This is a genomic window from Enterobacter sp. NFIX59, from assembly GCF_900113755.1.
GTDB lineage: Bacteria > Pseudomonadota > Gammaproteobacteria > Enterobacterales > Enterobacteriaceae > Enterobacter > Enterobacter pseudoroggenkampii.
In genome coordinates, this window is the sequence record NZ_FOQN01000006.1 from 57672 (window position 1) to 173014 (window position 115343).

Annotated in this window: 104 protein-coding genes, 1 tRNA gene and 1 pseudogene (2 of these 106 cut by a window edge); 53 read left to right on the top strand and 53 right to left on the bottom strand. The window is 57.3% G+C overall.

All coding sequences use genetic code 11. The features are described 5' to 3' along the window. Positions 1-1405, top strand: partial view of a putative transporter gene (locus BM007_RS18630; RefSeq protein WP_048992734.1) — the 3' portion only. 257 nt of this gene lie to the left of the window's left edge; the window shows 1405 of its 1662 coding nt (coding positions 258-1662); its start codon lies off the left edge, out of view; its stop codon occupies positions 1403-1405. Here BM007_RS18630 and BM007_RS18635 read toward each other — a convergent pair. Beyond that, a complete protein-coding gene (locus BM007_RS18635; RefSeq protein WP_090420465.1) occupies positions 1373-2119 on the bottom strand; it encodes a GntR family transcriptional regulator in 747 nt (248 codons plus the stop codon). The two genes, BM007_RS18630 and BM007_RS18635, sit on opposite strands and share 33 nt — an antisense overlap. A 221-nt stretch (positions 2120-2340) precedes the next feature. Between BM007_RS18635 and BM007_RS18640 the strand changes: the two genes are divergently transcribed. The 4 genes from BM007_RS18640 (at position 2341) to BM007_RS18655 (ending at position 6059) form a co-directional block, all read left to right on the top strand. Next, positions 2341-3963 carry an alpha-glucoside-specific PTS transporter subunit IIBC gene (locus BM007_RS18640; protein WP_024907386.1) on the top strand — a complete coding sequence of 541 codons (1623 nt, stop codon included), beginning with the start codon at positions 2341-2343 and terminating at the stop codon, positions 3961-3963. Continuing rightward, positions 3960-5282: a 6-phospho-alpha-glucosidase gene (locus tag BM007_RS18645; protein WP_090420298.1), complete on the top strand. Its 1323-nt coding sequence runs from the start codon at positions 3960-3962 to the stop codon at positions 5280-5282. The genes BM007_RS18640 and BM007_RS18645 overlap by 4 nt, the downstream gene beginning before the upstream one ends. Positions 5283-5374: 92 nt before the next feature. Beyond that, positions 5375-5722 (top strand): YidH family protein, encoded by a 348-nt coding sequence (locus BM007_RS18650; RefSeq protein ID WP_024907384.1) that lies wholly within the window; start codon positions 5375-5377, stop codon positions 5720-5722. Beyond that, positions 5712-6059 (top strand): DUF202 domain-containing protein, encoded by a 348-nt coding sequence (locus BM007_RS18655; protein ID WP_024907383.1) that lies wholly within the window; start codon positions 5712-5714, stop codon positions 6057-6059. Before BM007_RS18650 ends, BM007_RS18655 begins: the two co-directional genes overlap by 11 nt. 35 nt (positions 6060-6094) lie before the next feature. On the opposite strand, the gene dsdA is transcribed toward BM007_RS18655, so the two are convergent. Together dsdA and dsdX are read right to left on the bottom strand one after the other, a co-directional pair. After that, positions 6095-7381, bottom strand: a complete 1287-nt coding sequence (gene dsdA / locus BM007_RS18660) for a D-serine ammonia-lyase (RefSeq protein ID WP_090420301.1) — start codon at positions 7379-7381, stop codon at positions 6095-6097. 17 nt (positions 7382-7398) lie between these two features. After that, complete coding sequence (gene dsdX / locus BM007_RS18665) at positions 7399-8736, bottom strand: D-serine transporter DsdX (protein WP_090420304.1); 1338 nt, start codon at positions 8734-8736, stop codon at positions 7399-7401. Between the two features lie 204 nt (positions 8737-8940). On the opposite strand from dsdX, the gene dsdC reads away from it, so the two are divergent. Together dsdC and BM007_RS18675 are read left to right on the top strand one after the other, a co-directional pair. Continuing rightward, on the top strand, positions 8941-9867 hold the full coding sequence (dsdC, locus tag BM007_RS18670; RefSeq protein WP_024907380.1) for a DNA-binding transcriptional regulator DsdC: 927 nt from the start codon (positions 8941-8943) through the stop codon (positions 9865-9867). 84 nt (positions 9868-9951) lie between these two features. Next, positions 9952-11040 (top strand): cellulase family glycosylhydrolase, encoded by a 1089-nt coding sequence (locus BM007_RS18675; protein ID WP_032648552.1) that lies wholly within the window; start codon positions 9952-9954, stop codon positions 11038-11040. Here BM007_RS18675 and emrD read toward each other — a convergent pair. From emrD to tisB, 4 genes are all read right to left on the bottom strand, one after another. Continuing rightward, the gene (gene emrD, locus BM007_RS18680; RefSeq protein ID WP_090420468.1) at positions 10943-12127 is read right to left on the bottom strand and encodes a multidrug efflux MFS transporter EmrD; all 1185 of its coding nucleotides are present in this window, start codon (positions 12125-12127) and stop codon (positions 10943-10945) included. The genes BM007_RS18675 and emrD overlap by 98 nt on opposite strands. Positions 12128-12302: 175 nt before the next feature. After that, entirely contained in the window at positions 12303-13136 is an 834-nt protein-coding gene (locus BM007_RS18685) for an EamA family transporter (RefSeq protein ID WP_032648548.1), read from the bottom strand. A 62-nt stretch (positions 13137-13198) separates the two neighbouring features. After that, positions 13199-13645: a GNAT family N-acetyltransferase gene (locus tag BM007_RS18690; protein ID WP_090420307.1), complete on the bottom strand. Its 447-nt coding sequence runs from the start codon at positions 13643-13645 to the stop codon at positions 13199-13201. Between the two features lie 64 nt (positions 13646-13709). Continuing rightward, positions 13710-13799 carry a type I toxin-antitoxin system toxin TisB gene (gene tisB / locus BM007_RS18695; RefSeq protein ID WP_023309830.1) on the bottom strand — a complete coding sequence of 30 codons (90 nt, stop codon included), beginning with the start codon at positions 13797-13799 and terminating at the stop codon, positions 13710-13712. Positions 13800-14287: 488 nt separating this feature from the next. Between tisB and BM007_RS18700 the strand changes: the two genes are divergently transcribed. From BM007_RS18700 to uhpT, 9 genes are all read left to right on the top strand, one after another. After that, a complete protein-coding gene (locus tag BM007_RS18700) occupies positions 14288-14602 on the top strand; it encodes a type II toxin-antitoxin system HigB family toxin (protein ID WP_024907375.1) in 315 nt (104 codons plus the stop codon). Beyond that, on the top strand, positions 14602-15018 hold the full coding sequence (locus tag BM007_RS18705; RefSeq protein WP_090420471.1) for a helix-turn-helix domain-containing protein: 417 nt from the start codon (positions 14602-14604) through the stop codon (positions 15016-15018). Before BM007_RS18700 ends, BM007_RS18705 begins: the two co-directional genes overlap by 1 nt. Before the next feature lie 147 nt (positions 15019-15165). Continuing rightward, complete coding sequence (ivbL, locus tag BM007_RS23105) at positions 15166-15264, top strand: ilvB operon leader peptide IvbL (RefSeq protein WP_057979964.1); 99 nt, start codon at positions 15166-15168, stop codon at positions 15262-15264. Between the two features lie 106 nt (positions 15265-15370). Next, positions 15371-17059, top strand: a complete 1689-nt coding sequence (gene ilvB, locus BM007_RS18715) for an acetolactate synthase large subunit (RefSeq protein ID WP_090420310.1) — start codon at positions 15371-15373, stop codon at positions 17057-17059. Positions 17060-17062: 3 nt separating this feature from the next. Then, a complete protein-coding gene (gene ilvN, locus BM007_RS18720; protein WP_008500144.1) occupies positions 17063-17350 on the top strand; it encodes an acetolactate synthase small subunit in 288 nt (95 codons plus the stop codon). Between the two features lie 82 nt (positions 17351-17432). Next, complete coding sequence (gene uhpA / locus BM007_RS18725) at positions 17433-18026, top strand: response regulator transcription factor UhpA (RefSeq protein ID WP_024907372.1); 594 nt, start codon at positions 17433-17435, stop codon at positions 18024-18026. Further along, positions 18023-19528, top strand: a complete 1506-nt coding sequence (uhpB, locus tag BM007_RS18730; protein WP_090420313.1) for a signal transduction histidine-protein kinase/phosphatase UhpB — start codon at positions 18023-18025, stop codon at positions 19526-19528. The genes uhpA and uhpB overlap by 4 nt, the downstream gene beginning before the upstream one ends. After that, entirely contained in the window at positions 19521-20831 is a 1311-nt protein-coding gene (locus tag BM007_RS18735) for an MFS transporter (RefSeq protein WP_048992751.1), read from the top strand. The genes uhpB and BM007_RS18735 overlap by 8 nt, the downstream gene beginning before the upstream one ends. A gap of 132 nt (positions 20832-20963) precedes the next feature. Next, a complete protein-coding gene (gene uhpT / locus BM007_RS18740) occupies positions 20964-22355 on the top strand; it encodes a hexose-6-phosphate:phosphate antiporter (RefSeq protein WP_023309834.1) in 1392 nt (463 codons plus the stop codon). A 63-nt stretch (positions 22356-22418) separates the two neighbouring features. Here the strand turns inward: uhpT and BM007_RS18745 are convergent, their stop codons facing one another. Next, on the bottom strand, positions 22419-23219 hold the full coding sequence (locus BM007_RS18745; protein WP_090420473.1) for an MBL fold metallo-hydrolase: 801 nt from the start codon (positions 23217-23219) through the stop codon (positions 22419-22421). Positions 23220-23416: 197 nt separating this feature from the next. Between BM007_RS18745 and BM007_RS18750 the strand changes: the two genes are divergently transcribed. Further along, positions 23417-23869, top strand: coding sequence for a DUF1198 domain-containing protein (locus BM007_RS18750; RefSeq protein WP_024907368.1), 453 nt, complete (start codon positions 23417-23419; stop codon positions 23867-23869). Between the two features lie 102 nt (positions 23870-23971). Continuing rightward, a complete protein-coding gene (nepI, locus tag BM007_RS18755; protein WP_048992754.1) occupies positions 23972-25162 on the top strand; it encodes a purine ribonucleoside efflux pump NepI in 1191 nt (396 codons plus the stop codon). A 48-nt stretch (positions 25163-25210) separates the two neighbouring features. Here nepI and BM007_RS18760 read toward each other — a convergent pair whose 3' ends face one another. From BM007_RS18760 to BM007_RS18785, 6 genes are all read right to left on the bottom strand, one after another. Next, positions 25211-26116: an EamA family transporter gene (locus BM007_RS18760; protein WP_061716246.1), complete on the bottom strand. Its 906-nt coding sequence runs from the start codon at positions 26114-26116 to the stop codon at positions 25211-25213. 134 nt (positions 26117-26250) lie between these two features. Beyond that, positions 26251-27630, bottom strand: coding sequence for a carbohydrate porin (locus BM007_RS18765; protein ID WP_023326394.1), 1380 nt, complete (start codon positions 27628-27630; stop codon positions 26251-26253). 138 nt (positions 27631-27768) lie between these two features. Then, positions 27769-28071 carry a PTS lactose/cellobiose transporter subunit IIA gene (locus BM007_RS18770; protein WP_008500136.1) on the bottom strand — a complete coding sequence of 101 codons (303 nt, stop codon included), beginning with the start codon at positions 28069-28071 and terminating at the stop codon, positions 27769-27771. Positions 28072-28076: 5 nt separating this feature from the next. After that, complete coding sequence (locus BM007_RS18775; RefSeq protein WP_090420316.1) at positions 28077-29453, bottom strand: glycoside hydrolase family 1 protein; 1377 nt, start codon at positions 29451-29453, stop codon at positions 28077-28079. A 17-nt stretch (positions 29454-29470) separates the two neighbouring features. Continuing rightward, positions 29471-30799 (bottom strand): PTS sugar transporter subunit IIC, encoded by a 1329-nt coding sequence (locus BM007_RS18780; protein ID WP_031275290.1) that lies wholly within the window; start codon positions 30797-30799, stop codon positions 29471-29473. An 11-nt stretch (positions 30800-30810) separates the two neighbouring features. Then, complete coding sequence (locus tag BM007_RS18785; RefSeq protein ID WP_061716245.1) at positions 30811-31125, bottom strand: PTS sugar transporter subunit IIB; 315 nt, start codon at positions 31123-31125, stop codon at positions 30811-30813. A gap of 293 nt (positions 31126-31418) precedes the next feature. Between BM007_RS18785 and BM007_RS18790 the strand changes: the two genes are divergently transcribed. Then, positions 31419-32369, top strand: coding sequence for a LacI family DNA-binding transcriptional regulator (locus BM007_RS18790; protein ID WP_023293714.1), 951 nt, complete (start codon positions 31419-31421; stop codon positions 32367-32369). A gap of 61 nt (positions 32370-32430) precedes the next feature. Here BM007_RS18790 and BM007_RS18795 read toward each other — a convergent pair whose 3' ends face one another. Next, on the bottom strand, positions 32431-32727 hold the full coding sequence (locus BM007_RS18795) for a YicS family protein (RefSeq protein WP_061716244.1): 297 nt from the start codon (positions 32725-32727) through the stop codon (positions 32431-32433). Positions 32728-32867: 140 nt separating this feature from the next. On the opposite strand from BM007_RS18795, the gene BM007_RS18800 reads away from it, so the two are divergent. The 7 genes from BM007_RS18800 to BM007_RS18830 all read left to right on the top strand — a co-directional run bounded on the left by BM007_RS18800 (position 32868) and on the right by BM007_RS18830 (position 50823). Further along, a complete protein-coding gene (locus tag BM007_RS18800; protein WP_048992763.1) occupies positions 32868-33287 on the top strand; it encodes a GNAT family N-acetyltransferase in 420 nt (139 codons plus the stop codon). Positions 33288-33434: 147 nt separating this feature from the next. Further along, positions 33435-34235 (top strand): lipoprotein NlpA, encoded by an 801-nt coding sequence (gene nlpA, locus BM007_RS18805; RefSeq protein WP_061716243.1) that lies wholly within the window; start codon positions 33435-33437, stop codon positions 34233-34235. Positions 34236-34357: 122 nt separating this feature from the next. Continuing rightward, positions 34358-35137, top strand: a complete 780-nt coding sequence (locus BM007_RS18810; protein ID WP_061716242.1) for an MBL fold metallo-hydrolase — start codon at positions 34358-34360, stop codon at positions 35135-35137. A gap of 26 nt (positions 35138-35163) precedes the next feature. Further along, positions 35164-36117: a GlxA family transcriptional regulator gene (locus BM007_RS18815; protein WP_061716241.1), complete on the top strand. Its 954-nt coding sequence runs from the start codon at positions 35164-35166 to the stop codon at positions 36115-36117. Positions 36118-36299: 182 nt separating this feature from the next. Next, positions 36300-37997, top strand: coding sequence for a ShlB/FhaC/HecB family hemolysin secretion/activation protein (locus tag BM007_RS18820; protein ID WP_090420319.1), 1698 nt, complete (start codon positions 36300-36302; stop codon positions 37995-37997). Positions 37998-38011: 14 nt separating this feature from the next. Next, positions 38012-50392, top strand: a complete 12381-nt coding sequence (gene cdiA, locus BM007_RS18825; RefSeq protein ID WP_254780655.1) for a contact-dependent inhibition toxin CdiA — start codon at positions 38012-38014, stop codon at positions 50390-50392. Beyond that, entirely contained in the window at positions 50389-50823 is a 435-nt protein-coding gene (locus BM007_RS18830) for a hypothetical protein (RefSeq protein ID WP_302847483.1), read from the top strand. The genes cdiA and BM007_RS18830 overlap by 4 nt, the downstream gene beginning before the upstream one ends. A gap of 201 nt (positions 50824-51024) precedes the next feature. On the opposite strand, the gene BM007_RS18835 is transcribed toward BM007_RS18830, so the two are convergent. From BM007_RS18835 to BM007_RS18850, 4 genes are all read right to left on the bottom strand, one after another. Further along, positions 51025-52113, bottom strand: coding sequence for an AAA family ATPase (locus tag BM007_RS18835; RefSeq protein ID WP_090420324.1), 1089 nt, complete (start codon positions 52111-52113; stop codon positions 51025-51027). Between the two features lie 145 nt (positions 52114-52258). Further along, positions 52259-53218: a YbgA family protein gene (locus tag BM007_RS18840; protein WP_090420327.1), complete on the bottom strand. Its 960-nt coding sequence runs from the start codon at positions 53216-53218 to the stop codon at positions 52259-52261. Between the two features lie 102 nt (positions 53219-53320). After that, on the bottom strand, positions 53321-53731 hold the full coding sequence (gene uraH, locus BM007_RS18845; protein ID WP_024906656.1) for a hydroxyisourate hydrolase: 411 nt from the start codon (positions 53729-53731) through the stop codon (positions 53321-53323). Between the two features lie 99 nt (positions 53732-53830). Next, positions 53831-54556, bottom strand: a complete 726-nt coding sequence (locus BM007_RS18850; RefSeq protein WP_090420330.1) for a MerR family transcriptional regulator — start codon at positions 54554-54556, stop codon at positions 53831-53833. A gap of 117 nt (positions 54557-54673) precedes the next feature. Here BM007_RS18850 and BM007_RS18855 point away from each other — a divergent pair, with 117 nt between their 5' ends. The 3 genes from BM007_RS18855 to BM007_RS18865 all read left to right on the top strand — a co-directional run bounded on the left by BM007_RS18855 (position 54674) and on the right by BM007_RS18865 (position 56817). Further along, on the top strand, positions 54674-55198 hold the full coding sequence (locus tag BM007_RS18855) for a lipocalin family protein (RefSeq protein WP_090420332.1): 525 nt from the start codon (positions 54674-54676) through the stop codon (positions 55196-55198). 78 nt (positions 55199-55276) lie between these two features. Continuing rightward, the gene (locus BM007_RS18860; RefSeq protein ID WP_090420335.1) at positions 55277-56275 is read left to right on the top strand and encodes a class I SAM-dependent methyltransferase; all 999 of its coding nucleotides are present in this window, start codon (positions 55277-55279) and stop codon (positions 56273-56275) included. A gap of 101 nt (positions 56276-56376) precedes the next feature. Further along, positions 56377-56817 (top strand): acetyltransferase, encoded by a 441-nt coding sequence (locus tag BM007_RS18865; protein WP_090420337.1) that lies wholly within the window; start codon positions 56377-56379, stop codon positions 56815-56817. Here the strand turns inward: BM007_RS18865 and rhuM are convergent. Further along, entirely contained in the window at positions 56814-57842 is a 1029-nt protein-coding gene (gene rhuM, locus BM007_RS18870; protein WP_139210928.1) for a virulence RhuM family protein, read from the bottom strand. The two genes, BM007_RS18865 and rhuM, sit on opposite strands and share 4 nt — an antisense overlap. A 58-nt stretch (positions 57843-57900) precedes the next feature. Next, positions 57901-58241: pseudogene (locus BM007_RS18875) on the bottom strand (SymE family type I addiction module toxin). 109 nt (positions 58242-58350) lie between these two features. Here BM007_RS18875 and BM007_RS23455 point away from each other — a divergent pair. Further along, a complete protein-coding gene (locus BM007_RS23455) occupies positions 58351-58557 on the top strand; it encodes a hypothetical protein (protein WP_090420343.1) in 207 nt (68 codons plus the stop codon). A 23-nt stretch (positions 58558-58580) separates the two neighbouring features. Continuing rightward, positions 58581-59393 carry a toll/interleukin-1 receptor domain-containing protein gene (locus BM007_RS18885; RefSeq protein ID WP_090420346.1) on the top strand — a complete coding sequence of 271 codons (813 nt, stop codon included), beginning with the start codon at positions 58581-58583 and terminating at the stop codon, positions 59391-59393. A gap of 3 nt (positions 59394-59396) precedes the next feature. Here the strand turns inward: BM007_RS18885 and BM007_RS18890 are convergent. Then, positions 59397-59491: transfer RNA gene (locus BM007_RS18890), tRNA-Sec, on the bottom strand. A gap of 288 nt (positions 59492-59779) precedes the next feature. Between BM007_RS18890 and BM007_RS18895 the strand changes: the two genes are divergently transcribed. Next, positions 59780-61171, top strand: a complete 1392-nt coding sequence (locus tag BM007_RS18895; RefSeq protein WP_090420348.1) for a glycoside-pentoside-hexuronide family transporter — start codon at positions 59780-59782, stop codon at positions 61169-61171. A 12-nt stretch (positions 61172-61183) separates the two neighbouring features. Continuing rightward, a complete protein-coding gene (gene yicI, locus BM007_RS18900) occupies positions 61184-63502 on the top strand; it encodes an alpha-xylosidase (protein WP_090420351.1) in 2319 nt (772 codons plus the stop codon). Between the two features lie 14 nt (positions 63503-63516). Here the strand turns inward: yicI and BM007_RS18905 are convergent, their stop codons facing one another. Further along, the gene (locus BM007_RS18905; protein WP_090420354.1) at positions 63517-65220 is read right to left on the bottom strand and encodes an AsmA family protein; all 1704 of its coding nucleotides are present in this window, start codon (positions 65218-65220) and stop codon (positions 63517-63519) included. 119 nt (positions 65221-65339) lie between these two features. Further along, entirely contained in the window at positions 65340-66731 is a 1392-nt protein-coding gene (gene xanP, locus BM007_RS18910) for a xanthine/proton symporter XanP (RefSeq protein ID WP_014881972.1), read from the bottom strand. A 226-nt stretch (positions 66732-66957) separates the two neighbouring features. Between xanP and gltS the strand changes: the two genes are divergently transcribed. After that, a complete protein-coding gene (gltS, locus tag BM007_RS18915) occupies positions 66958-68160 on the top strand; it encodes a sodium/glutamate symporter (RefSeq protein WP_032650701.1) in 1203 nt (400 codons plus the stop codon). A gap of 2 nt (positions 68161-68162) precedes the next feature. Here gltS and recG read toward each other — a convergent pair whose 3' ends face one another. Genes recG through gmk form a run of 5 tightly spaced genes read right to left on the bottom strand, consistent with a single transcriptional unit; the run spans position 68163 to position 74029 of the window. After that, a complete protein-coding gene (recG, locus tag BM007_RS18920) occupies positions 68163-70244 on the bottom strand; it encodes an ATP-dependent DNA helicase RecG (protein WP_048992796.1) in 2082 nt (693 codons plus the stop codon). A 3-nt stretch (positions 70245-70247) separates the two neighbouring features. Beyond that, a complete protein-coding gene (gene trmH / locus BM007_RS18925) occupies positions 70248-70937 on the bottom strand; it encodes a tRNA (guanosine(18)-2'-O)-methyltransferase TrmH (RefSeq protein WP_024906644.1) in 690 nt (229 codons plus the stop codon). Between the two features lie 4 nt (positions 70938-70941). After that, positions 70942-73056, bottom strand: a complete 2115-nt coding sequence (gene spoT / locus BM007_RS18930) for a bifunctional GTP diphosphokinase/guanosine-3',5'-bis pyrophosphate 3'-pyrophosphohydrolase (protein ID WP_024906643.1) — start codon at positions 73054-73056, stop codon at positions 70942-70944. Between the two features lie 19 nt (positions 73057-73075). Next, positions 73076-73351 (bottom strand): DNA-directed RNA polymerase subunit omega, encoded by a 276-nt coding sequence (rpoZ, locus tag BM007_RS18935; RefSeq protein WP_000135058.1) that lies wholly within the window; start codon positions 73349-73351, stop codon positions 73076-73078. Between the two features lie 54 nt (positions 73352-73405). Continuing rightward, the gene (gmk, locus tag BM007_RS18940) at positions 73406-74029 is read right to left on the bottom strand and encodes a guanylate kinase (protein ID WP_008502674.1); all 624 of its coding nucleotides are present in this window, start codon (positions 74027-74029) and stop codon (positions 73406-73408) included. Between the two features lie 251 nt (positions 74030-74280). Here gmk and ligB point away from each other — a divergent pair, with 251 nt between their 5' ends. Continuing rightward, on the top strand, positions 74281-75951 hold the full coding sequence (ligB, locus tag BM007_RS18945; RefSeq protein WP_090420356.1) for an NAD-dependent DNA ligase LigB: 1671 nt from the start codon (positions 74281-74283) through the stop codon (positions 75949-75951). Between the two features lie 2 nt (positions 75952-75953). Here ligB and BM007_RS18950 read toward each other — a convergent pair whose 3' ends face one another. Further along, positions 75954-76571 (bottom strand): trimeric intracellular cation channel family protein, encoded by a 618-nt coding sequence (locus BM007_RS18950; protein ID WP_023334014.1) that lies wholly within the window; start codon positions 76569-76571, stop codon positions 75954-75956. A gap of 204 nt (positions 76572-76775) precedes the next feature. Next, on the bottom strand, positions 76776-77639 hold the full coding sequence (locus BM007_RS18955) for a YicC/YloC family endoribonuclease (protein WP_090420358.1): 864 nt from the start codon (positions 77637-77639) through the stop codon (positions 76776-76778). A gap of 125 nt (positions 77640-77764) precedes the next feature. On the opposite strand from BM007_RS18955, the gene rph reads away from it, so the two are divergent. Both rph and pyrE read left to right on the top strand, forming a co-directional pair. Continuing rightward, the gene (rph, locus tag BM007_RS18960) at positions 77765-78481 is read left to right on the top strand and encodes a ribonuclease PH (RefSeq protein ID WP_024906632.1); all 717 of its coding nucleotides are present in this window, start codon (positions 77765-77767) and stop codon (positions 78479-78481) included. 67 nt (positions 78482-78548) lie between these two features. Then, positions 78549-79190 (top strand): orotate phosphoribosyltransferase, encoded by a 642-nt coding sequence (pyrE, locus tag BM007_RS18965; protein ID WP_024906631.1) that lies wholly within the window; start codon positions 78549-78551, stop codon positions 79188-79190. Between the two features lie 83 nt (positions 79191-79273). On the opposite strand, the gene slmA is transcribed toward pyrE, so the two are convergent. From slmA to coaBC, 3 genes are all read right to left on the bottom strand, one after another. Next, a complete protein-coding gene (gene slmA / locus BM007_RS18970) occupies positions 79274-79870 on the bottom strand; it encodes a nucleoid occlusion factor SlmA (RefSeq protein ID WP_024906630.1) in 597 nt (198 codons plus the stop codon). A gap of 120 nt (positions 79871-79990) precedes the next feature. Then, positions 79991-80449, bottom strand: coding sequence for a dUTP diphosphatase (dut, locus tag BM007_RS18975; protein ID WP_008502691.1), 459 nt, complete (start codon positions 80447-80449; stop codon positions 79991-79993). Further along, positions 80427-81638 (bottom strand): bifunctional phosphopantothenoylcysteine decarboxylase/phosphopantothenate--cysteine ligase CoaBC, encoded by a 1212-nt coding sequence (gene coaBC, locus BM007_RS18980; protein ID WP_024906629.1) that lies wholly within the window; start codon positions 81636-81638, stop codon positions 80427-80429. The genes dut and coaBC overlap by 23 nt, the downstream gene beginning before the upstream one ends. Before the next feature lie 172 nt (positions 81639-81810). On the opposite strand from coaBC, the gene radC reads away from it, so the two are divergent. From radC to mutM, 4 genes are all read left to right on the top strand, one after another. Then, positions 81811-82479 carry a RadC family protein gene (gene radC, locus BM007_RS18985; RefSeq protein WP_024906628.1) on the top strand — a complete coding sequence of 223 codons (669 nt, stop codon included), beginning with the start codon at positions 81811-81813 and terminating at the stop codon, positions 82477-82479. A gap of 219 nt (positions 82480-82698) precedes the next feature. Beyond that, positions 82699-82935 carry a 50S ribosomal protein L28 gene (gene rpmB, locus BM007_RS18990; RefSeq protein WP_002436699.1) on the top strand — a complete coding sequence of 79 codons (237 nt, stop codon included), beginning with the start codon at positions 82699-82701 and terminating at the stop codon, positions 82933-82935. Positions 82936-82957: 22 nt separating this feature from the next. Beyond that, positions 82958-83125, top strand: coding sequence for a 50S ribosomal protein L33 (gene rpmG / locus BM007_RS18995; RefSeq protein ID WP_003024094.1), 168 nt, complete (start codon positions 82958-82960; stop codon positions 83123-83125). 72 nt (positions 83126-83197) lie between these two features. After that, positions 83198-84007 carry a bifunctional DNA-formamidopyrimidine glycosylase/DNA-(apurinic or apyrimidinic site) lyase gene (mutM, locus tag BM007_RS19000; protein WP_090420360.1) on the top strand — a complete coding sequence of 270 codons (810 nt, stop codon included), beginning with the start codon at positions 83198-83200 and terminating at the stop codon, positions 84005-84007. A gap of 2 nt (positions 84008-84009) precedes the next feature. Here the strand turns inward: mutM and coaD are convergent, their stop codons facing one another. The 4 genes from coaD to BM007_RS19020 form a co-directional block, all read right to left on the bottom strand. Then, a complete protein-coding gene (gene coaD / locus BM007_RS19005) occupies positions 84010-84489 on the bottom strand; it encodes a pantetheine-phosphate adenylyltransferase (protein ID WP_008502695.1) in 480 nt (159 codons plus the stop codon). Positions 84490-84492: 3 nt separating this feature from the next. Continuing rightward, positions 84493-85263 (bottom strand): glycosyltransferase family 2 protein, encoded by a 771-nt coding sequence (locus BM007_RS19010; protein ID WP_090420363.1) that lies wholly within the window; start codon positions 85261-85263, stop codon positions 84493-84495. After that, positions 85263-86537 (bottom strand): lipid IV(A) 3-deoxy-D-manno-octulosonic acid transferase, encoded by a 1275-nt coding sequence (gene waaA / locus BM007_RS19015; protein WP_024906625.1) that lies wholly within the window; start codon positions 86535-86537, stop codon positions 85263-85265. The genes BM007_RS19010 and waaA overlap by 1 nt, the downstream gene beginning before the upstream one ends. A 66-nt stretch (positions 86538-86603) precedes the next feature. Then, complete coding sequence (locus BM007_RS19020) at positions 86604-87587, bottom strand: glycosyltransferase (protein ID WP_024906624.1); 984 nt, start codon at positions 87585-87587, stop codon at positions 86604-86606. A 157-nt stretch (positions 87588-87744) separates the two neighbouring features. Here BM007_RS19020 and BM007_RS19025 point away from each other — a divergent pair, with 157 nt between their 5' ends. Further along, positions 87745-88848, top strand: a complete 1104-nt coding sequence (locus tag BM007_RS19025; RefSeq protein WP_024906623.1) for a glycosyltransferase family 4 protein — start codon at positions 87745-87747, stop codon at positions 88846-88848. Here BM007_RS19025 and BM007_RS19030 read toward each other — a convergent pair. The 5 genes from BM007_RS19030 to rfaD are packed head-to-tail and all read right to left on the bottom strand — an operon-like array spanning position 88827 to position 94000. Continuing rightward, positions 88827-89936: a glycosyltransferase family 4 protein gene (locus BM007_RS19030; RefSeq protein WP_090420366.1), complete on the bottom strand. Its 1110-nt coding sequence runs from the start codon at positions 89934-89936 to the stop codon at positions 88827-88829. The genes BM007_RS19025 and BM007_RS19030 overlap by 22 nt on opposite strands. Then, positions 89933-91036, bottom strand: coding sequence for a putative lipopolysaccharide heptosyltransferase III (rfaQ, locus tag BM007_RS19035; protein ID WP_048992817.1), 1104 nt, complete (start codon positions 91034-91036; stop codon positions 89933-89935). Before rfaQ ends, BM007_RS19030 begins: the two co-directional genes overlap by 4 nt. After that, complete coding sequence (gene rfaC, locus BM007_RS19040; RefSeq protein ID WP_024906620.1) at positions 91029-92015, bottom strand: lipopolysaccharide heptosyltransferase RfaC; 987 nt, start codon at positions 92013-92015, stop codon at positions 91029-91031. The genes rfaQ and rfaC overlap by 8 nt, the downstream gene beginning before the upstream one ends. Positions 92016-92018: 3 nt before the next feature. Next, positions 92019-93065, bottom strand: a complete 1047-nt coding sequence (gene rfaF / locus BM007_RS19045) for an ADP-heptose--LPS heptosyltransferase RfaF (RefSeq protein ID WP_090420369.1) — start codon at positions 93063-93065, stop codon at positions 92019-92021. A 2-nt stretch (positions 93066-93067) separates the two neighbouring features. Beyond that, positions 93068-94000 carry an ADP-glyceromanno-heptose 6-epimerase gene (rfaD, locus tag BM007_RS19050; protein WP_024906618.1) on the bottom strand — a complete coding sequence of 311 codons (933 nt, stop codon included), beginning with the start codon at positions 93998-94000 and terminating at the stop codon, positions 93068-93070. 215 nt (positions 94001-94215) lie between these two features. Between rfaD and kbl the strand changes: the two genes are divergently transcribed. The 6 genes from kbl to BM007_RS19080 all read left to right on the top strand — a co-directional run bounded on the left by kbl (position 94216) and on the right by BM007_RS19080 (position 101380). Beyond that, positions 94216-95412, top strand: a complete 1197-nt coding sequence (gene kbl, locus BM007_RS19055) for a glycine C-acetyltransferase (RefSeq protein WP_024906617.1) — start codon at positions 94216-94218, stop codon at positions 95410-95412. A 9-nt stretch (positions 95413-95421) separates the two neighbouring features. After that, a complete protein-coding gene (gene tdh / locus BM007_RS19060; protein WP_024906616.1) occupies positions 95422-96447 on the top strand; it encodes an L-threonine 3-dehydrogenase in 1026 nt (341 codons plus the stop codon). 176 nt (positions 96448-96623) lie between these two features. Further along, positions 96624-98204 (top strand): phosphoethanolamine transferase family protein, encoded by a 1581-nt coding sequence (locus BM007_RS19065; protein WP_090420373.1) that lies wholly within the window; start codon positions 96624-96626, stop codon positions 98202-98204. Positions 98205-98270: 66 nt separating this feature from the next. Then, entirely contained in the window at positions 98271-99530 is a 1260-nt protein-coding gene (locus BM007_RS19070; protein ID WP_368073431.1) for an O-antigen ligase family protein, read from the top strand. Positions 99531-99601: 71 nt separating this feature from the next. Then, the gene (locus BM007_RS19075; protein WP_024906613.1) at positions 99602-100450 is read left to right on the top strand and encodes a glycosyltransferase; all 849 of its coding nucleotides are present in this window, start codon (positions 99602-99604) and stop codon (positions 100448-100450) included. Positions 100451-100465: 15 nt separating this feature from the next. Beyond that, the gene (locus BM007_RS19080) at positions 100466-101380 is read left to right on the top strand and encodes a capsular polysaccharide synthesis protein (protein ID WP_254780656.1); all 915 of its coding nucleotides are present in this window, start codon (positions 100466-100468) and stop codon (positions 101378-101380) included. A gap of 34 nt (positions 101381-101414) precedes the next feature. On the opposite strand, the gene BM007_RS19085 is transcribed toward BM007_RS19080, so the two are convergent. Genes BM007_RS19085 through gpmM form a run of 3 tightly spaced genes read right to left on the bottom strand, consistent with a single transcriptional unit; the run spans position 101415 to position 105188 of the window. After that, entirely contained in the window at positions 101415-102347 is a 933-nt protein-coding gene (locus tag BM007_RS19085; RefSeq protein ID WP_061716213.1) for a divergent polysaccharide deacetylase family protein, read from the bottom strand. A 3-nt stretch (positions 102348-102350) separates the two neighbouring features. Then, entirely contained in the window at positions 102351-103610 is a 1260-nt protein-coding gene (gene envC / locus BM007_RS19090) for a murein hydrolase activator EnvC (RefSeq protein ID WP_024906610.1), read from the bottom strand. A 33-nt stretch (positions 103611-103643) separates the two neighbouring features. Beyond that, a complete protein-coding gene (gene gpmM, locus BM007_RS19095) occupies positions 103644-105188 on the bottom strand; it encodes a 2,3-bisphosphoglycerate-independent phosphoglycerate mutase (RefSeq protein WP_090420381.1) in 1545 nt (514 codons plus the stop codon). Positions 105189-105435: 247 nt separating this feature from the next. Between gpmM and BM007_RS19100 the strand changes: the two genes are divergently transcribed. The 5 genes from BM007_RS19100 to cysE all read left to right on the top strand — a co-directional run bounded on the left by BM007_RS19100 (position 105436) and on the right by cysE (position 108545). Further along, a complete protein-coding gene (locus BM007_RS19100) occupies positions 105436-105867 on the top strand; it encodes a rhodanese-like domain-containing protein (RefSeq protein ID WP_023309913.1) in 432 nt (143 codons plus the stop codon). Positions 105868-105878: 11 nt separating this feature from the next. Then, entirely contained in the window at positions 105879-106130 is a 252-nt protein-coding gene (gene grxC / locus BM007_RS19105; RefSeq protein ID WP_008502715.1) for a glutaredoxin 3, read from the top strand. Positions 106131-106162: 32 nt separating this feature from the next. After that, positions 106163-106630 (top strand): protein-export chaperone SecB, encoded by a 468-nt coding sequence (gene secB, locus BM007_RS19110; protein ID WP_003860835.1) that lies wholly within the window; start codon positions 106163-106165, stop codon positions 106628-106630. Then, entirely contained in the window at positions 106630-107649 is a 1020-nt protein-coding gene (gene gpsA / locus BM007_RS19115; protein WP_023309915.1) for an NAD(P)H-dependent glycerol-3-phosphate dehydrogenase, read from the top strand. Before secB ends, gpsA begins: the two co-directional genes overlap by 1 nt. A 74-nt stretch (positions 107650-107723) precedes the next feature. Continuing rightward, positions 107724-108545, top strand: a complete 822-nt coding sequence (cysE, locus tag BM007_RS19120) for a serine O-acetyltransferase (RefSeq protein WP_008502718.1) — start codon at positions 107724-107726, stop codon at positions 108543-108545. Here cysE and trmL read toward each other — a convergent pair. From trmL to mtlR, 7 genes are all read right to left on the bottom strand, one after another. After that, a complete protein-coding gene (gene trmL / locus BM007_RS19125) occupies positions 108542-109015 on the bottom strand; it encodes a tRNA (uridine(34)/cytosine(34)/5-carboxymethylaminomethyluridine(34)-2'-O)-methyltransferase TrmL (RefSeq protein WP_090420384.1) in 474 nt (157 codons plus the stop codon). The two genes, cysE and trmL, sit on opposite strands and share 4 nt — an antisense overlap. Before the next feature lie 45 nt (positions 109016-109060). Next, positions 109061-110401 (bottom strand): MFS transporter, encoded by a 1341-nt coding sequence (locus BM007_RS19130; RefSeq protein WP_090420387.1) that lies wholly within the window; start codon positions 110399-110401, stop codon positions 109061-109063. A 181-nt stretch (positions 110402-110582) separates the two neighbouring features. Next, positions 110583-111770, bottom strand: a complete 1188-nt coding sequence (lldD, locus tag BM007_RS19135; RefSeq protein ID WP_023334042.1) for a quinone-dependent L-lactate dehydrogenase — start codon at positions 111768-111770, stop codon at positions 110583-110585. Next, positions 111767-112540 (bottom strand): transcriptional regulator LldR, encoded by a 774-nt coding sequence (gene lldR / locus BM007_RS19140; RefSeq protein ID WP_023294814.1) that lies wholly within the window; start codon positions 112538-112540, stop codon positions 111767-111769. Before lldR ends, lldD begins: the two co-directional genes overlap by 4 nt. Then, the gene (gene lldP, locus BM007_RS19145) at positions 112537-114192 is read right to left on the bottom strand and encodes an L-lactate permease (RefSeq protein ID WP_090420390.1); all 1656 of its coding nucleotides are present in this window, start codon (positions 114190-114192) and stop codon (positions 112537-112539) included. Before lldP ends, lldR begins: the two co-directional genes overlap by 4 nt. Positions 114193-114529: 337 nt before the next feature. Next, on the bottom strand, positions 114530-114892 hold the full coding sequence (locus BM007_RS19150) for a YibL family ribosome-associated protein (protein ID WP_048992832.1): 363 nt from the start codon (positions 114890-114892) through the stop codon (positions 114530-114532). 58 nt (positions 114893-114950) lie between these two features. After that, positions 114951-115343, bottom strand: partial view of a mannitol operon repressor MtlR gene (gene mtlR, locus BM007_RS19155; protein WP_047347596.1) — the 3' portion only. 198 nt of this gene lie beyond the right edge of the window; the window shows 393 of its 591 coding nt (coding positions 199-591); the start codon falls outside the window, past its right edge — the gene reads right to left on this strand; it ends in the stop codon at positions 114951-114953.

A 115343-nucleotide genomic window follows, 5' to 3' on the forward strand; every position in this document is an offset into this window, starting at 1 on the left:
TCGGGTCTCCGGATTACGGCTCAACCTGTTTGCCCTCGGCATTGTGGTGATGGGCGGGCTGGTCACCGCCATACTGCATAAAATCTTTTCTATCCCGCTGCCCGTGGTGCTGGGCATTTTCTCTGGAGCGGTCACCAACACGCCCGCGCTCGGTGCCGGACAGCAAATCCTGCGCGATTTGGGCATCGAACCCGGCATCGTCGATCAGATGGGGATGAGCTACGCCATGGCCTATCCGTTTGGCATTTGCGGCATTCTGCTCTCCATGTGGCTGGTCCGCGTCCTGTTTCGCATTAACGTTGATAAAGAGGCGAAAGACCACGAAACCACGCTCACCAACGGCCATATGCCGATCAAAACCATCAATATTCGGGTCGATAACCCCAACCTGAACAATATGGCGATTCAGGACGTGCCGATCCTGAACAGCGCCAATATCATCTGCTCGCGCCTTAAGCGCGACGATATGCTGATGGTGCCCGCGCCCGGCACCATCATTCAGCAGGGCGATCTGCTGCATCTGGTCGGCCAGCCCGGCGATTTAAACAACGCGCGGCTGGTGATTGGTCAGGAAGTGGATACCTCTCTCTCAACCCGCGGCACCGATATGCGCGTGGAACGCGTTGTGGTGACTAACGAGCACGTTCTTGGTAAGAAAATACGCGATCTTCAGGTAAAAGAACGCTACGACGTGGTGATCTCCCGTCTCAACCGTGCGGGCGTTGAACTGGTCGCCAGCCCGGAGGCCAGCCTGCAGTTCGGGGATATCCTCAACCTGGTCGGGCGCCCGTCGTCCATCGACGCCGTCGCGGATATGGTGGGTAACGCCCAGCAAAAACTGCAGCAGGTGCAGATGCTGCCAGTGTTTATCGGTATCGGGCTTGGCGTACTCCTTGGCTCCATCCCGCTGTACGTGCCGGGCTTCCCGGTTGCGCTCAAGCTGGGCCTGGCTGGCGGGCCGCTGATTATGGCGCTGATCCTCGGGCGTATCGGCTGCATCGGTAAGCTCTACTGGTTTATGCCGCCGAGCGCCAACCTGGCGCTGCGCGAGCTGGGCATCGTCCTGTTCCTGGCGGTGGTCGGGCTGAAGTCCGGCGGGGATTTTGTCGATACCCTGGTCAAGGGCGAAGGGATGAGCTGGGTCGGCTACGGCATATTTATCACGGCTATTCCTTTGCTGACGGTGGGCATACTGGCGCGGATGTTCGCCAAAATGAACTACCTGACGCTGTGCGGCATGCTGGCGGGCTCCATGACCGATCCGCCCGCGCTGGCCTTTGCCAACAACCTGCACGCCACCAGCGGCGCGGCCGCGCTCTCCTATGCCACCGTCTACCCGCTGGTGATGTTCCTGCGCATCATTACGCCGCAGCTACTGGCGGTGCTGTTCTGGGGGATGGGCTAGCAGGTCGTCCGGGTGGATGCGCCGCAGATGGTAGTCCACCTGGTAATCGCTGGTATTGCGGAACATCACGGAATAATTGAGGAACTCGCCGCTGTCGCTGTAGGAGAGGGACGTAATGCGCAGCAGCGGCGTCTGTTCCGGCAGGTTCATATAACCGGCCAGCGTTTTATCTGCCAGCACCGGCGTCAGGCTCTCGTAGTTCCCGCCGATGGTAATCCCGCACTCCTTCTCGATGTAATCAAACTTAGACCCCTCAAGATGCGCCAGCGACAGATTGCGGAACAGCTTCACCGGCATAAAGCTGTCCTCCAGCATCAGCGGCTTCCCGTCCACGTAGCGCACCCGTCGGGAAAAGTAGATCCGCTCATCCACCTGAATCCGCAGCTGGCTGGCGATGGCGGGCGGGGCGGGCATCACTTCGAACTGCAGCACCTTGCTCTGCACCTCTTTTCCCTGCTGGCGCAGCACCTCCACCAGCCCGGTCAGGTTGGTGGTTTCGTGGTGAACGTCTTTACGCGACACAAACGTGCCGCTGCCGTGCCGCCGCTCAACCAGCCCCCAGCTCACCAGCAGATCCAGCGCCTTGCGGATGGTCATTCGCGCCACACCGAACTCCTGCGCCAGTGCTTTTTCGCCCGGCAGCGGACTGCCGATGTTGTAGTCCGACGAATTCAGCCGCAGCCGCAATCTGTCAGCAATGGATTTGTAGATCACCAATAGACCTCTCTGCCCTTATCAGGGCGTGGATGGCGTCCTGACATGTCCATATTTACCGCAAAAAGTAGACCTGATTGGTCAAAATAAAACCATGAATGCGATCACGAATCGCAGCGGCACGCCATGTTCGCGCATCAGTAAGTTCTTATGCTCACCTCAGGCCAGCAAAAAACCATAAAGGCCTCTACTCCTACAGGTTGTTTCATGAGGATTTAAAAATGCTCAGTCAAATACAACGTTTTGGCGGTGCCATGTTTACCCCGGTGTTGCTGTTTCCGTTCGCCGGGATCGTGGTGGGAATCGCCATCATGCTTCGCAACCCGCTGTTTGTCGGCGAAGCCTTAACGGCCCCCGATCATCTTTTCGCGCAGATTGTTCACATCATTGAAGAGGGCGGCTGGGCGGTGTTTCGCAATATGCCGCTGATTTTTGCCGTCGGCCTGCCGATTGGCCTGGCGAAGCAGGCCCAGGGCCGCGCCTGCCTGGCGGTGCTGATTAGCTTCCTGACCTGGAACTACTTCATCAACGCGATGGGTATGACCTGGGGCCACTTCTTTGGCGTCGACTTCTCCGCCGAACCGACGGCGGGAAGCGGGCTGGCGATGATTGCCGGCATCAAAACGCTCGATACCAGCATCATCGGTGCCATCGTGATTTCAGGCATCGTCACCGCCATCCACAACCGCTATTTTGACAAGCCGCTGCCGGTGTTTCTGGGGATTTTCCAGGGCAGCTCGTTTGTCGTTATTCTCGCGTTCTTCGTCATGATCCCCTGCGCCTGGCTGACGCTGCTGGGCTGGCCGAAAGTGCAGATGGGCATTGAGTCCCTGCAGGCGTTCCTGCGCTCTGCCGGGGCGCTGGGCGTGTGGGTGTATACCTTCCTGGAACGTATTCTGATCCCAACCGGATTGCACCACTTCGTCTACGGTCCGTTTATCTTCGGCCCGGCGGCGGTTGAGGGGGGGATTCAGGTCTACTGGGCGCAGCACCTGCAGGAATTCAGTCAGAGCACCCTGCCGCTGAAAACTCTCTTCCCGGAAGGCGGCTTCGCCCTGCACGGTAACTCAAAAGTGTTTGGTTCGGTCGGGATTGCGCTGGCGATCTGGTACACCGCGTCGCCGGAAAACCGCGTCAAGGTCGCGGGGCTGCTGGTCCCGGCAACGCTCACCGCCGTGCTGGTGGGCATTACTGAACCGCTCGAATTCACCTTCCTGTTTATCTCGCCGCTGCTGTTTGCCGTTCACGCCGTGCTGGCGGCGACCATGGCGACGGTGATGTACACCTTCGGCGTGGTCGGGAACATGGGGGGCGGCCTGCTGGACCAATTTCTGCCGCAAAACTGGATCCCGATGTTCCATAACCACGCCGCGACGGTCTTCACCCAGATCGGCATTGGCGTCTGCTTCACCGGAATTTACTTCGTGGTCTTCAAAACGCTGATTGCGCGTCTGAACCTGAAAACGCCGGGCCGGGAGGAGAGCGAAATCAAGCTCTACAGCAAGGCCGACTATAAGGCGGCGCGTGGGCAAACCACAGCTCCGGCTGCGGCCAGCCAGCAGGTCGGGCAGGCCGCCGGATTCCTGCAGGCGCTGGGCGGTGCGGCCAACATCGAAAGCATCAACAACTGCGCCACCCGCCTGCGCATCGCCCTGGTCGATATGGCGAAAACGCAAAGCGATGACGTCTTCAAAGCCCTCGGCGCCCACGGCGTGGTGCGACGCGGCAACGGCATTCAGGTGATTGTCGGCCTGCACGTTCCTCAGGTGCGCGACCAGCTGGAATCGCTGATGAAAACCCCCTTAACGAATGAACAAACCACCCTGACAGAGGCTATATCATGAAAAAATTCTCAGTTGTCATTGCAGGCGGCGGCAGCACCTTTACGCCTGGTATCGTCCTGATGCTGTTAGCCAACCGTGACCGTTTCCCGCTGCGCGCCCTGAAGTTCTATGACAACGACGGCGCGCGTCAGGAGACCATCGCCGAAGCGTGCAAAATTATCCTTAAGGAACAGGCTCCGGAGATTGAGTTCAGCTACACCACCGACCCGAAAGCGGCCTTTAGCGATGTCGATTTCGTGATGGCACATATCCGCGTGGGTAAATACCCGATGCGCGAAAAAGATGAAAAAATCCCGCTGCGCCACGGCGTGCTGGGTCAGGAAACCTGCGGCCCGGGTGGGATTTCCTACGGCATGCGCTCTATCGGCGGCGTGCTGGAGCTGGTGGATTATATGGAGCAGTACTCTCCGAACGCGTGGATGCTGAACTACTCCAACCCGGCGGCGATTGTCGCGGAAGCCACGCGCCGCCTGCGTCCGAACGCCAAAATCCTCAACATCTGCGATATGCCGATCGGCATTGAAGGGCGCATGGCGCAGATTGTCGGCCTGAAGGACCGCAAAGAGATGCGCGTGCGCTACTACGGCCTGAACCACTTCGGCTGGTGGACGTCGATTGAAGATCTGAACGGCAACGATTTGATGCCGAAACTGCGTGAATACGTGGCGAAAAACGGCTATGTCCCGCCTTCTGACGACGCTCATACCGAAGCGAGCTGGAACGATACGTTCGCTAAAGTAAAAGACGTGCAGGCGCTGGATCCGGACACCATGCCGAACACCTACCTGAAGTATTACCTGTTCCCGGACTACGTGGTCGCGCATTCCAACCCGGAACGTACCCGCGCCAATGAGGTCATGGATCACCGTGAGAAGCACGTGTTCAGTTCCTGCCGGGCGATTATCGAGGCGGGAAAATCCTCTGCCGGTGAATTGGAAATCGACGAACACGCGTCGTACATCGTCGATCTGGCGACCGCCATTGCCTTTAACACCCAGGAGCGGATGCTGCTGATTGTGCCAAACAACGGGGCCATCCATAACTTTGATGCCGACGCGATGGTGGAGATCCCGTGCCTGGTGGGCCATAACGGGCCGGAGCCGCTCACGGTGGGCGATATTCCTCACTTCCAGAAAGGGCTGATGAGCCAGCAGGTGGCGGTGGAAAAACTGGTGGTGGATGCCTGGGAGCAGCGCTCGTACCAGAAACTCTGGCAGGCGATTACCCTGTCGAAAACCGTGCCGAGCGCGTCCGTCGCGAAGGCGATTCTGGATGACCTGATCGAGGCCAACAAAGAATACTGGCCAGAGCTGCATTAATCGTCCTGACCGGCATCGTCCGATGCCGGTCTCCTTGTCCTTGTCGATTTACGCTATGCTGAAGCCTGCCCGTAGCTCGACAAGGAACCTTCATGAAAATTTCCCGCCTCGGCGAAGCGCCGGACTACCGCTTCTCGCTGGCTAATGAACGCACGTTTTTAGCGTGGATCCGCACCGCGCTGGGATTTCTTGCCGCCGGGGTGGGGCTCGACCAGCTCGCGCCTGATTTCGCCACGCCGCTGATCCGCGAGGTGCTGGCGCTGCTGCTGTGCCTGTTCGCGGGCGTGCTGGCGATTTACGGCTACCTGCGCTGGCTGCGCAATGAGAAGGCGATGCGTCTGAAGCAGGATCTGCCCTATACGCGTGGGCTGCTTATCATCAGCGCGATTTTGCTGGCGGTGGCGGGCGTGGTGATGGTGCTGGTGTTCTATGGCGGATAGCCGCAAAGCACGACGCGAAGCGGACCCCGGCCTGCAGCCGGAGCGGACGTCACTCGCCTGGCTGCGCACGCTGCTGGGGTATGGTGCGCTGATTGCCCTCGCGATTAAGCACAACTGGCACCGCACCGGGGTGCCGTTCTGGATCTCGCTTGTCGTGCTGGCGCTGGTGGCGATTATTTTATGGCGCTATACCCGCAGTCGAAACCTGATGGACGTGGCGCAGAACGATTTTGTGCAGCCGAAGGCGGTGAGGGATAAGTTCCTGATCGCCCTGGCCGTGCTGTCTCTGTCTTTACTCTTCGCAGTGACTCACATTCAGCAAATTGTGAGCTTTTAAAGCCCGGTGGCGGCTACGCCTTACCGGGCCTACGATTAACGGCCTTTTGCTAAATACTTCGCCATCTCGTCTTCCGGCACCATGCCGCCGCCGGTCGCCCATACCAGGTGGGTAACGCTGGCATCTGAAGGCACGCGCAGCGGCCCGGCCATGCCCGCCAGCGCGGACGGCTCCAGCCGAATGCCTTCCTCCTGCGCCAGCCAGCCGAGCATGTCGTACATGCTCTGGTCGGAAAGCGTATAGAACCCGTCAAGCAGGCGCTCCATCGCGCGGCCCACGAAGCCGGACGCGCGCCCTACCGCCAGACCGTCCGCCGCCGTAACGTTATCAATGCCCAGATCCTGCACGGCAATCTCATCGTGCAGGCCGGTGTAGACGCCCAGCAGCATGCACGGGGAGTGCGTCGGCTCCGCGAAGAAGCAGTGGACGTTATCGCCAAAGGCCAGCTTCAGGCCAAACGCCACGCCGCCGGGGCCGCCGCCGACGCCGCACGGCAGATAGACGAACAGCGGATGATCCGCATCCACCACGCGGCCCTGTGCGGCAAACTGCGCCTTCAGTCGCTCGCCTGCCACCGCGTAGCCCAGGAACAGGGTGCGGGAGTTTTCATCGTCAATGAAGAAACAGTTAGGATCGCTTTCTGCCGCCTTGCGTCCCTGCTCCACCGCCACGCCGTAATCCTGCTCATATTCCACGACGATCACGCCGTGGCTGCGCAGTTTGGCTTTCTTCCACTCGCGGGCGTCGGCAGACATATGCACCGTCACCTTAAAGCCGATGCGGGCGCTCATAATGCCGATGGACATCCCGAGGTTGCCGGTTGAGCCGACCGCAATGCTGTACTGGCTGAAGAAGTCCTTAAAGCGCGGCTCCAGCAGAACGCTGTAGTCGTCTTCAACGCTCAGCAATCCGGCCTCCAGCGCCAGTTTTTCCGCGTGGGTCAGCACCTCATAGATACCGCCGCGCGCTTTAATCGAGCCGGAAATCGGTAGATGGCTGTCTTTTTTTAGCAGCAGCGTGCCGGGAACGGATTTGCCAGACTCTTTCTCCAGCCGCGCCTGCATTGCCGGAATGGCGACCAGCTCGGATTCGATAATTCCGCCCGTTGCCGCCGTCTCCGGGAAGGCTTTCGCCAGATACGGCGCGAAGCGTTTCAGGCGAGCGTGCGCGTCGTCCACGTCGGCTTTGGTCAGCCCGACATAGGGCAGCCCTTCCGCCAGCGTGGTGGTACGCGGGTTAAGCCAGGTGGTTTCTTTCAGGGCAATCAGATCCTCAACCAGAGGAAACTGTGCGGTTAAAGTAGTGATAGTTGCGTTTTCCATAATACGTCTCTTCGCGCTCAGATAATGAAGGAAAGCAGGAATGTGCCGCCAAGTGCAAGCACCGAGGCGATAAACGTCGCCGTCGTATAGTATTTGAAGGTCTCATTCAGGGTCGCGCCGCAGTACTGCTTCACCAGCCAGAAGAGGGAATCGGTCACGATCGTGCAGCCAATGGCGCCAGAACCGATGGCAATGGTGATGATCTCCGGGCTGACGTTCGGGTAGAGCGGCAGCATCGGCGCAACTATCGCCGTCGCCCCCATCATCGCGACCGTGGCGGAGCCGACGGCGGCATGCAGCACCAGCGCCACCAGCCAGGCAAGCAGGATAGGATGCATGTGCAGGTTCGAGAGAATATGCGCCAGTGAGTCCGCCAGTCCGCTGGTTTTCAGGATGGCGTTAAACGCGCCGCCCGCGCCGATAATCAGCAAAATGTTGGCGATAGAGCCGAAGCCGTGCTCGGTATGGGTCAGCATCGTGCCCATGCCCATATGCTGGCGGATCCCCAGCAGGTAGTAGGCGACAAACACGGCGATAAACATCGCGGTGATCGGGTTGCCGATAAACTCCAGCACCGTATACAGCGTGCCTTCTTTTGCCATATTCAGTTCGGCGATGGTCTTCACCAGCATCAGGGCAATCGGCAGCAGCACCGTGAACAGCGTGGCGCCCAGCGACGGCAGGGTGTGCTCTTCCCGTACCTTCAGGTCTGAAAATTCTGCCGGAACCGGTTTAAACGGCAGACGATTGCCGAGCAGTTTCAGGAACAGCGGGCCGCCGACCAGCGAGGCCATCAGGCCTACCATCAAACCGTAGACAATAACCGTCCCGACGTCCGCACCTAATTTATTGGTCACAAACAGGGCAGCAGGATGCGGCGGCACCACGCAGTGCACCGCCATCAGCGCGGTACAGAGCGGAATAGCCAGCTTGAGCAGCGACGTGTGGGTCTTTTTGGCGATGGAAAACGCCAGCGGGATGAGCAGGACTACGCCCACTTCCACGAACAGCGTGATACCGCAGATCAGGCCCACCAGCACCATAATCACGTCTGCTGACAGCCAGCGGCAGCGCTGCAGTGCGATCCCGATGCGCTCTGCCGCGCCGGAGACTTCCATCATCTTGCCGAGAATGGTGCCCAGACCAATCACCGCCGCCAGGAAGCCCAGCGTGCCGCCAATGCCGTTCTCAATGGCGTTCACCATATCCAGCGGGCTCATCCCCATCATCGCGCCGACGAAAAAGCTCGCCAGCAGCAGCGCGAGGAACGGGTGAAACTTCAGTTTTACGATGGTTAAAACAATCAACACAATGCTGACCAGCAGCGTTGCCACAACCCAGACCTGAGATCCCATATCTCACCTCACCCTTATGTCATCTGAGGGTATTGGACGAAAAAGCGGCGTGGGCTGACAAACGATATAAATTGGCGTTCAGGTGAGCCAGATTGGATCAACTGAGTGACTGCGCTCTAAAAAGCGCACTTAATTCGTATTAGGTTCACATAAATTCACCCTTAAACGGTATGCTGAGCGCAGAAACCACGCGTGAGAATTGTGATGACCGATGCAAATGAAGCCAGAAACCGGCTGTTAAACGGCTGGCAGCTGTCGAAAATGTACACTTTTGAAGTGGCCGCCCGGCATGAGTCCTTCGCGCTGGCGGCGGAGGAACTGTCGCTTAGCCCCAGCGCGGTGAGCCACCGCATCAACCTCCTGGAAGAGGAGTTGGGCATTCAGCTGTTCGTCCGCTCGCACCGTAAAGTCGAGCTGACGCAGGAGGGAAAGCGCGTCTACTGGACGCTAAAATCGTCCCTCGACACCCTGAATCAGGAGATCCTGGATATCAAAAATCAGGCGCTGTCCGGTACGCTGACGGTCTACTCCCGGCCGTCGATCGCCCAGTGCTGGCTGGTACCCATGCTGGGTGATTTTACCCGTCGCTACCCGTCGATTTCGCTCACCATCCTGACCGGCAATGATTACGTCAATATGCAGCGAACGGGTATCGATCTGGCACTTTATTTCGATGATACGCCGCCTAACCATCTCTCTCATCACTTCCTGATGGACGAGGAAATTTTGCCCGTCTGTTCACCACAATATGCCCGTGAGCATGAACTATTGAAAAACCCCGATAATCTCAGCCACTGCACGCTGCTGCACGACCGTCAGGCCTGGAGCAATGATTCCGGTACGGATGAGTGGCTGAGCTGGGCGCAGCACTTTGCGGTGAATATGCCGCCATCGTCTGGTATTGGTTTCGATCGTTCTGATTTGGCGATTATTGCGGCCATCAACCACGTCGGCGTCGCGATGGGGAGAAAGCGGCTTGTGCAGAAACGGCTGGAACGAGGCGAGCTGATCGCCCCGTTTGGCGAAAAGACCCTGAAATGCCATCAGCACTACTATATTTCGACGCTTTCTGGCCGTCAGTGGCCGAAAATTGACGCCTTTATCGGCTGGCTGAGAGAATTGGCAGGTTGAAGAATTATTACGCTTTCGCTCTACACCAAATATGAAAAAGCGTGCTAAATACAGGTAATGCTTTCGATTTATCCAGGGTAAACCGTGTTAAAGCCTTTTATTGTCTCTGCATTACTGATCTCTTCCGGCTGGGCGATTGCCGCTGAGCCGCCGCTGACGGCTGCCCATTATGCGCAGCAGCTTGGCGTCGGGATGGATGTGGACTGGGCGCGAACCGAGCGCGGCATACGCGAATTCGACCCGCTGGTGGTCCGCGATTTTCGTGCAAAAGGCATTACTCACGTGCGCATCCGCGTGGCCGATGAGCCGACGGAAGCGCGGCTGATCCACCTGCGCAAGCTGGTGGAAGCCTGCGAGCAGTATGGCGTGATCCCGATAATCGCTTATCAGGCTGATGAATATAAAAACGACCCAAAAGCCGATAACGAAAAAGAGACGATCAACTGGTGGATTGCCGTTGCGCACTATTTCGGTCAGAGCTACCCGCTGCTGGGTTTTGATCTCATTTATGAGCCAGCCGACAAGCTTAACCACAACCTCGCGTCGCTAAACCGAGTGTATGAAAAAACCATTAAAGCGATCCACGACATGGACCCGCAGCGCATGATCTTTATTGCGCCGCGCCTGCGTGCCGCGCCGGAGGATTTATCGAGCCTGAAGCTGCCTGCGCACAGCCAGAACTACCTGCTGGCGGAGTGGCATATTTTCCCGTGGGGGCCGCTGAAAAATAGCGGTAAATACCCGTGGACGTCCGGCACGGCGGCGGAGAAAGCGGCTATCCATAACCGCATCAACGCCGCGCTGCACTGGCAGCAAAAAACCGGGCACGTTAGCTGGGTCGGGGGCTGGGGCGTGGGAGAATCAAGCCGCTTTACGCCAACCGCTTCGCAGCTGGCCTTCGCCACCTTTATGGCCTGCGAGCTGCAAAAGGCGAAAATCCCGTATGCGCTTAACGCGGATTTCCAGTTTTACGACGGAGAAGAGGGCGCCTGGCGGCCAGCGCCAGAGCCGTTATTACAGGCGATGATCGCCCCTGTCTGTGAAAAGCCCGGCGAGAAGCCGGGCCATCATGCGGTTAAACCGGCTGCTCGTGATGCGGGACACGCGACGCCAGCGGCAGCCAGCACAGTAAAATCAGCAGCCCCATCAGCGTCATCAGCAGGCCCAAACTAGCCTGCCCGGTCTGCGGCATCATCGCCGAGAGCCAGGCCAGCGCGCCGGAGCCGATATTCTGCAAGCCGCCCACCAGTGCGCCAGCCGTACCTGCAAGGAATGGGAACGGCTCCATCGCGCCGCTGGTGGCGAGCGGGAACAGCATCCCCGCGCCGAAGAAGAACAGCGCTGCCGGGATGAGCAGCGTCCAGACCGACATCACGTCAAACAGCCCCGGGATCCACATCATCAGACCCGCCAGCAGACAGCTGATCACCGACTGCCACATCAGGGTGGAGAAGCGCTTGTTTGGTCGCCCGGCAAACCACGCGCCGAAGAACGCCGCCGGGATCGGCAGAATAAACAGAATACTCACCACCATGCTGCTCAGGCCCAGCCCCGCGCCCAGCAGCACGCCGGAGCAGGCTTCGAACACCGCAATGCCCGCCAGGCCGCCGATCAGCATCAGCAGATAGCAGGTAAACGCGCCGTTGCCGAACAGCGTTTTATAGCTGGTGATAAGCTTCGTGCGCGGCGCGTCCTGCGGGCGCGTTTCGGGCATCCAGCGCGCCATGCTGAAGGTGACAATCACGCAGAGCACCAGCAGGAAGGCGTAGCAGGCGCGCCAGGACCACATCGTGTCCAGCAGGCCGCCGATCAGCGGGGCCAGCAGCGGGCTGACCAGAATGCCCATGTTCAACAGGCTGTTGGCATGACGAAGCTGGGTGCCCTTATACATATCGCGCGGTAATGTTCGCGCCATCACCCCGCCGACGCCGGTCCCGACGCCCTGCAGGGCGCTGGCGACAATCAATACGGTCAGGCTGTGGGTGGTAATGGCAATTACCGTCGCCACCATGAAAATGCTCATGCCCACCAGGATCACCGGGCGACGCCCGACGCGGTCGGACAGCGGGCCGTAGAAGAGCTGCGAAACGCCATAGGTCAGCAGATAGGCTGCCATTACGCTCTGTACCGCGCCCTCGCGGACGTTTAATTCCTTTGCCATGTCGGCAATCGCCGGAATGTAGATGGTTTGCGCCATCTGACCGACGGCCACCAGTAACACCAGCATCAACAATAAGTTAACGTTCCGTTGCTTTTTCATGTCGCTGAATACTTTTGCCAAAAGAGAAAAATGAAGAATAAGTGACTGCGCATTCCCATAAATGCGCGAGGAATCTACCACAGAGAGATGACAATTTAAGCATTGTCTTGGTGAATGAAAAAACCGGCAAAGGCAGGATTTGTAAACAAGAACGGCAACTAATGTTGCCAGTGCTTTACGCCAGGCGCAGCAGAATGGCGCCGCCGGCAATGCCCAGCGCCGCCGCGATGCGCAGGCCCGCAACCTTCTCTTTTAAAAGCAAAAAAGCGATCAGCGCGCCAAAGAGTATGGAGGTTTCCCGCAGAGCCGCGACCACCGCCAGCGGTGCCTGCGTCATTGCCCACAGCGCCAGACCATATGAGCCCATCGTGCCAACGCCGCCGAGCAACCCCTTTTTCCAGTGCAGACGCAGGTAGCCGGACGCCTCGCGCCGACGCGCCACCATCGCCCAGCTCAGCAGGCAGAAGCCGTTCATAAAGAAGGTCCATAGCGTATAGCCCAGCGCGGTGTCCGACAGCCGTACGCCGGTGCCGTCCACCAGCGTATATCCGGCAATAAAACAGGCGTTCAGCAGCGCCAGCCAGATCCCTTTCCGCGACTGCGTGCGCCCGTTCATCGCCATCGCCAGAATCGACAGGCAAATTACCCCGATCCCGGACCAGGCGAGCCACGAAAGGCTATCGCCGAGCGCCAGCACGCTGATCAGCGCCACCAGCAGCGGGGCGGTGCCGCGCATCAGCGGGTAGGTCTGGCTCATGTCGGAGACCTGATAGGTTTTCGCTACCAGCACGGTGTACACCACCTGTAAGGCGCAGGAAACAATCAAAAACGGCCAGCTTGCGGCAGAGGGCTGTGGAGAAAACGGCAGTAAGACCAGAGCGATAACCGTGGCAGAGCCGCTGACGCTTATTGCGGAATAGAGCTTGTCCGTTCCGGCTTTAACGATGGCGTTCCAGCTGGCATGCAGCAGTGCGGCGAACAGCAAAATGCAGAAAACGGTGATGGTCATGGCGTATCGGGTGGTGAATTGTCACTCAACTGTAACATTCACATCCTGAAGCTGCCAGGCGATTACACCGCACAAAAAAGGCGGTGCGTCACCCGCGGTTCGTCCGAGACCAGCGTAAAACCTGCCCGGCGATAAAACCCATAGGCAGCGTCCGGCGCATGGGTATTGAGGAAATCAAACCAGATGCTGGCATCGGCCATTACCACGGTTAAAAGCTGTTTGCCAATGCCCAGCCCGCGGCACTTCTCGCTGACGTAGAGATGGCGAATACGTCCGGCGCGCGGCTGCTGGCTGAACGGATCGCGGTTGAGGCCGCACACGCCGACCAGCCTGCCGTTGAGAAACGCACCCAGCAGCTTTTCACCCGGTGCGTTAAAGCGGTTCTCACCCCGCTGCCAGCTCTCTTCCAGCCTGCGCAGCATGTTGAAATTCAATGCGATACTTTCCGCCTTCAGGGCGATATACCCCGGCTCATCCGGTGTGACAGGCTCAATCAACAGACGCGACATAGCATTCCCTCGTTATTAAAGAGGGGCGGTTGCCCGCCCCTCTCAGGTGCGACTTGAACCTGAATTACCGAAGGAATTTCAGGACAGCATCAAGCAGTTGCAGTACAGCAACAATGAGTTTGAGGATAAGTATCACCATATCCACTACGCTCATACGCGTCTCCTTTTGGTTAAAAGGAGCACGATGCTGGCGTACCTTTCCGCCGCCTGTTGCCAGCACCTGGATTGACGTAACACAGTGTGCTCACTTCAGGGGTTAAGGCACTGACGGCACCACCCGTTTCAGCCAGGACTTCGTTGCGCCGGTAGAACTGCGGCCCCCTCGCTCACTGCGAACACCCTCAGTATAGATAAATACTGTATGTATGAACAGTATTTTTTGGACAAAAATCGAAAGGCGATCCATACTCAAAAACGTCAAAATCCGTGCCGGAATTGCGCGTTCGTCTTCGATCGCGTATACTTTTTGCGTTGACGTAACACAGTGTGTTCTGCGGCGACCAACCGCAAAACCCTGATAAAAACCTCGCTCCGGCGGGGTTTTTTGTTTTCAGATGTTAGATGGCGCAACGATGTTTGTTGACACATTGGCAATGCATGGTATTGTTGCCATAATGGCAACGGACGCGGCAGGCATGCAGTATGCATTTAATCTCTATGAAGGCAATTTATGATGCGGTAACTCAGTTTCCGCAGCACAAGGAAGAGCTCCTGTTTTTAGGCCGCACCATCGAAAAGAGCCATTGCCCGACACCTGCTGCGCTGAAAAAACTGTTTCCGACGCTGGATAACTTTAAGTATCTGGATAAGCATTATGTTATTGATATTGCAAACAACAATCTCAGAGTAGTGGCTCTCATCTTCTTTGAAAGCCAAAAGTTTTATGTGCGCCATGTTTTTACTCATAAGGAATATGACCGTTTTACGGAGAAACATCGCACTAAGGGGAAGAAATGATGATCGTCGCTGATGCAATGAAAGCTACGCATGCCCTTGTTGCGGCTGTTCCTTTACTGGGTGAACAGCCGAGCGAGAAAGATTATAAAGATGCGCTTGAGCTGGTTGAGTATCTGCTCATGAACGAGCCCGATAGCCCCTTGCTGGATATTGTGTGCGCCAGGATTAGCCGTTACGAAGCCAACCGGCCAGAGATAGTCGCATTACGCAAGGAGATGGAGTCCGTTCCCGTCGGTGTTGCGGTTTTAAGAACCTTAATGGATCAGTACAACCTGACGATATCGGATTTTCAGGATGAAATTGGCAGTAAATCGATGGTTTCACGGGTTCTGAATGGTCAGAGACAGCTTACGCTGAACCATATTAAAAAGCTGGCGGCCAGATTTAGGGTATCACCTGCGCTGTTTATTGAGTGAGTCAAAGTCGACTTTTTGAGTGTCACCACCCAACAAACGAAACGTGATCCCTGACGCATTTTTGCGCAGATGAAAATTTTTCCATTGTCACGCCCGAAAACCTGTGTTTGTATAAATTCAATTAATGATTCCAAACACAGGTCCCCAATGACTTCATCCATCTTCACTTCGACTCTACTAAAAACTGCGCAACCAGCCGCAGTGGTCGTCGTGCGTGTGGTGGTGGTCGTCGGCAATGCGCCGTAGGGACTGGATCAACACACGAATCCAAAACCCCGCCGGCGCAAACCGGGCGGGGTTTTTCGTTTAAGAGCCTCCCCGGAAAGTCGGCCCAGAAGAAAAGGACTGGAGCATGGCAAGTTCGGGCACAACATCCAACAAGACGCGTTTTACTGGCGCGCAGCTGATCGTTCATCTGCTGGAGCGACAGGGCATCACCACGGTTGCGGGCATCCCCGGCGGCACGGTGCTGCCGCTGTACGATGCGTTAAGCCAAAGCACGCAGATCCGCCACGTCCTGGCACGCCACGAGCAGGGGGCAGGCTTTATCGCTCAGGGCATGGCGCGTACCCAGGGTAAACCGGCGGTCTGTATGGCCTGCAGCGGGCCGGGCGCAACCAACCTGGTGACCGCCATCGCCGACGCGCGCCTCGACTCCATTCCGCTGATCTGCATTACTGGCCAGGTGCCGTCCTCGATGATCGGCACCGATGCGTTCCAGGAAGTGGATACCTACGGCATCTCTATCCCCATCACCAAACATAACTATTTAGTTCGCGATATCAGCGAACTTCCTCAGGTTATCAGTGATGCGTTCCGCATTGCCCAGTCCGGCCGCCCGGGCCCGGTGTGGATAGACATTCCTAAGGATGTCCAGACCGCAGAGATCGAGATCGACGTGCTGCCGGAGCCGGGCGACCGTGCCCCCGCGCCAGCATTCAGCGCTGAGAGCGTGCGCGATGCCGCAGCCATGATCAACGCCGCCAAACGTCCGGTGCTCTATCTGGGCGGCGGGGCGATTAATGCTGCGGATGAAATCCGTGAGTTTGCGGAAAAAGCCAACCTGCCGACCACCATGACCCTGATGGCGCTCGGCATGCTGCCAAAAGCGCACCCGCTGTCCCTGGGGATGCTGGGCATGCACGGCGCGCGCAGCACCAACTACATCCTGCAAGAGGCGGATTTGCTGATTGTTATGGGCGCGCGTTTTGATGACCGGGCGATCGGCAAAACCGAGCAGTTCTGCCCGAACGCGAAGATCATTCACGTGGATATCGACCGCGCCGAGCTGGGTAAAATCAAGCAGCCGCACGTGGCGATTCAGGGCGATGTTGCCGAAGTGCTGGCGGAGCTGATCCCGCAGACGGACGCAACCGACCGCGCCGACTGGCGTAAGCTGGTGGCCGATCTGCAGCGCGAGTTCCCGGGCGCCATCCCAACCGAAGGCGACCCGCTGAGCCACTATGGTCTTATCAACGCCGTTGCTGCCTGCGTGGACGACAGCGCGATTATCACCACCGACGTGGGCCAGCATCAGATGTGGACCGCTCAGGCCTACCCGCTGAACCGTCCGCGCCAGTGGCTGACCTCCGGCGGTCTGGGCACTATGGGCTTTGGTCTGCCTGCAGCAGTTGGTGCAGCGCTCGCCAACCCGGACCGCAAGGTCATCTGCTTCTCCGGCGACGGCAGCCTGATGATGAACATTCAGGAGATGGCGACCGCGGCCGAAAACCAGTTAGACGTGAAAATCATCCTGATGAACAACGAGGCGCTGGGGCTGGTGCATCAGCAGCAGAGCCTGTTCTACAAGCAGGGCGTGTTTGCCGCGACCTATCCGGGAATGATTAACTTTATGCAGATTGCCGCCGGTTTTGGCCTGCATACCTGCGATCTGAACGCCGAAGAAGACGCGCAGGCGGCGCTGCAGGCGGCGATTTCTCGTCCCGGCCCGGCGCTGATCCACGTGCGTATCGACCCTGAACAAAAAGTGTATCCGATGGTGCCGCCGGGTGCGGCAAATACTGAGATGGTGGGAGAATAAGCCATGCAGAAACAACATGATAACGTCATTCTGGAACTCACCGTCCGCAACCACCCTGGCGTCATGACCCACGTCTGCGGGCTGTTTGCCCGCCGGGCGTTTAACGTGGAAGGCATTCTCTGTCTGCCGATTCAGGGCAGCGAGCACAGTCGCATCTGGCTACTGGTCAACGATGACCAGCGTCTGGAGCAGATGATGGCGCAGATCGACAAGCTGGAAGATGTCACCAACGTGGCGCGTAACCAGTCCGATCCCACCATGTTTAACAAAATTGCGGTGTTTTTCGAATAGATCGCTTAAGGTAAGCGTCTTTCGCTCTTGTAGGCCGGATAAGCGCAGCGCCATCCGGCGTTTTCAGACCGCAGGAAGACACATGACCACCATCGCCCTTATCGACGACCACCTTATCGTCCGCTCTGGCTTTGCCCAGCTTCTCAACCTCGAACCAGATTTCCAGGTCGTGGCCGAGTTTGGCTCCGGTCGCGAGGCGCTGGCGGGCCTGCCGGGGCGCGGGGTGCAGGTCTGTATCTGCGACATCTCGATGCCGGATCTCTCCGGGCTGGAGCTGCTAAGCCAGCTGCCGAAAGGAATGTCGACCATTATGCTCTCGGTCCACGACAGCCCGGCGCTGGTCGAGCAGGCACTCAACGCGGGGGCGCGCGGGTTCCTCTCCAAACGCTGTAGCCCGGACGAGCTGATTGCCGCCGTGCGCACCGTCTCCACCGGCGGCTGCTACCTGACGCCGGATATCGCCATCAAGCTGGCGGCCGGACGTCAGGATCCGCTCACCAGACGCGAGCGCCAGGTTGCGGAAAAACTCGCGCAGGGAATGTCGGTAAAAGAGATTGCCGCCGAGCTGGAACTGTCCCCGAAAACCGTACACGTTCACCGCGCCAACCTGATGGAAAAACTTAACGTCAGCAACGACGTCGAACTGGCGCGCCGCATGTTCGACAGCTGGCAATGAGTCCCGTCTTTTCGCGGCTGATCGCCGTCGTTGCCAGCTTTTTTATCTTCTCCGCCGCATGGTTCTGCTTATGGAGCATCAGCCTGCACCTGGTGGAACGCCCCGAGCTGGCGGTGCTGCTGTTTCCCTTCGGCCTGCGACTGGGGCTCATGCTCCAGTGCCCGCGCGGATACTGGCCGGTTTTGCTGGGCGCAGAGTGGCTGCTGCTGGTCTGGCTGGCGCAGGAAGTCGCTCTGGTGCACCTGCCATTATTGATGATCGGAAGCCTGCTCACGCTGCTCCCTGTTGCCCTCATTTCCCGCTACCGTCACCAGCGCGACTGGCGCACGCTGCTGCGACAGGGGGCGGCGCTGATTGCCGCCGCGCTGCTGCAGTCCCTGCCGTGGGCGGGTGATAAGGAGATGCTCAACGCGCTGCTGCTGACCCTGACCGGCGGCCTGACCCTCGCGCCGACCTGCCTCGTCATCTGGCATTACCTCACCAATACCGTCTGGCAGCCGCTCGGCCCGGCGCTGGTTTCCCAACCGGTGAACTGGCGCGCCCGGCATCTCATCTGGTATCTGCTGCTGTTCGTGGTGAGCCTGTGGCTTCAGCTGGGTCTACCTGCCGAGCTTTCACGCTTTACCCCATTTTGCCTTGCGCTGCCGATTATCGCCCTGGCCTGGCACTACGGCTGGCAGGGGGCGCTGATCGCCACCCTAATGAACGCCATCGCGCTGATCGCCAGCCAGACCTGGCACGACCATCCGGTAGATCTGCTGCTCTCGCTGCTGGCCCAGAGCCTGACCGGGCTGCTGCTCGGCGCGGGCATTCAGCGCCTGCGCGAGCTGAACCAGTCCCTGCAAACCGAGCTGGCGCGCAACCGGCGTCTGGCTGAACGCCTGCTGGAGACCGAAGAGAGCGTGCGGCAGGAGGTCGCCCGCGAGCTGCACGATGATATCGGCCAGACGATCACCGCCATCCGCACCCAGGCGGGCATTGTCCAGCGTCTGGCGGCGGAAAACGCGGGTGTGAAGCAGGGCGGAGCGCATATCGAGCAGCTTTCGCTGGGCGTGTATGACTCGGTGCGACGTCTCCTCGGCAGGCTGCGTCCGCGTCAGCTCGACGACCTGTCGCTGGAGCAGGCGGTGCGTTCCCTGATGCGCGAGATGGAGCTGGAAAGCCGCGGCATTGTCAGCCATCTCGACTGGCGAATTAACGAATCTGTCCTGAGCGAAGGCCAGCGCGTGACGCTGTTCCGCGTCTGTCAGGAGGGGCTGAACAATATCGTCAAACACGCCAGTGCCAGCGCGGTCACGATACAGGGCTGGGAGCAGGACGAACGTCTGATGCTGGTAATTGAAGACGACGGCTGCGGCCTGCCGCCGGGCTCCGGCCAGCAGGGCTTTGGCCTGGCGGGCATGCGCGAGCGCGTGAAGGCGCTCGGCGGCACGCTGAACCTCTCCTGCACCCACGGGACGCGCGTCAGCGTCAGCCTGCCGCTAAGGAGCCACCATGTTTAAGACCCCCGCGAACGCCGCACCGATAGGTAACAAAGCGGAAATCGACGCCCGCTACCGCTACTGGCGTCGCCATATTCTGATCGCCATCTGGCTCGGCTACGCGCTGTTCTACTTCACCCGCAAAAGCTTCAACGCCGCCGCGCCGGAGATCCTCGCCAGCGGCGTGATGACGCGCACCGATATCGGCCTGCTGGCGACGCTGTTTTACATCACCTACGGCCTGTCGAAGTTCTTCTCCGGCATCGTCAGCGACCGCTCCAACGCACGCTATTTTATGGGCGTTGGGCTTATCGCCACCGGCGTGGTGAACATTCTGTTTGGCTTCTCCACCTCGCTGTGGGCCTTCGCCCTGCTGTGGGCACTGAACGCCTTTTTCCAGGGCTGGGGCGCGCCGGTCTGCGCCCGCCTGCTCACCGCCTGGTATTCGCGCAACGAGCGCGGCGGCTGGTGGGCAATCTGGAACACCGCGCATAATGTCGGCGGGGCGCTGATCCCGATGGTGGTCGGTGCCGCAGCGCTGCACTACGGCTGGCGCGCGGGGATGATGATTGCCGGCGGGCTTGCCATTCTCGCCGGGCTATTCCTCTGCTGGCGCTTGCGCGACAGGCCGCAAACCGTTGGCTTGCCCGCGGTGGGCGACTGGCGGCACGACGAGATGGAAATGGCGCAACAGCAGGAGGGGGCGGGGCTGACGCGCAAAGAGATCCTCACCAAATATGTGCTGAAAAACCCGTATATCTGGCTGCTGTCGCTCTGCTACGTACTGGTGTACGTGGTGCGTGCGGCCATCAACGACTGGGGCAATCTGTACATGTCCGAGACGCTCGGCGTGGACCTGGTGACCGCCAACTCGGCGGTGACGATGTTCGAGCTGGGCGGGTTTATCGGCGCGCTGGTGGCGGGCTGGGGCTCGGACAAGCTGTTCAACGGCAACCGCGGCCCGATGAACCTGATATTCGCCGCCGGGATTTTGCTCTCCGTTGGCTCGCTGTGGCTGATGCCGTTCGCCAGCTACGTGATGCAGGCGGCGTGCTTCTTCACCACCGGCTTCTTCGTGTTCGGCCCGCAGATGCTGATCGGCATGGCGGCGGCAGAGTGCTCGCACAAAGAGGCGGCAGGTGCGGCGACGGGCTTTGTCGGGCTGTTTGCCTACCTTGGCGCATCGCTCTCCGGCTGGCCGCTGGCGCGGGTGATCGACATCTGGCACTGGAGCGGATTCTTCGCGGTGATCGCCATCGCGGCGGGGATCTCCGCCCTGCTGCTGCTGCCGTTTTTGAACGCGCAGGCGCCGCGCGAAGCGTGACGCGCCTCACCTTTTGCTGCCGAGTGGCGCAAAACTAAGAAATTTTCCCGGTTTCACCTGGACGCTGTCTCAGGCATCTCTCCCGGCTGGTTTTTACAATGCTGCAAAAATCAGCTCAGGAGTAACTCAGTCATGCTGGCCTTCTTAAATCAGGTGCGCAAGCCGACCCTGGATCTGCCGCTCGACGTGCGGCGCAAAATGTGGTTCAAACCGTTCATGCAGTCTTATCTGGTGGTCTTCATCGGCTACCTGACCATGTACCTGATCCGCAAAAACTTTAACATCGCGCAGAACGACATGATCTCCACCTACGGGCTGAGCATGACGCAGCTGGGGATGATTGGCCTGGGCTTCTCCATCACCTACGGCGTGGGTAAAACCGTCGTGTCCTACTACGCGGATGGCAAAAACACCAAGCAGTTCCTGCCGTTTATGCTGATCCTCTCCGCCATCTGTATGCTCGGCTTCAGCGCCAGCATGGGCGCAGGGTCCGTTAGCCTGTTCCTGATGATCGCCTTCTACGCCCTGAGCGGTTTCTTCCAGAGTACCGGCGGGTCGTGCAGCTACTCCACCATCACCAAATGGACCCCGCGCCGCAAGCGTGGTTCGTACCTCGGCATGTGGAACATCTCCCACAACCTCGGCGGTGCCGGTGCGGCTGGCGTGGCGCTGTTTGGCGCTAACTACCTGTTCGACGGCCACGTGATCGGGATGTTTATCTTCCCGTCGATTATCGCCCTGATTGTCGGCTTTATCGGCCTGCGCTACGGCAGCGACTCCCCGGAATCGTACGGCCTCGGCAAAGCCGAAGAGCTGTTCGGCGAGGAGATCAGCGAAGAGGACAAAGAGACCGAAGAAAACGAGATGTCCAAATGGCAGATCTTTGTTGAGTATGTGCTGAAAAACAAAGTGATCTGGCTGCTGTGCTTCTCGAACATCTTCCTCTACGTGGTGCGCATCGGCATCGACCAGTGGTCGACCGTGTATGCCTTCCAGGAGCTGAAGCTCTCTAAAGAGGTGGCGATTCAGGGCTTCACCCTGTTCGAAGTGGGCGCGCTGGTTGGTACCCTGCTGTGGGGCTGGCTCTCCGACCTCGCCAACGGCCGTCGCGCGCTGGTGGCCTGCGTCGCGCTGGCGCTGATTATCGCCACGCTCGGCGTCTACCAGCACGCCAGCAACCAGTACGTTTACCTGGCGTCCCTGTTCGCGCTCGGCTTCCTGGTGTTTGGTCCGCAGCTGCTGATTGGCGTGGCAGCAGTGGGCTTCGTCCCGAAAAAAGCGATTGGCGCCGCCGATGGGATTAAGGGCACCTTCGCCTACCTGATCGGCGACAGCTTCGCCAAGCTGGGTCTGGGGATGATCGCTGACGGCACGCCGATTTTCGGCCTCACCGGCTGGGCGGGCACCTTCGCGGCGCTGGATGCAGCAGCGATTGGCTGTATCGTCCTGATGGCGATGGTTGCCGTACTGGAAGAACGTAAAATTCGCCGTGAGAATCGTGCGCAGAAATTAAAAACAGCCTGAGTGTGCAGGTAACTTCTTTGCCCGGTGTGTGATGCCGGGCTTTTTTATTAGCTGAGTTAAGACCTACCCCAGAACAAAAATATCCCCTGTTGCCGGGGTAACCGCGTCCGGCAACCACAAATTGCCCCATTTACCCGTACAATGGCAGCCCATTATTTTGTCGGGTTGTAGGCCGTGCAGAAACTGCCTGAGTGCCCAGAGCTTACGCGGTGACGCACAGCGAAGATGGAAACCACCGAAAATTGCATGAATATGGTTGATGCCGGTTATTCTCTGACAGTGATGCACAATATCGATCAGACCTCGGTGCCCACAGCCGATAAAAATGACCAGGCCACGGTCAGATTTATAAATTAGAACCCCTTCATCTTTCACATAATCCACATTCGCATTTTTACCACCGATAACACCGTATGCGTGCGGTTTGGCGACAGGGATCTCCCCTGACCATATAAAGCGCTTCCCAATCTGGAGCGGGGTGCTGCTGTACTCCATGCGATAGTGTGAATAATCATTTTTCAGCGACAACTTTTTTAATCTGGCGGTATACCCTGAAAACTGTATTGCCGAGTAGCGCTCGCAGGCCACGTGGGGATGGCAGACGATCCGGCAATTATCCGGTAACCACGGAACGCCGCCGCAATGGTCATAGTGCCCGTGAGAAAGTACAGCTGCGGTCAGACGGGTCAAATCGACTCCCATCAGAGCTGCGTTATGTATGAAGCTATCATCCGGACCGGTATCAAACAGAATGGAATCATTTTCATCCTGTATAAACAGGCTGAGTCCTGCTTTAGCTCGCAGTAAATTTTTAGCGCCGGGATTAGGTCTGTTCTCCAGCAGGACACTGATTGTTATGGGCATGTTCGCTCTTTCCCTGAAGTGAAGATTCGTTACCGCCAGGCATTGACCATACACCGTGTATATATAATCGTCCCCATAAAAACTAAAACGACTTTCCTGCCGTTTTTCCAGCACTTTTCCATTCACTATTATGCTTCTACCCGCTGTCGACGCCGTGCGTTTCCCGCTATGATGAGCGGCTAGTCTAAGGAGAACGCATGGTCTGGATAATGCTGGCAACGCTTGCCGTGGTGTTTGTGGTGGGATTTCGCGTCCTGACCTCAGATTCCCGCCGCGCCATCAAACGTTTAAGCGAGCGTCTGGGCATCACCCCGATGCCGGTCGAGTCGATGATCGATCAGTTTGGTAAAACGTCGGGCAATGAGTTTATCCGCTACCTTGAGCGCCCGGACGAAGCGCATCTGCAAAACGCGGCGCAGGTGCTGCTCATCTGGCAGGTCTGCATTGTCGACGGTAGTGAAGAGAACCTGCACACGTGGCACCGCCTGCTGCGTAAAGCCCGCCTGGCTGCGCCTATCACCGATGCACAAATTCGTCTCGCGCTTGGCTTTATGCGCGAGATGGAACCCGATCCGCAGGAGCTGAACGCCTTCCAGCTGCGCTATAACCAGCTCTTCCTGCCGGAAGAGGGTGTGTTTTACCTGCACTGATCCCCTGTAAAAACGACAAAAGTTGTCTAAACGTTAAATTCGTCACACTTTTGATGATAAACTGCGCGACTTTTCCGCACGTTTTTATCTTCAGGTGATGCCATGACAGAACATATCCAGCCCACGACCAGACCGCAGACCAACGAGGTTTCACGCCCCAACTGGTCGGCCGTCTTCGCCGTGGCGTTCTGCGTCGCCTGCCTGATTACCGTTGAGTTTCTGCCGGTCAGCCTCCTGACGCCGATGGCGCAGGATCTGGGCATTTCCGAGGGCGTGGCGGGTCAGTCCGTTACCGTCACCGCCTTCGTGGCGATGTTCGCCAGCCTGTTTATCACCCAGGTGATTGGCACCATCGACCGCCGTAAAGTGGTCATCCTGTTCAGCGTGCTACTGACGCTCTCCTGCCTGCTGGTCTCCTTCGCGGAAAGCTTCACCCTGCTGCTGCTCGGGCGCGCCTGTCTGGGGCTGGGATTAGGCGGCTTCTGGGCGATGTCGGCCTCGCTCACCATGCGCCTGGTGCCCGCGCGTACGGTGCCAAAAGCGCTTTCCGTTATCTTCGGTGCGGTTTCTATCGCGCTGGTGATTGCCGCGCCGCTGGGCAGTTTCCTGGGAGGGATCATCGGCTGGCGTAACGTCTTCAACGCGGCGGCAGTGATGGGCCTGCTCTGCATTATCTGGGTGTGGAAGGCGCTGCCGTCCCTGCCGGGCGAAGCGGCGCATCATAAGCAGAACATGTTCAGCCTGCTGAAGCGCCCCGGCGTGCTGGCAGGGATGACCGCGATCTTTATGTCCTTTGCCGGGCAGTTTGCCTTCTTCACCTATATACGCCCGGTGTATATGACCATGGCGGGCTTTGACGTCGACGGCCTGACGCTGGTGCTCCTGAGCTTCGGCATCGCCAGCTTTGTCGGCACGTCGCTGTCGTCTCAGTTCCTGAAGCGCTCCCTGAAGGTGGCGCTGGCGGGTGCGCCGCTGGTGCTGGCAGTGAGCGCCACGGTGCTGGTGCTGTGGGGCAGCGATAAGTGGGTCGCGTCGGCGATTGCGATTATCTGGGGCTTTGCCTTCGCGCTGGTGCCGGTGGGCTGGTCGACGTGGATCACCCGCTCGCTTGCCGATCAGGCGGAAAAAGCCGGGTCGATTCAGGTGGCGGTGATCCAGCTGGCAAACACCTGCGGTGCGGCCATTGGCGGCGTGGCGCTCGACCATCTGGGGCTGACGTCACCGCTGGTGATTTCCGGTACGCTGATGCTGCTGACGGCGCTGCTGGTGGCAGGGAAGGTTAAAGCGAAGTAGTGTTTTTCTCCCTCTCCCGTGGGAGAGGGTTGGGGTGAGGGCATCAGGCTACGCCGATGCCTTAACCCTTCTACGCGAATCCATCGAAATCAGCACCACCGACGACACAATCAGCAGCGTTCCCAGCCAGTCCGGCAGGGTGAACGCCACGCCCAGCAAAATCACCGACAGCAACGCGCTGCTCAGCGGTTCGGCACAGCTCAGAATGCTCGCCTTCGGCCCGCCGATCATCTGCGCGCCTTTCAGGTACAGGCTGAACGTCAGCGCCGTGCCAATCACCACCAGATAGAAAAACGCCAGCAGCAGGCTGCCGTCAATCACGAACGTGGTCCCGCGCCCGGCGTAGAACGGCGTCAGCATTACCCCGGCAATCAACATGCTCCAGCCGACAATCGGCAGCGTACCGTAGCGGGCAATCAGCGTTGACGGGTACGTCGTATAAAACGCGGCGGCAAACGCCGAGGCGATACCGAAGAACAGCGCGGCAGGCGAGATGGAGAGCGAGGTTGGGTCGCCGTGGGTCACCAACAGGAAGGTGCCAACTAGCGACGTCATAATGGCCGACAGCACAAACACGCCGGGACGCTTTTTCCGCGCCAGCGCGAACCACGCCACAATGATGGTCGGTGACAGAAACTGCAGCACGGTAGCGGTCGCTGCGTTGGATTTTTCAATCGTCAGCAGGAAGGTGAGCTGCACGGTGAGCGCGCCGACCAGCGAGAAAAACAGCAGGCTGAGGGCGTCTTTACGATGCTTGATGACCGAGAAAATCTTGTCGCCGTGAACGAAGGAGAGCGTCAGCAGGATCACGCCGGTAAACAGCAGGCGAACCATGGTCAGGTAAGGCGAAGAAATGTGGCTTTTCTCCATAATGTACTGCGCGCAAACGCCGGAACTGCCCCATAAAACGGCGGCGATCAGGACGTTCAGCATCCCTTTACGTGTGGAACCCATTTTCTCCCCTGTTATGTTGGTTTTTTTGTAGCATAACATGGGATCTTGCCGGGTGGCGCTACGCTTACCCGGCCTACAAAACCTTGTAGGCCCGTGCAAGCGCAGCGCCGCCGGGCGAAACAAACGGCGCTCTACTAGAACCACGCCTCCCACATCGCGCCGACGTTGAAGTCGTCGAGCGTCTCGTCTTTGGTGTTATTCACGCGCGCGGTGCGTGCGTTATCCACCTTGCCGCCGGTCACGTAGAAGCGCAGCATCGGACGGAACTCTGGCCCCATGGCGATAGACATGTTCTGCGACAGGGTCAGCTTCCAGCCCTTATTATCGCCGCCGTTGTCGTAATCCACGTGCTGCCAGCCCGCTTCCAGCCAGGTGGAGTGAACGTCGTTCCACCAGTGCATCGGACGCACGATGGCGTTGTAGTTCTTACGGTTGTCGGTCTTATCACGGCTGTTGTCGTAGTCGTGGAAGGCGAGGATGTACTCCACCTGCGTGGCCTGGGTGAATTTGTACAGCCCTTCGAAGCTGGCGTAGACCGTGGTCAGGTCTTCGGTTTTATTGAACACGCTGTTGTCCGAGTTATCGGAGTAGCGGGCAATCACCTTGTTCACGCCGCTGTCGTTGGTGTGGCTCAGCACCACGCCGCCCTGCCAGGCGTTCAGACGCTCATCGCTCTCCACCGCTTTTGAATCAAAGCCGTAGTTGGCGTACAGCTCCAGATCCAGCGGACCGAGCTTCATACCGTGGATTTTAGAGGTGGCCGCGTAGTTACCTTTGTCGCCCGTGCCGGACCCGCCGGTACAGGTGATGCGTGACGGGTTCGCTTCGTCTTCCATCACTTCCGGGCTACAGGATTCCACTGCCGCCACGGCAGCGACGTCAAACTGCACGCCGCCGATATCGAAGTTCTTCACCCCGGCGCCCTGGCCGTCGTGGTTCATCCAGAAGTAATCGTTGATGCCCTGCTGCGGACGCTGGTGGAAGTCGCGACCGGCCCAGAAATAGGCATTCGGGTTGGAGGCCATAATATTGGTCACCCCCGCGTAGGCCTTTTTCAGGTTAACTTCGTCGCCCCAGTGGTCAATCATCACGTTGATGTCCCAGATGGCGCCGTTTTCGCCCTTGAAGGCTTTAGAGAGCTGGAACTCGCCGCCGTTGCCTTCGTTACCCAGACGACCAATTGCGGACGCGCCGTTGTAGGAGCCATCGACCGCCACATATTTCTGATCGGCGGCCTGGAAGTGCGCGCCATAGCGGGCGTAGCCGGTAAATTTAATCCCGAACGGAATCGCCATGTCCGGGGATTGCGCCGCGCTCTGCGGCTCGGTCACCACGTCCGCTTTTTTCGCGACGGCGGCATCCATTTTGGCCTGACGTTCGGCCAGGGCTTTATCCACCGCTTTCGCCACAATGGCGTCGATTTGCTCCTGCGTGAATTCCTGGGCGAGCACGGAAATTGGGCAAAGCGCGGCGATAACCGCCATGGTTAATGGAAGTTTTTTAATCGTATTCATGGTTATCTCAATATAGTTTAATTTTATTCAGACAATAACCATCCCGCTCCGATCTGACAGAATATGTCGCTATCATCAGAACAAGTGGATTTCTAGTTTTAGGTACAGAGGTATTACAGTAATTTATTTCGCCATAGACTATCTCTGATATAAATGAATAATTTCTTCGGATAATTCACGCGCTAATAAGGAGTTCATTAAATGATCCTGCGCGTGCACCATAATTAAGGTCATCGGCTGGCGGGCTTCGCCCGCGTCCTGCTCAATCAGTTTGGTCTGCATCTTGTGCGCCTGACGCGCGTAGCCGTCGGCTTCGCGCAGCAGGCTTTTGGCTTCGTCAATGTTGCCCTGGCGCGCCGCGTGCAGCGCTTCAAAGCACAGGCTGCGGGACTGCCCGGCGTTGACGATAATTTCCATTACGGCTTCTTCTAGTGCGATCATCATCATTACTCTTTATCAAAGCTGTTATTTAAGGCGGTGGCGGCAAACCACTCCCCGCTTTTCTTAATGGTGCGCTGCTGCGTCTCCAAATCGAGCTGGATAAATCCGTAGCGATTTTTATAGGTATTACACCACGACCAGTTATCAATAAATGTCCACATATGGTAGCCAAGACAATTACACTCTTCGCTTATGCCTTTATGCAGCCACGTTAAATGCTCAGATATAAAATCAATGCGGTATTGATCGTTAATCTGGCCATTTTCAATAAAACGTTGCTCGTTTTCGACGCCCATGCCGTTTTCAGAAATAAAGCAGCGGGGGTTGCCGTAATTGTCGCGCAAGTTAATCAGAATATCGTAAATACCCGGCGCGTAGATTTCCCAGCCGCGGTAGGGGTTCATCTTGCGGCCCGGCATCTCGTAGCTATCAAAGAACCATTCCGGCATAAACGGCGACTGCGGGTTCACCGCGCTGTCGCGACACTTCACGCGACGCGGCTGATAGTAGTTAATGCCGAGCAGGTCGATTTTCCCTTCCGCAATCAGGAAACCGTCTTCCGGCTTGCAGGCGGGCAGCTGGTCGTAAGATTTCAGCAGCGCCACCAGATCGGCCGGGTATTCGCCGCGCAGGACCGGGTCGAGGAAGCTGCGGTTAAACATCAGATCCGCAACGTGCGCCGCCTTCACGTCTGCCGGGTTCTGCGAACGCGGATACGACGGCGTCAGGTTCAACACGATGCCGATCTCCCCCGCGTAGTGCCCGGCGCGGTAGGCCTGAACCGCCTTCGCATGGGCCAGCACCGTGTGATAAGCCACGGTGGCCGCCCGGCGGAAATCCACTACGTTGGGGTAGTGGAAGTCGTACAGATAACCGCCTTCCACCGGCACGATCGGCTCGTTGAAGGTAAACCAGTGCAGCACGCGGTCGCCGAACAGCTCGAAGCAAATCTGCGCATAGCGGGCGTACGCGTCCACTACGTCACGGTTTTCCCAGCCGCCAATTTCCTGCATCGCCATCGGCATGTCGAAATGGAACAGGGTGATAAACGGCGTGATGCCCTGTTCATTCAGCTCATCAATGACCTGATTATAAAAATCGACCGCGTCCGGGTTCACTTCACCGATACCGTCGGGGATCAGGCGCGCCCAGCTAATCGAGGTACGAAAGCTGTTGTGGTTCAGCTGTTTTAACAGCTGAATGTCCGTTTTCCAGTGCTGATAAAACGTGGAGGTGTGCTGCGGCCCCACGCCGTTGTGAAAACGGTTCGGCTCGCGGGCAAACCAGTAGTCCCACGTGGTTTCACCCTCTCGTGTCCCTTCCGTCTGGAGAGCGGAGCTTGCGCTGCCCCACCAGAAGTTATCGGGAAATGCGTATTTCATGACCCTTCCTCTTTGACTTAATTACTTGTGGCTTCAGCGGCACCCACGGCTGCAGCCTGGGCTTTCTGCTCTTCGTTTTTAATCAGCGTACGCTCATAGGCGCGCAGGAACGGCAGGTACATCAGCGCCGACATCACCATGCAGACGAGGCACATCACCACCGGGCTCAGCGCCCAGTTCGCCGCCCACGAGGCGCCAATCGGCGCGGGCGTAGTCCACGGGGTTAACGAGACCACCTGTGCCAGCCAGCCGAGCTTCGTGGCGCCGTACGCCAGGCAGGCGTTGACCAGCGGAACGAACACGAACGGGATAAACAGCATCGGGTTCATGATGATCGGCGCGCCGAACAGAATCGGCTCGTTGATGTTAAAGAAGCTTGGCACCACGCCCATTTTGCCGATGGTGCGCAGGTGGGTAACGCGGCTGCGCAGCAGCAGGAAGGCCAGCGGCAGGGTGGAACCGACGCCGCCAATCAGCAGGTAGTGATCCCAGAAACCTTGCAGATAAACGTGCGGCAGCGCCGCGCCTGCGGCCAGTGCCGCCTGGTTTGCCGAGAGGTTCGCCATCCAGAACGGGTTCATGATGCCGGTAACAATCAGCGAGCCGTGGATACCCGCGAACCAGAAGATCTGGCACAGCAGCACGGAGAGCAGAATGGCAGGCAGGGAGTCAGACGCGGACACCAGCGGCTCCAGCAGGTGCATGATCGCCTGCGGGATAATCATCCCGGTCTGCGCTTCAATGAACAGGTTCAGCGGGTGCAGCGTGCCGATCACCACCATCACCGGGATCAGGATCTCAAACGAACGCGCCACGCCGGTGGGCACTTCCTTTGGCAGGCGGATGGTGACGTTGTTCTGCTTCAGCCAGGCGTACACGCGGGTTGAGTAAATGGCGGCGATCAGCGCGGTGAAGATGCCCTGGCCGGAGAGGTACTGGGTTGAGATTTTGCCGTCGGCATACGGCGCGGCGACCAGCAGGAAGGCCATAAAGGCCAGCAGGCCGGACATCACCGGGTCGAGGTTAAACTGACGCCCCAGGCTCGCCCCAATCCCTACCGAGATGAAGAAGGTCATCACGCCCATGCTGAGGTTAAACGGCAGCATCAGCTGTTCGCGGTAGGTTTGGGAAAAATCCAGCCAGCCGCGGGCGAAGCTGTTAGTGGTATCCGCCGAGAACGGCGGGAAGATGAACACCAGCATAAACGAGCCGATGATCATAAACGGCAGCGCGGCGGTAAAGCCGTCGCGGATGGCAATCACGTACTTTTGCTGACCGAGCTTCGCGGCCAGCGGGGTAATTGACTGCTCAATCACCGCAACCATGGATTGATATAACGAACTCATGTGAACACCTTTTAGTGTGCCGCTTCGATGAGCGACAGAGCATAGTCCAGTACTTTATCGCCACGCTGCATGCCGTAGTCCATCATGTCGATGGGCTGCACCGGAATGCCATGCGTCGCCGCCTTGTCTGAGAGTGTCTGTAACATGTATTTCACTTGCGGTCCGAGAAGTACCACCTGGTATTGCGGAAACTGCGTATCAAATTCGGAAACACCGTACGCATCAATCTTCACCGACAAACCACGTTCTTTCGCGACATCGACCATTTTGCTGACCAACAGGCTGGTGGACATCCCGGCAGAGCAACACAGCATAATCTTGAACATCGACAACCATCCTCTAAATGTAAAAAGTTATTGCGAGGATGATTGGACATGATACGGAAACCGGTTTCCATTCATAAAAGACAGAACTGTGACAACCATCAAGATCCAATACTTATGAGGCTAATTAACCGGATGCAGGTCACATAATTTGGCTATTTTGACATCATTTGGAGTGGAAACGGAAAATCGGTTTCCATGGAAAACGGAAACGGATATACTCCGCTCTGGCTATAATGTGAGCCGAAGCGGTCATGGAATTTGCAGGCGCGAGGTAAGCCTGCCAGGGGAAAGAGATGTCGACAATCAATGATGTATCACGTCTTGCCGGGGTGTCTAAAGCCACGGTATCGCGAGTGTTGAGTGGGTCGCGTGGCGTAAAGGAAGCCAGCCGTCAGGCCGTTCTGAAGGCAGTGGATGAGCTTAACTACCGGCCTAATGTGATTGCCCAGTCGCTGCTGAGCCAGTCTACGGGCTGTATCGGGGTGATTTGCGCCCAGGAAAACATTAACCAGACCACCGGTTATCTCTACGCGCTGGAAAAACAGCTCAGCCAGCATCAAAAACACCTGCTGCTGCGTTTCGCGCACAGCAAAGCGGAAGTGATGCACGCTCTTGAGGAACTCTCCTGCGGGCTTTGCGATGACATCCTGGTGATTGGCGCGCGTTTCCCGCTGGACGTCGACATGGACAACGTCATTCTGGTGGACTGCATGGAGTCTGATAATTCCAACAGCATCCAGTTCGATCACGCCTTTGCCGCCGAAACCGCCTGTAACTACCTGACCAGCCAGGGGCGACGCCAGATTGCCCTGATCCATCCGCACGGCAGCGGTTTTGCTGACCAGGTGCTGCTCGGCTACAAGCACGCGCTGGAGAAAAATTTCCTGCCCTTTAATCGCAACCTTGTGTTCATGGACGCGACCTCGTCGTCCGTTGCGCTACAGGAGCTGCTGAATAACGCCAGCACGCTGAACTTCAACGCTCTGCTGGTGGCGGACGAGCAGGAAGCCCAGCGGGTGATCCCGCAGCTGCAGGCGTTTAATAAATCCGTGCCGGACGACATTATGGTCTTTAGCCTGGCCGGATCGCTGCACCTGCCGGGTATTCCGGTGATCCCGGCGATTGAATATTCTATGGATGCCATGGCGGCGCGTATCGTGAGCTGGCTGACGGAGAAAACGCAGATGCTGGGTTCGTATGTGCTGCGCGGGGATTTGATCATTCCAGACGTGCGTAAGCGTTAAACATGTTGTGTAGGCCGGGAAAGGCGCAGCCGCCACCCGGCGAGAAGCACGTTTCCAGCCCTCAGTAATCTTCCATACAATCCACCTGACCAACCGCCGCCCAGTAGGCATCCAGGTTGTCGCGCTTCACGGCGGTAACGGCATTTTTGATCAGCAACTGATTGGCCTCGGAGGACAAAATCATCGCCTGCCAGGCCTTATCGCTCTGCTTTTTCTGTGGCGTACAGGTTTTCTTAATATCTTTCAGGACCTGTTGCTTAATCTGCGCCTCTTTCGCCGGATCGTCCTTTTCCTGAGCATGGACAAACGCGGCGAACAGCAGACAAACCAGCAGGCAGACCAGGTGCGCAGCTTTCATCAATAACCCCCTTTAGAAGTCACAGGCTTCCCATGAAATATATCGTTACATTCAGTGTAGCGACTCCAGTCGAAAGTATGAATTTTCTCCACGATGCGTGTGTGAGATAGTGAAACGGCACAGATAACAAGGAGAAAAATATGCACCTGAGTATTACTCATGCGGTTACGGCGCCCGAAAAAGAAGAGTTGCTCGTCGGCCTGAGAGCGTATAACGGACAGTTTCTCGATCTGACAAACTTTAGCGGCGACATTGGCGTTTACGTGCGCGACGATAAAGGCGTCATGCTTGGCGGGCTCATTGGGGTGCGCAAAGGCGACTGGCTGAATATCGACTTTCTCTGGGTGAGCGATGCCGTACGCGGATCCGGCGTGGGCAGCCAGCTCATCAAAACGGCGGAAGATGAAGCCAGACGCAAAGGCTGCAAGCACGCGCTGGTGGATACCGCCAGCTTCCAGGCGCGTCCGTTCTATGAAAAACAGGGGTACCAGCTGCAGATGTCTTTGCAGGATTATCCGTACCCGGGCATGCAGCGACATTACCTGGCGAAAGCCCTTTAAGCTCTGAATCCGCAGGCCGGGTAAGCGCAGCGTCACCCGGCCATACCCGCATATAACTTATCCTTCTTATTGATTCTTTTTCGGTTTTTATTTCACCGCCTCGTTGTCGATATAGTCACTACAACATTCAGCAAAAGGAACTGTCTTGTGAAACGTCGATTGGGTGCTCTGGTACTGGCTGGCCTACTGCTTGCCGGGTGCGATCAAAGTGGCAGCGATGCCAAACACATTAAAGTCGGCGTCATCAACGGCGCCGAACAGGATGTGGCGGAAGTCGCCAAAAAGGTGGCAAAAGAGAAATATGGCCTGGACGTGGAGTTGGTGGGCTTCAGCGGCTCGCTGTTGCCTAACGATGCCACCAACCAGGGGGAACTGGATGCCAACGTCTTCCAGCATCGCCCGTTCCTTGAAGAAGATAACAAGGCGCATGGCTATAAGCTGGTGGCCGTGGCGAACACCTTTGTTTTCCCGATGGCCGGCTATTCCCGCAAAATTAAATCCGTGTCTGACCTGAAGGACGGGGCAACCATTGCCATTCCAAACGACCCGACCAACCTGGGCCGCGCGCTGTTGCTGTTGCAAAAAGAGAAGCTCATTACCCTGAAGCCGGATACCGGGCTGCTGCCCACGGCGCTGGATATTACCGCCAACCCTAAGCAACTGAAAATCATGGAGCTGGAAGGGGCGCAGCTGCCGCGCGTGTTGGACGACCCGAAAGTGGATGTCGCCATCATCAGCACCACCTATATCCAGCAAACCGGGCTGTCACCGGTGCATGACAGCGTCTTTATTGAAGACAAAAACTCGCCGTACGTGAACATCGTGGTGACGCGCGAAGACAACAAGGACGCGGAGAATGTGAAGGCGTTTATCCAGTCGTATCAGTCACCTGAAGTGGCAAAAGCGGCTGAGACGATCTTTAACGGCGGGGCAGTGCCGGGCTGGTAAACGATGTGACAGAAAACAGGTTGCTTCTCTTGGCCCGATTCCATCGGTAATCGCCCTTTAGCCCACAGCGTCAATTGCGACGGCTGGCTATCCTCCTTATCACACCAACCGGAGGATAGCCCATGAACATTACCCACATTCGCAACGCCACCCAGCTGATTTCCTATGCCGGAAAACGTCTTTTGATCGACCCGATGCTGGCCCCAAAGGGTGCTTATCCGGGCTTCCCCGGTACGGCGTATGCCGAACGCCGTAACCCAACGGTTGAACTCCCCGTTGACGTCAACACGCTGCTGGACGCCGACGCGGTGATCGTCACCCATACCCATGACGATCACTGGGATCGCGCCGCGGCGGAGCTGATCGCCAAAGACAAACCGATTTACGTGCAAAACGACCGTGACGCCGCGCTGCTGCGCAGTCAGGGATTTAGCAACCTGACGGTCATGACCGACGCGACCACCTTCGGCGATATTCAGATTACAAAAACCCAGGGCGGACAGCACGGTACCGATCGCGCTTATGCCGTGCCGGAGCTGGCGGAACGGCTGGGCGAGGCCTGTGGCGTGGTGCTGCGTCATCCTGATGAGAAGACGCTCTATATTGCAGGGGATACCGTCTGGCGTGACGAGGTAGCGGCCGATCTGCAAAAACACCAGCCGGACGTGGTGGTGCTGAACGCCGGCTATGCCCACGTCATTGGTTTTGGGCCCATTATTATGGGGCAGGAGGACGTGCTTAACGTTCATTTCCTGCTGCCGCAGGCTAAAATTGTGGCGAGCCATATGGAGGCCATTAACCACTGCCTGTTGACCCGCAGCGCGCTGCGTGAGTACGTTGAAGCTAATCAGGTGAGTGACGCAGTGAGCATTCCCCAGGATGGCGAAACCGTTATTTTCTGAGTGCGTTAAAGGGAAAGGAGAGACAGATGTCGCTAATCAACGTCGCGATTGTCGCGGTAGACGGGTTCAGCCCGTTTCACTACTCCGTTCCCTGCATTCTGTTTGGCGATTCGGTCTCCGGCGAAAAGCGCTTTAACGTAACGATTTGCGCCGAAACGCCGGGGTTCCTTACCTCAAAAGACGGATTTGCTCTCAACGCCACGCAGGATTTTACCGCCATTGGGCAGGCCGATATTGTTGTCGTTCCCTACTGGCAGCACGTTCTGGAACGCCCGCCGCAGGTGCTGCTCGACAGCCTGGTGCAGGCGAGAGACCACGGTGCAGAAATCGTCGGGCTGTGTCTGGGATCGTTTGTGCTGGCCTGGGCGGGGATCCTCGACGGCAAACGTGCGGCCACCCACTGGGAGTTCGAACGTCAGTTTCAGTCGCTCTTCCCGAACGTTCAGCTGGATATTAATGCCCTTTACGTGGATGACGGCAATATCATCACCTCCGCCGGTACTGCCGCTGCCCTCGACTGCTGCCTGTATATCATTCGCCAGCGCTTTGGCAGCGTGGTCGCCAACCAGATTGCCCGCCGGATGATTGTTCCGCCCCACCGCGAGGGCGGGCAGGCGCAGTTTATCGCCCAGCCGGTACCCAAAGATACCCGCGACGGACGCATTAACTGCCTGATCGACTACCTGCAGCAGCACATCACCGAACCGCATAGCCTGGATTCCCTGGCGGAGGTGGTTTCGATGAGTCGCCGAACCCTGACCCGTCATTTTATTAAAGCCACGGGGATGAGCGTCGCTGACTGGCTTACCGCCGAACGCCTGCGGCGCAGCCAGATTTTGCTTGAAGCCGGAAATATGCCGATTGAACGCGTTGCTGAGCTTGTGGGATTTAATTCCGCCGTCACCTGGCGACAACAGTTTAAAGCACGTTTTGGGGTGAGCCCCGCAGAGTGGCGAAAAACGTTTCGGCTTCATGCCTAGTGTATTACCACTAACTCAAGATTTAAGGGTGAGTTAAACAATTTCTTATTTTCTCTTAATATCCTTTTCACTTTTCTGAAAGAACTATTAATTTTAGGTGCCCTAATGCAAATTAGATATACTCGCCTTAAGAATGCTCTTATATTACAAAAATAATCATTGCGGACGTTTTTGTGGCATGGATGAATAGCTCCAAAATAAAAAATAGAATAATTTCATTAGTAAATTATGCTGCTGCTATCTTATTGGCTGTCTTTTTTTTAGCGCGCGCCAATGCTGCGCCGCTGTCGCCAGCCGATCGCGATTCCATTCAACAGCAACAGCAGCAGCTTTTATTACAGAACCAGCAACAGCGTGAAGAGCTGGAGCGGAGCATTCCTCGCCCCGCGCCCGCCAGACCGCTGCCTGTTACCGGCTCCGGACCCTGTTTCACCATTCATACCATTACCCTTTCCGGTGCGACCTTAATCTCCCCGAAAACCCGGCAGACCCTTGTCGCGCCGTGGCAGGGCCGCTGTCTGGATATGGCGAAAATAACGGAACTTCTCGCCCATATTTCTGACTGGTATATCAGCCGGGGATATATCACCAGCCGCGCTTTTCTTACCGAGCAGGATCTCTCCGGCGGCCAGCTGAATATTGTTGTGCTGGAAGGTCGGCTGGAAGCGATCCGTCTGGAAGGCGAAACGCCGCGCATGCTGAAAATGGCGTTTCCGGGACGGGTGGGCGGCATTCTTAATTTACGCGACATCGAACAGGGCATGGAGCAAATTAACCGTTTGCGTACCGACCCGGTTCAGATTGAAATTCTTCCGGGGACGCAGGCCGGATATTCCATCGTTAATCTCACGGCAAAACCGGAATTTCCCTTAAGTGCATCCGTAAGCCTGGATAATAGCGGGCAGAAGAGTACCGGGGAAGATCAGCTGAGTGGCGTGCTCACCGCGAATAATATGCTGGGGCTGGCGGATAAATGGTTTGTCAGCGGCGGGCGCAGCAGCGATTTTGCCAGCGCGTACGATGCGCAGAATTTCCAGGCGGGCGTCAGCGTGCCGTTTGGCTACGGATTACTGGACTACAGCTACGCCTGGAGTAACTACCGGACCACCATCAGTAACCAGGGATTCAACTGGCTCTCCACGGGCGATACCAGAACCCACCGCGTTAACGCGTCATGGGTGGTCTTCCGCAACGGGGATGTCAAAACCGGCATTGCGGCAGGCGTGGTTCAGCGCTCCAGCCGCAACTGGCTTAACGACGCGCCGCTGCAGAGCAGCACGCGCAACCTCTCCAGCCTGGTCCTGGGCATTACGCATACGCAAAAAATGCTGGGCGGCGTGGCGACCTTCAACCCGACCTGGAGCCACGGCATGCCGTGGTTCAATGCCGAAACCGACGAAGATAAGTCCGGGGATATGCCGCGGGCGGAATTCCGCAAATGGAGCCTGAACGCCAGCTTCCAGCGGCAGATTACCCGTAATGCCTGGTGGCTGACCAGCGCCTATGGCCAGTGGTCGCCCGATCGGCTGTACGGTTCCGAGCGCCTGACGCTCGGCGGCGAAAGCTCCGTGCGCGGTTTTAAAGAGCAGTACCTGTCCGGGGACAACGGCGGCTACTGGCGTAACGAGCTGGGGTATTCCCTCTTCACCCTCCCGGTGATTGGTGCGGTGAGCGCAACGGTCGCCGTTGACGGCGGCTGGCTGGAAAAAGACCGTCAGGACCGCTTTGCCTCCGGCACGTTATGGGGTGGCGCGGTGGGGCTGAGCAGCGCAGGGCGCTGGTACAGCAGCCAGATTTCGGTCGGTACGCCTTTGCACTACCCCGACTGGCTCGGCCCGGATCATGTGAGCGTTAACTGGCGCATTGCCTTCATGCTTTAAGAGACTCTACGACTATGGATACCCGTCACCCACCCGTTCGTTTCTCGCAGCGTCTGATCAGCTGGATTGTCTGCGGCTTAATGGTCTGGCAGCCGATGGCGCCTGCCGTCGCGGCGGCGCTTACGCCGACCGGGCAGACCACGGTCGATCGGGCGGGGAACGGGGTGCCGGTCGTTAACATCGCCACGCCCAACGGGGCGGGTATCTCGCATAACCAGTTCGGTGAGTATAACGTCGGCAAAGAGGGGCTTATCCTCAATAACGGCACGGACCGTTTAACCCAGACCCAGCTGGGCGGGCTTATCCAGAACAACCCCAACCTGCAGGCCGGGCGGGAAGCGAAAGGCATTATCAACGAAGTCACGGGGGCAAACCGCTCGCAGCTGCAGGGCTATACGGAAGTCGCCGGCAAGGCGGCAAACGTTATGGTGGCCAACCCGTACGGCATCACCTGTAACGGGTGCGGATTTATCAACACCCCGAACGTCACCCTGACCACGGGGAAACCGCAGTTCGACGCCAGCGGTAACCTGCAGGCGCTGGAGGTGACGAAAGGCGCCATCACGGTTGAAGGCCAGGGGCTGGATGCCAGCAAGAGCGACGCGCTGTCGATCATTGCGCGCGCGACGGAAGTGAACGCCGCGATACATGCGAACGACCTGACGGTAACGGCAGGGGCGAACCGCGTGGGCGCAGACGGCAGCGTCAAACCGATTGCCGGTGAGGGCGCCGCGCCCGTGGTGGCCGTGGATACCGGCGCGCTCGGCGGGATGTATGCCAACCGTATCCGCCTGGTCTCCAGCGAGACGGGCGTGGGGGTGAACCTCGGCAACCTCACCGCGCGCCAGGGCGATATTCAGCTGGACGCGGGCGGGAAACTGACGGTCACGAACAGCCTGGCCAGCGGCTCGATTACCGCGAATGGCGCGGGAGTGGTCCTCAACGGCAGCCATCAGGCCGGGGGCGCGCTGAATGTGACCAGCTCGCAGGATGTGGAACTCAATAACAGCACGCTCGCCAGCCAGGGCGATATGCGCCTTTCCGCTGCGGGGAAAGTGCAGACGACGGGCGGCGGGACAAACAGCGCGGGCGCGCTGTCGGTGAGCAGCGGGCAGGGGATGACGCTCAGCAATACCTCCCTGGTCTCCCGCGGCGCGGCGACGCTGGACAGTAAAGATACCCTGACCGTAAACGGCGGCGGCGTGTCGGCACAGGGCGGGGCGCTAACCGTCACGAGCAAACAGGGCACAGCGCTTGCGGATGCGACGCTGACAGGCCAGGCCGACACCACGCTGTCCACCGACGGCAGCCTGACGCAGCGCGGCGGCAGCGTCACCAGCAAAGGCGCGCTCAGCGTGGCGGCCGGGAAAGATATCACGCTGACGAATACCCGCAGCGGTAGCGATACCCGCGCGACCCTCAGCAGCGGCGGCACGCTGTCATCCACGGCCAGTGCGGTCTCGGCAGGAGATAATCTGGCCCTGAGCGGCGGACAGCTGGTGATGGACGGCCAGAGCCGGGCCGATGCCACGGGCGATGTCCGCCTGACGGGCAGCGCCGTCAGTAATCAGGGGCAGGTGAATGCGGGGCGCGACATTGCCCTCTCCGGCAACAGGGTGTCCAACAGCGGCCAGCTGGCAGCGAAAGGCCACCTTGACGTGAATGCAGGAGAGCTGACAAACGGCGGCACGGTGCAGGGTAACGACGTCACCCTGAAGGGGCAGACGGTCACTAACAGCGGTACCCTGCAGAGCGCCGGTAACCTGGCGCTAAGCGCCGGTAACCTGGAGCAGCGGGGCACGCTGAGCGCGAAGGGCAATGCAAACGTCACGGCGCAGCAGACCCTGCGTAACAGCGGCAGCCTGCTGGCTGACGGGGCGATGAGCGTGACGGCAGACGCGCTTGAACAGAACGGCACCCTGTCCGGCGCGACGGCGCTGACGGCGCAGGCCGGCACTCTGACCAGCGGTGAGGCGTCCCGCACCACCAGCCAGGGCAATGTTCAGATTACCGCGACCCGCAGCGCCAGCCTGAACGGGCAGACGGACGCGGCGGGGGCATTAACCGTCAGCACCGGCGACCTGACCACCGGCCAGGATGCGCATCTGCAGAGCGGGCAGGGGCTCTCTCTGCAGGCGCAGAATGCCGCGCTGAACGGCACGCAGGCGGCGAAGGGGGCCCTGTCGGTGACGGCGGGCACGATTGCGCACGCCGGGAAATCCACCGGTGACACGCTGAGTTTTAACGCGACCGGCGACCTGACCAGCGGCGGAGAGCTTACCGCCAGCGCCATCGCGCTCAGCGGACAGAACATCCTCCAGTCCGGCGTCGCAAAAGCGGACCGCATGACCCTGACGGCCCCCGGGCGCATCACCAGCAGCGGTACGTTGGTTGCCGGTACGCTGGCGCTGGACGCTGCCTCGGTGGAGAACGGTGGACTGCTGCAGGGGACCACCCTGCTCGGCCTGAAGACCGGGTCACTCACGAACCTCGCGGGCGGGTCGGTCTACAGCACGCAGGATTTAACGCTGAACGTTCCGGTGCTGGCTAACAGCGGGCTTATCACCACCGACGGCACGCTGCGCATGAAAGGCGACACGCTGACAAACCAGGGCGAAATCAACGGCGTCAGCCTGAGCAGCGACTACCTCAGCCTGACCAACGCCGATACCGGACGCCTGCTGGCGGACGACCGGCTCACCCTGAACGGCACTGCGTTTGCTAACGCGGGCAATATTGCGGCCAGCGACCTGCACATCACGGCGGACAGCCTGCAAAACCAGGGCACCGTTGAGGGGGACTCGGCGCTGACGCTCGGCGTGACAGACCTCACTAACCGTGGCGCGCTGCGCAGCAGCGGAACGCTGACGCTTAACGGCGACACGCTGGCCAATAGCGGCGAGCTCAGCGCCACCGCGCTGCTGCTGAACCTGACCCGACAGGCCAGCAACGATGCCGGCGGGCGGGTAATTGCCCGGGACGGCCTGACGCTGACCACCGCCAGCCTGACGAACAGCGGACTGATGGCCGGTACCGACGCGCAGTTTAACAGCGCGTCGTTGACCAACGGCGGCACGCTGCAGGGGACACATTCCCTGACGGCGACCGGGGCACAGCTCAGCAACCAGCAGGCGGGCATGCTGCTCTCCGGCGGCGCGCTCGACCTGCACCACACCACCCTGAACAACGCCGGGCTGCTGCAGGGCAATACCCTGAACCTGGCCACCGGCGAGTGGAACAACACCGGTAATGCGCTGGGGGAAGCTGGCGTGACGGCGGCGGTGACCGGCACGCTGACCAGCAGCGGCAAGGTGCTCAGCCAGCAGGCGGCGGACGTCCAGGCCGGCAGGACCGATAACCGGGGCCAGCTGCTGGCAAAAGTGCTGACCCTGCGGGGCGACCTGCAGAACAGCGGTCTGCTTCAGGGGAGCAGCACGCTGGCCTGGTCCGGGAACACCTTCACGAACCAGGCTCAGGGGCAGGTGACGGGCGGCGATACCCTGACCCTGAGCGGACAAACCCTCAGCAACGCGGGCAGCCTTCAGGGGCGCAGCGCGACGCTTGAGGCCGGGAGCCTGAATAACCAGGGCAGCATTCAGACGCTGGACGCCATGACGCTTTCCGCGACCGGCAGGCTGGATAACACGGGCGCCCTGCTCAGCCAGAATCTGTTCACGCTGACGGCGGCCCAGCTGTTCAACGACGGCCAGCTGGCCGGGAAAGCCCTCACGGTGAAGGCTGCGCAGCTGAACAACACCGGGATTCTTCAGGGCAACGACACGCTGGCGCTGACCACCCGCGCGCTGAGCAACGGCGCCACCGGGCAGCTGGTGAGCGGCAGTCCTCTGAACTTATCCCTCGACACGCTCGATAACGCCGGCCTGTTGCTGGTGAAGGGCGGGTTCACCCTGCGGGGCAGCGACCTGACGAACCGGGGCGATATTCAGGCGCAGAGCCTGGATTTGGGCCTGAGCAATGCCCTGACCAATACGGGGAACATCGTTGCCACCGACGATGCCGTGCTTAACGCGACGACGCTGACCAGCAGCGGCACGGTGGCGGGCAAAACGCTGACAGCAGGCGGTACTGAGCTGCGCAACAGCGGCCTGATGCAGGGCAGCAACGCAGTTAACGCCACCGCCGACCGCTTTATCAACGAGCTGAACGGTAAATGGCTCTCCGGCGGCGGCTTCACGCTGGCGGGCGGACAGCTGACGAACGCCGGTACGCTGCAGGGCGCCACGCTGGGCATGACCGGCACCACCCTCGCCAACAGCGGCACGGTGAACGGGCAGACGGGACTCAGCGGCACGCTCAGCGGGGCGTTAACGAATACCGGGCTGCTGCAGAGCGGCGGCGCGACCGCCTTCACCGCGGATACCCTGGCGAACCCGGGGCGCATCACGGGCGGTACGCTGTCCCTCACCGCCCGCGATATGAACAACGGCGGGCTGATGCAGGGAACGAACGGCCTGGCGCTCACCGGGACCATGCTGACCACGGGCGCGGCCTCGCGCACCCTCTCCGGCGGCATGCTGACGCTGGATGCAGGCCAGCTGACCACGCAGGGCACGCTGCAGGGGAACGGCGCAGACATCCGCGCCAGCGACTGGACGCACGGCGGGTCTCTGCTCAGCCAGGGAACGCTAACGGCCACGAGCGGCGGCACGCTGACCTCAACCGGCTCGCTGATGAGCCAGGGCCGGGCGGATATCACCGCACAGACGCTGGATAACCGCGGGCAGCTCCTCAGCGAGGGCGAGGTGACGCTCGGCGGCAGCACGCTTAAAAACAGCGGTACCGTGCAGGGGAACACCCTCGCGCTGCATCAGAACATCATTAACAACCAGGGCACCTTAACCGGTCTGCAGAGCCTGACCGTTCAGGGGCAGCAGCGGCTGATGGCGCGCATGGCGATGGCCGCGCCGCAGCAAGAGCTGATTAACGGCGCAGGCGGTAAGCTTCTCACCCAGGGTACTCTGACGATTGCGTCCGGCGCGGTGACCAACGCCGGCAGCTGGCAGGCACAGAACATCCTGCTTAACGCCCGGTCGCTCACCAACAGCGGCGCGGTGCAGAGCGCCGACGCGCTGCAGATGACGCTGGCCGATACGCTCACCGGAACCGCAGGCAGCAGGATCACCGCGCTGGGTGCGGCGACGCTGCAGGCCGCGACGCTGGCGAACCAGGGCCAGTGGGCGGCGAAAAACCTGACGCTGACAGGCGGCACGCTCAGCAACAGCGGCGCCATCAGCGGCGTGAATGGCCTGACACTCAGCCAGACCGGCGCGGTCAGCCAGCAGTCTGGCGGCACCCTGCTGTCCGGCGGGGCGCTGAACATCACGGCGGCCTCCGTCACCAGCGACGGCAAAATGCAGGGGGGCACGCTCGGCATCACCACCGGGGCGCTCACCAACAACGGACGTCTGCAGGGCGATAACGGCGCGACGCTGGCCCTCAGCGGGACGCTGACCAACAACAGCGGAGGCGAAATCGTCAGCCGCGATGCGCTGACGCTGACCACGCCCGCGCTGTTTAACTACGGCCTGATCCAGGGCGGCGGCGAGACGCGCGTGACCGCCTCCTCGCAGGCGCGTAACGACGGCAGACTCCTCTCCGGCGCGCGCCTGACGCTCGGCACGCCGCAGTTCACCGGCACCGGCTGGCTGCAGGCCACCGACCTGATCCTGAATGCGGCAGACGCCACCAACGGCGGCACGTGGGTGGCCGATCGCGCCACCCTGACCGGCACCAATTTCGCCAGCCAGGGCACCACCCAGGCGGGACAGCTAACGGTTAACTACAGCCAGCTGAACAACAGCGGCACGCTGCTCGGCAACACGCAGCTGAATATTGGCGCGGACCAGGTAACCCAGAGCGCGGGCGGCAAGCTGCTGAGCGGCGGCAGCCTGTGGCTGCAGAGCCGGGGGCTGGACCTTACCGGCCAGCTGGTGTCCCTGGGGGACTTAACGCTGCAGCTGACGAACGCGTTTACCAGCAGAACCGCCGTGGCGGCAGGCAGAACCCTGACCATCAGCAGCGGCGGCGACATCGATAACCGCAGCGTGCTGCAGGGGCAGGCGGTCAACCTGAACGCGGGCGGGCAGCTCAGCAACAACGGACAAATCACCACCGGCGGCGGCGCGAGTACGTTCTCCGGCAGCAGCGTGGCGCTGAACGCCGCGGGCTCGGTGCAGGGCGGAGGTGACATCACCGTGGCCAGCCGGAGCAATATTACCGTGGACGGCTTCACCGGCACGCGCGGCTCGCTGACCCTCAGCGCGCCGGGCGCCATCGTCAACACCGCGCTGCTGTACGCGGCGAATAACCTGGCGCTGTTTGCCGACAGCATCACCAACCAGCGTGGCGACATCATGGCGGGGAACAGCCTGTGGATGCAGCGGGATGCGGCAGGGAATGCGAACAGCCAGGTGGTGAATACGTCGGGGAATATTGAGACGCAGCGCGGGGATATTGCGATCAGGACGGGGCATTTGCTGAACCAAAGGGATGGTCTGGTGGTGCTTAACAGCAAAACCGAAAACCTGATGGAGCAGGTCAAGTGGTTGAAGGACGGCTATGCGGATATCCCTCTTTCTGAGCTGATCGCGGGAACCGATTATGGCTATATCGTCATGGAATCCTGTACCGGCGGTGGCAGTCCCGGGCACGGAGCTGGTCCTACATGCAGGGATATAGCTACTCCGATGCCGATGAAAAACAGTCCGGCGAAAGAGATTGCGATTTTACGAACGACACAAACTGTGTCCGCAAATGGTGGAGCGGGACGGATTAGTTCAGCTCAGGGGATGGTCATTCAGGCGGGACAACTGGAAAATAATGCCAGTACACTGCTTGCCGCGAAAGATATGTTCCTTTCTGGTACGACTCTGCAAAATCAGTCATGGACTGATGGTACGGTGACGCGTTACAGGACATATGTTGCCGACCGTGAGCAATATAATCGTAAAGCAAATCCCTCCGCGTCGGTCGACGCAGATGTTTATAAGAAGACCCCCATTCACTATGTTGCACAGGGTGATGATCGGGACGAAGGATCCGGAGGAACAATATATCGTTCCGTCATCCAGGCGGGCGGTAACGTTACCGCAAACTTCACCAGTAACATCAGCAACACCAATACCACTGCGAACGCGGGCGGCGTCAGCAACGTTATCTCCACGCCGTCGCTGAACACCCTCAGCAACCAGAGCGTCGGCAGCGGCGTACAAAAACAGGGGCTGAGCAATACCGGCACCGTGGCGGTGAACTCGCCGCAGTGGAACGATCAGCTCCAGGGTGCGCTACAGCAGCTTAACGGCGGCGGCGCGCTGGAAAACGGCGGCGCGTCCGGCACGCCTCTCAGCAACATTGGCACCAGGCAGAAAGGCAACGCGAACCTCGGCCAGCTGGGCGCACTGGCGAACGCCGGGGTCACCACCGCCGATCTCAGAACCGCTCAGGGCGGCGCCGTCGGGCATTACCAGGGCCAGCGCGTCGATACCAGCGCTTACCCGCTTCCGTCGGGCAACAACGGCTATTTTGTCTTCTCCGACAACCCGAAAAGCCCGTACCTGATCAGCATCAACCCTAAACTGAACGGTCTCGGACAGCTTGATCCCGCCCTGTTTGCCGACCTGAACGCAATGCTCGGGGTCAAACCGTCGTCCACGGCACCGCAGGAGACGCGGCTGGCGTTTACCGACGAGAAGCAGTTCCTCGGCTCGTCCTATATGCTCGGCCGCCTCAACCTGAACCCGGATTACGACTACCGCTTCCTCGGCGATGCAGCGTTCGATACCCGCTATGTCTCCAACGTGGTGCTCAACCAGACCGGTAACCGCTACCTGAACGGCATCGGCTCCGATCTGGATCAGATGCGCTATCTGATGGACAACGCCGCGGCGGCGCAGCAGTCGCTGGGCCTGCAGTTTGGCGTCTCGCTGACCGCCGATCAGATTGCCGCACTCGACCACAGCCTGCTGTGGTGGGAGAAAGCCACCGTCAACGGCGAAACCGTGATGGTGCCGAAACTCTACCTGTCGCCGAAGGACGTCACCGTCAATAACGGCAGCGTAATCGCGGGTAACAACGTTACCCTGAAGGGCGGCGACATCACCAACAGCGGCAGTTCGCTGCTGGCGAAAAACAGCCTGACGCTCGACAGCCAGAACAGCATCAGCAACCTCAACAACGGCCTGATGAAAGCGGGCGGCGACCTGAACCTGAGCGCCATCGGCGATATCAATAACATCAGCTCCACCATCAGCGGCAAAACGGTCGCGCTGGAGAGCCTGGACGGCAGCATCAACAACCTGACCCAGGTTGAGCAGATTGATATCAACGCCGGAGGGAAGTACGGCAAGATCGGCCTGAAAGACACCCTGCTGGGCAACACGGCGTCTATTACCGCGCAGGATGGCCTGTCGCTTGAGGCCGGGAAAAACATCACCGTTACCGGGGCGAACCTGGCCTCCGGCGGCGATATGCTACTGAACGCGTGGGGCGATATTGCCGTCAACGCGAACCAGATCAACGACGCATTCAGCTCCAGCCGGGCGAAAACCAGCCGTTCGTCCGTCACGTATCAGGGCAGTAACGTCACCGCGGGCGGCAACCTGCTGGTGAACGCCGGGCACAACCTTGACGTGACCGCCAGCGACCTGAAGGCGGGCGGCAGCGCGGGGCTGAGTGCGGGCAACGATCTCAATCTGAACGCGGCACAGACCAGCGAAAGCAGCCGTAAAGGGAAAAGCGAGTCCCACAGCACCGGGCTCGACCGCACCACGATTTCCGCAGGCGATAACCTCGTGCTGAAGGCCGGGCAGGATATCAACGCTCAGGCCGCCGCGCTGGCAGCGGAGAAAAGCGTCGGGCTGCAGGCGGGTCGCGACGTGAATCTGGCTGCGGAAGAGACCACGCAGGGCGACAGCTATAGGTCAGGCAAGAAAACCGTTATTAACGAATCGGTGCGTCAGCAGGGAACCGAGATCGCCAGCGGGGCGAATACCCAGATCCTCGCCGGGCGCGATGTCACCACCGAAGCCGCGCAGGTGACGGCGAAGGGCGATATCGGCGTGGCGGCAGGCCGTGACGTTAATCTCAATACCGCAACTGAAAGCGATTATCACTACAAAGAGCAGACCAAAACCAAAAAAGGGTTCCTGAGCAAGAAAACCACCCACACCATCGAGGAGAACAGCGCGACGCGTGAATCCGGCTCATTGCTGAGTGGCGATAACGTGCAGGTCGTTGCGGGCAATAACCTGCTGGTGAACGGTTCCGCCGTGGCGGGTGATGGCGACGTGAAGCTTAAGGCGGGCAACAACGTCGATATTGTGGCGGCCACGAACAGCGACACCTCCTGGCGCTTTAAGGAAGAGAAAAAATCCGGCCTGATGGGCTCGGGCGGGATTGGTTTCACCATCGGCAGCAGCAAAAGCACGCACGATCTCCGTGAGAAGGGCACCACCCAGAGCCAGAGTTTCAGTACGGTGGGTTCGACGGGGGGGAGCGTTGATATTGCCGCCGGTAATCAGCTGCATGTCGGCGGCGCGGACCTGGTGGCTGGCAAAAATATGGCGCTCACCGGCGACAGCGTAGCGATCGAGCCGGGCCACGACAGGCTCACCAGCGATCAAACCTTCAAGCAGAAAAGCAGTGGCCTGACGATTGCCCTCTCCGGCGCAGTGGGTGACGCGGTGAACACTGCGGCCAGCACGGCAATGGCGGTGAAAGACCAGAGCGATGGCCGTCTCGCCACACTGCAGGCGACCAAAGCGGCGCTGTCGGGTGTTCAGGCCGTGCAGGCCAACCGTCTCGCTGAAGCGGCTAACGGCAGCGATCCCACTAACAATGGCGCGTTCGGCGTGATGGCCTCCATTGGCGGACAGTCCTCTAAATCCACCTCACACTCGGAGCAGGACAAAACGACCGGCAGCACGCTGAATGCCGGGGGTAACCTCGCCATCACGGCGACAGGTCAGGGTAACGCTGCCAACAGCGGTGATATTACCGTGGCGGGCAGTCAGCTGAAGGCTGGCAAGGATCTGACGCTCAATGCGGCTCAGGATATCAACCTGACGAGTGCAGCCGACACCAACAAACTGACGGGCAGTAATTCCAGCAAGGGTGGCTCAATCGGGATCGGTATTACCGCCGGTCCGAATGGCGCGGGCATCACCGTCTCTGCCAGCGTAAACGCCGCCAGAGGCAGCGAAAAAGGTAATGGAACCTCCTGGAACGAAACGACGCTGGATGCCGGACAGAACGTCAACTTGACCAGCGGCCGCGATACGGTACTTAAAGGCGCGCAGGTCAACGGCGATAAGGTCACGGCGGATGTCGGGCGCGACCTGACCCTCAGCAGCCAGCAGGATAGCGACAAATACAACAGCAAACAGCAGAGTATGAATGCGGGTGCAAGCTACACCTGGGGAGCGGGCAGCGGTAGCGGCAGCTTTAGCATCAGCCGCGATAAGATGAAGAGCAACTACGACTCGGTCCAGGAGCAGACCGGGATCTTCGCTGGCAAAGGCGGCTTTGATATTAACGTTGGCAACCATACGCAGCTGGACGGTGCGGTGATTGCCAGCCGTGCTGATGCAGACAAAAACCGCCTTGAGACCGGTACGCTGGGCTTTACGGACATCAACAATAAGGCGGAGTATAAGGTTGAACATCAGGGTGTCGGCTTCAGCAGCGGCGCCGGGGTTGCGGGTAATCTGGTTAGCAACATGGCCAGCACAATGCTGGCAGGAATGGGCGGCAGCGGCCATGCTGAAGGGACCACGCAATCAGCGGTAGCTGACGGTGCTATCATTGTTCGCGACCAGGCTAACCAGAAGCAGGACGTCAGCACGCTCAGCCGTGACACTGACCATGCCAACGGCAGCATCGACCCGATCTTTAACAAAGAGAAAGAGCAGAAACGCCTGCAAACCGCGCAAATGATTGGCGAGATCGGCAATCAGGTTGCGGATATTGCGCGCACAAACGGCAAGATTGCGGCCACGGAAGCGGCCAACGAGAAGATGAAAACCGCGGGCAGCGATGCGCGTTACGCCGCCATCAGCCAGCTGAAAAAAGACGGTAAAGAGGTTACCGATCAGGCGATTCATGACCAGATGTACCAGACCTTCTATAACGAAGCGTTTAACCAGTCTGGCATGGGAACGGGGCAGAGCACCCAGCGCGCCATCACGGCAGCAACGGCGGCCATTCAGGCGCTGGCAGGTGGCGATATTAAAGCTGCGATTGCGGGCGGTGCCGCGCCGTATATCGCCAATGCCATCGCGAATGCCATCCCGGAGAAGGATCTTAAGGGGCGCGTGCTGGCCCATGCGGTTGTCAACGCCGCACTTGCAGCCGCTTCCGGCAGAGATGCGGCGTCGGCCGCAGCCGGTGCAGCGGTGGGTGAGCTGGCTGGTAAGATTGCGGTTGACGGTTTTGGCAAACAGGTCAGCGAACTTAGCGAGGAAGAAAAACAGACGGTATCTGCGCTGGCGACACTGGCTTCTGGCCTGGCTGGCGGGCTGGTGGGAGATAGCAGCGCGAATGCGGTAGCGGCGGCTCAGGCGGGCAAAACGACGGTTGAGAATAATTCGCTGAGTGATGTACTGGACGCGGTATCTCAGAATAAGACACCTCAGCAGGTTGCAAAAGAGCGCGTCGAAGCTGAAAACGAACGCTATAAGAAAGAAAACTGCGTAGGGATGAGCGCAGAAGCGTGCTCGGTGAAAATGTACACTCAGCGTCAGGCAGAACTGAAAGATATCTTGTCGACGGGTGCAGATTTTGTGCCAGTAGTCGGGGATATCAAAAGTTTTGCGGAAGCACACAGTGCGCTTGATTATCTCGCCGCGGCTATCGGGATTATACCGGGTGCAGGTGATGTTGCTGGTAAAGCCATCAAGGGTGCCGAAAAGGCGCTAAAAGCGGGTGATCTTGAAACCGCATCTAAGCTTCTCAACAAAGCCAGCACTGAAATTCAGATCGTTAAGGCACTTGATGTTGACTCATACAAAGTCCTCAAGAAAGGGGCCGTGGTTGGGGATGGATTAGAACACGATCATATTCCATCTTTTGCAGCATTAAGAACAGCAAAGGAAAATGAGTTAGGAAGAAAACTGACGCCAAAAGAAGAAAATACTTTATATCAAAATGCCACTGCTGTAGAAGTGCCTAAAGATGTTCATCGAGCGGGGCCTACTTATGGTGGGAAGAATACACCAGAACAAGTTCAACAAGATGCACTTGATCTTTGTGGTGCGATATGTAGGGATACAGATGCGCTAAGAGGTAACATGATTGAGCGTGGATATGATCCCAAGCAGGTTGATGACGCAATAAAACAGATTATTGATAGAAATCGTCAGACTGGAGTGATTAAGTGATGTTGATGTGGAATGATTTTGTCGAAATGTTAGGCTGCCAGAAGATGGATGAAAGATTCATCCATCTTTCTCAAGAGTTTAATGAATTACCTAAACGTGATGAAAGTGTTTTAGGTGATAGAGAATATTATTCATTCATCGGTTCAGGTATATTATTTTTATTGGATAATGGGATCGTGGACCAAGTTAGTTTTTACATTGAGGCTGATGAAGGATTTTCAAAATATAAAGGTGATTTACCGTTATCTTTTGGTTGTTCTGAGTCTGAGGTTATTCATCATTTTGGATTGCCCTCATCTTCAGGGGGGGGGGCGGAAGATGCACTTCTTGGTTATATGAATCGCTGGATAAAATATGAGGAAAAGAGTTATGCGATGCATCTGCAGTTCAATAAAAATGATAAATTATGCAGAGTGACGCTTATGAGATAATTTCTTCTCATGAATATAGAACTTTTTTCTGAGGAATAAGTTATTTTGGGACAATTTTAGTTGATTGGTAAAATTAACCATATTATCCCTCTCGGTTGAAGAGGGTACGCTGAGGTAAAAATTGTCGGCCAGAAGACTCGGCAGACCGAAAATTGATAACAGATTGAAAAGTCTGGCGGCCATTTTAGTTTTGGGGTTAAGCTACCCCAGCCTCTCCACCCTCGTCTCCCCCTCAACCATCGACAGCTGATACAGCGAAAACGACCTCTGCTTCTCAATCAACTTCGCCAGCTCCGGCGAGTGGCTGGTGAGCCAGATCTGCGAGTAGCGGCTGGCCTCGGCGATTAAGCTCGCCAGGGCAGGCAGCATCTGCGGGTGCAGGCTGTTTTCCGGTTCGTTCAACGCGATAAACGCCGGTGGGCGCGGGCTTAACAGCGCTACCGCCAGGCACAGGAAGCGCAGGGTGCCGTCGGAGAACTCCGCCGGTTCCAGCGGCCTGCTCAGCCCCTCGCGCTGCATCATCATCCGGAACCGTCCGCCGGTGTTGTCGCTGTAAAACACGCAGCCGGGGAAGGCCTGGTCGAGGATGCGCATCAGCAGCAGCTCGTCGCCAATCTCCACGATAGTCTGAAACGCGGCCGCCAGGTTGGCACCGTCGCTGGCCAGCACCGGGGAGCGGAAACCGACCTGCGGAGCCCGCATCGCCGAGCCCGATGAGACGGAAAACTCATGATAAAAGCGCCAGTTACGCAGGGATTCGCGCATCTGGGACACTTCCGGGTAAAGGTGCGGTTCGCCGAGCTGTCCGAATACCGATTCGTTCTCGTACAGCGTGCCGCTGTGGGTCACCTCCTCGTGATGCACGTTGTTCAGAAAGACCGCCTGGTTCTTACGTTTCATCAGCTGTGACGAAGGCCGACGGTGCTGGCCGCTCAGCCAGATGGACTCCTCTTTGATCACCGGGTCGAGCTGAAACTGCGAGGGATAGGGCAGCTTCTCCACAAACCCGACCTGCAGCTCGTATTCGTAGGTCTCTGTTTCCACCGCGAGGTTCATCCGCCGCAGCTGGTCGCTGCGGGTTTTGCCTGCCCAGAACACCTTCAGAATGCCGCCCTCGTTCGCCAGCGCCTGGGAAAACTGCCCCTGGGCGGCGCTGTGCATCAGGTGTATCGCCTTGTAGATATTCGATTTCCCGGTACCGTTCGGCCCGAAGACGATGTTGAGCTGCTCCAGCTCCAGCGACATCTCGCGGATGGAGCGATAGTTTTGAATGTGCAGGGTGTTGATCACAGGCAGGCCCCTTTTGCAGAATAGGCCTGTATATAATCACAGCCTTTGAGATAAAATGCAAAAAAGAGACGACAGTGAGGATGTCGTCTAAACGGGGTACTGCTTTGGGCCTCTACGGGTCAATGGGGCCTTCGCATTTTTATGATCACTTGACTGCCAGACGCAGACCCAAATCATCAGGATAGGGATCAAAGTAGTTTTGCGTCATCAGATATCGGTCGGGGTATTCGGCCAGGTAGTGCTTCAGCAGCGTTATCGGGGCGAGAATAGGCAACTGCCCGTTGCGATAGTGCAGGATCACGTCGCGCAGCTCGCCGCGCTGGCGGGTGTTCAGCTGGCTACGGAAATACCCCTGAATATGCATCAGCACGTTGGTGTGATTTTTCCGCGAGGCGGGTTTTTTCAGGATGGTCATCAGCTTTTCCCGATACGCCACGAAGAAGGCATCCAGGTCTTCCCACTCGTGCAGCGAGGCAACGAACGGGCCTATTTCACGGTAGCCTGCCTGATGGTGCGCCAGCAGCTGAAGTTTGTAACGGCTGTGGAAGTCCAGCAGTGCACGGCGCGTGAGCCCATTTTTACGCAGCGCGTTCAGTTCGTGCAGGGCAAAAACACGTTCGACAAAGTTTTCCCGCAGCACCGGATCGTGCAGACGTCCGTCCTCTTCCACAGGCAGCCACGGCCAGGTTTCAAGGAGGGCGGCGGTGAACAGCCCGACCCCCTCCTTGCGGCCCCGGTTGCCGTTTTCATCATACAGACGCACGCGTTCCATGCCGCAGCTTGGGGATTTAGCGCAGACGATAAAACCAGCGAGATCGCCGATTTTCGCCAAAAAATCTGCCGTAAAGTCCGCCATTTTCTGCGTAACGTCTTCGTGAGGCGCATGGCTAAAACGCATCTGCGTTTCACCGTGTTCCGTCACGATCAGACGCAGCGCCGGGCGAGGGGTCGGCAGGCCGATGGCCATTTCCGGGCAGACGGGCCTGAAATTCACCCACTGGGCCAGCTCATCCATGACGAAGCCCATACGCTTGTGTCCGCCGTCAAAGCGAACGGCGGATCCGGTCAAACATCCGCTAATACCGAGCACAGGTTTCGTTGTCATGGTGTTGTCCTCCCGTTCATATAACTAAAACTTACACAACATGACTAATTTGTCCAAGTATTCGCGGAACTATTTTTTATAATCCTTTAAAATCAATGCGTCTTAACTGCCCTTGTAGGTCGAGTAACCGTACTGACTCAGCAGAAGCGGGATGTGCAGTTTCTCGTTTGTGCGGGTCACGGTAAACAGCACCGGGATCTCCGGGAAGAAGGAGTCGAGCTTTTTGCCGTGGAAGTAATCTGCGGTTTTGAAGGTCACTTTATACACGCCAGGCTGCATGTCCTGATCCTGCGGATAGAGCGATTTGATACGGCCGTCGTGGTCGGTTTTGCCGCTGGCAATCGGGGTCCATTTGTCCTGCTGCTGCTTCTCCAGCGTAACGGTCACGTCTGATGGCGGCATCCCGGTTTGCTGGTCGAGGATGTGTACGCTCAGGGTGCCGGCCGGGGCGCTAAAGGCGGCAGGGGCAAAGGCCATCGAGGCCAGGATCAGCAGAGGGGCAGTTTTTTTCATGATGTTTTCCTGTGGAATTATTAGTCACAGGAAAACGTTAGCATCTGCGGCGCGGGAAAATATTCAACTTTTCGTGAAGATTCCCGCAGGAGAAAATGATTAGAGGATAATCACTTCAAGCGATACCTGCTGCTGCCACTGCTCCAGCTGCTTTTTCCGCCCGGCGGTGAGTTTGCCGCTGGTGACCAGCAGCCATTTACGCTCCGGGAAAATTTCCGGTGCCAGCGCGTCAGGCGGAACCGGCAGGATGTCGATCCTGTGGCCCTGTCCGGTGCGCGTTAAGGCTTCGAGCCAGATCTCGCAGGCGTCGTTGAGGTGCCAGCCGCTGAGCAGAATATTATCGCCCGGCGCTTTTTTATCGCCTTCGAGGCAAAACGAGGTGTAGGCGATGATGATGCCGTCGAGGATCGCGCGCAGGGTCATGGCGGCGGCGACGTTGGCCGAAACCTGGCTGCGCAGCGGGCGCAGCACGTTCGCGACCAGCTCCGGCCTTGGGTACTCGCGTCCGGCGTCGTAAATCATCTGGCGCAGGGATTCGACTTTGCCGTCCTGCAGGCGTTGCAGCATGTTCTGCTGCAGGGTTTGCCAGTTGTTGGTCCGGCCCGGCGTCGGGCGTTCCAGCAGCGGTTTGACCTGGCCAATCGGAACACCTTTTTTTACCCAGTCGAGGATTTTGAGCGCCTGCTGGACGTCCTCATCGCTGTACTGGCGATGGCCGCCTTCCGTGCGCTGTGGCTTGAGTAAACCATAGCGACGCTGCCACGCCCGCAGGGTGGTGGCGGTGATGCCGCTGAGTCGGGCGAATTCGCCGATGGAGTAAGCCATGTCCGTGTCCAGAGTGGAGGAATACTCTCAATATACTACGAATTTTCCCGAACGGGATGAAGCGCCGAAACGGTGCACTACACTTAACGTCCAACCGTGCAAATGAAAGGAATTCTCATGAAGCTATGGCCTGTCGTGACCGGTGTTGCCATTGCGCTGACGCTGGTCGCCTGTAAATCCCCCACGCCGCCGAAGGGCGTGCAGCCTATTTCCGGTTTTGACGCCAGCCGCTATCTCGGCAAATGGTATGAGGTCGCCCGTCTGGAAAACCGCTTTGAACGCGGGCTGGAGCAGGTAACCGCCACCTACGGCAAGCGCAGCGACGGCGGCATCAGCGTGCTCAACCGGGGTTACGATCCGGTGAAGAACAAATGGAATGAGAGCGAGGGGAAAGCGTACTTTACCGGTGAACCGACCACGGCCGCGCTGAAGGTCTCCTTCTTCGGCCCGTTCTACGGCGGGTATAACGTAATCAGGCTGGACGATAAGTACCAGTACGCGCTGGTCAGCGGCCCGAACCGCGATTACCTGTGGATTTTGTCGCGCACGCCGACCATCCCGGATGCGGTGAAGCAGGATTACCTGAACACCGCGCGCAGCCTGGGCTTCCGTGTTGACGAGCTGGTGTGGGTGAAGCAATAAAAATCGTGCTTTCTTCCTGGGGCATTACTGGCTCGCCTGGATAGACTTCCGTTAAAAGCCTAACGGAGGGAAGTCGACATGAACTGGCAGCCTTTTCGCGGCGATGCGCCGGAAAATATGACGATTTTCAGCGCGTCATTTCCCGACGTCAGCGACCAGTGGCCGATGAAAGACGATGCTGCCCGCGAGATCGCCTCCCTTGACCGCGCCCTGAAAGCCGAGCCAGCGCTCCGGCCGCCGAGGGTGGAATACGACGAGGGCGGGCAGGCCGTGCTTGTCCCGCAGAACCGCTATTCCGAACAGGCCTTCCGCAACCGCCCGGCGCTCACCGCGTGGCGCACCCGGCTGGTGCCCTCCGCGCTGGCGCTGTTTGTGGTGCAAAACCCGCTGGAAGATCGCCTGCCCGACGGCACTAAAATGGACAGCGACAGCCGCCAGTGGTTTATCCACGCTAACGATGCGGTTGGCGTGCGTTCCCGCGCCAGGGTGCTGGCCGCGCTGGTGGATAAGTACATTCACAATGAGAGCGAGAACAACTGGGTCAGCCTCGCGAGCGGTGCCGCCATTCCGGTGCTGGAGGCGCTGCGTGAAGCAAAGCTCGACGGCCAGCAGGTCTATCTCACGCTGGTGGACAAAGACCCGGTGGCGCTCAGCTGGGCCGAAACCATGGCGGCGCAGGAAGGCATTGTGGTGGGTGAACAGCTGACGCTGCTCAGGCGCAACCTGCTCCATACGCTGGTGCGTAACGAGGACCTGCTGCTGGAGCTGGGCGAGCATCAGGCCGAACTGGTCGATGCGCTGGGGATCTTCGAATACTTCAACGATACCGATGCGGTGACTTTCCTCCAGCGCGCGCTGCGGCTGGTCAAGCCCGGCGGGGCGGTGATTGTGTCGAACATGCTCACCAGTAGCCCGCACATTGACTTTGTGCTGCGTGGTATCGGCTGGGAGGATATTCACACGAGGACGCTGCAGCAGCTGCAGGATATCCACCTCGCGGCGGGCGTGCCGGTGGAAAAGGTCACCGTGGTGGTGCCGAAGGACGGGGTGTACGCGGTGATGGAGATTAGGGTTTAGCACAATCGGTTCCCTCTCCCTGAGGGAGAGGGCCAGGGTGAGGGGGAACAGACCGCAAAGCGTGGCTTGAAATAGTTCGGTTTTCCAATCATGATCCCCCCATGAAAATAGAAACCGCACTCCCCTCACACTTTGAACGTCTGGTCGCGATCTGGGAATCCTCCGTCCGCGCAACCCATCACTTTTTACAGGAAAGCGATATCGCGGCGCTGCGTCCGTTATTGCTCAACGCGTATCTGCCAAACCTCACCGTCGTGATGGCCCGCGATGATGCAGGCATTATTCACGGCTTTTTAGGCGTGGATGAAAACCGCATTGAAATGCTGTTTGTTGACGATGCGAGTCGCGGGAAGGGCGTTGGGAAATTGCTGCTGAACCACGCCATCGCAGCGTTCGGCGCGAACGAAGTGGACGTGAATGAGCAGAACCCGCAGGGCGTCGCGTTTTATCGCCATATGGGGTTTGAGCAGGTCGGGCGCTCGGAACTGGACGGGCAGGGGAATCCGTTTCCGTTGTTGCATATGCGGTTGAATCGGGATTAGCGCTTAGCCTGCTTATCCCATTTTAATAAGCCGATGATATCTTTCTCACCTTCGGCTTCTTTCAGCAGGCGCTGCTTTTTTTCAAACTCAATGTATTCTGAGCACGCCTTTTCATCAGCCGCTTTCTTGCTGATTTTGCCTGCCCTTTCTAAAACGTCCCGGTCGTTAAATTGCAGGAACTGATCGAGTTTGGTTTGCCAGTCTCGTAAAAATACCTGCTTGCGGCGTTTGGCCTGATCTTCGGCAAAATCGAGCCACATATTAACGACACGATTTAATTCGCTCACCTCATCCTGAGACAGATAATTTTTTGCAGTGGTGACATCGCTTTTACGGACTTCTTCGCCTTTATAGCTGGTCAGCCCCATATGCGGTTGAGTGGCATCCGCACGTTGATGAATCAACTCAGCAGCGGTAAGACCCGTGCAGGCGAAATGCAGTTTATTCTGGATGGTCTGGAAGAATTGCGTGGTTTCTTTGAGTGATGGCTGATAATCAGCGGCTAGCGCAAAAATCTCCCTCACGCGGAGATAGACCCGGCGTTCGCTGGCCCGTATATCGCGAATGCGTTCCAGCATTTCATCGAAATAGTCAGGTACAGCGGATGATCCGACAGGTGGATTTTTCAGGCGCTCGTCGTCCATAACGAAGCCTTTAACCAGATATTCCTGCAGCGTTTGGGTGGCCCACTGGCGGAACTGTGTGCCTCGTGTTGAGCGGACGCGATAGCCGATAGCGAGAATGACGGGCAGGCTAAAATATTGAACGTTATATACTTTACCATCGCTGGCAGTTGTTCGGTAAAACCGAACAACTGAATTTTCGACCAGCTCACCCTCATCAAAAATATTCTTGATATGCCCGCTGATCGTGGCTTTGGCTTTGCCGTATAACTCACAGATCGTAGCCTGCGAGAGCCACAAAGTATCACTTTCGAAGCGGCATTCAATGCGAACTTTTCCATCCTTGCTGGCAAACATGACGAACTCACCAGCTGGTGAATTTATTAATTCTTCATATGTCATGCTGCCTCCGCGTCATAAGGTTGATGCCTGTAAGCCCGTAGTATGCCAGAAACAGCCGCTAAGCCAGGTGGTTTGTATTTGATTTTGCGAGGCGCTTTCCAGCATGCGGAATTTGGATCGCCGCAAGCGCGTCCTCTATCTCAATGAGCTTTGCCTTCGTCCGTTTATAATCGTCCTGCAAACGCTGCTCCTGCTCGTTATACGCCACCAGAACGAAGCACCCTTTCATGACCTTTACCGTGACCTGTTGTCCGGTATCAAAACCTGCTGTGCGCAGCCACTTGCCGGAAGGATGATTTTCGGCGTGGATTTGTCGAAAACATTCGGGTGGTATCCCACAATTAATGAACGCTCGGTTCCGGATTGGTCGGTGTCTGGGGTAGAATGCGAATCAGCCATAATCAACTCCTTGATAGTTGGTGAGGTTAGACGCTCTGGCTGTGTTCCCGCACATCGGAGCGTTGCAAATACAGGAGGTTTAGGTGGCCTCCTATGTGTGCCAGAGTAGATGGATAGGTGGCTTCATGTTAATCATATCGCGCGAAAAAAACCAAAGGGCGGCGGGCAGTCTCCGCAGTTTAAAATGCGTATTGATCCGGCATTGAAGGAGCAGTTGGACGCTGTGGCGGCTGAGGAAGGGATGAGTCTCGCCAGTTGGTTGAAGGAACTGGCGAGGGAGGCTTTGCGATTAAGGAATATTGAACCTAAGGGTTAATATTGAGAATATAGGATTCAGCTATGCCTAAAGAAATGGATCGATATGGTGCCGTTAAAGTAGTCTCTGGGAAATTTAAAGGGCGTATTGGTTATTACGATGATGATGATTTGATTTTTCCAGAAGCTTTTGAATGGGATGAAAATGATAGTCTGGAAAACAACGAGAATATTACTCCAGTTGCTATTGTCTATTTTGGTAATTTTTTGTTAGCTACAGAGCACTACGCTATCCCTTATGATGATTTAGACTATCCTTCAATGAATGATCTAATGAAAAGGAAAAATGAGCTTACAGAGTTATGCTCACCTTTTAATGTTAAAAAAAGAATTCCATATAAAAAATTAAGTAGTTATTTTTCAGAGTTACATTACGTTGAAACTACTCTTCTAGAAAAAATTGTGGAGCAGCGCTACATGAGTAAACCAAGTGGAGCTAAAGTCTTTATCTCCCATTCGTCATTGGATAAACCATTTGCAAAAATGTTATGCTTGGATCTTGAAGCAAATGGATATATCCCATGGTTGGATGAATGGGATATTAAAGTTGGTGAAAGTATACCTGAACGAGTTTCTAACGGATTAGAGGAAGCTGATTTTGTAATTGTCATCCTTTCTGAAAATGCTATTTCTTCAAAATGGGTTGAGAGAGAATGGCAAAGTAAGTATTGGAATGAGATTGAGCATGATCGTATTCATGTACTTCCTTTACTTTTGAAAGATTGCAAAATACCTGAGTTGTTAAAAACAAAAAAATACGCAGATTTTAGAAATGATTTTAACAGTGGATTAAGGGACTTATTGGCAGCACTAGAAAGTTTGTATAAAAAGGAATGATTTTGGCGGAAGATCACAGGAGTCGAACCTGCCCGGGAACGCTGGCGTCCCCAACTGGATTTGAAGTCCAGCCACCTCACCGGAGATGACGATCTTCCGCGCCTCGATTGCTACATGGAGGCGGGGCGCATTATAGCTACTTTCAGGCATTTACCACATACCCCACACCACTTTTTTCACCTCTCTTTTGACCTGTACCCCCCTGTTTCAGGTAATTCCTAAGAAAATCCTCATGTTAGCCCTTCTGCTTCCCAACATTTACCGCGATCACAAAAAACAAGAAACGTAATCTGCTAATCAGAAAACGCAATACCCGCTCCTGAAACAATGGTTTAAAACTCTGTAACCGGTCTCAGCGCCCCCTACAGCGTGAAGGATAAAAAAAGATGAGCGAAGTATTGTCAGTAAAAGAGAAGATTGGCTACGGCATGGGTGACGCCGCCAGCCACATCATTTTTGATAACGTTATGTTGTACATGATGTTTTTCTACACCGATATTTTCGGCATTCCCGCCGGGTTTGTCGGCACCATGTTCCTGCTGGCGCGCGCGCTGGATGCGATCTCCGACCCGTGCATGGGGCTGATCGCCGACCGCACCCGCAGCCGCTGGGGCAAGTTCCGTCCGTGGATTTTGTTTGGCGCCATCCCGTTCGGTATCGTCTGCGTGCTGGCCTATACCACGCCGGACCTCAGCCTCAACGGCAAAATGGTGTATGCCGCCATTACCTACACCCTGCTGACCCTGCTCTATACCGTGGTCAACATCCCCTACTGCGCGCTGGGCGGCGTGATCACCAATGACCCGACGCAGCGTATCTCCCTGCAGTCCTGGCGCTTTGTGCTGGCGACGGCGGGCGGCATGCTCTCTACGGTGCTGATGATGCCACTGGTGAACCTGATTGGCGGCGACGATAAGGCGTTCGGCTTCCAGGGCGGGATCGCCGTGCTGTCGGTGGTCGCGTTCCTGATGTTGGCGTTCTGCTTCTTTACCACCAAAGAGCGCATCCAGGTGCCGCCGAGCACCACCTCCATGCGGGAAGACCTGCGCGATATCTGGCAAAACGACCAGTGGCGCATCGTCGGCGTGCTGACCATCCTCAACATCCTCGCCGTCTGCGTGCGCGGCGGCGCGATGATGTACTACTGCACCTGGATCATGGGCTCGCCGGAAGTGTTCGTCGCGTTCCTCACCACCTACTGCGTTGGCAACCTGATCGGCTCCGCGCTGGCGAAACCGCTCACCGACTGGAAGTGCAAGGTCAGCATCTTCTGGTGGACCAACGCCGCGCTGGCGGTGGTCAGCGTGGCGATGTTCTTCGTGCCGATGCATGCCACCGTGCTGATGTTCGCCTTTATCTTCGTCATTGGCGTGCTGCACCAGCTGGTGACGCCGATTCAGTGGGTGATGATGTCAGATACCGTCGACTACGGCGAATGGACCAACGGCAAACGCCTGACCGGCATCAGCTTTGCGGGCACGCTGTTCGTGCTGAAGCTCGGTCTGGCGCTGGGCGGGGCGATGATCGGCTGGATGCTGGCAGGCGGAGGCTACGACGCGGCAGCTAAAACCCAGAACAGCGCGACCATCAGCATCATTATCGGCCTGTTTACCCTGGCCCCGGCGGTCTGCTACGTGCTGAGCGCCATTATCGCCAAACGCTACTACACGCTGAAAACCCCCTTCCTGACCAAAATCCTGGGCGAGCTGGCGCAGGGCGCGCGCCGCAATCAGCAGGAGTTTGAAACCCTGCCGGTCAGCAAAGAATTACAGAGCTAAGAGGACGAGAGTATGAAAATCAGTGATGGAAACTGGCTTATTCAACCGGGCCTGAACGTGACGTATCCGGTTCAGGTGTTCGACGTGGAGCAGCAGGGCAATGACCTGGTGGTGTACGTGGCGCCGCGCGACGTGCGCGAACGCACCTGGCAGCTCGACACGTTGATGTTCACGGTGCGCCTGTTTGCCCCGCAGGAAGGGATTGTCGGGGTGCGCATTGAGCATTTCCAGGGCGCGCTGAACAACGGCCCGCACTATCCGCTGAACGTTCTGAAGGACGTGAAGGTAGAGATTGAAAACAACGCCGAGTTTGCCGAGCTGAAAAGCGGCAGCGTCAGCGTGCGCGTCACCAAAGGCGAGTTCTGGGCGCTGGATTTCCTGCGTAACGGCCAGCGCATTACCGGCAGCCAGCTGAAAAACAACGGCTACGTGCAGGATACCAACGCCGACCGCAATTACGTGTTCGAACGTCTGGATCTGGGCGTGGGGGAAACGGTCTACGGCCTCGGCGAGCGCTTTACCGCGCTGGTGCGCAACGGCCAGACGGTCGAAACCTGGAACCGCGACGGCGGCACCAGCACCGAGCAGTCCTACAAAAATATCCCGTTCTACCTGACCAATCGCGGCTACGGCGTGCTGGTGAATCATCCCGAGAACGTCTCGTTTGAAGTCGGCTCCGAGAAGGTCTCCAAAGTGCAGTTCAGCGTGGAAGGGGAATATCTCGAATACTTCGTGATCGACGGCCCGACGCCAAAAGAGGTATTAAACCGCTATACCCGTTTCACCGGGCGTCCGGCGCTGCCGCCTGCCTGGTCGTTCGGCCTGTGGCTCACCACCTCGTTCACCACCAACTACGACGAAGCGACGGTGAACAGCTTTATCGACGGCATGGCCGAGCGCGACCTGCCGCTGCACGTGTTCCACTTCGACTGCTTCTGGATGAAGGCCTTCCAGTGGTGCGATTTCGAGTGGGACCCGGTGACCTTCCCGGATCCGGAAGGCATGATCCGCCGCCTGAAAGAGAAGGGGCTGAAGGTCTGCGTGTGGATTAACCCGTACATCGGCCAGAAATCCCCGATCTTCCAGGAGCTGAAAGCGAAGGGCTACCTGCTCAAGCGCCCGGACGGCACCCTGTGGCAGTGGGACAAATGGCAGCCGGGGCTGGCGATTTATGACTTTACCAACCCGGACGCGTGCCGGTGGTATGCCGACAAGCTGAAAGGCCTGGTGGAGATCGGCGTCGACTGCTTCAAGACCGACTTCGGCGAGCGTATCCCGACGGACGTGCAGTGGTTTGACGGGGCCGATCCGCAGAAGATGCACAACCACTACGCCTACATCTATAACGAGCTGGTGTGGAACGTGCTGAAAGAGACGGTGGGGGAGGAAGAGGCGGTGCTGTTTGCCCGCTCCGCGTCCGTCGGTGCGCAGCAGTTTCCGGTGCACTGGGGCGGCGACTGCTACGCCAACTATGAATCGATGGCCGAGAGCCTGCGCGGCGGGCTGTCGATTGGCCTTTCCGGCTTCGGGTTCTGGAGCCACGATATCGGCGGGTTCGAAAACACCGCCCCGGCGCACGTCTACAAACGCTGGTGCGCGTTCGGGCTGTTCTCCAGCCACAGCCGCCTGCACGGCAGTAAATCCTACCGCGTGCCGTGGGCCTACGATGACGAGTCCTGCGACGTGGTGCGCCACTTCACGCAGCTGAAATGCCAACTAATGCCGTACCTGTACCGTCAGGCGGCGCTGGCCCGTGAGTTCGGCACGCCGATGCTGCGCGCGATGATGCTGGAGTTCCCGGACGATCCGGCATGTGATTACCTCGACCGCCAGTACATGCTGGGGGATGCAATGATGGTGGCACCGGTGTTCTCCGAGGCGGGGGACGTGCAGTTCTACCTGCCGGAAGGCCGCTGGACGCACCTGTGGCACAACGACGAAATTCAGGGTAGCCGCTGGCATAAGCAGCAGCACGATTTCATGAGCCTGCCGGTCTACGTGCGCGACAACACGCTGCTGGCGCTGGGCAATAATAACCAGAAGCCGGACTACGCGTGGCACGAGGGGACAGCCTTTCAGCTGTTTAACCTGGACGATGGCGCAACGGCGGTGAGCGAAGTGCCTGCGGCGGACGGCGCGGTGGCGTTTACGCTGAAGGCATCGCGTCAGGGCGACACCGTGACCCTTACCGGCGCGGGAGACGCGCAAAACTGGTCGGTGTGCTTGCGCAACGTGCAGAAGGTGAATGGCGTGAAAGGCGGCTCACACGCGGGCAGCGAGTGGGGTGTGGTGGTGAAAGCGGAGGGGAATGAGGTGGTGGTTCACCTTTAATTCCCCTCTCCCTTTCAGGGAGAGGGCTGGGGTGAGGGCGGTGTTGAAACTACACCGCCCGCCATCGTCTGCTGCACCTGCTGTTTATCCATATTCACTGCACTCAGCTTGCCGTTCACCGTTGGCTTCAGTGGCGCATTGGCCTGCACGCTGCCGCTGGCGGTGAGCTGAATATTGCCGTCGCCCGCAATCGGCAGCGCAGGCCAGCCCCACTGCTGCAGTACGTTGAGCGGCACGCCGCGCCCGTTCAGGCTCACCGTAGTCTGCCGCTGCGGAAGCTGAGAAACCGTCGCCGTTGCTTCCAGAATACCTTTCTCGGTAAACGCGCTCAGGTCGGTAATGTTCACCGTGGCGGCGTTGGCATTCAGCGCCAGCGACGGACGACGTACGTCGACGCGGTTAAAGGTCGCCGCCGCGCCGTTCAGGGTCGCGCTGCCGCCCCAGACGCCCCACTGGCGATCTTTCACCAGCTGCAGGTTTGCGCCATAGCCATCCAGAGAAGTGATCTGCCACGGGAAGGCAGGATCGATGTCGATCACCAGGTTGCGGCTTAGGCCGAATTTTTGCAGCGTGACGCTGTTCAGCCATTCCGGCAGAGGCGCCATCCACAGCGTTTTCCAGTTCTGCGGCAGGGTGTACTCCAGCCCGGCGATGGCGACATCGTCCAGCACCAGCGCTTTACCGTCGCGCAGCCAGTTGCCGGAGGTGCGCACCATGCCGCCTTCCCAGCGGGAGGTAAACTGACGCAGCGCCATTCCCTGCGGGGAAAACTCCGCATTCAGGATCGGGTCAAACAGATGCAGCGAGCCGTAGATAAACTCGCTGGCGTTCATCGACAGGCGGCCTTCCTGGCTCTGCCAGTCGCCTTTGCTGAGAGTCAGGTTGCGCAGGCTTAAATCGAGATCGGTCACCGCCCAGTCCGGGCCCTGAAGTCGGGCGTCGGTCACGTCCAGACGACCAATCTGCAGAGAGGGGATAGTGGCCAACGGCGCGAAGAACGCGGTCAGCATTTTATCGCTCTGCAGGCGGATTTCGTTCAGGCGCATGGTGTCGATAATCCAGCTCCCGTCGGCGTTGCGCAGGGCGGAGCCGGTGAGTGAGCCGCGGGCCATATCGGCACCAATCGTGTTCAGCACCACCTCCTTGCCGTTAAGCTGGCCCTCGATCAGCACGTTGGTGGCCGGTACGCCGTTCAGAGTCAGCGAGCCTGCGCTCATCTGGATCTGCGCGTGATTACCCAGCACGTTGCCCGCTTCCGGCTGCCATGGGCTGACGCCGCCCGTCACCTTCTGCGCGCTCAGGTCCCATTCGGTATTCGGGCTGTTGAACGCCATGTTGTTCAACTGCAGACGATCGGCCTGGAAAGGCAGCGGCGCGGTCTGTGGGGAGAGATTAAGCGTGCCGTCGAACAGGGTGATGGTGTCCACGTGCAGCGGATCGGTTATCTGGCGGCTACTCAGGCCGATATCCACTTTTTTGGCAACCAGGGTGGCGGGTTTTCCGTCCCGACCGAAGGTGACGTTTTCCAGAATGAGGTGGGAAGGCGACGAAAAGCGGTGATTCATCTTGTCGAAACTGAGTTCGTAATCGGTATTCACCGTCACCCAGCTGCTGACCTGAGACGCGCCCCAGCGGGTCTGGAGCAGAATGTAGAGCGCCAGCATCACAATGAGCAGGGCTACCAGAAGATAGATGAGGAGCTTTCCAATAAATTTCATGGTCTTCCATCCCGCAAAACGCACATAAGGGAGTTATGCACGATTTATGCGCAATCCTCAAGGCGGGAATGGTGTAATTAGATGTCACGGCAGGCATTGACTGCCTGCCGTGAGAGAAATCAATTTTTCTCAGGCGGGAAAACGAGGTTCAACACGATAGCGGTGATACCGCCTGCGGCAATGCCGGAAGAGAGCAGGTTTTTTACCCAGTCAGGTGCAAACTGCAGGATCAGCGGCTGCTGGGAAACGCCCAGACCGACGGCCAGTGACAGGGCGATAATCATGATCGCGCGGCGGTTCAGTGGCTCGCGGGAGACGATACGCACGCCGGAGGCCGCGATCGTCCCGAACATCACCAGCGTTGCGCCGCCCAGCACCGGCTCAGGGATGTGCTGCACAAAGCCGCTCACCGCCGGGAACAGGCCGAGGACGATCAGCATCAGCGCCACCACGAAGCCAACGTAGCGGCTGGCCACGCCGGTCAGCTGGATCACGCCGTTGTTCTGACCGAAGCAGGAGTTCGGGAAGGTGTTGAATACCGCAGAGACAAACGAGTTCAGGCCGTTCGCCAGCACGCCGCCTTTCAGGCGCTTCATGTACAGCGGGCCGGACACCGGCTGCTCGGAGACGTCGGAGGTGGCGGTGATATCACCGATGGTCTCCAGAGAGGTGATCATAAAGACCAGCATCAGCGGCAGGAGCAGACCCCAGTCAATGCCCAGACCGTAGTACAGCGGCGTAGGAACGGTGATCAGTGCGCTGTTGGTCGGCGCGGTGTTCTCCGGCAGCATGCCCAGCGCCCACGCCAGCAGGTAACCCGCCGCCATGGCGATCACCAGCGAGGCCACGCGCAGGTAAGGGTTACGCTGACGGTTAAGCAGAATAATGATCGCCAGCACGACGCCTGCCAGCAGCAGGTTTTTCGGCGCGCCGAAGGTGTGGTCGCTCATTGCGGCATAGCCGCCGCCGATGGAGGTAAGACCCACCTGAATCAGCGACAGGCCGATAATCATCACGACGACGCCGGAAACCAGCGGGGTGATAACGCGGCGAGCCAGATGCAGAACGCGGGAGATCACCATCTCCGTACAGCTGGCCAGCATCAGCGTGCCGAACAGCGCCGCCATCATGGTCGGGACATCTGCACCGCCGGTTTTCAGGGCCGTACCGCCCATGATCAGGGGCGCCACGAAGTTAAAGCTGGTGCCCTGAATCGATAATAATCCCGACCCCACCGGACCCCACGCTTTAATTTGAATAATCGAGGCCACGCCGGAGGCAAAAAGAGACATGCTGATAATGTGCTGCGTGTCCTGCGCCGGTAAACCGAGCGCCTGGCAAATCAGCAGCGCCGGGGTGATCACCGCAACAAACATCGCCAGAAGATGCTGGCAGGCGGCGAACAGCGTTTGCGGCAGCGGCGGGCGGTCTTCAAGGCGGTAAATCAGTTCGCTATTTTGCTTCTGCGCAATCGGTTGCGCATCAGGCGACTCTATGGTGTTAACGGACATCGGCGGCAATCCCACGGTGGAAAAGCGGGCATTTTATCTGACCACCTGGTAAAAGCAAACGATTGCCAGCAAAAAAAGGGAAGAAAATCTGCCGCTGTGAGCAGGTTTTCTACAACGCATCGGGAAAAAAAATTACACTTTTTCGCGCCGGGAGCTCATGAAGAGCGCAAACCGGCCCAGGATAACGCCGCGTGTGTATGGAACACGCGCAAAACAGGAGCCTTCTATGATTCATCTCGATACGTTGTCGACACTTGTTGCCGCAACGCTGGTCTTACTGCTTGGCCGTAAGCTGGTACATAGCGTTTCCCTTCTGAAGAAATACACCATTCCTGAACCTGTCGCCGGTGGTCTGCTGGTGGCGCTGGCCCTGCTGATACTGAAAAAAAGCATGGGCTGGGAAATCGATTTTGATATGTCCCTGAAGGACCCGCTGATGCTTGCCTTCTTTGCCACCATCGGCCTGAACGCCAATCTGGCGAGCCTGCGGGCGGGCGGTAAAGTGCTCGGCGTATTCCTGATTGTGGTGGTGGGGCTGCTGCTGATGCAAAACGCTATCGGCATCGGGATGGCGACGCTGCTGGGACTGGATCCGCTGATGGGGCTGCTGGCGGGGTCAATTACCCTTTCGGGCGGCCACGGTACCGGGGCCGCATGGAGCAAGCTGTTCATCGAGCGCTACGGGTTTGAAAACGCGACAGAGGTGGCGATGGCCTGCGCGACCTTTGGGCTGGTGCTGGGTGGCCTGATTGGCGGCCCGGTGGCGCGCTATCTGGTGAAGCACTCCACCACACCGGACGGCAGGCCGGACGATGAGCTGGTGCCGACCGCGTTTGAAAAGCCGGACGTCGGGCGCAGCATTACCTCGCTGGTGCTGATTGAAACCATCGCGATGATCGCCATCTGCCTGACCGTGGGCAAAGTGGTTGCGCAATGGCTGGCGGGCTCAGCGTTTGAACTGCCGACGTTTGTCTGCGTGCTGTTTATCGGGGTGATCCTGAGCAACGGCCTGGCGCTGATGGGCTTCTACCGCGTGTTTGAACGGGCGGTGTCGGTGCTCGGCAACGTCTGCCTGTCGCTGTTCCTGGCGATGGCGCTGATGAGCCTCAAGCTGTGGGAGCTGGCCTCGCTGGCGCTGCCGATGGTGGCGATTCTGGCGGTGCAGGCCCTGTTTATGGCGCTGTACGCCATGTTCGTGACCTGGCGCATGATGGGCAAAAACTACGATGCGGCGGTGCTGGCGGCGGGTCACTGCGGGTTTGGTCTGGGGGCTACCCCAACGGCTATCGCCAACATGCAGGCGATCACCGAACGCTTCGGGCCTTCGCACATGGCGTTTCTGGTGGTCCCAATGGTCGGGGCGTTCTTTATTGATATTGTCAACGCGCTGGTGATTAAGCTGTACCTGATGCTGCCGATGTTTGCCTGAAATCAGGCGTTGGAATAGCGTTCGGTTTCCGGCATCCAGCGCTCAATTAACGCTGCCGCCTGCTCGGGGTAGCGTTCATGAATGTGGCGGGCGAGGCGCTGAACCTCGGGGATCATGGCCTGATCGCGCAGCAAATCCGCCACTTTGAATTCCGCGTTCCCCGTCTGACGCGTGCCCAGCAGTTCGCCCGGGCCGCGGATCTCCAGGTCTTTTTGCGCAATCACAAAACCGTCGTTGCTGTCGCGCAGCACCTGCAACCGCATCTGGGCTGTTTTTGAGAGCGGGGCTTTGTAGAGCAGGACGCAGTGGGACGCTACCGCGCCACGGCCAACGCGCCCGCGCAGCTGGTGGAGTTGGGCAAGGCCCAGGCGCTCCGGGTTTTCGATAATCATCAGGCTGGAGTTCGGGACGTCCACGCCCACTTCAATGACCGTCGTGGCGACCAGCAAATGCAGCTCGCCCTGCTTAAACGACTGCATCACCGCCTGTTTTTCGGCAGGCTTCATGCGTCCATGAACCAGGCCCACGTTCAGCTCCGGCAGTGCCAGCTTAAGCTCTTCCCACGTGGCTTCGGCAGCCTGCGCTTCCAGCAGTTCCGACTCTTCAATCAGCGTACAGACCCAGTAGGCCTGACGCCCTTCATGGGTGCAGGCGTTGCGCACGCGGTCGATGATATCGCTGCGGCGCGTGTCAGGAATGGCGACCGTTGTGACCGGCGTACGGCCCGGCGGTAGTTCGTCGATGGTGGAGGTATCCAGATCGGCGTAGGCCGTCATCGCCAGGGTGCGCGGGATCGGCGTAGCGGTCATGATTAGCTGATGCGGGTGGAAGCCCTGCTGCAGGCCTTTCTCCCATAATGCCAGACGCTGGTGCACGCCGAAGCGATGCTGCTCGTCGATAATCACCAGCGCAAGGCCGTTAAACTGCACCTGCTCCTGGAAGATGGCGTGCGTGCCGACAATCATCTGCACCTGCCCGCTGGCAATAGCCTCCTGTTGCGCAAGGCGCGCTTTGCCTTTTTGCTTCCCGGCAAGCCAGCCCACTTCAATCCCCAGCGGCGCAAACCAGGCGCGGAAATTATTGGCGTGCTGCTCGGCCAGCAGCTCGGTCGGCGCCATGAGCGCCACCTGTTTACCGTGGGCGATCGCGCGCAGGGCCGCCAGGGCGGCGACCAGCGTTTTACCGGACCCCACGTCGCCCTGCACCAGGCGCATCATCGGCACGTCGAGCGCCATATCGCGTTCGATTTCGGCGGTGACGCGCGCCTGTGCGCCGGTGGGTTTAAACGGCAGGGAGGCCAGCAGCTTATCTTTGAGCTCATCATTCTGACTTAAGGGCTGGGCGTGGAAACGCTGCGCGCCCGCGCGAAGCGCCAGCATGCTCAGGTTATGGGCCAGTAATTCCTCAAGGATAAGACGCCGTTGGGCGGGGTGTTTGCCGCTTTCTAAGTCGCTGAGCTGCAGCGTTGGCGGCGGGCGGTGCAGGGTGCGCAGCGCCTCGGGCAGGCTCATCATGCCCTGCGCCAGCTCGGGCGGCAGCAGCTCGGTAATGGCGCAGGTATCCAGCAGCTCCAGCGCCTGATCGGTGAGCTTACGCAGCGTCGCCTGCTTGATGCCTTCCGTCGTCGGGTAAACCGGGGTGAGCGTCTCCTGCAGCTCCGGCGTGCTGAGATCGCCCTGCACGCGGTACTCCGGGTGGATCATCTCTGCGCCGTATTTCCCGCGTTTGGCTTCGCCATAGGCCAGCACCCTGCGGCCCGTCGCCAGGCTGTTTTTCATCGCCGCGCTGAAGTTGAAAAAACGCATGGTGAGAATGCCGGTGCCGTCGCTGATCTGGCAGGTCATCATCCGGCGCCCGCCGAAGGTGATGTTGCAGTTCAGGACTTCGCCTTCAACGGTGGCGTAAATGGCAGGAAGGAGATCGCCAATCTTATAGAGCTGGGTGCGGTCTTCGTAACGCAGGGGGAGGTGAAGCAGGAGATCCTGAATGGTGTGCAGGCCAATTTTTGCCAGCTTATTGCTTTGCGCCGCGCCCACGCCCGTCAGGCTGTTAAGCGGGATGGCATCCAGCAGGCGGCCTTTCATCGCTTACCCGGCGTACTGCATGGTGGCCCACCACTCGGCATCGGCTTCAATTTCGCCCTGCGCGTTGACGTGGGGGTAAGGCAATTTTTTCTGCTTCGCAACGCGAGCCAGCACCGGATAGCCACCTTCAAACAGCAGGCGCTGCTGTTCCTCTTCCGGCAGCATGCTGTTGCTGCGCTCGTACATCCCGGCGTTCTGACGCTGGCGCTGCGCTTCATACAGAATGAGCGCGGACGCCACGGAGACGTTAAGAGACTGGACCATGCCGATCATCGGAATGATGATGTCCCGATCCGCCAGATCCAGCGCTTCCTGGGTGATCCCGGTTTTCTCCTGACCCATCAAAATGCAGGTCGGGCGGGTGTAGTCGATCTCGCGGAAATCTACGGCTTTAGCGGACAGGTTAGTGGCCAGGATCTGCATCCCGCGCCCTTTCAGGTGCGATACGGCTTCGCCAATGGTGTGATGATTTTTAACAGACACCCAGCTGTTGCTGCCTGCCGCCGCCGAGACCGTATTGCGCATACGGCCATCCGGCCAGACGGCGTGCACTTCATGCACACCGACGGCATCTGCGGTACGAACGATAGCAGAGACGTTATGAGGTTTATGCACCTGCTCCATGCAGACCGTCAGGTCAGGCTGACGCCTGGCGAGCATTTCGCAGATACGTGCATAACGTTGTGAATTCATAAACCTAGTTTCGGTTTCGGGTGACTTTAATCACGTCCGGCATGACGCGGATCTTGCGCATAATATTCGCCAGATGCACGCGGTCGCGAGCGGTCAGACGAATAAAGGCGCTATACACGCGGCCATCTTTCTCTTCCGTATTCAGGCTCTGAATGTTGGACGAAGCCGTGTTGATCGCTGCCGTCAGATTCGCCAGGGCACCCTGGTGGTTGAACATATCCACCTTAATTTCGGTGATAAATTCCTGCGCGGTCTCTTTATCCCACTCGACCGCCATAAACTTCTCGGCTTCTTTCTGATAGCCGCGAATGTTACGACAGGATTCGTGGTGGATAACCAGCCCTTTGCCCGGGCTGACGTGCGCAATAATCGGATCGCCAGGAATTGGACGACAGCATTTTGCGAAGGTGATCAGCACGCCGTCCGCGCCTTTAATCGGCAGGTGTCCGTGGCTTTGCGTGGTTGCCGGCACCGCTGTCGTGTCGCCTTGCTGCAGATTCTTCGCCACCACCACGCTCATGGCGTTGCCGAGGCCAATCTCTGCCAGCAAGTCGTCAAGCGACGTAAGCTTCATGCGCTCCAGCTCACGTTGGACGTTCTCCTGCGGAATTTCAGCCAGCTTACGGCTGCCGCCCAACGCGTGGTTGAGCAGACGACGCCCCAGGCTGACGGAATCATCACGCTTGAGGTTTTTCAGCAACTGACGAATTTTGGCGCGTGCTTTGGAGCTCACGACAAAGTTCAGCCAGGCCGCGTTAGGACGTGCACCCGGCGCGGTAATAATTTCTACCGTCTGGCCGCTGGAGAGCGGCTGAGACAGTGGATAAGGTTGTCTGTCGACGCGCGCGCCGACGCAGGCATGCCCGATATCGGTATGCACGGCGTAAGCGAAGTCGACTGGCGTTGCGCCCGCAGGCAGTTCGACAATGCGACCTTCTGGGGTGAAAACGTAAATCTCATCCGGGAAGAGATCGGATTTAACGCTCTCGATAAATTCAAACGAGCTGCCCGCACTCTGCTGAAGCTCCAGCAGGCTCTGCATCCAGCGCTGGGCGCGGATTTGTGCGGTCGTGCTGCTTTCGCCACCGTGCTCTTTATACGCCCAGTGTGCGGCAACCCCCATCTCTGCCATCTGGTCCATGTCTTCGGTGCGGATCTGCACCTCAACAGGCACACCGTGCGGACCAATCATCGAGGTGTGCAAAGATTGATAGCCGTTCGCTTTTGGAATGGCGATGTAATCTTTCATGCGACCCGGACGCGGTTTGTAGAGGCTGTGCATCTGCCCCAGCACGCGATAACAGGTGTCCGAGTCATGGACAATGACGCGGAAGGCGTAGATATCCATGATCGAGTGAAAACGCTGCTCTTTGAGCACCATTTTGCAGTAGATGGAGTACAGGTGTTTCTCGCGACCGCTGACGCGGCACGGGATCCCCGCTTCCTGTAAGCGCCCTTCGATTTCAGAGAGGATCTTTTGAATCATCTCTTTACGGTTACCGCGTGCGGCTTTCACCACCTCTTTAATCACGCGATAGCGGTTCGGGTACAACGCTTCAAAACCCAGCTCTTCCAGCTCGGTTTTAATGTGATGAATACCTAAACGGTGCGCCAGCGGACTGTAGATTTCGAGGGTTTCACGGGCAATGCGGCGACGTTTATCCGGGCGAAGTGAGCCCAGCGTGCGCATGTTGTGGGTACGGTCAGCGAGTTTGATGAGAATGACGCGGATATCCTGCACCATCGCCATAATCATCTTGCGGAAGTTTTCGGCCTGCGCCTCTTTCTTGTCGCGGAAATTCAGCTTATCAAGCTTAGAGACCCCTTCCACCAGTTCGGCAACGCTTTTGCCAAACAGCTGTTCCATGTCCTGGTAAGTGGCAGGGGTATCTTCGATCACGTCGTGCAGCAGAGCGGCCATGAGCGTTTCGTAGTCGAGTTTCATCTCGGCCAGAATACAGGCCACCGCTACCGGGTGCGTGATATAGGGTTCACCGCTTGAACGTGTCTGGCCCTCGTGAGCGTCACGTGCAACGAGATACGCCTGCTGAAGACGCTTAATCTGGTCTTCAGGCAGGTAGGTTTGAATCAGTTGATTCAGGCTTTCAAACAGATACAAGGGCGACCCGCAGGTTTAATTAACGACGACCTTCAGCAATAGCGGTTACGGCCTGCAGTTCTGCGGCTTCCTGCTCTTGCTGCTCCTGGCGCTCACGCACGTCGAGGATCTGGTTGTTGATCAGACCTTCTTCGATTTCGCGAAGTGCAATAACGGTGGTTTTATCGTTTTCTTCCGGTACCAGCGGATCTTTACCGCCTACCTGCATCTGACGAGCGCGACGCGCGGCGACCAGCACCAGGTCAAAACGGTTACCAATTTTCTCTACAGCGTCCTGAACAGTTACGCGTGCCATACTTAAAATGCTCCACAGGTGAAGAAATGACTGGGCATGATACTGAAAGTGGGTTCAGTCTGCCAACAGTTTGGTGATTAATGCGTCATGTCGCTGCTTCTGGCGGCTCATACGCAGACGTTCTGCACGAAGAATGGTTTTGAGATCGCTCAGTGCGGCATCAAAATCATCATTCACAATAAGGTAATCATATTCCGCGTAATGGCTCATTTCTGCAACAGCCTGTTCCATACGCTTTGCGATCACTTCTTCGCTGTCCTGACCGCGGCCACGCAGACGGCGATCCAGCTCATCTTTCGATGGCGGTAAAATAAAGATACTGCGCGAGTCAGGCATTTTCTTGCGAATTTGCTGTGCGCCCTGCCAGTCGATATCCAGGAACACATTCACGCCCGTGGCCAGAACCTGCTCAATGGTTTCACGCGAAGTACCGTAGTAATTACCAAATACTTCAGCGTGTTCAAGAAACGCGTCTCTGCCGATCATCGCTCTGAATTCGTCGTGATCCACAAAGAAATAGTGTTCACCGTGCACTTCACCCGGACGCGGCTGGCGCGTGGTGTGAGAAACAGAAACCTGTGTGTCGTACAACGGTTGGGTTTTTAACAGTGCCTGAATAAGGCTGGATTTACCCGCGCCACTAGGGGCAGAAACAATATAAAGCGTGCCTTGAGCCATGAGAGTCTTTTGTATGTGTTAACGAAGAAGTCCTACATACGGGCTTATTATACACGTCACCGCCGTGTGACGTAGCCTTTGTCACACTTTTTCCCCTCGATTATTGAATTTTGCGTGCCGTTTTCAGGTTTTATCTGTGGTTTTCAGCAACCAAAAGAAATACTGGATAGCGTCTCGCAATGCGAAACGTTGCCGTTAGCGTTGTTTCAGGCATCCGGGTATACCTCCTGCAACGCAAAGGAGGGGTAGCGATGTGGCGATGGATAAGCGGGTTAATGCTGTTGTGGTGCGGTTATGGCGCGGCGATGTGTCCGGTGTGGTCGCAGGCAAAAGCAGAGAAAGAGATGGCGTCGTTAAGCGCGCAAATCAAACGCTGGGATGAGGCTTACTGGAAGCAGGGCGTGAGCGAGATCAACGACGAGGTTTACGACCAGCTTCACGGGCGTTTAACGCAGTGGCAGCGCTGTTTTGGCAGTGAGCCTTCAGAAGAGAAACTCCCCGCGCTGACGGGGAGCGTAAAACATCCTGTTGCCCATACGGGCGTGCATAAGGTGGCCAGCAAAGAGGAACTGAGACAGTGGATGCGTGCGCGGCAACATCTGTGGCTGCAGCCGAAAGTTGACGGTGTGGCGGTGACGCTGGTCTATCGTGACGGGAAGTTAACCCAGGCCATCAGTCGTGGTGATGGCCTGAAAGGGGAAGACTGGACCGGGAAGGTGCGTTTAGTCCCGTCTGTTCCGCAAAAGCTCACCGGCAAGCTGGCGAACAGCGTCTTACAGGGCGAACTCTTCTGGTTGCGCGACAACCACATTCAGCAGCAGATGGGCGGAATGAACGCTCGTGCAAAGGTGGCGGGGGCGATGATGCGGCAAAAGGATAACTCGCTATTGAGCAAGATCGGCGTATTCATCTGGTCCTGGCCGGACGGACCGAAAGATATGCAGACCTCTTTAGCTGAACTGTCTCAGGCTGGTTTTACGCTGTCGGCACGGTATACGCTTCCCGCCGAATCTGTTGATGGCGTCGAGAAACAGCGCGCGGCCTGGCACGTGACCGCATTACCCTTTGCCACGGATGGCATTGTGGTGCGTTCGGAGGATGAACCTGCTGGCGAAGATTGGTTACCGGGAGAAGGCAACTGGGTCGTTGCGTGGAAATATGCGCCTACAGCCCAGGTTGCTGAGGTGAGTAATATTCATTTTTCCGTGGGGCGAACGGGCAAAATTTCCGTTGTAGCCGCGCTGGAACCCGTGCAACTGGATGATAAACAGGTGCAGCGGGTGAGCCTGGGCTCGGTTGGGCGCTGGCAGATACTGGATATTGCCCCGGGGGATCAGATACAGATCAGCCTGGCCGGGCAGGGTATCCCCCGGTTTGATAAAGTGCTCTGGCGCGGGACGGACAGACATAAACCAGAGCCTCCGGCCTCGCGTTATCATTCGCTTAGCTGTTTCTACGCTTCCCCGGAGTGTATGGAGCAGTTCTTTGCCCGGCTGACCTGGCTCAGTTCAAAGCAGGTGCTTGATATTGAAGGATTAGGCGAGTCAGGCTGGCGTACCCTCTGGCAGGCGCATCATTTTGAACATCTCTTTTCATGGCTGTTATTAACTCAGGCGCAGCTGCAGTCTACACCGGGGTTTTCCTCAGCACGCGGGCTGGCGCTCTGGCACCGATTTAATCTGGTGCGCGAGAAGCCGTTTATCCGCTGGCTCATGGCGTTGGGTGTGCCAATGACGCAGGCTTCGCTGAAGGCGATGGGAGACATATCGTGGCAGAAGATGAGCGGGCGCAACGCAAAGGACTGGCAGGCCCTGCCGGGAACGGGAGAGGAAAAAGCGCGACAAATCGTTAACTGGATGCTCGTGCCTCAGATTGATGTGCTGGCGAAATGGCTCGCTGAACAGCACATCAACGGGTTCTGAAACTAGTGTGCGCTGTGTTTGTAATGAAAAACGGGCAGCCCGAGCTTCAGACGCAGCGCCAGCATGCGGGCCGTAAAGCCAAACAGTAGCGTCGAGATGACCACCACATCATGGTTAGAAACGTAATGCTGCAGGGCGATATAAAGCACCGCTGCCGCAAAGGAGATGCCGGCATACAGTTCTTTTTGAAAGACCAGAGGAATGCGCTTGCAGAACATATCGCGCAGCACACCGCCGAATACGCCCGTGACCACGGCGGCAATGGTGGCGATAACCGGTCCTTCCCCCATATCGAGCGCGATTTGCGCACCGATGATCGAAAAGACGATCAGCCCCAGCGCATCAAGCACCAGGAACAGGCGGCGAAGATGGGGCATAACGGGCGCCACGATGGTGGTTAACACGGCAGCAGTCGCCACAATAATCACGTATTCAGGGTGTTTAACCCAGCCGAGCGGGTAATGGCCAAGCAGGATATCGCGCACGGAACCACCGCCAAGCGCGGTCGCGGTAGCAATAATGATTACGCCGAAGGTGTCCATACGGCGACGTCCGGCGGCAAGCGCGCCGGTCATGGCTTCTGCGGTGATGCCAATGAGATAAAGGATGTGAAGCAGCATAGACCCTCCGGTGTGAACGCGGGGAGGTTAGCGATTTGTGCGCAAGATCACGATTGAGATTTTCTAAGGCGAGTCAGGTTGCCCTATAAAATTTTATTAATTTATCTTGAGCAGGCTTGGTGATAGGCGGTAAAACGTAAAAACGGATGTTGATATGGATTAGAAAAAATAATGGGTGGTGCAGTCGACACCACCCGAAAGGCATTACTCGATGTTCTGAATCTGCTCGCGCATCTGCTCAATCAGCACTTTCAACTCAATCGCTGAATTCGTCACTTCAGCATTGATCGACTTAGACGCCAGGGTGTTCGACTCACGGTTGAACTCCTGCATCATAAAGTCCAGACGGCGACCCACCGCTTCCTTCTTCTTCAGAATGTTGTAGGTCTCTTTAACGTGCGCTTCCAGACGGTCCAGCTCTTCAGCGACATCGATACGCTGCGCCATCAGCACCAGCTCTTGTTCCAGACGGGTGTTTTCCAGCTGAACTTCCGCTTCTTCCAGTTTGGCGACAAGGCGTTCGCGCTGCCACTGCAGCACTTCCGGCATATGGGCGCGGACTTTCGCCACTTCGGTGCTCACGCCTTCAAGGCGCTGCTCAATCATCGCTTTCAGCGCCTGACCTTCGGTTTCGCGGGCAACGATAAAGTCGTCGAGCGTGCCGTCGAGGGCTGCCAGGATTTCAGCGGCAATGGCATCCAGATCCTGCTCACCGGCGGCCATGACGCCAGGCCAGCGCAGAATATCAACCGGGTTGATTTCACCTTCATCGCTCTGCATTTTGACCCAGTTCGCCGCATTCACGAGCTGTTTCGCCAGTTTTTCGTTGAGGATCAGCTCGCCCTGTGCGCTGGCATCAGGCTCAAAGCGCAGGTTACATTCCACTTTACCGCGCGTCAGACGCGTACGAATACGCTCGCGTACAACAGGCTCAAGGCTGCGGAACTGCTCCGGCATACGGAAATACGTTTCCAGGTAACGCTGGTTTACCGAGCGCATTTCCCATGTGGCGCTACCCCAGCTACCCTTGATTTCACGCCGGGCGTAGGCGGTCATACTGCGGATCATAGACATTCCCGTTTTTAAAGGAGAGATGGGGGGATTATAGCTTTCGGGGGCTTCTCAGGATAGGAATAAGCGTCCTTTATCCGTATAATGCGCAGCCACATTCGTTTCAAGCCGGAGAATCCATCATGCGTCCATCAGGTCGTAGCGCCAACCAGGTGCGTCCCGTCATCCTGACCCGTAACTATACAAAACACGCAGAAGGCTCCGTGCTGGTTGAGTTTGGTGACACTAAAGTGCTGTGCACTGCCTCCATCGAAGAAGGCGTTCCGCGCTTCCTGAAAGGTCAGGGGCAGGGCTGGATCACCGCAGAATACGGCATGCTGCCGCGTGCGACCCATACCCGTAATGCCCGTGAAGCGGCAAAGGGTAAGCAGGGCGGTCGTACCATGGAGATTCAGCGTCTGATCGCGCGCGCGCTTCGCGCCGCCGTTGACCTGAAAATCCTTGGCGAATTCACCATCACTCTCGATTGCGACGTAATTCAGGCAGACGGCGGTACGCGTACCGCATCCATTACCGGTGCCTGCGTGGCGCTGGCGGACGCTCTGAACAAGCTGGTTGCGGCCGGCAAGCTGAAAACCAACCCAATGAAAGGCATGGTTGCGGCGGTTTCAGTTGGTATCGTTAACGGCGAAGCGCTTTGCGATCTGGAATACGTTGAAGATTCCGCAGCCGAAACCGACATGAACGTGGTGATGACCGAAGACGGTCGCATCATTGAAGTACAGGGTACGGCGGAAGGCGAGCCGTTCACTCACGAAGAGCTTCTCTCTCTGCTGGCGTTGGCCCGAGGGGGAATCGAATCTATTGTAACGACGCAGAAAGCGGCGTTAGAAAATTGATTTTAAAGGCGACCAATGAGTCGCCTTTTTTTTGCCTGTAAGACAGAAAAACCAAAGGAGCAAATCCATGAAATCGTATCAGCGCCAGTTTATTGAGTTTGCGCTCAACAAGCAGGTACTCAAGTTTGGCGAATTTACGCTGAAATCCGGGCGTAAGAGTCCCTATTTCTTCAACGCCGGGCTGTTTAATACCGGGCGCGATCTGGCATTGTTAGGCCGTTTCTATGCCGAAGCGCTGGTGGATTCCGGGATTGATTTTGACCTGCTGTTTGGCCCGGCCTATAAAGGCATTCCGATTGCGACCACCACCGCGGTGGCGCTGGCGGAACACCATGACCGTGACGTGCCGTACTGCTTTAACCGCAAAGAGGCTAAAACCCACGGTGAAGGCGGGAATCTGGTTGGCAGCCCGCTGCAGGGCCGCGTGATGCTGGTGGACGACGTGATCACCGCGGGTACGGCGATCCGCGAATCAATGGAGATCATTCAGGCCAACGGTGCGACGCTTGCTGGCGTGCTGATTTCTCTTGATCGTCAGGAGCGTGGTCGCGGGGAAATTTCCGCTATTCAGGAAGTCGAGCGCGATTACAGTTGCAAAGTGACGTCGATTATCACTCTGAAAGACCTGATTGCGTATCTGGAAGAGAAGCCTGAGATGGCGGACCATCTGGCAGCGGTACGTGCGTACCGGGAAGCGTTCGGGGTGTAGTTAAATTGCCCGGTGGCGCTACGCTTAACGGGCCTGCGCATTTCGTAGGCCCGATAAGGCGAAGCCGCCACCCGGCAACGGTGTTACTGCAACTGAGCAGCCACTAACGGCCAGCGGGCGTCAAAATCGTCCGTTGGACAGTATTTGAACTCGCTGCGCACAAAACGTGAGAGCATGCCTTCGCAAAACGCCAGAATCTGGCTTGCCAGCAGCGTTTCATCAATGCTGTAACCTTCGCCTTCGCGCATTTTCTTTTCGCGCAGTACCTGGCGCAGCTGAGCTTCAATGCGTTCGAAAAGCTGGTTAATGCGGCCCTGTAGTCTGTCCTGCTCAAACATCAGCGCGTGGCCGGTGAGGATACGAGTTAAGCCCGGATTGCGTTCACCGAAGCCCAGGATTAACAGCACAATCAGACGCAGACGCGCGGTGGTGTCTTTTTCGTCTTTCAGAATCAGGTTGATGCGCGTGATCAGGCTGTCTTCAATAAACTCGATCAGGCTGTCGAACATCCGGGTCTTGCTCGGAAAATGACGGTACAGCGCCGCCTCAGACACGCCCACAGAGGCGGCCAGTTTAGCGGTGGTGATGCGTTGACTGCCATCGCTGGATTCAAGCATCAGAGCCAGAGATTGAAGTATTTCTTCGCGACGATTCCTTTTCGCGGTTTGTTTTTCTGCCATGTTACAAAATACCCCTGAAAATAAGCACTTGCCAGGCTGGCATCCACACAGCGACCGCAAACGGGCGTTTGCGGTTTGTTATTGCATTATGACGCTGTGAGATACGTGTCTGTCGGGCCGTTATTTGCGCCCGGAATGGCCGAAGCCGCCTTCGCCGCGGTCGGTGGCGTCAAAGTCTGCCACCAGGTTAAATTCTGCCTGTACCACCGGTACAAAGACCATCTGTGCGATACGCTCACCCGGTTCAATGGTGAAGCTGTCCTGACCACGGTTCCAGACGGAGACCATCAGCTGACCCTGGTAGTCGGAGTCGATCAGGCCGACCAGGTTCCCCAGCACAACGCCGTGCTTATGGCCCAGACCAGAACGCGGCAGGATCACCGCCGCCAGCGACGGGTCAGCAATGTGAATGGCCAGGCCAGTTGGAACCAGGGTAGTGGCACCCGGAGCCAGTTCTACGGCGTCATCGAGACAGGCGCGCAGGTCAAGACCGGCAGAGCCGGAGGTGGCATAGGTTGGCAGCGGGAATTGCTCGCCAACACGCGGGTCCAGAATCTTAACGTCGATTTTTTTCATCATAACGGGTAACGATCTCGTCGAGTAATTGTTGGCCCAGGAGTTCCTTGCGCTCAAGCGGTAAGACTTTATCTCCATCCTGCCAGAAAAGGTGCAGTGCGTTGCTGTCGCTGTTAAATCCTTGTGTGGCCAGCGATACGTCGTTCGCGCAAATCAAATCGAGGTTTTTGCGGGTACGTTTTTGCCGGGCATATTCTTCCACATTATTCGTTTCTGCGGCAAACCCAACAACGTATGGACGGTGGCTTTTTAGTGCGGCGACACCGGCAACAATGTCCGGGTTTTTTACCATTTTTAGTGTTAATTCATCGCCTTGCTTTTTAATTTTAGCCTCGGCGATCGTCTCGGCACGATAGTCTGCGACGGCAGCACAGCCGATAAAAATCTGCTGGCTTTGCGCATGAGCCTGTACGGCGGCTTCCATCTCCAGCGCGGTAGTAACGTCAATTCGCTTCACAAACGCAGGGGTAGGCAGTGAGACCGGGCCGCTCACCAGCGTGACGTTCGCGCCACGCTTCGCAGCGGCGGCGGCAATCGCAAAGCCCATTTTACCGGAGCTGTGATTGGTGATGTAGCGCACCGGATCCAGCGGCTCGCGCGTGGGGCCCGCGGTAATCATGATGTTGAGATGTTGCAGATCGTTGACAGGCGAAAAATGGGCTGCGGCCATATCAACAATCGTCAGCGGGTCAAGCATGCGACCCGGGCCAACATCGCCGCAGGCCTGGCTGCCGCTGTCCGGACCCCAGATAAGCAGGCCGCGTGAGGCCAGCGTCTCCAGATTGTGCTGGGTGGCCGCGTTACGGTACATCTGCTGGTTCATGGCAGGAACGACGGCAACAGGGGCAGGCGTGGCCAGACAAATGGTAGAGACCAGATCGTTTGCCATACCGGCCGCCACCCGGGCGATTAAATCAGCCGTGGCGGGGGCAAGGATAACCAGGTCAGCCCATTTACCCAGCTCAATATGGCCCATCGCGGCTTCGGCGGCCGGATCGAGCAGGCTGTCAGATACCGGGTATCCTGAAACGGCCTGCAGGCTCAGAGGAGTGATAAAGGCTTTACCGCCTTCGGTTATCGCGACCCGCACATCTGCCCCGCGCTCGCGCAGACGACGCACCAGCTCTGGCGCTTTGTAGGCAGCAATGCCGCCGCTCACGCCAAGAACGATTTTTTTACCGGCCAGGCTCATCATGATTCTTTCCTGTTGGGTTTCACCAGAGAGCAGGCATTTTATCACAATCCCCAAAGCGGGGTGATTTTGTCCTTCGACCACTTTGCGAGGCTCTACGCAAGAACGCAACGTGGCCGTCGAGCGCCGGATTGGCGTGTGGCAGCATGCGGTTAAAAAAAGGAGAAAGAGCATGGAAGAAGAGGATGAGCAGCTGCTGCCGCGCGAAAAACTGCTGCGCTATGACGTCACCCTGTTAAAAGATGATGAACTGCTGGCGCTCTTTTTACGTACCGGAACGCCCGGAAAAACGGTATTTACGCTGGCAAAAGAGCTGATAGCACGTTTCGGTTCGCTGTACGGTTTACTGACCGCCGATCTGGCGCAGTTTACGCACGTTGAGGGGATCGGCGTGGCGAAATATGCCCAGCTGCGGGCCATTGCCGAACTTGCCCGCCGTTTTTACAATGTCCGCATGGAGAAGGACGATCCGATCCTGACACCCGCAATGACGCGCGAATTCCTGCAAAGCCAGTTAACCGATATTGAACGCGAGATCTTTATGGTGATCTTTGTTGATAACAGAAATCGGGTGCTGAAACATAGCTGTCTCTTTGCGGGCACATTGAGCCACGTTGAGGTGCATCCGCGTGAAATTGTGCGGGAAGCGATAAAAGTGAATGCAGCAGGCGTGATCCTCGCGCATAATCACCCCTCTGGCTGTGCAGAACCGAGCAGAGCGGACAAAGAAATCACCGAACGCATTATCAAATGCTGTCAATTCATGGACATTCGTGTGCTGGACCATCTGATAATTGGCCGCGGTGAGTACATTTCTTTCGCAGAACATGGCTGGATTTAGGCTATTTCTCGCGATCCATCGGGATCTTTGTCTGTTCGGGACTTGAGCACACCGCCGAGTCAGCGTATACTACGCCACCTTTGAGAATCTCGGGTTTGGCATTTGGGCCTGGCAATCGAGAGTTCACTTAGAACTATGCGATGACCGGGCTGTAAAGCCTGACGAGGCGCCGATACCCCATACGAAGCTCGAGCTAATTTGATTTTTGGAGAAATAGACATGTCCCGAGTCTGCCAAGTTACTGGCAAGCGTCCGGTGACCGGTAACAACCGTTCCCACGCACTGAACGCGACTAAACGCCGTTTCCTGCCGAACCTGCACTCTCACCGTTTCTGGGTTGAGAGCGAGAAGCGTTTTGTCACCCTGCGCGTATCTGCTAAAGGTATGCGTGTAATCGATAAGAAAGGCATCGATACAGTTCTGTCCGAACTGCGTGCCCGTGGCGAAAAGTACTAAGTACTTAAAGAGGAAATAAATCATGGCTAAAGGTATTCGCGAGAAAATCAAGCTGGTTTCTTCTGCTGGTACAGGTCACTTCTACACCACCACGAAGAACAAACGTACTAAGCCGGAAAAACTGGAACTGAAAAAGTTCGATCCAGTTGTACGCCAGCACGTACTGTACAAAGAAGCTAAAATCAAATAATTTTAGTCTCCTTGTATCGAAAAACCCCGCAACTGCGGGGTTTTTTGCATTCTGTATCTCAACGGAGGAACCATGCCTGAATTACCTGAGGTAGAAACCAGCCGTCGCGGCATTGAGCCCCATCTGGTCGGCGCGACGATTCTTCACGCGGTGGTCCGCAACGGACGTCTGCGCTGGCCGGTGTCCGATGAGATCCATGCCCTGAGCGATCAACCCGTCCTTAGCGTGCAGCGTCGCGCGAAATATCTGCTGCTGGAGCTGCCCGACGGCTGGATTATTATCCACCTGGGGATGTCCGGGAGCCTGCGCATCCTTACCGAAGAACTGCCTGCTGAAAAGCACGACCACGTCGATCTGGTGATGAGCAACGGCAAAGTGCTCCGTTACACCGACCCACGGCGCTTTGGCGCGTGGCTGTGGACGAAGGAGCTGGAAGGACATAACGTGCTGGCGCATCTGGGCCCGGAGCCGCTTTCAGACGCGTTTAACGCGGAATATCTCAAGGCGAAGTGCGCGAAGAAGAAAAGCCCGATTAAGCCCTGGCTAATGGATAACAAGCTGGTGGTCGGCGTTGGGAATATTTATGCCAGCGAATCGCTGTTTGCGGCCGGGATCCATCCCGATCGGCTGGCCTCTTCGCTGTCGGCGGAGGATTGTGAGCTGCTGGTCCGGGTAATTAAAGCCGTATTACTTCGCTCAATTGAGCAGGGCGGGACAACGCTGAAGGACTTCCTGCAGAGTGACGGCAAGCCGGGCTATTTTGCCCAGGAGCTTCAGGTGTATGGCCGTAAGGGCGAACCGTGCAGAGTCTGCGGCACGCCAGTTATTGCCACGAAGCACGCCCAGCGCGCCACGTTCTACTGCCGTCAGTGCCAGAAATAGGGTTACTTTAGCTTTTCCATCAACGCCTGGTGGACGTTAACCGGCAGGAAATGGGTAACGTCCCCGTGATGACGCGCCACCTCTTTTACCAGCGTGGACGAGATAAACGACCACTCTTTAGAGGGCATCAGGAACACGCTCTCCAGCTCCGGCATCAGGTGGCGGTTCATGTGCGCCAGCTGCATCTCATACTCGAAGTCTGCCACCGCGCGTAAACCACGGATCAGAATATTCGCCTGCTGGGCGCGGGCGAAGTTAGCCATCAGGTCGCTAAACCCGACCACCTCAACGTTCGGCAGGTGCGAAATGGCATCGGTGGCAAGCTGAACGCGCTCGTGGAGATCAAACATCGGTTTTTTGCTGGGGCTGGCGGCAATGGCCAGGATCACCTTGTCGAACATGCACGCTGCACGGGTGATAATATCGAGATGACCGTTGGTGATTGGATCGAAGGTACCCGGATAAATCGCTTTTGTGCTCATGGCTCACGTTTTCTCTGAGTAGCCGCGGCAGAGCGCCCACAGCTCGGTGTATTTGTTGAAAGTATACTGGGCATTCACTACCGCGAGTAACCAGCCCTGCTTACCGTCCAGTACGCCGCCGCGCAGCAGCAGCGTTTTCAGGAACGCGCCCAGCGTGTGGGTAAAGATACCCGTCAGCGAGGCCTTCTTGCCGCGCTGGTGACGCTCCTGCGCCCATGCGGTGGCATAGTTGAGCTGTTTACGCTGGAAGCTGGCGAAATCGCGGCAGGTCAGGTGCAACAGGTCGCCCGTCAGGGGGATCACCTGGGCGTTATCGCAGCTCAGGGATTCATGCACCAGATTATCGTTGTACTGATACCGCTCGCGCTCGTAGAGGCGCATCACGCGGTCAGGATACCAGCCGCTGTGGCGCATAAATCGGCCAAGGAAGTAGTTGCGGCGGGCAATGCTGTATACGGCGCCAGGCTCAGGCGAAGAAAGCACTGCCTGAATGGCCTGCTGAAGTTCTGGCGTAATACGCTCGTCAGTATCGAGCATCAGAACATACTCACCGGTGGCATACCCCTGCGCGCGCTGGCGCTGGATGCCATAGCCTTGCCAGTCAGTGTCGATAAACACTTTTACCCCCGCTGCCCGGGCAACGTCCACCGTGTTGTCCGTACTTCCGGAGTCAAGAATGACTATCTCGTCAGCCCAGGCAACGGAGGCCAGGCAGTCCGGAAGCAGGTCGGCGGCGTTTTTGGCGATCATCACGACCGACAGACGCGTTGACATTAGTGGCTCCGCTGGGGCAGGTAAGGTTGCAGAAGTTGCAGCAAACGGGTCAGGGCACCCTGGTTCTGGTGCAGCACTTCGACCGCATGGCGACCGTACCACAGGCGATAATCTTCGTCGGTCAGAAGGGTCGATACCTCTTTGACTACTGAATCTGCATCGGTCACGGTAATCAAACCATCGGCCTGCTGTAATTTCGCGCAGATATCTTTGAAGTTAAACGTGTGCGGCCCCATCAGCACCGGAATGGCGTGGGCTGCTGGCTCCAGCGGGTTATGTCCGCCACGCTCGACCAGGCTGCCACCGACAAACGCGAGGTCAGCAATGCCGTACAAAAGCATCAGTTCGCCCATCGTATCGCCAATCACCACCTGGGTGCTGCCGGAAGGGATCTCACCGCTGCTGCGCAACGTGAAGCTGAAACCGCCTTTCTGCACCATTTCACGGGCATCTTTGAAACGCTCCGGATGGCGGGGCACGAGGATCAGCAGTAAATCAGGGAAGCTTTCCAGCAGCTTGCGGTGCGCCTGCAGGATGATCTCTTCTTCACCGTCATGGGTACTGGTCGCAATCCAGACCTGACGACGCGGGGCCCACTGGCGACGCAGCGTGATCGCACGGGCAGCGAGCTCAGGGGTAACCGAAATATCAAATTTCAGGCTGCCCGTCACTGCAAGCTGGTTGCGTTTGAGGCCCAGAGAGACAAAGCGTGCCGCATCTTCTTCATTCTGCGCGGCGATCAGCGTGATCTTGCTCAGCAGGCGGCGCATAAATTTACCCAGCTTGCCGTAGCCTTTCGCCGAGCGCTCTGACAGGCGCGCGTTGGCAATCACCAGCGGAATTTTGCGGGCATGCAGGGCGGAAATCATGTTCGGCCACAGTTCGGTTTCCATCACAATCACCAGCTTCGGGCGCACGGTGTTGAGGAAACGATTCATGGCGCAGGGCAGATCGTAAGGGAGATAGACGTGATGGACGTCTTTGCCAAAAGCGGATAACGCGCGCTCCGAGCCGGTTGGCGTCATCGTCGTGACGGTAATTGGCAGAGACGGGTAGCGGTGACGCAGGGCGCGAACCAGCGGGATTGCCGCCAGCGTTTCACCGACAGAAACGGAATGCAGCAAAATACCGTCCGGAGCGACTTTATTGCGGCAGAAGCCATAGCGTTCAGCCCAGCGTTTACGATACGCAGGCGCTTTACGGCTACGAAGCAACAGCCTCAGCCACACCAGTGGCTGAATGATGTAGAGCAGAGCGGTATACAACAATTCCAAGCGATTATCCGTTTTTTTAGTTTCGGCGGGCAAATTCTAAGCATTTAAGCCAGGTAAAGCTATCTCTTATGCCAGATACCGTTTCAAACGGAAATAACGGCGACCCAGCCGCCAGTGCTGGCGCAGTCCACGGGCATTTTTCCAGATGAGTGCCCAGATACCGCGGTCGAACAGTTCACGGATGATTTCGCGTTTTTTGCTGAGATCGCCGATGTTGTTAATAGCGTGCAGAATGCCCAGCCCCTCTTTTGCAATTTGCCACCTGCAGGCCGGCACCCGGCGCACGGCCTCCGGGTAGCGCTGGTTGATAACATCCAGCATTTCCAGGATTTTCATGTAGTGACGGGCGTTACGCATACGCGTGTCATCCGTTCCTGGCGTGTGCGAGACGGAGGCGGAATGAATCAGGTAGTCGTAGAACGTTTCGTCAGTGTACTGCACGCGTTTTGCAGTAAGCAGCACTTCAGTGGTCCACGGGATATCCTGATGACGCAGACCATGCTCAAAGGTGAAACCCTGCTCTTTAATAAACGCGTGGCGATAAATATTCAGCCAGGTAACGTGCAGGAATTTACGCGACGCCAGCGCGCGCTGTAGCCACGTTGGGCCATCCAGCACGTCTGTAGATTGCAGTTTGTCGGACGGGAAGATTTTCTTCGACGGCCTGCCGTCATCGTAGATATACGTGCCGTTGCAGGTAGCCACATCGAGATTGTTATTTTTGGCCATTTCAAGCAGTCGCGGATACATGCCCGGATAAATGACATCGTCGATATCCGGGAACGCGACGTACTCGCCTGTCGCTTGCGCCAGACCCGTATTACGGGCCGCCGAGACGCCCTGGTTCGCCTGGTCAATGACCTTGTAGAACGGGAATTCTCCGGCGTACTGCGCAATGATGGCCGAGGAGTTGTCACTTGACCCGTCGTTCACAACGACCAGTTCCAGACTGTCCAGATGTTGAGCTTTGATACTGTCGAAAAATGCGCTGAGGAATTTTTCACCGTTATAGACGGCGACTACAAGGCTCAATAAAGGTGTGTCGGACATGCTTTCTCCGTTGTGTTCAGGGCAGGCCACCCAATATGGTGATACCATTCGTGCTGTATTATATCTGGTGGATACTAAAAACATATGCCTGGAGGGACAAAGATCCTGCCAGGCGGCAAATTAGCGTCACGCGGACGAGATTCTTAACAGGAAATGTATGCATATTGTTCACACTGAAGCAGACGGTGGCAAAGGCGGACAGCCTCTGCGCATTATCAACGAATCGCTTGGGATGATTCAGCGTGGCCATCAGGTTACTCTCCTTTGTCCGGAAACCGCGCCGCTGCATGCGCTGGCGCGCAATGCCGGATTGACGGTTGTCACGATGCCGTTGAAGCGCAAGAACCTTAAAAATCTGCGGTTGCTGCGTCGCTGGCTGAAGGATAACCGTCAGTCGATTGACGTTATCAACAGTCACAACTCTGCCGATACATGGCTGGTGGCGCTGGCGAATCTGACGCTCGCCAACCCTGTGCCGCTGGTCCGCACCCGTCATGCGTCAGGCGTACCGCGCAACAACTGGACGACACGCTGGCTGTTCCGCACGGCCTGTGCACATATCGTGACCACGGGGGAGGCGTTGCGTCATCAGGTGGCAAATATTGGCGTGCCGATGTCCCAGAGTACCTCGGTGCCAAGCGGTGTCGATACGCAGCGTTTTCACCCGGGAGATAAGCACGAAGCCCGCGCGCATTGTGGCCTGTCCGGAGACGATTTCTGGCTGGGCGTGGTGTCGCATTTGCGCCCGAACAAAGGCCATAGCGTACTGTTGCGCGCCCTGGCGAAAATCGACAATCCACACATCAAGCTGGCGATTGTCGGCGAAGGCCCGCACAAGGCGACGCTGGAACAGGAAATCGCCGCGCTGGGATTACAGCAGCGCGTGGTCATGGCGGGACATCAACCCGATCCGGAACGCTGGTTTCCGGCCTTTGATATTGCGCTGAGTCCTTCGCACGATATGGAAGGTGTTCCACAGGGCGTACTGCAATCATTAGCCACCCGTATTGCAACTATTGCGACGGACGCCGGTGGAACGGGAGATGCGGTGATTAACGGGCAGACGGGCATTTTAATCGCGCAGCGCGACGAAAACGCACTGCACGATGCCATAATGAAACTCTATGACGACTCAGCCCTTCGCGAGACGCTCGCGCAACAGGGGTATGACTATCTGAGTACACATTTTACCCGCGAATGTATGCTGGACGCGATGGAGAAGGTCTTCTCCGATGCGGCTCAGCGCAGCAGATCGCGATAAAGTGCCTGCAGCTCTTTCGCCATTCTGTCCAGGGTGAAGGGCTCCGCAGTTGCACGCGCAGCAGCGGAGTAATCGACACCCTGTTCACGGCCTTTCAGCCATTGAGATATGGCCTGCTGGTAGCCTTCGCTGTCCAGCGCATCACGCACCCAGCCGTTTTTACCCTCGTTTATCCACTCCGCCGCACCGCAGCCGTGGCTGGTAAGCAGCGGCAGACCGCAGGCCAGCGCTTCCACGCAGACGTTCGGGAAGGGATCGTAAAGCGTCGGCAGGATCAGAGCATCAGCCGTCCCATAGACTTCGCGCACGTTGGCAACGGGTCCCAGGAACTTCACGCGTGAGGAAACCCCCAGTGCCTGTGCCAGTTTTTCAAACTTCCGCGCATGTTTATCGCGTCCGGCAATTAGCAGCCAGACGTCAGAGTGCGGCACAATGGCGCGTAGCGCGGTGGCGACACCTTTACGGCTGAAACCTGACCCAACATACGCCAGTACCGGTGCGTTACGGGGAATGCCCAGTGCATCACGCTGCGAAAGGGCGCGGACCTCAGGGCTAAACTGAACGGTGTCTACGCCGTTGTAGATCACCGTCAGCTTGTCTTCCGACAGCCCGAAGCGACGGGCAATATCATCGCGCACCATCTTCGAATTACAGATCACCTTGCGCAGCTGCGGATGGGTAAACATCTGCGTCTCAGCCTGCAGAATGTAGCGGTGATAGCGGCTGAGAGATTGCGCCCAGCGCGCCAGTGGCGAGAGGATGCGGCCATATTGCTCAAGCCAGGCGGCGTGAACCCCGTCACCGGCCCGGAAAATGGTCGCTCCCGGTATGCGCTCGTGGCTTTGCACAATATCAAACTGCGCAAAATGCGAAGCGGCTTCGGTGGCAAAGCCGGATTCACGGGCGATACGGTTACGGAACGGCGGATTGACCGTCAGCGTTTTCCAGCCGGTGGCGTCTTCCCACTGGCGGGCAATCAGCGTCACGTCCAGGGACGTGTCCTGCGACAGCACGTTAAGCGCGCGCGAGACGAAACGTTCTGCACCACCGTTGGGGTTGTAGGTTTGTCGGACTATCGCCAGCTTCATGCAGGATTTTCCAGGAGCATCGTGTCGATGGCGCTCAGCACCTGCTGTGGGGTGATGGCTGTGATGCAGTCTGAGACACCGCTGTCTCCGCAGCCCGCTTTACCGCACGGCTGGCAGGTAAACCCGGCAACGATTACGCGATAGTTCACCCCCCACGGTGCCCACTTGATGGCGCCGGTAGGGCCAAAGATGGCGACGGTCGGGGTACCGACGGCGCTTGCAAGGTGCATCGGCATGGAGTCCACACCGAAATAGACCCGCGCGTGCTTCATGAGCGCGCCCAGTTCTTTCAGGTTCAACTGACCGCTCAAATCAAAGACCGGCTGGGTGAGCGCAGCGCGCAGCTCGTCCATGTAGGCCTTCTCTTCTTTTGACGGTGCGGCGGAAAGGATAATTGGCAAGCCGCGCGCCGCCAGGTTATCAATGGTCGCTGCCAGCTTTTTGATATCCCAGGCCTTAAACATCCAGCGCGAGGTCGGGTGAACCAGAATGTAGGATTTACTCGTGAGCCCAAACCCGGCCAGTTTTTCGGCCACAGAGGCTTCTGCCGCGTCACCAGGCACAAAAAGCGTATGCTTGTCTTCGTCGGACTGGGGATGAATACCAATCCGGCGCAGGGCGTCAAGATTGACCTCCACCATATGGCGGCTGTTGTCCTGAATCGCCGGGTAGAGAGTGGTGAATGACTTCACCCAGCGACGACGCGCCAGCCCCCCGCGTTTATCCGGCCTGAAGCCGACGGAGACGCGCGGCTTCAGGCGACGCGCCAGGCGCGCGCCGTGCCAGTGTTCGGTCAGATTAATCAGCACGTCATACTGACGGTCTTTCAGGGTATTCAGCAGGGCGCGGTAAAGGCGGAATTGTTCGAACCACCCCTTTTTGCGCCAGTTGCGCCCAATAGTATGGACCTGGTCGATATGCGGGTGGCTGGTCAGCATCGCCTGCGTGTCGTCATAGACCAGCGCGTCGACCTCCACGTTGGGCCAGTTCTTTTTCAGCACGGTAAAAACCGGCGAGGTAAGCAGAACGTCACCGTGGTGACGCAGCTTAATAATCAGCACGCGCTTTGGCGGGCGCTCCGCTGAGAAAAAATCAGACATAGGCTCTCTCTGCTGCCAGCAAAGGCTCTAATTGCGCAAATACCGCAGCGGCGCTGAGATCGCTCAGCTGCGATGAGTGTTCCGGGCGGCAGATATACTGATTTTTTCCATAGCCGCCGATCAGGCCCGGGTCCGTTGGGCCGTAAAGCGTGATGTTAGGACGGTCCAGCGCCGCCGTCAGGTGGCTGAGGCCCGTATCCACGGAGACCACAGCCGTAGCGCCTGCCAGCGCCTGAGCGACGCCGTCAAGTTTCATGCGTGGCAGAACGTCCACGTAATCAAACCCTTCTGCCAGACGTTTGGCCCGTGCCTCTTCGTGCGGTGCGCCCCACGGGAGTTTAATACGCAGCCCCGCGCTTGCCAGCAGGCCGATCAGTTCGCGCCAGTACGCTTCCGGCCAGTGCTTGTCATCGCGGGTTGTCGCGTGAAGGAAAATCAAATAAGGGTCGCTTTTCTGCGATGAGGCGTGCAGGAAATGCCGGGAAATTGCATAGTCGCCCTGGGTTTCCGGTTTCGCATAGCCCAGACTTTTGGCAAACAGCTCGCGGGTACGTTCCACCGCATGCTGTTGCTTTGCGATGTGATGACGACGGTTATAAAACAGGCTCGCCAGCGGTTCGCGGGCGCTGTGCCAGTCCATCCCGTGCTTTACGCCGTGTGCCAGACGCGTTACCAGCGCGGCGCTTTTCACCAGCCCCTGGGCGTCGATGATGGCGTCGTAACGCTGTGCCTGCACCGCCTCACGGAAGGCTTTGCGTTCGGCTTTAATCGGCGCGGAGAACCACGCTTTGCGCCAGCGGCGAATCGCCACCGGGATCACGCGGTCAACCGCTTCATGCCAGGTGGGGATCTGCGCGAAGCCTTCCTCCACCACCCAGTCAAAACGAATGCCGGGAATGGCCCGCATGGCATCCGTCAGTGACGGCAGCGTATGCAGAACATCGCCCATCGAAGAAGTTTTAACGATCAGTACCCGCATTCGTTATCCTTCTTCGCTCAACAGCAGCTCGTTAAGCTCTTCGAGAACGCGCGCTGGCGTAATGTCGATCAGGCTCTGATGGTAGCCTTCTGCGGCATCGCCTTTGCGCACTTTGTGGTAGCCGGTGATCAGGCGGATGACGCGCGCTTTATGAGAAAGCGGGGGCGTGAAGTCCGGGCTACTTGGGCCATACAGCGCCACCAGTGGGCGGTTGAGCGCAGCGGCGACGTGCATCAGGCCAGAGTCGTTAGTGACCACCGCTTTACAGGCGGCAATCAGGATAACAGCCTGTTCAAGCTGCGTTTCTCCTGCCAGATTGCGGCACCAGGCCTGCTGCTCGTTGCTCAGCGTGGCGAGAATTTCGTTGCCAGCCTCGTGATCTTTTGCCGAACCGAACAGGACAATCTGGTAGCCTTCGTCAATCAGCTGTTTCGCCAGCTCCGCATAGTGATAGTGCGGCCAGCGTTTTGCCGGGCCGAACTCGGCGCCTGGGCAGAAGCCAATCATCGGGCGTTCAGACGAAAGACCAAACGTGCTGCAGGTCTGGGATTTTTCACCGTCGTTAACCTGAAGCTGTGGCCAGAGCAGCGGCTGCGGCAGATCTTTCGCGCTGCGCATCACGCCTTTGTCATAGGCCAGCGCCACATAGCGCTCCACCATCAGCGGCCAGGCTTCTTTATCCAGCACCCGCGCATCGTTCAGCAGACCGTAGCGCATTTCACCGCGCCAGCCGGTGCGATGTGGGATGCCCGCAAAGAAGGGCACCAGGGCGGATTTAAAGGAGTTTGGCAGGACATACGCGCGATCGTAGCGCTTCTCGCGCAGGCTATGACCGAGCTTGCGGCGTTCGCCGATTTCCAGCGCCCCGTGGCCGAGTGGCATCGGGATGGCTTCATTCACTTCCGGCATACGCGATAACAGCGGACGGCACCATGCGGGTGCCATCACGTCGATTATCGCCTGGGGATAACGCGCCTTGAGCGTGCGATAGAGACTTTGCGACATCATCATGTCGCCCACCCATGACGGGCCGATCACCAGAATTCTCATACTTACGCGTCGCGGTTCAGCCAGGCCATATATTCCGTTACGCCTTCGGCAACGGTCTTGAACGGCTTGTCGTAGCCTGCGGCGCGCAGGTTGGTCAGATCGGCCTGCGTGAACGCCTGATAACGGCCTTTCAGTTTTTCCGGGAACGGAATGTACTCGATGCTGCCTTTTTTGTGATACGCCAGCGTGGCGTCAGCCACTGCCTGGAAGGATTCCGCACGGCCGGTACCGAGGTTGAAGATGCCGGACACGCCGTTTTCCCAGAACCACAGGTTTACGGCCGCCACGTCGCCCACGTAAACGAAGTCGCGCTTAAAGCCGTCGCTGCCTTCGAACAGTTTAGGGCTTTCTCCGTTATTCAACTGGGTGTTCAGGTGGAACGCCACGCTTGCCATGCTGCCTTTGTGGCCTTCACGCGGTCCATAGACGTTGAAGTAACGGAAACCAACGATCTGTGAGTTCGCTTCTGGCAGAACCTGACGCACGTACTCGTCGAACAGGAATTTAGAATAACCGTAGACGTTCAGCGGCTGCTCATATTCGCGGGATTCGATGAAGTCCGAGGTGCGGCCGCCGTAGGTTGCCGCGGAGGAGGCGTACAGGAACGGAATCTCACGCTCCAGGCAGTAGTGCAGGATCTCTTTAGAGTACTGATAGTTGTTGTCCATCATGTACTTACCATCCCACTCGGTGGTGGAAGAACACGCACCTTCGTGGAAGATGGCTTCGATCTCGCCGAACTCTTCGCCTGCCATAATCTGGATAAGGAAGTCTTCTTTATCCATGTAGTCAGCGATGTTCAGATCCACCAGGTTGACGAACTTAGTGCCATCTTTCAGGTTGTCAACCACCAGGATGTCGGTGATGCCTTTGTCATTGAGAGCCTTAACAATATTACTGCCGATAAAGCCTGCGCCGCCGGTAACGATGATCATAACTGTAACCTTTGAAGTGTGGAGCCCGGGGACAATCCCGGACGCTAATGTCTCTATCATATCATTAGTATGGCTGCCCTTCAGCCATTCACCTTCACAGTGCAGGGGTACGCGTGATTTATGCTGCAAAAACGATAAGAGATGACGTGTCATCTCGTCATGAACTATAGGTTTGGGTAATATGTCCCGAAATTTGCCGAGTCTGGAGAATTGCAATGCGTGGTGATTTTTACAAACAGTTAAACAGCGACCTCGACACCGCACGTGCGGAAGGGTTGTTCAAGGAAGAGCGTATTATCACGTCTGCCCAGCAGGCGGACATCACCGTTGCCGACGGCAGCCATGTGATTAACTTTTGTGCGAACAACTACTTAGGTCTTGCGAATCATCCTGAGCTGATTGCCGCTGCAAAAAACGGCATGGACACCCACGGTTTCGGCATGGCCTCCGTACGCTTTATCTGCGGTACCCAGGACAGCCACAAGCAGCTTGAGCAAAAGCTGGCGAGCTTCCTCGGAATGGAAGACGCGATTCTGTACTCCTCCTGCTTCGACGCCAACGGCGGTCTGTTTGAGACCCTGCTCGGCGCAGAAGATGCGATTATCTCCGACGCCCTGAACCACGCCTCCATCATCGACGGCGTACGCCTGTGTAAAGCGAAGCGTTTCCGCTACGCCAACAACGACATGGTTGAACTGGAAGCGCGCCTGAAAGAGGCTCGTGAAGCGGGTGCTCGCCACGTACTGATCGCCACCGACGGCGTGTTCTCCATGGACGGTGTGATCGCTAACCTGAAGGGCGTGTGCGACCTGGCAGACAAATACGACGCGCTGGTGATGGTCGATGACTCTCACGCGGTGGGCTTTGTCGGCGAAAACGGCCGGGGCTCCCACGAATACTGCGACGTCATGGGCCGCGTGGACATCATCACCGGTACGCTGGGCAAAGCGCTTGGCGGCGCATCCGGCGGCTATACCGCCGCGCGCAAAGAGGTGGTTGAGTGGCTGCGTCAGCGCTCTCGCCCGTATCTGTTCTCCAACTCCCTGGCGCCGGCGATTGTTGCCGCCTCCATCAAAGTGCTGGAGATGGTGGAGTCTGGCGCTGAGCTGCGCGACCGTCTGTGGTCCAACGCCCGTCTGTTCCGTGAAAAAATGAGCGCCGCAGGTTTCACCCTGGCCGGTGCTGACCACGCGATCATTCCGGTGATGCTGGGTGATGCGGTCGTCGCGCAGCAATTTGCCCGCGAACTGCAGAAAGAAGGTATTTACGTCACCGGGTTCTTCTTCCCGGTGGTGCCAAAAGGTCAGGCGCGTATCCGCACCCAGATGTCTGCGGCGCATACGCCTGAACAAATTGAACGTGCGGTGGAAGCCTTTACCCGCATCGGCAAACAGCTGGGCGTCATTGCCTGAGGACGTGTGATGAAAGCGTTATCCAAACTGAAAGCGGAAGAAGGGATTTGGATGACCGACGTGCCGGAACCGGAAGTCGGTCATAACGATCTGCTGATCAAAATTCGTAAAACGGCTATCTGCGGTACTGACGTTCACATCTACAACTGGGACCAGTGGTCGCAGAAAACCATTCCGGTACCGATGGTTGTCGGTCACGAATATGTCGGCGAAGTGGTGGGCATCGGCCAGGAAGTAAAAGGTTTCAAAATTGGCGACCGCGTCTCCGGTGAAGGCCATATTACCTGTGGTCACTGCCGTAACTGCCGCGGCGGACGTACGCACCTGTGCCGTAATACCATCGGCGTGGGCGTGAACCGTCCGGGCTGCTTCGCGGAATACCTGGTGATCCCGGCCTTTAACGCCTTCAAAATCCCGGACAATATTTCTGACGATCTGGCCTCCATCTTCGATCCGTTCGGCAACGCGGTACACACCGCGCTCTCCTTCGACCTGGTCGGTGAAGACGTGCTGGTCTCCGGCGCGGGCCCAATCGGCATTATGGCGGCAGCCGTGGCGAAGCACGTGGGTGCGCGCAACGTTGTGATCACCGATGTGAACGAATACCGTCTGTCTCTGGCGCGCAAAATGGGGGTCACCCGCGCGGTGGATGTCTCGAAAGAGAGCCTGACCGACGTGATGGAAGAGCTGGGCATGACCGAAGGCTTTGACGTGGGCCTGGAGATGTCCGGTGCGCCGCCGGCGTTCCGCACCATGCTCGACACCATGAACCACGGCGGTCGTATCGCGATGCTGGGCATTCCGCCGTCGGATATGTCTATCGACTGGAACAAAGTGATCTTCAAGGGGCTGTTCATCAAGGGCATCTATGGCCGCGAGATGTTTGAGACCTGGTACAAGATGGCGGCGCTGATTCAGTCCGGTCTGGATCTGTCCCCAATTATTACTCACCGTTTCTCCATCGATGAGTTCCAGCAGGGCTTCGACGCGATGCGTTCCGGCCAGTCAGGGAAGGTGATCCTGAGCTGGGAGTAACCTGTCTGCTGGCATCACTTTTACGGGTGCCAGCGCTCTTTCTTAGCGGTTTGACTTTCCAGAAGTTACTTGTTAACTTCTGGCGAAATTTCATCCATTCTGTCTTCTCCGCACGTTCATTCTTGCAATCAAAATGATTTCGTCAGGAAAGATATTGCCAGGCTAATCAGGTCATTATGTCCACACTGTTTTCACAGAAGTTGGTTGAGACACCTTCGCGATTTACCGCTTTCTTTACTGTCGTTATTTCTCTGCTAATAGTCATTGGCGTTAATATTATACATGCTAAATATAATGCGGTGATTAACCGCACGTTGGTTTTCGCGCTGATATTGCTGACATTAAAATGTATAAACAATAAATTAATCAGGAATGTACTGGCGATTATTTTATTAATTCCGGTTGCAGCAGATATTACTTTACAGCTATACGCCTGGAGTAATTTCAATTCTGCGTTTAGTTATGGTTTTGCGCTGAGCGTACTCAATACGACACCGGGTGAAGCAAGTTCGATGCTCGGTTTGTACTGGCGGGATTGCCTGATCTTTATCGCCCTGTCCGCGTTGTTCATTTATACCGCGAATACCGGCAAATGGCCTGTCGCGCCGCGTTTTCGTCGCTGGCCCGCCGTTGCGCTTGCCGTCACGCTGCTGGCTTTTTATGGTCAGGCCTTGCAGCATCAACTCAGGAAAAGCAGCGTCGAAAGCCTGGCACAGCGCGTGGTTCAGGCGACGCCTGTTAGCACATCAAAAGTCTTTATGCAGGCCATCGAAGATAATGCCGTGGTTGCCAATATCGGCAACAACATTCCTGATTATAAAATCACGTTATCCGATTCCGGCATCGAAAACTATGTGCTGATCATTGGTGAGTCTGAGCGCACGGCAAATATGAGTATCTATGGTTATCAACGAGATACTACTCCAGAGCTGGAAAAGCAAAAATCGCAGCTCTTACTGTTCCGCAATGCCGTTACGCCTGCACCGGTCACGATTATGGCGGTACCGCTGGCGTTAACCGCGGATACTGTGAATGCACGCGATCCGCGTAAGTATGGCGATAACGTCATCAATATCGCTAATAAAGCGGGATATGATACGTACTGGTTTAGTCGTCAGGGTAAAGGAGGGGCGCATAATAACGTCATTACCGGCATTGCTCTGAACACGAAACAGCATGAATGGATTGACGGGGGCTACGACGAAGACCTTTTGCCGCTGTTGCAGAATGCGCTTAAAGCGCCGGGCAAGAAATTAATTGTTCTGCATTTGTACGGAAGTCACGAACCTTCCTGTCGACGCTTCCCTGCCAGCCAGGCGGTTTTGCACGGTGATAATGAAGCCGATGACTGTTATGACAACTCTGTGCGATATACGGATACGTTGATGGGCAAGGTCTTTAGCCTTCTGGAAAACTCGCGCTCATCCGTCATGTATTTCTCCGATCATGGCCTCATTCGCGATCCGAAGCGTGCAGTCGCTTACTCCCACGGTAACGTTAATCCTCCGCGAGAGGCGCTGCATATCCCGGTGTTTATCTGGTACGGACATCAGGTGGATTCTGGTAAGCAATATACCGGAGATTACAATACCGTATGGTCAGCTGATGATATTAATACGCTGGCAGAGCTGTGGCTTGGGATCCATCGCCAGGGGGAGCCTGTCCAGTCGGTACAGTCCTGGCTTACCGGTTACAATAAGAACGTTTCCGTGCTGGACACGACCGGGAAGTCCTATGACTGGCGTAATATTCGTTAACACTGGTGCGATAAACTTGCATTTAGCAGTGTGCTAGCCTGCTTTGCCTTCTTAGTAAATGGAATAATGATGATTAATGTAGAACGAGATAAGGTCCAGTTTGCGTTGTTGCAATTACTCTTTGGACTGTGTGCTATCGCTTTTGGTTGCGTAGTTGTTTCACCCAATTTATCTGCCAAAATTTTCGGCCTGGCGGGTGTTACCGCATTCGTTATTTTCTTGTTGGATATTAAAAATTTCAGAAAGAATGATGCATTCTGGCTTTGTCTGGTCCTGTTGATCATCGGGATTTGCGATCTGGTCTGGTATCGAATGTATAAGGTTGATAGTGCGGCGATCAACTCATATCGCGCTTATCTTGAAGTCGGGAAAATCTGCCTGTTCGGAGCATTTTCCATCTTCGTGTTTGTGAACCGTAATCAGCTCAAAGTAGGTAGCAATAAGATTCATATGCTGCTGGCTATCGCATTGCAGGTGATGATTGTTGTCTACGCCGGGTACCAGCACCTGTTTCTTGAAAACCAAAGGGTAACGCTCTCCCTTGCTGGTGGAGCTGATGCAACAGGAGCTGCCTATACCATTGCGTTTATCTCGTTCTATACGATTCTGGTGCTACAACACAGTTCAAGTCGATGGAAAGAGCTGTTTATACTCGCGCACTTCTTTATTACTTTCCTGGTACTGGTGGCGACAGAAACGCGGGCAGCTATTTTGACCTATCCGATTATTTTCTTCGGCTTGATGGTATTTAAGCTGTACCGGGACAAGCATATTCCGTGGAAGGGGGTGTCTGTTTTTCTGATCGCTTTGCTGGCAGGCGCATTTATGATGAAAGACAGTCTGACACAGCGTTATAATGACTTTAATAATGACATCGCTTCCTATGATAAAGCGAACAGTGCCACTTCTGTTGGGGCTCGTTTTGCTATGTGGAAGGTGGGATTAGCTGCATCTAAAAATAGTTATTTATGGCAGTCTACTGATGAGCGAAACGCAAAGATAATTGATGAAGTTAATAAAGATCCAAGCCTGTCAGGTGCACTGGATCACATTCGTGGTCATCTTCATAATGAAATCGTTGAAACGCTTTCTGTAAAAGGTCCTTCAGGCGTTATTCTCTATATTCTGTTTGTTATATCGCTTGGCTGGTATGCATTACGTATCCGTAAAAGTATTATTCTTTTCGCTTTCCTGGTCTCGATTGTTATGTTCGGAGTAGGTGGCGTGATGTTCTATTCAAAAACAACCCCTGTAGCCTGGATGCTGACGTTGATAATGTCGATTGTTTTCCTTGAACAGAACAAACACCATAAGGTCATTAAGTAATCGTTTTGATTCTCCATCGGGAAAAAGGTATTCTCCCGATGGAGAAATACCTTTTACCAGACGAGCATGCCATGAACGAACTGATTTCAGTAATCATCACCACCTACAACAGAGAGGCGTTGCTGGAGCGCGCAATTCGTTCAGTTATTGCTCAGACATACCCTGCGGTAGAATTGGTTATTGTCGATGATTGTTCTAATGAGCAAACCGCTCAACTTATCGAGCGTATGCGCGCGGAGTGTGAAGCGCGTTTTGTGCATTTCATCTACGAACGTAACGAAAAGAACAGCGGTTCAAACTTCAGCCGTAACCGGGGGTATGCGCTATCGCACGGCGTGTTTGTGACGGGGCTGGATGATGACGATTATTTCCTGCCAGAACGTCTGACGAAACTCGCTGAGCGGTATGATGATAAGTATGCCTTTGTGACGGATACCCCCGCCCGGCTGGATAAAACCCACCGCACTTATCCGGATACTGATGATAAAAGGATAATTGCGCTACAGGATATTTTGTGCGAAAACGTGGTGGGCAATCAGGTCTTGACCACTAAAGAAAAACTATTAGGGGTAGGCGGATTTTCTCCTGAAATTAAACAACAGCAAGATCGCGACGTCTGGATTAAATTAATTCTGAAATATGGTCCAGGTATCAAGTACAGTTTCAGTACGGCGATGGTAGATGCTGAACACGGGAGCGATCGGATTACGTCGCAAGTTAAAAAATACAATGCGTACCGTAAGCTCTATTTTAAATATCGACAGTACATGTCTGAAGTTACTCGCAGTAATAACTTGTTCCAGCTCATGTCTTTTCGTGGGTTTAAATCGACTCGTATGAATTGTTTATTACGAGGGCGTAAAAAAGACGCTAAGTTAAAAATGAAACTGCTTCGTCGTACGCTAAAAGAGCTATTCTGAATTTATTAAGGTGAAATGATGAATCTCAATGCAACGAATAAGCTCATCAAGAAAACCCGACGCTGGCACAAAAAAACGGGTTTTTCTCTTTTTCAGCGTGCGGCCAGCCATTTTGAGCGGAAGAAAAAAGAGACAATTTTTAGCATTATTGATGAACTGCATGTTCAGCCTGACGCTGCGCAACTAACTGAATCGGAACAATCACGCATCATCTGGATCTGCTGGTTCCAGGGGCTCGATAGCGCGCCTGAGTTGGTGAAACGATGCATTGCATCTGTTCAAGCAAACACGCCGGATGCGCAGGTCATTATCCTGACGGATGAGAATATCCCTGACTACCTTACTCTCCCTGAACACATCAAAACGAAATACCAGGCGGGGCTGATTAGTAAGGCGCAATACTCTGATATTGTTCGCTGTTCTCTGCTGTATCAATATGGCGGGATCTGGATGGACGCCACGGTGTTCATGACGAAGCCGGTGCCGGAAACATTTTTTGAGAACACCTTCTCATCACTACGTTTTGATTCACCTGAAAACGCATTGAGCCAGGGTTACTGGACGGCCTATTTTCTTGCAGCCCAAAAGGGATGCTCACTGGTAAAGACGGTTCGGGATATTCTGTATCGCTACTGGCAACACCACGATATCCTGATTGAATACTTCCTGATTGATTACAGTTTCTTATATGCGCGCGAGTGCTATCCGCAGTTTCGTCAGATCATGGATCAACAGCCGGTCACCGGGAATAATCGCTTTCTGATTCGCCAGTTCATCTCAGCGAAACCTGATTTGACGGCCATGGCGATGCTAAATAATGATCCCGTGGGCATTTATAAGCTCTCGCACAAAGAACAATACCAAACTACAGACAACGGCCAGCCGACGTTGTATAGCCAGATCCTCGACGGTTCTTTCGAACTGAAGTGATAAAAAAGCCACCATGACGGTGGCTTTTTTATCGTCAGGCTTTCTTACCCCATCCCTGCCACTGCTGCTGGACGTATTTCACCAGCGTGCTGTTGCTGATGCTGTCTCCGATAACAGAGAAGAAGCGGGTCGCATAGACCGGTTCAGGCGGTTGCTTCGGTACACAGCGCTTCACGCCGCGGAACGGATTACGCGGCGCTGTAGGGACGGGCTGCGCAGAATTCGGTGTGGAGGTATCCACCTGCGGCTCGTTCAGCAGATCGCTCGGACGTACAAGCGTGATATCGGAAGGCAAGGTCGGCAGCATTTGCTGCAGGACGCGAACGGTAGACGGGTGCGGGTGACCGATGGCAATGGCAGAGCCATTACGGCGGGCCAGCTGTACCGCGCGATTGAACTGCATACGAATATCGGCTTCGTTCTGGGTGTCATCCAGGAACACCTTACGCTTAATCACCTTTACGCCCGTTCCCTGAGCGGCGCGCATCGCCTGGCTGTTGCCGATGGTCATGCTGTCGAGGAAGTAGAGGTTATAACGCTCCAGCGCCTGCATCACTTTGAGCATCCCGTACAGGCTGGAGGTCATCGCGCTGCCCATGTGATTGTTCAGCCCAACGGCATACGGCACTTTGTTGTAGGCGTCGCGGATGATGCGCTCGATCTCCTCGCTGCTCATATCCGGGCGCAGGGTATCTTTTTCCAGCGGCTGCTTGCTGAGCGGTGCCATGGGCAGGTGGATGAGAACCTGATGACCGCTGCTGTGGGCTTTGGTCGCCATCTCACGCGCGTGAGGGGCATTCGGAAGGACGGCGACAGAGATGGCCGACGGCATCGCCAGCACCTGATTTTCATAGTGTGGACGATAACCGAAGTCATCAATTACGATAGCGAGTTTACCTGCGTATACCGGTGCAGCCAGCGCCAGCGCGCTGACGACGGAGAAAACGATTCGACGAAATTGAAGCAAAACTTATCTTCCCAACCACGGCTGTGGATTGACCGCCTGACCCTGACGACGAATTTCGAAATAGAGTGACGGGCGGCCCTGACCGCCACTGCTGCCCACAAGGGCGATGGGTTGGCCGGCGCGCACCTGTGTGCCGACGCTGACCAGCGCGCTCTGGTTGTAGCCGTAAAGACTCATATCACCTTTACCGTGTTCGACCACCACCACCAGTCCGTAACCCTGCAGCCAGTCGGCCAGAATCACGCGGCCATCGGCGATGGCTTTCACTTCGCTACCTTCAGACGCACCGATAACGATCCCTTTCCAACGTAGCTCACCCTGCAGCTGTTCGCCATAGCGATGCAGAATTGAACCGCGAACGGGCCAGAAAGCCTGACCGCGAGGCGAGCCTAAACCGCCGGTACGCGACATCAGGGAACGTTCGCTCTCGCTTGGCTTGTAGGTGGTCCCTTTGCGGGACGCTTCCTGCTGCTTATCGCGAACGGCCTGCGCCTCGCGAGCCTCTTTTTCGGCGCGCGCTTTCGCCGCCGCTTCTGCCCGGGCGATGCTGTTACGCAGTTTGGATTCGTTGGCGCGCATTTCGCTTAGCTGGCTTTGACCTTCCTGAATGGAGGATTCAAGGCCGGAAAGGGTTTTCTTACGTTCGTTGCGAGCCTGCTCAAGCTTCGCCTGCTGGGCCTGCTGATCGTAGAGCAGCGTCTGCTGCTGGCTCTGCTTCTCTTCCAGCTCGGCTTTTTGTGTGGAGACCTCTTCGCGCGTCTGCTTCAGCTGCGCGATCGTCTCCTGACGCGCCTGGTTGAGATAGCCAAAGTAGGCCTGCAGGCGCTGGCCGCGCTGGCTCTCTTCGCCGCTGAGGATCAGCTGGAGTCCGGTATGTTCACCCTGGCGGAATGCGGCATCAAGCTGTGCGGCAAGATTGCGCTCTTGCGCATCGCGCTGGCGCTCCAGTTTGGCAATTGACGCGTTCATCTCGTCGATCTGTTTATTCAACTGGGCGAGGGTGTTTTGCGTTTCACGGAGTTTACGCGTGGCGGCGGAGATCGCCTCTTCCTGCTGCTTGAGCTGGGCGAGCAGGGTGGAGCGCTGCTGCTGCTGCTGGCGCACCGCACGCTCTTTGGCGGCGATATCGGCCTGAATAGATTTCAGCTGGTCGCGGTCATCCGCATGGGCGGATGCGGCGCACAGCAATACGCCAGCGCTCAGTGCGCTGGCGTAAAACAGAGGTCTGACTGATAACCTAAGCGGCTTCACGACCCATGTGATTGAAAAAATCGCCTTTCCCCTCATGGGGAGCGATTATTCCACGATGAACAGCGGCTTACCAGTCATCTCTTCAGGGATCGGCATCCCCATCAGCGACAACATGGTTGGCGCGATGTCAGAAAGCTTGCCGCCTTCCACTGCTTTCAGTGATTTATCACCCACATAAATCAGCGGAACAGGCAGGTTGGTATGGGCCGTGTGCGCCTGGCCGGTCGCCGGGTCGCGCATCTGTTCAGCGTTTCCGTGATCCGCGGTGATCAGCAGCTGGCCGCCAACGGATTCAACCGCTTTCGCAACCTGCTCAACGCAGTGGTCCAGCGCTTCAACCGCTTTCACTGCCGCTTCCATCACCCCGGTATGACCGACCATGTCACCGTTCGGGTAGTTACAGATGATGGTGTCGTACTTACCGCTCTTGATGGCCGCAACCAGTTTTTCAGTCAATTCTGCAGAGCTCATCTCTGGCTGCAGATCGTAGGTGGCCACTTTCGGGGAGTTGATCAGAATGCGGTCTTCGCCTTTGAACGGCTCTTCAACGCCGCCGTTAAAGAAGAAGGTGACGTGCGCGTACTTCTCGGTTTCAGAGATACGCAGCTGCGTTTTGTCGTTCTTCGCCATCCACTCGCCGAAGGTATTGGCCAGCGAGGCGGGTGGATACGCGCATGGGGCTTTGATGTCTGCCGCGTATTCGGTCAACTGGATGAAGTCGAGTTTCACCACTTTCTTACGGGCAAAACCGTCGAAGTCGCTGTTGACGAACGCACGGGTGATTTCGCGCGCGCGGTCAGCGCGGAAGTTCATGAAGATCAGCGCATCGCCGTCTTCCATGGCGGCATCAGCCTGGCCTTCAGCACGGATTACGGACGCTTTCACGAATTCGTCATTTTCATCACGTGCATAAGCCGCTTCCAGGGCCTCAACGGCGGTCGCGAACTGGAATTCCCCTTTTGCCAGGGTCAGCAGGTCATAGGCCTGTTCAACGCGATCCCAGCGGTTGTCGCGGTCCATGGCGTAGTAACGACCAATGATGGAGGCAACGCGGCCTTTACCCAGCGCGGCGAATTTGTCTTCGAAGGCTTTCAGGGAGCCTTCTGCACTGCGTGGTGGCGTGTCGCGACCGTCCAGGAAGGCGTGCAGATAGATTTTTTCCGCACCGCGTTCAGCGGCCAGCTCAACCATCGCCATGATGTGATCTTCGTGGCTGTGAACGCCGCCTGCAGAGAGCAGGCCCATGATGTGAACGGCCTTGCCAGCGGCAACGGCTTTATCAACCGCGCCAGACAGCGTTGGGTTGGAGAAGAAGGTGCGTTCTTTGATTTCAACATCCAGACGCGTCAGATCCTGATACACAATACGCCCGGCGCCCAGGTTAACGTGACCGACTTCGGAGTTGCCCATCTGGCGGTCCGGCAGGCCCACTTCCAGGCCAGACGCGTCAATCAGCGTATGCGGACGTTTTGCCCACAGGGCATCCATGACCGGAGTTTTGGCGTTGAAAATAGCGTTATCCTGGCTGTCTTCACGGTAGCCATAGCCATCCAGAATCACCAGTACCATAGGTTTTTTAGAAACCGACATTGCGACAACCTCATGCTCAAGAGTCAAAATTTGCGTAATTTTACTACAGCTGAATCGATCAAATAGCCGCAGAAGATCAAAGAAAGCGCAGGGGCAAGGTGCTGACCAGACCATTTTGAGGCATTTTTTTAGGTGGCATGCCGCAGAAAATGGATTAGGTTAGGGTCGCTGGCTGTATTTGCCAGAACGCACAGGTATACTCCTGTCCTGGTTTTTTTTATCACTTAGTCGGGAGTAGTTACCCTCCATGCAAGAAATTATGCAATTCGTTAGCCGCCATCCGGTTCTGAGCATCGCGTGGATTGGCCTGCTGGCTGCTGTGCTGTTCACCACATTTAAGAGCCTGACGTCTAAGATTAAGGTTATCACCCGTGGTGAAGCGACGCGTCTGATTAACAAAGAAGATGCCGTCGTTGTCGATCTGCGTCAGCGTGACGATTTCCGCAAAGGTCACATTGCGGGCGCAATCAACCTGTTGCCAGCTGAAATCAAAGCGAACAACGTCGGTGAGCTTGAAAAACACAAAGCCCAGCCGATTATCGTTGTGGATGCGACCGGCATGCAGGCACAGGAATCTGCCAGCGCGCTTCATAAAGCAGGCTTCGAAAACGTAACGGTGCTGAAAGAAGGTATTTCCGGCTGGAGCGGGGAAAATCTTCCTTTGGTGCGCGGTAAATAAGGAGTTCAGTCATGGCCCATATTGAGATCTATACCAAAGCGACGTGCCCGTTCTGTCATCGTGCGAAAGCGCTGCTGAACAGCAAAGGCGTCACGTTCCAGGAACTGCCGATCGACGGTGACGCGATTAAACGCGAAGAGATGATCCAACGTAGTGGTCGTACGACGGTTCCACAGATTTTTATTGATGCGCAGCACATTGGCGGCTGTGATGACTTGTATGCGCTCGACGCCCGTGGTGGACTCGATCCGCTGCTGAGCTAAGAGACTTTAGGACAATTAAAAAGGGTATTTCCATGTCAGAACAAAACAACACCGAAATGACTTTCCAGATCCAGCGTATCTACACCAAGGATGTCTCTTTCGAAGCGCCAAATGCGCCACACGTTTTCCAGAAAGATTGGCAGCCAGAGGTTAAACTTGATCTGGATACCGCATCTACCCAGCTGGCAGATGACGTGTATGAAGTCGTGCTGCGTGTGACCGTTACCGCCTCTCTGGGCGAAGAAACTGCATTCCTGTGTGAAGTACAGCAGGGCGGTATCTTCTCTATCGGCGGCATCGAAGGCAACCAGATGGCGCATTGCCTGGGTGCGTACTGCCCGAACATTCTGTTCCCGTATGCACGTGAATGCATCACCAGCCTGGTTTCTCGCGGTACATTCCCGCAACTGAACCTTGCGCCAGTTAACTTTGATGCGCTGTTCATGAACTATCTGCAGCAGCAGGCTGGCGAAGGTGCTGAACAACATCAGGATGCCTGATGAGCACTGTTAATGCGTCAATGACTGTGATCGGTGCCGGCTCATACGGCACCGCTCTTGCCATTACTCTGGCAAGAAATGGTCACGAGGTGGTCCTGTGGGGCCACGACCCAAAACATATCGCCACGCTGCAGCGCGATCGTTGCAACGTCGCGTTTCTCCCGGACGTTCCGTTCCCTGACTCCCTGCACCTTGAAAGCGACCTTGCTACCGCGCTGGCGGCCAGCCGCAACATTCTGATTGTGGTTCCGAGCCATGTCTTTGGCGACGTGCTGCGTCAGATTAAGCCGCTGATGCGCCCGGATGCGCGCATTGTCTGGGCGACAAAAGGACTGGAGGCCGAAACCGGACGCCTGCTGCAGGACGTTGCCCGCGAAGCGCTGGGTGATGAGATCCCGCTGGCGGTCATCTCCGGCCCGACCTTTGCCAAAGAGCTGGCCGCTGGCCTGCCGACGGCGATTTCGCTGGCCTCAACCGACCAGGCCTTCTCCGACGATCTTCAACAGTTGCTGCACTGCGGCAAGAGCTTCCGCGTCTACAGCAACCCCGATTTTATCGGCGTGCAGCTGGGTGGGGCGGTGAAGAACGTGATTGCGATTGGCGCCGGGATGTCCGACGGCATTGGTTTTGGTGCCAATGCGCGTACGGCGCTGATCACCCGCGGGCTGACCGAAATGTCCCGCCTGGGCGAAGCGCTGGGTGCCGATCCGGCCACCTTTATGGGGATGGCAGGCCTGGGCGACCTGGTGCTGACCTGTACCGACAACCAGTCTCGTAACCGCCGCTTTGGCATGATGCTCGGACAGGGCAGCGATGTAAAAGGCGCGCAGGAGAAGATTGGTCAGGTGGTTGAAGGCTACCGCAATACCAAAGAAGTCCGCGAGTTGGCGCACCGTTTCGGTGTCGAAATGCCAATAACCGAGGAAATTTATCAGGTATTGTATTGCGGAAAAAATGCGCGCGAGGCAGCATTGACCTTATTAGGTCGTGCGCGCAAGGACGAGCGCAGCAGTAACTAGTCGGAATCGTTGTCACCTGAATGACCCAGCCAGCGCAGAACTGGCTGGTCATTAACTATCGTCTGGAGTAAGCAATGCCGTGTGAAGAACTGGATATCGTCTGGAACAATATTAAAGCCGAAGCCCGGGCGCTGGCCGACTGCGAGCCTATGCTGGCCAGTTTCTACCACGCAACGCTACTCAAGCACGAAAACCTCGGCAGCGCGCTCAGCTATATGCTCGCCAACAAGCTGGCGTCCTCGATTATGCCTGCTATCGCCATTCGTGAGGTGGTGGAAGAGGCTTACGCCGCAGACCCGGAAATGATCGCCTCTGCCGCATGCGATATCCAGGCCGTGCGCACGCGTGACCCGGCGGTCGATAAATATTCTACGCCACTGCTGTACCTGAAAGGCTTCCACGCCCTGCAGGCTTACCGCATCGGCCACTGGTTGTGGAATGAAGGCCGCCGCGCGCTGGCGATCTTCCTGCAAAACCAGGTTTCCGTGACCTTCCAGGTCGATATTCACCCGGCGGCAAAGATTGGCCGTGGGATCATGCTCGACCACGCCACCGGGATTGTCGTCGGGGAAACGGCGGTGATTGAAGATGACGTCTCGATCCTGCAGTCGGTCACCCTGGGCGGTACCGGTAAAACCAGCGGCGATCGCCATCCAAAAATTCGTGAAGGGGTGATGATTGGCGCGGGCGCCAAGATCCTCGGCAATATCGAAGTCGGGCGCGGCGCGAAGATCGGCGCAGGCTCCGTGGTGCTCCAGCCTGTGCCACCGCATACCACCGCCGCTGGCGTACCGGCTCGCATCGTCGGTAAACCAGACAGCGATAAGCCGTCCATGGACATGGATCAGCACTTCAACGGCATTCACCATACCTTCGAGTATGGTGACGGCATTTAACTTCTGAGAATGGCGCCCGGGTAACCCAGCTGGCGCCAGGCTTCATACACCACGACCGACACCGCGTTCGACAGGTTCATGCTGCGGCTGTCCGGCATCATCGGAATACGGATTTTCTGCTCGGCGGGCAGGGCATCCAGGATCGTGGCCGGCAGGCCGCGGGTTTCCGGGCCAAACATCAGATAGTCACCTGCCTGATAGCTCACGGCGCTGTGTGCTGGCGTGCCTTTGGTGGTCAGGGCGAACATGCGCTGCGGCTGCTCGACTTCCAGAAACGCGGCGTAATCGTGGTGGCGAACGACGGCGGTAAATTCATGATAATCCAGCCCTGCGCGACGCAGACGTTTGTCGTCCCACGTAAAGCCCATCGGCTCAATGATATGCAGACGAAAACCGGTGTTGGCACACAGGCGGATGATATTGCCGGTATTTGGCGGAATTTCTGGTTCGAATAAAACGATGTTAAGCATGCTGCCCCCTTAATTGCGGGGGCAGAATAGCAGAAAAGAGAGGAACTACGCGACGCCGGGTTCCTGCGAGCGGCTGTACAGCATTTTGTAGACGGTTGCCGCAGCGGCCACCAGGGCGGGCACGCTGAGGATCATTAAAATACTGTCTGCCTGCCACTGCATCGAAAGAAGCTGCGCGCTGGTCATGGTTCCCGCCACGCCACCAAAGCGGCCGATCCCCTGCATCCAGGCGATACCCGTCGCGCGGCACTCGGTAGGGTAAAAGGTGGCGGCCAGGGTTTGCATGCCCGACTGCGCGCCGTTCATCGCGATCCCCATCAGGAAAATCAACCCGCCAAACAGGGCGATATGGTTATGCTCAATGCCGAGCAAAAGAATAAGGCCCATCGTCAGCACGAAACCACACGCAACCACCCTGTGCGCTTCCCAGCGGTCCATCATCCAACCTGCAAGCAGGATGCCGGCGGTGCCGCCGAAGGTGAACAGCGAGGTGAGCCAGGCGGATTCCGCCAGCGCATAACCCATCCCCTGCATCAGCGTTGGCATCCAGCTCAGCAGGACGTAGTAGATGACCAGCCCCATAAAATAGGTCACCCACAGCATCAGGGTACCGGGCAGCCAGGGCATGGAAAACAGCTGCGACACGCTCCCTTTTTTAGACGCGACTTTCTCCTCGGCCAGGAAAAAGCCTGTGACGCTCTCCAGCGTGCCGCGGGCAAACCGGCTGGCAATGCGGCGGACCTGCATGACGTCTTTCCCGCGCTGCACCAGAAACTTCACGGACTCCGGTAAAAACAGCGCCAACAGCAGCGTTAAAATCAGCGGCGCAATTGCGCCGGTCAGCAGCACGCTTCGCCAGCCGTGGTGGGGGATAAGCCAGGACGAGATCGCGCCGCCGCCCGCCGCACCCAGAGGGAAGCCGCAGTACATGGTATTAATCGCCATGGCGCGGCAGCGCTGGGGGGCAAACTCGGAGATCAGCGTAATGGCGTTCGGCATGGCGGCGCCGAGCCCCAGGCCCGTCAGAAAGCGCCACAGCGTCAGGGTATTCAGACTTTGCGCCCAGGCCGTGCCCAGGCTTGCCAGGCCGAAGAACAGACACGAAAAGACCAGCACGCGCTTGCGCCCTATCCGGTCCGATACCGGACCTGCGATCAGCGCGCCCAACGACAGCCCCAGCAGCGCTGCGCTCAGCACCGGCCCCAGATCCTGTTTGTGTATCCCCCATTCTGCCGACAGGGTAGGCGCGATGTAACCCATCGCTGCCGTATCAAAGCCATCGATCGCCAGAACCAGAAAGCCCAGCACAATGAGCAGCCAGTGAAACCCTGAAAAGCGACTCTCGTCGATTACCTGCTGAATATCCACCTTACCTGAATACGCCATACGCTCCACTCCGATCTGATGTTGTTTTTGTGTTCTTGTATTTGCTTGTCTATACAATTGCGTGCGGCAGGTGGATGTCAAATTTTCTTATCCAATATGTTATCTGGATGTTATTTTTGGCATAAAAAAGCGCCCGAGGGGGACTTCGGGCGCATGAGAAAGGGGGAGTAACCGGAGAAGGTCAGGCCGCGTTTCCCTGAGCAAGGGGAGCCAGCGCTGCCGGTAATTTGCTTAACTCCTGCACCAGGGAATCCTTACTGATTTCGCTAATCGTTTTCGCACCGGTCAGCGTCATCGCCACCTTCATCTCTTTTTCGATCAGGTTAAGCAGATTCGCCACGCCTGCCTGGCCCGCCGTCGCCAGGGCGTACAGATACGCGCGTCCCAGCAGCACGCTGTCAGCACCCAGCGCAATCATGCGCACCACGTCCAGCCCGTTGCGGATGCCGCTGTCGGCCAGGATGGCGATATCGCCTTTCACCGCATCGGCAATGGCCGGCAGGGCGCGGGCGGAGGAGAGCACCCCGTCGAGCTGGCGTCCGCCGTGGTTAGAGACCACAATCCCGTCTGCGCCAAAGCGGACCGCATCGCGTGCATCTTCCGGGTCGAGGATCCCCTTGATCACCATCGGGCCATCCCAGAATTCGCGGATCCACTCCAGGTCTTTCCAGGAGATGGACGGATCGAAGTTATTCGCCAGCCAGCCGATGTAATCTTCCAGCCCGGTGGGTTTACCCAGATACGCCGAGATGTTCCCCAGATCGTGTGGACGACCGTTCAGGCCAACGTCCCACGCCCACTGTGGATGCGTTACCGCCTGCCAGTAGCGGCGGAGCGCCGCATTTGGGCCGCTCATGCCGGAGTGGGCATCACGATAGCGTGCGCCGGGGGTCGGCATATCGACGGTAAAGACCAGCGTGGAGCAGCCCGCCGCTTTCGCGCGCTCGAGCGCGTTACGCATAAAGCCGCGATCGCGCAGGACGTACAGTTGGAACCACATTGGCCGCTTGATGGTTGGGGCAACCTCTTCAATCGGGCAGACGGACACGGTGGAAAGGGTAAACGGAATGCCTTTAGCATCTGCGGCGGCGGCGGCCTGCACTTCACCGCGACGGGCGTACATGCCGCATAAACCGACAGGTGCGAGCGCGACCGGCATGGAAAGCGTTTCGTTGAACAGTTTTGTCTCAAGGCTCAGGTCAGACATATTCTTCAGCACGCGCTGGCGCAGAGCCACCTCCGACAGATCTTCCACGTTGCGGCGCAGGGTGTATTCGGCATACGCCCCGCCGTCGATGTAGTGGAACAGGAACGGCGGCAAAATGCGCTGCGCCGCGGCGCGATAGTCACTGGCTGCTGAAATGATCATGCTTTGTTCTCCCTGGAAATATCACTGTCGCCAGGCAGACGGGTAATACGCGCCTGTCGGGCCTGGTCTTCATCGAATCGTTTAATGGTGGTGTGCACGAAGCCGAGATGCGCCATCATCGCTTTGCGTGCGGCCTCGGCATCACCGGCCAGAATGGCGTTGAGCACCGCCTCGTGCTGTTCGGTCAGCTGGGCAAACACCGGCGGAACCAGATACATGCGCTGGCGGCTCTGCTTCACGGAGGATTGCAGCAGGTCGAAGAACCCGCGCATGGTCTGGAGCAGCACCACGTTGTGCGACGCCTCGGCAATCGCCAGGTGAAAACGCACGTCCGCCTGGGAGGCGATATCCGGGTCGCTGCTTTGCGTGGCCTCAAAGCAGGCGATGAGTTTCTCTTTGTCGGCGTCGGTTGCCCGCATGGCCGCGTGCCAGGCGGTACTGGTTTCGATGGCGTGACGCGCTTCAAGGATGTCGAAGCTGTAGTCCGGGTCGTTCTCCATCAGCGTTTTCAGTGGCTGAACGATGTTTTGCTCGGACCAGTCGTCATGCTGCCAGCGTACAAAGGTGCCGCCGCCGCGACGGCTCACCAGTACCCCTTCACTGACCAGCGTCGCCAGCGCCTCACGCAGTGAATTGCGCGACACGCCAAGCTGGGCGGCAAGCTGGCGTTCGGCGGGCAACTTCATGCCCGCTTCCAGCTGTTGTTCTTCAATCAGCGCCCGCACGCGAGAGGCAATCTCGTCGGACAGGCGTCTGGGCATCACTATCATGGGATCATCCAGGTTAAGACATAGGCCTGCAGGGTGGTGATCACCCCCACCATGCAGGTGAATATCAGGCTGTGTTTCACGGTAAAGCGGAACAGGTCCGACTCTTTACCGACCAGTCCCACCGCCGCACAGGCAATGGCGATGGATTGTGGCGAGATCATTTTCCCGGTCACGCCGCCGGTGGTATTCGCGGCCACCAGCAGGACGTCCGATACGCCAATCTGCTGGGCTGCCGTTGCCTGCAGTGCGGCAAACAGGGCGTTCGACGAGGTATCGGAACCGGTCAGGAACACCCCCAGCCAGCCGAGGAACGGCGAGAAGAAGGTGAAGGCGTGGCTGGTATGCGCCAGCGCCAGTGCCAGCGTCGATGACAGGCCGGAGTAGTTCGAGATAAACGCGAACGCCAGCACCATGCCGATGGAGTAGATCGGCAGCATCAGCTCTTTAACGGTCGCCGCAAAGGTCTGCACCGCGGCCGCAGGCTTCATGCGCAGCCATACCACGGAAAGGATAGCGGCAAACAGGATGGCGGTACCGGTAGCGGAGAACCAGTCGAATTTATAGACCGCGGCATACGGTGTGGCGGCGTGCACCACCGGCGGCATGCGGGCGACCATTTTGTCGAGGAACGGCACGGAAATATTAATCACCATGTCGTACAGCGCCCCGCCCGGCCCGAACAGGGCTTTAAACGGCGGGATGCTCCACAGGGTGACCGTTGCGGTCAGGAACAGGAACGGCGACCAGGCGCGAATCACCTGTCCTGCGGTATAACCGGTGCGGGCCAGGGTTTGATCGACCTGCGAGGCACCCATGTCGGCGAAGCGGAAAATACGGACCGGCTGCCAGCGTTTCAGGAACAGCGTCAGGCAGACCAGGGAAACCAGTGAAGAGATGATGTCTGGCAGTTCTGGGCCAAGGAAGTTCGAGCTGAGGTACTGGGCAATCGCGAACGAACCGCCCGCCACCATCACCGCAGGCCAGGTCTCCTTCACGCCGCGCCAGCCGTCCATAATCGCCATGATCCAGAACAGGACGATAATGGTCAGGAACGGCAGCTGGCGACCCACCATCTGGCCAATCTCAAAGCTGTCCAGGCCGGTCACCTGGCCCGCAACCAGAATCGGAATACCCATCGCACCAAACGCCACCGGCGCGGTGTTCACAATCAGGCACAGGCCCGCGGCATACAGCGGGTTAAAGCCCAGACCCACCAGCAGCGCGGCGGTGATCGCCACCGGTGCGCCAAAGCCTGCCGCACCTTCCAGAAACGCCCCGAAGGAGAAGCCGACAATCAGCATCTGCAGGCGCTGGTCCGGCGTAATGGAGAGAATCGACGAGCGGATAATGTCGAACTGTCCGGTTTTCACCGAGATTTTATAGACAAAGACCGCCGCGATGATGATCCACGCAATCGGCCACAGGCCGTAGAAGAAACCGTAGACGACGGAGGCCAGCGCGCGATCGACCGGCATTTTGTAGAAGAACAGCGCCACCATCAGGGCGATAGCAACGGTATACGTCGCGGCGAGGTAGCCCTTCAGCTTGAGCTTAATCAGCGCAAAGAAGAAGAACAGGATCGGAAGCGATGCGATCAGGCTCGACAGCCAGATATTGCCGGCCGGGTCGTAGTTTTGTTGCCAGAGGCTCATGCAGGTCTCCTGGGGACCAGACAGCCTGCGCTGCGGGTGAGTCTCCGCTCATCTCTGCATCACAGTCTGTGTAAAAGTGGTCCTGCCAATGTTGTGTTGTAGGGTTAATGACAATGAATGGTTAACTGGATGTTATGAGTTAGCAATGATTTTGTGAGCGGAAATAATGGAATTGTGAACCGGGGAAGAAAGAAAAGGGGGATTGGTTGGGCCAATTTGAAGCGGGGTGGGGCCTGATGCCCTCACCCCGACCCTCTCCCACGGGGAGAGGGAGAAAACCGCACCGTACAGTCCCCTCGCCCCTTTGGGGAGAGGGTTAGGGTGAGGGGGATAAGTATCAGAACGCCGTCTTACAAAAACCCGTCATCTCTTTCAGGCCCATTTCGCGGCCAAGCTCGGTCATCGGGTGTACCACTACCAGACCACGGACGCTTTTCTTCAGCTTGCCCATGTCGGCCTGTTCTTTTTTGGTGATCGTACGACGGTGCGGCATGTCCATCAGCTTCTGCGCTTCTTTGCTCAGCTTCTGGCCTTTCACTTCGCGCAGGCGCTCGATTTCTGTTTCCAGCGTGGCGACCTCTTTTTCCAGCTCGGCGTACTTCTCGGCGGAATCGACCAGTGACAGGCCCGCCATCTGGTGACGGATCAGATCCAGGCGGTCGCTCAGGCGTTTAATTTCGTTCTTTTCGACTTCTTTCATGACAAATAACTCTGAAAACGGGGAATTTACAGGGAAGGATACACCAATGTGAGCAGGCTTACTTCTGAAACGCTTTTTTTAAGCTGATTCGTGAAATCAGCTCAGTCAGGGAGAGAACCATCGTGGAACGGACAACCTGTTGATAACGCAGCTTTTGCATCGCGTAGAGCTCAGGGTCGCTGTTATCAAAATGGGGAGCAGGGGGCAGCGCGGTGACGCAGTGCAGCTCGCCGAAGGGCCCCAGGATCTCATCATCGGTAAAGGTGTACTCGTTACCGTCATGATTGAGTTCTTCGCGCAGCGCCATTAACAGCTCCGCATCTTCATACTCTTGTCGGTTCAGCACGCCAAGACCATAAATCAGCTTCAGACGCACGGATAAATCGCCCAGCGGTCCGTCTCCGTCCAGTAACGGTTCTACAGCATATTTTACCGCGTAGTCGTCTTTGCG

Excerpts from the sequence above, each read along its gene's own strand:
- BM007_RS18640 (WP_024907386.1), top strand. The coding sequence starts at position 2,341 with ATGCTCAGTCAAATACAACGTTTTGGCGGTGCCATGTTTACCCCGGTG.
- BM007_RS18645 (WP_090420298.1), top strand. The coding sequence starts at position 3,960 with ATGAAAAAATTCTCAGTTGTCATTGCAGGCGGCGGCAGCACCTTTACG.
- BM007_RS18650 (WP_024907384.1), top strand. The coding sequence starts at position 5,375 with ATGAAAATTTCCCGCCTCGGCGAAGCGCCGGACTACCGCTTCTCGCTG.
- BM007_RS18655 (WP_024907383.1), top strand. The coding sequence starts at position 5,712 with ATGGCGGATAGCCGCAAAGCACGACGCGAAGCGGACCCCGGCCTGCAG.
- dsdA (WP_090420301.1), bottom strand. The coding sequence starts at position 7,381 with ATGGAAAACGCAACTATCACTACTTTAACCGCACAGTTTCCTCTGGTT.
- dsdX (WP_090420304.1), bottom strand. The coding sequence starts at position 8,736 with ATGGGATCTCAGGTCTGGGTTGTGGCAACGCTGCTGGTCAGCATTGTG.
- dsdC (WP_024907380.1), top strand. The coding sequence starts at position 8,941 with ATGACCGATGCAAATGAAGCCAGAAACCGGCTGTTAAACGGCTGGCAG.
- emrD (WP_090420468.1), bottom strand. The coding sequence starts at position 12,127 with ATGAAAAAGCAACGGAACGTTAACTTATTGTTGATGCTGGTGTTACTG.
- BM007_RS18685 (WP_032648548.1), bottom strand. The coding sequence starts at position 13,136 with ATGACCATCACCGTTTTCTGCATTTTGCTGTTCGCCGCACTGCTGCAT.
- BM007_RS18690 (WP_090420307.1), bottom strand. The coding sequence starts at position 13,645 with ATGTCGCGTCTGTTGATTGAGCCTGTCACACCGGATGAGCCGGGGTAT.
- tisB (WP_023309830.1), bottom strand. The coding sequence starts at position 13,799 with ATGAGCGTAGTGGATATGGTGATACTTATCCTCAAACTCATTGTTGCT.
- BM007_RS18700 (WP_024907375.1), top strand. The coding sequence starts at position 14,288 with ATGCATTTAATCTCTATGAAGGCAATTTATGATGCGGTAACTCAGTTT.
- BM007_RS18705 (WP_090420471.1), top strand. The coding sequence starts at position 14,602 with ATGATCGTCGCTGATGCAATGAAAGCTACGCATGCCCTTGTTGCGGCT.
- ivbL (WP_057979964.1), top strand. The coding sequence starts at position 15,166 with ATGACTTCATCCATCTTCACTTCGACTCTACTAAAAACTGCGCAACCA.
- ilvB (WP_090420310.1), top strand. The coding sequence starts at position 15,371 with ATGGCAAGTTCGGGCACAACATCCAACAAGACGCGTTTTACTGGCGCG.
- ilvN (WP_008500144.1), top strand. The coding sequence starts at position 17,063 with ATGCAGAAACAACATGATAACGTCATTCTGGAACTCACCGTCCGCAAC.
- uhpA (WP_024907372.1), top strand. The coding sequence starts at position 17,433 with ATGACCACCATCGCCCTTATCGACGACCACCTTATCGTCCGCTCTGGC.
- uhpB (WP_090420313.1), top strand. The coding sequence starts at position 18,023 with ATGAGTCCCGTCTTTTCGCGGCTGATCGCCGTCGTTGCCAGCTTTTTT.
- BM007_RS18735 (WP_048992751.1), top strand. The coding sequence starts at position 19,521 with ATGTTTAAGACCCCCGCGAACGCCGCACCGATAGGTAACAAAGCGGAA.
- uhpT (WP_023309834.1), top strand. The coding sequence starts at position 20,964 with ATGCTGGCCTTCTTAAATCAGGTGCGCAAGCCGACCCTGGATCTGCCG.
- BM007_RS18745 (WP_090420473.1), bottom strand. The coding sequence starts at position 23,219 with ATGCCCATAACAATCAGTGTCCTGCTGGAGAACAGACCTAATCCCGGC.
- BM007_RS18750 (WP_024907368.1), top strand. The coding sequence starts at position 23,417 with ATGGTCTGGATAATGCTGGCAACGCTTGCCGTGGTGTTTGTGGTGGGA.
- nepI (WP_048992754.1), top strand. The coding sequence starts at position 23,972 with ATGACAGAACATATCCAGCCCACGACCAGACCGCAGACCAACGAGGTT.
- BM007_RS18760 (WP_061716246.1), bottom strand. The coding sequence starts at position 26,116 with ATGGGTTCCACACGTAAAGGGATGCTGAACGTCCTGATCGCCGCCGTT.
- BM007_RS18765 (WP_023326394.1), bottom strand. The coding sequence starts at position 27,630 with ATGAATACGATTAAAAAACTTCCATTAACCATGGCGGTTATCGCCGCG.
- BM007_RS18770 (WP_008500136.1), bottom strand. The coding sequence starts at position 28,071 with ATGATCGCACTAGAAGAAGCCGTAATGGAAATTATCGTCAACGCCGGG.
- BM007_RS18775 (WP_090420316.1), bottom strand. The coding sequence starts at position 29,453 with ATGAAATACGCATTTCCCGATAACTTCTGGTGGGGCAGCGCAAGCTCC.
- BM007_RS18780 (WP_031275290.1), bottom strand. The coding sequence starts at position 30,799 with ATGAGTTCGTTATATCAATCCATGGTTGCGGTGATTGAGCAGTCAATT.
- BM007_RS18785 (WP_061716245.1), bottom strand. The coding sequence starts at position 31,125 with ATGTTCAAGATTATGCTGTGTTGCTCTGCCGGGATGTCCACCAGCCTG.
- BM007_RS18790 (WP_023293714.1), top strand. The coding sequence starts at position 31,419 with ATGTCGACAATCAATGATGTATCACGTCTTGCCGGGGTGTCTAAAGCC.
- BM007_RS18795 (WP_061716244.1), bottom strand. The coding sequence starts at position 32,727 with ATGAAAGCTGCGCACCTGGTCTGCCTGCTGGTTTGTCTGCTGTTCGCC.
- BM007_RS18800 (WP_048992763.1), top strand. The coding sequence starts at position 32,868 with ATGCACCTGAGTATTACTCATGCGGTTACGGCGCCCGAAAAAGAAGAG.
- BM007_RS18810 (WP_061716242.1), top strand. The coding sequence starts at position 34,358 with ATGAACATTACCCACATTCGCAACGCCACCCAGCTGATTTCCTATGCC.
- BM007_RS18815 (WP_061716241.1), top strand. The coding sequence starts at position 35,164 with ATGTCGCTAATCAACGTCGCGATTGTCGCGGTAGACGGGTTCAGCCCG.
- BM007_RS18820 (WP_090420319.1), top strand. The coding sequence starts at position 36,300 with ATGAATAGCTCCAAAATAAAAAATAGAATAATTTCATTAGTAAATTAT.
- cdiA (WP_254780655.1), top strand. The coding sequence starts at position 38,012 with ATGGATACCCGTCACCCACCCGTTCGTTTCTCGCAGCGTCTGATCAGC.
- BM007_RS18840 (WP_090420327.1), bottom strand. The coding sequence starts at position 53,218 with ATGACAACGAAACCTGTGCTCGGTATTAGCGGATGTTTGACCGGATCC.
- uraH (WP_024906656.1), bottom strand. The coding sequence starts at position 53,731 with ATGAAAAAAACTGCCCCTCTGCTGATCCTGGCCTCGATGGCCTTTGCC.
- BM007_RS18850 (WP_090420330.1), bottom strand. The coding sequence starts at position 54,556 with ATGGCTTACTCCATCGGCGAATTCGCCCGACTCAGCGGCATCACCGCC.
- BM007_RS18855 (WP_090420332.1), top strand. The coding sequence starts at position 54,674 with ATGAAGCTATGGCCTGTCGTGACCGGTGTTGCCATTGCGCTGACGCTG.
- BM007_RS18860 (WP_090420335.1), top strand. The coding sequence starts at position 55,277 with ATGAACTGGCAGCCTTTTCGCGGCGATGCGCCGGAAAATATGACGATT.
- BM007_RS18865 (WP_090420337.1), top strand. The coding sequence starts at position 56,377 with ATGAAAATAGAAACCGCACTCCCCTCACACTTTGAACGTCTGGTCGCG.
- rhuM (WP_139210928.1), bottom strand. The coding sequence starts at position 57,842 with ATGACATATGAAGAATTAATAAATTCACCAGCTGGTGAGTTCGTCATG.
- BM007_RS23455 (WP_090420343.1), top strand. The coding sequence starts at position 58,351 with ATGGATAGGTGGCTTCATGTTAATCATATCGCGCGAAAAAAACCAAAG.
- BM007_RS18885 (WP_090420346.1), top strand. The coding sequence starts at position 58,581 with ATGCCTAAAGAAATGGATCGATATGGTGCCGTTAAAGTAGTCTCTGGG.
- BM007_RS18895 (WP_090420348.1), top strand. The coding sequence starts at position 59,780 with ATGAGCGAAGTATTGTCAGTAAAAGAGAAGATTGGCTACGGCATGGGT.
- yicI (WP_090420351.1), top strand. The coding sequence starts at position 61,184 with ATGAAAATCAGTGATGGAAACTGGCTTATTCAACCGGGCCTGAACGTG.
- BM007_RS18905 (WP_090420354.1), bottom strand. The coding sequence starts at position 65,220 with ATGAAATTTATTGGAAAGCTCCTCATCTATCTTCTGGTAGCCCTGCTC.
- xanP (WP_014881972.1), bottom strand. The coding sequence starts at position 66,731 with ATGTCCGTTAACACCATAGAGTCGCCTGATGCGCAACCGATTGCGCAG.
- gltS (WP_032650701.1), top strand. The coding sequence starts at position 66,958 with ATGATTCATCTCGATACGTTGTCGACACTTGTTGCCGCAACGCTGGTC.
- recG (WP_048992796.1), bottom strand. The coding sequence starts at position 70,244 with ATGAAAGGCCGCCTGCTGGATGCCATCCCGCTTAACAGCCTGACGGGC.
- trmH (WP_024906644.1), bottom strand. The coding sequence starts at position 70,937 with ATGAATTCACAACGTTATGCACGTATCTGCGAAATGCTCGCCAGGCGT.
- rpoZ (WP_000135058.1), bottom strand. The coding sequence starts at position 73,351 with ATGGCACGCGTAACTGTTCAGGACGCTGTAGAGAAAATTGGTAACCGT.
- gmk (WP_008502674.1), bottom strand. The coding sequence starts at position 74,029 with ATGGCTCAAGGCACGCTTTATATTGTTTCTGCCCCTAGTGGCGCGGGT.
- ligB (WP_090420356.1), top strand. The coding sequence starts at position 74,281 with ATGTGGCGATGGATAAGCGGGTTAATGCTGTTGTGGTGCGGTTATGGC.
- BM007_RS18950 (WP_023334014.1), bottom strand. The coding sequence starts at position 76,571 with ATGCTGCTTCACATCCTTTATCTCATTGGCATCACCGCAGAAGCCATG.
- BM007_RS18955 (WP_090420358.1), bottom strand. The coding sequence starts at position 77,639 with ATGATCCGCAGTATGACCGCCTACGCCCGGCGTGAAATCAAGGGTAGC.
- rph (WP_024906632.1), top strand. The coding sequence starts at position 77,765 with ATGCGTCCATCAGGTCGTAGCGCCAACCAGGTGCGTCCCGTCATCCTG.
- pyrE (WP_024906631.1), top strand. The coding sequence starts at position 78,549 with ATGAAATCGTATCAGCGCCAGTTTATTGAGTTTGCGCTCAACAAGCAG.
- slmA (WP_024906630.1), bottom strand. The coding sequence starts at position 79,870 with ATGGCAGAAAAACAAACCGCGAAAAGGAATCGTCGCGAAGAAATACTT.
- dut (WP_008502691.1), bottom strand. The coding sequence starts at position 80,449 with ATGATGAAAAAAATCGACGTTAAGATTCTGGACCCGCGTGTTGGCGAG.
- coaBC (WP_024906629.1), bottom strand. The coding sequence starts at position 81,638 with ATGAGCCTGGCCGGTAAAAAAATCGTTCTTGGCGTGAGCGGCGGCATT.
- radC (WP_024906628.1), top strand. The coding sequence starts at position 81,811 with ATGGAAGAAGAGGATGAGCAGCTGCTGCCGCGCGAAAAACTGCTGCGC.
- rpmB (WP_002436699.1), top strand. The coding sequence starts at position 82,699 with ATGTCCCGAGTCTGCCAAGTTACTGGCAAGCGTCCGGTGACCGGTAAC.
- rpmG (WP_003024094.1), top strand. The coding sequence starts at position 82,958 with ATGGCTAAAGGTATTCGCGAGAAAATCAAGCTGGTTTCTTCTGCTGGT.
- mutM (WP_090420360.1), top strand. The coding sequence starts at position 83,198 with ATGCCTGAATTACCTGAGGTAGAAACCAGCCGTCGCGGCATTGAGCCC.
- coaD (WP_008502695.1), bottom strand. The coding sequence starts at position 84,489 with ATGAGCACAAAAGCGATTTATCCGGGTACCTTCGATCCAATCACCAAC.
- BM007_RS19010 (WP_090420363.1), bottom strand. The coding sequence starts at position 85,263 with ATGTCAACGCGTCTGTCGGTCGTGATGATCGCCAAAAACGCCGCCGAC.
- BM007_RS19020 (WP_024906624.1), bottom strand. The coding sequence starts at position 87,587 with ATGTCCGACACACCTTTATTGAGCCTTGTAGTCGCCGTCTATAACGGT.
- BM007_RS19025 (WP_024906623.1), top strand. The coding sequence starts at position 87,745 with ATGCATATTGTTCACACTGAAGCAGACGGTGGCAAAGGCGGACAGCCT.
- BM007_RS19030 (WP_090420366.1), bottom strand. The coding sequence starts at position 89,936 with ATGAAGCTGGCGATAGTCCGACAAACCTACAACCCCAACGGTGGTGCA.
- rfaQ (WP_048992817.1), bottom strand. The coding sequence starts at position 91,036 with ATGTCTGATTTTTTCTCAGCGGAGCGCCCGCCAAAGCGCGTGCTGATT.
- rfaC (WP_024906620.1), bottom strand. The coding sequence starts at position 92,015 with ATGCGGGTACTGATCGTTAAAACTTCTTCGATGGGCGATGTTCTGCAT.
- rfaF (WP_090420369.1), bottom strand. The coding sequence starts at position 93,065 with ATGAGAATTCTGGTGATCGGCCCGTCATGGGTGGGCGACATGATGATG.
- rfaD (WP_024906618.1), bottom strand. The coding sequence starts at position 94,000 with ATGATCATCGTTACCGGCGGCGCAGGCTTTATCGGCAGTAATATTGTT.
- kbl (WP_024906617.1), top strand. The coding sequence starts at position 94,216 with ATGCGTGGTGATTTTTACAAACAGTTAAACAGCGACCTCGACACCGCA.
- tdh (WP_024906616.1), top strand. The coding sequence starts at position 95,422 with ATGAAAGCGTTATCCAAACTGAAAGCGGAAGAAGGGATTTGGATGACC.
- BM007_RS19065 (WP_090420373.1), top strand. The coding sequence starts at position 96,624 with ATGTCCACACTGTTTTCACAGAAGTTGGTTGAGACACCTTCGCGATTT.
- BM007_RS19070 (WP_368073431.1), top strand. The coding sequence starts at position 98,271 with ATGATGATTAATGTAGAACGAGATAAGGTCCAGTTTGCGTTGTTGCAA.
- BM007_RS19075 (WP_024906613.1), top strand. The coding sequence starts at position 99,602 with ATGAACGAACTGATTTCAGTAATCATCACCACCTACAACAGAGAGGCG.
- BM007_RS19080 (WP_254780656.1), top strand. The coding sequence starts at position 100,466 with ATGATGAATCTCAATGCAACGAATAAGCTCATCAAGAAAACCCGACGC.
- gpmM (WP_090420381.1), bottom strand. The coding sequence starts at position 105,188 with ATGTCGGTTTCTAAAAAACCTATGGTACTGGTGATTCTGGATGGCTAT.
- BM007_RS19100 (WP_023309913.1), top strand. The coding sequence starts at position 105,436 with ATGCAAGAAATTATGCAATTCGTTAGCCGCCATCCGGTTCTGAGCATC.
- grxC (WP_008502715.1), top strand. The coding sequence starts at position 105,879 with ATGGCCCATATTGAGATCTATACCAAAGCGACGTGCCCGTTCTGTCAT.
- secB (WP_003860835.1), top strand. The coding sequence starts at position 106,163 with ATGTCAGAACAAAACAACACCGAAATGACTTTCCAGATCCAGCGTATC.
- gpsA (WP_023309915.1), top strand. The coding sequence starts at position 106,630 with ATGAGCACTGTTAATGCGTCAATGACTGTGATCGGTGCCGGCTCATAC.
- cysE (WP_008502718.1), top strand. The coding sequence starts at position 107,724 with ATGCCGTGTGAAGAACTGGATATCGTCTGGAACAATATTAAAGCCGAA.
- trmL (WP_090420384.1), bottom strand. The coding sequence starts at position 109,015 with ATGCTTAACATCGTTTTATTCGAACCAGAAATTCCGCCAAATACCGGC.
- BM007_RS19130 (WP_090420387.1), bottom strand. The coding sequence starts at position 110,401 with ATGGCGTATTCAGGTAAGGTGGATATTCAGCAGGTAATCGACGAGAGT.
- lldD (WP_023334042.1), bottom strand. The coding sequence starts at position 111,770 with ATGATCATTTCAGCAGCCAGTGACTATCGCGCCGCGGCGCAGCGCATT.
- lldR (WP_023294814.1), bottom strand. The coding sequence starts at position 112,540 with ATGATAGTGATGCCCAGACGCCTGTCCGACGAGATTGCCTCTCGCGTG.
- lldP (WP_090420390.1), bottom strand. The coding sequence starts at position 114,192 with ATGAGCCTCTGGCAACAAAACTACGACCCGGCCGGCAATATCTGGCTG.
- BM007_RS19150 (WP_048992832.1), bottom strand. The coding sequence starts at position 114,892 with ATGAAAGAAGTCGAAAAGAACGAAATTAAACGCCTGAGCGACCGCCTG.